Annotated in this window: 91 protein-coding genes and 1 CRISPR repeat array (1 of these 92 running past the window's edge); of the genes, 33 read left to right on the plus strand and 58 right to left on the minus strand. The window is 24.2% G+C overall.

The features are described from left to right. Positions 1-38 precede the first annotated feature (38 nt). The 3 genes from GE118_RS00005 (at position 39) to GE118_RS00015 (ending at position 2987) form a co-directional block, all read left to right on the plus strand. Positions 39-1493, plus strand: a complete 1455-nt coding sequence (locus GE118_RS00005; protein WP_158763420.1) for a DnaA ATPase domain-containing protein — start codon at positions 39-41, stop codon at positions 1491-1493. A 142-nt stretch (positions 1494-1635) separates the two neighbouring features. Beyond that, entirely contained in the window at positions 1636-2751 is a 1116-nt protein-coding gene (gene dnaN / locus GE118_RS00010) for a DNA polymerase III subunit beta (protein ID WP_158763421.1), read from the plus strand. Positions 2752-2759: 8 nt separating this feature from the next. Beyond that, complete coding sequence (locus GE118_RS00015) at positions 2760-2987, plus strand: RNA-binding S4 domain-containing protein (protein ID WP_158763422.1); 228 nt, start codon at positions 2760-2762, stop codon at positions 2985-2987. 16 nt (positions 2988-3003) lie between these two features. Here GE118_RS00015 and GE118_RS00020 read toward each other — a convergent pair whose 3' ends face one another. Both GE118_RS00020 and GE118_RS00025 read right to left on the minus strand, forming a co-directional pair. Next, positions 3004-3705, minus strand: coding sequence for a hypothetical protein (locus GE118_RS00020; RefSeq protein WP_158763423.1), 702 nt, complete (start codon positions 3703-3705; stop codon positions 3004-3006). Then, a complete protein-coding gene (locus GE118_RS00025) occupies positions 3693-4307 on the minus strand; it encodes a ribonuclease HII (protein ID WP_158763424.1) in 615 nt (204 codons plus the stop codon). The genes GE118_RS00020 and GE118_RS00025 overlap by 13 nt, the downstream gene beginning before the upstream one ends. Before the next feature lie 44 nt (positions 4308-4351). Between GE118_RS00025 and GE118_RS00030 the strand changes: the two genes are divergently transcribed. Further along, entirely contained in the window at positions 4352-4870 is a 519-nt protein-coding gene (locus tag GE118_RS00030) for a hypothetical protein (protein ID WP_158763425.1), read from the plus strand. 28 nt (positions 4871-4898) lie between these two features. Here GE118_RS00030 and GE118_RS00035 read toward each other — a convergent pair whose 3' ends face one another. Both GE118_RS00035 and GE118_RS00040 read right to left on the minus strand, forming a co-directional pair. Continuing rightward, positions 4899-5579 (minus strand): ribonuclease HIII, encoded by a 681-nt coding sequence (locus tag GE118_RS00035; RefSeq protein WP_158763426.1) that lies wholly within the window; start codon positions 5577-5579, stop codon positions 4899-4901. A gap of 1 nt (position 5580) precedes the next feature. After that, a complete protein-coding gene (locus GE118_RS00040; protein ID WP_158763427.1) occupies positions 5581-6513 on the minus strand; it encodes a Cof-type HAD-IIB family hydrolase in 933 nt (310 codons plus the stop codon). 188 nt (positions 6514-6701) lie between these two features. Here GE118_RS00040 and pyrH point away from each other — a divergent pair, with 188 nt between their 5' ends. The 7 genes from pyrH to GE118_RS00075 all read left to right on the plus strand — a co-directional run bounded on the left by pyrH (position 6702) and on the right by GE118_RS00075 (position 15041). Then, positions 6702-7418 carry a UMP kinase gene (gene pyrH, locus GE118_RS00045; RefSeq protein WP_370452047.1) on the plus strand — a complete coding sequence of 239 codons (717 nt, stop codon included), beginning with the start codon at positions 6702-6704 and terminating at the stop codon, positions 7416-7418. Beyond that, positions 7418-7969 (plus strand): ribosome recycling factor, encoded by a 552-nt coding sequence (frr, locus tag GE118_RS00050; protein WP_158763428.1) that lies wholly within the window; start codon positions 7418-7420, stop codon positions 7967-7969. The genes pyrH and frr overlap by 1 nt, the downstream gene beginning before the upstream one ends. Before the next feature lie 697 nt (positions 7970-8666). Next, a complete protein-coding gene (locus tag GE118_RS00055) occupies positions 8667-10325 on the plus strand; it encodes an IS1634 family transposase (protein WP_158763429.1) in 1659 nt (552 codons plus the stop codon). Between the two features lie 73 nt (positions 10326-10398). Further along, positions 10399-10692 (plus strand): thioredoxin family protein, encoded by a 294-nt coding sequence (locus tag GE118_RS00060; RefSeq protein ID WP_255473571.1) that lies wholly within the window; start codon positions 10399-10401, stop codon positions 10690-10692. A gap of 211 nt (positions 10693-10903) precedes the next feature. Next, complete coding sequence (locus GE118_RS00065; protein ID WP_158763431.1) at positions 10904-12217, plus strand: hypothetical protein; 1314 nt, start codon at positions 10904-10906, stop codon at positions 12215-12217. Beyond that, positions 12217-12789: a hypothetical protein gene (locus GE118_RS00070; protein WP_158763432.1), complete on the plus strand. Its 573-nt coding sequence runs from the start codon at positions 12217-12219 to the stop codon at positions 12787-12789. The genes GE118_RS00065 and GE118_RS00070 overlap by 1 nt, the downstream gene beginning before the upstream one ends. A 107-nt stretch (positions 12790-12896) precedes the next feature. After that, a complete protein-coding gene (locus GE118_RS00075; protein ID WP_158763433.1) occupies positions 12897-15041 on the plus strand; it encodes an MIP family Ig-specific serine endopeptidase in 2145 nt (714 codons plus the stop codon). Positions 15042-15092: 51 nt separating this feature from the next. On the opposite strand, the gene GE118_RS00080 is transcribed toward GE118_RS00075, so the two are convergent. Together GE118_RS00080 and GE118_RS00085 are read right to left on the minus strand one after the other, a co-directional pair. Continuing rightward, positions 15093-16466, minus strand: a complete 1374-nt coding sequence (locus GE118_RS00080) for a M17 family metallopeptidase (RefSeq protein ID WP_158763434.1) — start codon at positions 16464-16466, stop codon at positions 15093-15095. 106 nt (positions 16467-16572) lie between these two features. Next, the gene (locus GE118_RS00085) at positions 16573-18522 is read right to left on the minus strand and encodes a hypothetical protein (protein ID WP_158763435.1); all 1950 of its coding nucleotides are present in this window, start codon (positions 18520-18522) and stop codon (positions 16573-16575) included. 91 nt (positions 18523-18613) lie between these two features. On the opposite strand from GE118_RS00085, the gene dnaE reads away from it, so the two are divergent. The 10 genes from dnaE to GE118_RS00135 all read left to right on the plus strand — a co-directional run bounded on the left by dnaE (position 18614) and on the right by GE118_RS00135 (position 33081). Continuing rightward, a complete protein-coding gene (gene dnaE / locus GE118_RS00090) occupies positions 18614-21562 on the plus strand; it encodes a DNA polymerase III subunit alpha (protein ID WP_158763436.1) in 2949 nt (982 codons plus the stop codon). After that, a complete protein-coding gene (locus GE118_RS00095; protein WP_158763437.1) occupies positions 21549-22430 on the plus strand; it encodes a 5'-3' exonuclease in 882 nt (293 codons plus the stop codon). Before dnaE ends, GE118_RS00095 begins: the two co-directional genes overlap by 14 nt. Before the next feature lie 216 nt (positions 22431-22646). After that, entirely contained in the window at positions 22647-23621 is a 975-nt protein-coding gene (locus GE118_RS00100) for a hypothetical protein (protein WP_158763438.1), read from the plus strand. 11 nt (positions 23622-23632) lie between these two features. Beyond that, positions 23633-24505 (plus strand): hypothetical protein, encoded by an 873-nt coding sequence (locus tag GE118_RS00105; protein ID WP_158763439.1) that lies wholly within the window; start codon positions 23633-23635, stop codon positions 24503-24505. Then, on the plus strand, positions 24496-25335 hold the full coding sequence (fmt, locus tag GE118_RS00110; RefSeq protein WP_158763440.1) for a methionyl-tRNA formyltransferase: 840 nt from the start codon (positions 24496-24498) through the stop codon (positions 25333-25335). Before GE118_RS00105 ends, fmt begins: the two co-directional genes overlap by 10 nt. Positions 25336-25481: 146 nt before the next feature. After that, complete coding sequence (gene gap / locus GE118_RS00115) at positions 25482-26477, plus strand: type I glyceraldehyde-3-phosphate dehydrogenase (protein WP_158763441.1); 996 nt, start codon at positions 25482-25484, stop codon at positions 26475-26477. Positions 26478-26569: 92 nt separating this feature from the next. Further along, on the plus strand, positions 26570-29650 hold the full coding sequence (locus GE118_RS00120) for an MYPU_1760 family metalloprotease (RefSeq protein WP_158763442.1): 3081 nt from the start codon (positions 26570-26572) through the stop codon (positions 29648-29650). Between the two features lies 1 nt (position 29651). Then, the gene (locus tag GE118_RS00125) at positions 29652-31715 is read left to right on the plus strand and encodes an MYPU_1760 family metalloprotease (protein ID WP_158763443.1); all 2064 of its coding nucleotides are present in this window, start codon (positions 29652-29654) and stop codon (positions 31713-31715) included. A gap of 35 nt (positions 31716-31750) precedes the next feature. Next, on the plus strand, positions 31751-32356 hold the full coding sequence (locus tag GE118_RS00130; RefSeq protein WP_158763444.1) for a chromate transporter: 606 nt from the start codon (positions 31751-31753) through the stop codon (positions 32354-32356). Beyond that, positions 32356-33081, plus strand: a complete 726-nt coding sequence (locus GE118_RS00135; protein ID WP_158763445.1) for a chromate transporter — start codon at positions 32356-32358, stop codon at positions 33079-33081. Before GE118_RS00130 ends, GE118_RS00135 begins: the two co-directional genes overlap by 1 nt. A gap of 28 nt (positions 33082-33109) precedes the next feature. Here GE118_RS00135 and topA read toward each other — a convergent pair whose 3' ends face one another. Then, positions 33110-34966, minus strand: a complete 1857-nt coding sequence (gene topA, locus GE118_RS00140; protein WP_158763446.1) for a type I DNA topoisomerase — start codon at positions 34964-34966, stop codon at positions 33110-33112. Between the two features lie 245 nt (positions 34967-35211). Here topA and rpsF point away from each other — a divergent pair, with 245 nt between their 5' ends. The 5 genes from rpsF to GE118_RS00165 all read left to right on the plus strand — a co-directional run bounded on the left by rpsF (position 35212) and on the right by GE118_RS00165 (position 40149). Further along, a complete protein-coding gene (rpsF, locus tag GE118_RS00145; RefSeq protein ID WP_158763447.1) occupies positions 35212-35613 on the plus strand; it encodes a 30S ribosomal protein S6 in 402 nt (133 codons plus the stop codon). A gap of 20 nt (positions 35614-35633) precedes the next feature. After that, complete coding sequence (locus tag GE118_RS00150) at positions 35634-36242, plus strand: single-stranded DNA-binding protein (protein ID WP_158763448.1); 609 nt, start codon at positions 35634-35636, stop codon at positions 36240-36242. A gap of 36 nt (positions 36243-36278) precedes the next feature. Next, entirely contained in the window at positions 36279-36536 is a 258-nt protein-coding gene (gene rpsR / locus GE118_RS00155) for a 30S ribosomal protein S18 (protein WP_158763449.1), read from the plus strand. A gap of 511 nt (positions 36537-37047) precedes the next feature. Continuing rightward, positions 37048-37815 (plus strand): hypothetical protein, encoded by a 768-nt coding sequence (locus GE118_RS00160; RefSeq protein ID WP_158763450.1) that lies wholly within the window; start codon positions 37048-37050, stop codon positions 37813-37815. A 669-nt stretch (positions 37816-38484) separates the two neighbouring features. Next, positions 38485-40149, plus strand: a complete 1665-nt coding sequence (locus GE118_RS00165; protein ID WP_158763451.1) for an IS1634 family transposase — start codon at positions 38485-38487, stop codon at positions 40147-40149. A gap of 117 nt (positions 40150-40266) precedes the next feature. Here the strand turns inward: GE118_RS00165 and pgmB are convergent, their stop codons facing one another. From pgmB to GE118_RS00250, 17 genes are all read right to left on the minus strand, one after another. Then, positions 40267-40944, minus strand: coding sequence for a beta-phosphoglucomutase (gene pgmB, locus GE118_RS00170; protein ID WP_158763452.1), 678 nt, complete (start codon positions 40942-40944; stop codon positions 40267-40269). Further along, positions 40937-43306 carry a glycosyl hydrolase family 65 protein gene (locus tag GE118_RS00175; RefSeq protein WP_158763453.1) on the minus strand — a complete coding sequence of 790 codons (2370 nt, stop codon included), beginning with the start codon at positions 43304-43306 and terminating at the stop codon, positions 40937-40939. The genes pgmB and GE118_RS00175 overlap by 8 nt, the downstream gene beginning before the upstream one ends. Before the next feature lie 7 nt (positions 43307-43313). After that, positions 43314-44954: an alpha-amylase family glycosyl hydrolase gene (locus GE118_RS00180; RefSeq protein ID WP_158763454.1), complete on the minus strand. Its 1641-nt coding sequence runs from the start codon at positions 44952-44954 to the stop codon at positions 43314-43316. A 7-nt stretch (positions 44955-44961) separates the two neighbouring features. After that, positions 44962-46971, minus strand: a complete 2010-nt coding sequence (locus GE118_RS00185; RefSeq protein WP_158763455.1) for an alpha-amylase family glycosyl hydrolase — start codon at positions 46969-46971, stop codon at positions 44962-44964. Between the two features lie 149 nt (positions 46972-47120). Beyond that, entirely contained in the window at positions 47121-47789 is a 669-nt protein-coding gene (locus GE118_RS00190) for a GntR family transcriptional regulator (protein ID WP_158763456.1), read from the minus strand. Between the two features lie 228 nt (positions 47790-48017). Continuing rightward, positions 48018-49781: an alpha-amylase family glycosyl hydrolase gene (locus GE118_RS00195; protein WP_158763457.1), complete on the minus strand. Its 1764-nt coding sequence runs from the start codon at positions 49779-49781 to the stop codon at positions 48018-48020. Positions 49782-49862: 81 nt separating this feature from the next. Then, entirely contained in the window at positions 49863-50609 is a 747-nt protein-coding gene (locus GE118_RS00200) for a hypothetical protein (RefSeq protein ID WP_158763458.1), read from the minus strand. Between the two features lie 29 nt (positions 50610-50638). Beyond that, positions 50639-51145, minus strand: coding sequence for a hypothetical protein (locus tag GE118_RS00205; protein ID WP_158763459.1), 507 nt, complete (start codon positions 51143-51145; stop codon positions 50639-50641). A 363-nt stretch (positions 51146-51508) separates the two neighbouring features. Continuing rightward, on the minus strand, positions 51509-52243 hold the full coding sequence (locus GE118_RS00210; RefSeq protein ID WP_158763460.1) for a hypothetical protein: 735 nt from the start codon (positions 52241-52243) through the stop codon (positions 51509-51511). Next, positions 52243-53454, minus strand: a complete 1212-nt coding sequence (locus GE118_RS00215) for an ABC transporter ATP-binding protein (RefSeq protein ID WP_158763461.1) — start codon at positions 53452-53454, stop codon at positions 52243-52245. Before GE118_RS00215 ends, GE118_RS00210 begins: the two co-directional genes overlap by 1 nt. A 1-nt stretch (position 53455) precedes the next feature. Then, the gene (locus GE118_RS00220; RefSeq protein WP_158763462.1) at positions 53456-54409 is read right to left on the minus strand and encodes a sugar ABC transporter permease; all 954 of its coding nucleotides are present in this window, start codon (positions 54407-54409) and stop codon (positions 53456-53458) included. Between the two features lie 2 nt (positions 54410-54411). After that, positions 54412-57474 (minus strand): ABC transporter permease subunit, encoded by a 3063-nt coding sequence (locus tag GE118_RS00225; protein WP_158763463.1) that lies wholly within the window; start codon positions 57472-57474, stop codon positions 54412-54414. A gap of 566 nt (positions 57475-58040) precedes the next feature. Beyond that, positions 58041-60026, minus strand: coding sequence for a hypothetical protein (locus tag GE118_RS00230; protein WP_158763464.1), 1986 nt, complete (start codon positions 60024-60026; stop codon positions 58041-58043). A gap of 155 nt (positions 60027-60181) precedes the next feature. Beyond that, positions 60182-60511, minus strand: coding sequence for a hypothetical protein (locus tag GE118_RS00235; protein WP_158763465.1), 330 nt, complete (start codon positions 60509-60511; stop codon positions 60182-60184). Positions 60512-60563: 52 nt separating this feature from the next. Next, positions 60564-61010: a hypothetical protein gene (locus GE118_RS00240; RefSeq protein WP_158763466.1), complete on the minus strand. Its 447-nt coding sequence runs from the start codon at positions 61008-61010 to the stop codon at positions 60564-60566. A 96-nt stretch (positions 61011-61106) separates the two neighbouring features. Continuing rightward, positions 61107-63059 (minus strand): alpha-amylase family glycosyl hydrolase, encoded by a 1953-nt coding sequence (locus tag GE118_RS00245; RefSeq protein WP_158763467.1) that lies wholly within the window; start codon positions 63057-63059, stop codon positions 61107-61109. Then, positions 63059-64987 carry an alpha-amylase family glycosyl hydrolase gene (locus GE118_RS00250; RefSeq protein ID WP_158763468.1) on the minus strand — a complete coding sequence of 643 codons (1929 nt, stop codon included), beginning with the start codon at positions 64985-64987 and terminating at the stop codon, positions 63059-63061. The genes GE118_RS00245 and GE118_RS00250 overlap by 1 nt, the downstream gene beginning before the upstream one ends. 123 nt (positions 64988-65110) lie before the next feature. Between GE118_RS00250 and GE118_RS00255 the strand changes: the two genes are divergently transcribed. Both GE118_RS00255 and GE118_RS00260 read left to right on the plus strand, forming a co-directional pair. Continuing rightward, positions 65111-66769 carry an IS1634 family transposase gene (locus GE118_RS00255; protein ID WP_158763469.1) on the plus strand — a complete coding sequence of 553 codons (1659 nt, stop codon included), beginning with the start codon at positions 65111-65113 and terminating at the stop codon, positions 66767-66769. A 551-nt stretch (positions 66770-67320) separates the two neighbouring features. Further along, positions 67321-68028, plus strand: a complete 708-nt coding sequence (locus GE118_RS00260) for a DUF3800 domain-containing protein (protein ID WP_158763470.1) — start codon at positions 67321-67323, stop codon at positions 68026-68028. A gap of 204 nt (positions 68029-68232) precedes the next feature. Here GE118_RS00260 and GE118_RS00265 read toward each other — a convergent pair whose 3' ends face one another. The 7 genes from GE118_RS00265 to GE118_RS00295 all read right to left on the minus strand — a co-directional run bounded on the left by GE118_RS00265 (position 68233) and on the right by GE118_RS00295 (position 76142). Then, positions 68233-68625 carry a hypothetical protein gene (locus GE118_RS00265; protein ID WP_158763471.1) on the minus strand — a complete coding sequence of 131 codons (393 nt, stop codon included), beginning with the start codon at positions 68623-68625 and terminating at the stop codon, positions 68233-68235. A 647-nt stretch (positions 68626-69272) separates the two neighbouring features. After that, positions 69273-70193, minus strand: coding sequence for an MSC_0882 family membrane protein (locus tag GE118_RS00270; protein WP_158763472.1), 921 nt, complete (start codon positions 70191-70193; stop codon positions 69273-69275). Positions 70194-70197: 4 nt separating this feature from the next. Further along, positions 70198-72903, minus strand: a complete 2706-nt coding sequence (locus tag GE118_RS00275) for a helicase HerA domain-containing protein (protein WP_158763473.1) — start codon at positions 72901-72903, stop codon at positions 70198-70200. 1 nt (position 72904) lies between these two features. After that, positions 72905-73390, minus strand: coding sequence for a hypothetical protein (locus GE118_RS00280; RefSeq protein WP_158763474.1), 486 nt, complete (start codon positions 73388-73390; stop codon positions 72905-72907). After that, on the minus strand, positions 73380-73979 hold the full coding sequence (locus GE118_RS00285) for a hypothetical protein (RefSeq protein ID WP_158763475.1): 600 nt from the start codon (positions 73977-73979) through the stop codon (positions 73380-73382). Before GE118_RS00285 ends, GE118_RS00280 begins: the two co-directional genes overlap by 11 nt. After that, positions 73963-75810: an Mbov_0396 family ICE element transmembrane protein gene (locus tag GE118_RS00290; protein ID WP_158763476.1), complete on the minus strand. Its 1848-nt coding sequence runs from the start codon at positions 75808-75810 to the stop codon at positions 73963-73965. Before GE118_RS00290 ends, GE118_RS00285 begins: the two co-directional genes overlap by 17 nt. A 14-nt stretch (positions 75811-75824) precedes the next feature. After that, complete coding sequence (locus GE118_RS00295; RefSeq protein ID WP_158763477.1) at positions 75825-76142, minus strand: hypothetical protein; 318 nt, start codon at positions 76140-76142, stop codon at positions 75825-75827. Between the two features lie 602 nt (positions 76143-76744). On the opposite strand from GE118_RS00295, the gene GE118_RS00300 reads away from it, so the two are divergent. The 5 genes from GE118_RS00300 (at position 76745) to GE118_RS00320 (ending at position 81543) form a co-directional block, all read left to right on the plus strand. Then, on the plus strand, positions 76745-77968 hold the full coding sequence (locus tag GE118_RS00300) for an Mbov_0401 family ICE element transposase-like protein (protein ID WP_158763478.1): 1224 nt from the start codon (positions 76745-76747) through the stop codon (positions 77966-77968). 246 nt (positions 77969-78214) lie between these two features. Continuing rightward, entirely contained in the window at positions 78215-79468 is a 1254-nt protein-coding gene (locus GE118_RS00305; RefSeq protein WP_158763479.1) for a hypothetical protein, read from the plus strand. 107 nt (positions 79469-79575) lie between these two features. Then, the gene (cas1, locus tag GE118_RS00310; protein ID WP_158763480.1) at positions 79576-80454 is read left to right on the plus strand and encodes a type II CRISPR-associated endonuclease Cas1; all 879 of its coding nucleotides are present in this window, start codon (positions 79576-79578) and stop codon (positions 80452-80454) included. Positions 80455-80464: 10 nt separating this feature from the next. Further along, complete coding sequence (cas2, locus tag GE118_RS00315; RefSeq protein WP_233262752.1) at positions 80465-80770, plus strand: CRISPR-associated endonuclease Cas2; 306 nt, start codon at positions 80465-80467, stop codon at positions 80768-80770. Next, positions 80770-81543: a hypothetical protein gene (locus GE118_RS00320; protein ID WP_158763481.1), complete on the plus strand. Its 774-nt coding sequence runs from the start codon at positions 80770-80772 to the stop codon at positions 81541-81543. Before cas2 ends, GE118_RS00320 begins: the two co-directional genes overlap by 1 nt. A gap of 7 nt (positions 81544-81550) precedes the next feature. Continuing rightward, positions 81551-83037: a CRISPR direct-repeat array (repeat unit 35 nt; unit sequence GTTTTAGGATAGTACAATATTTGAGTAAGCAATAA). Positions 83038-83275: 238 nt separating this feature from the next. Here the strand turns inward: GE118_RS00320 and GE118_RS00325 are convergent. The 27 genes from GE118_RS00325 to GE118_RS00455 form a co-directional block, all read right to left on the minus strand. Further along, complete coding sequence (locus GE118_RS00325) at positions 83276-84934, minus strand: IS1634 family transposase (protein ID WP_158763482.1); 1659 nt, start codon at positions 84932-84934, stop codon at positions 83276-83278. A gap of 340 nt (positions 84935-85274) precedes the next feature. Beyond that, on the minus strand, positions 85275-87314 hold the full coding sequence (locus GE118_RS00330; protein ID WP_158763483.1) for a hypothetical protein: 2040 nt from the start codon (positions 87312-87314) through the stop codon (positions 85275-85277). 213 nt (positions 87315-87527) lie between these two features. Then, positions 87528-90062 (minus strand): hypothetical protein, encoded by a 2535-nt coding sequence (locus tag GE118_RS00335; protein WP_158763484.1) that lies wholly within the window; start codon positions 90060-90062, stop codon positions 87528-87530. Positions 90063-90402: 340 nt separating this feature from the next. Further along, positions 90403-92460 (minus strand): hypothetical protein, encoded by a 2058-nt coding sequence (locus GE118_RS00340; protein WP_158763485.1) that lies wholly within the window; start codon positions 92458-92460, stop codon positions 90403-90405. 162 nt (positions 92461-92622) lie between these two features. Next, positions 92623-94683 carry a hypothetical protein gene (locus GE118_RS00345; RefSeq protein WP_158763486.1) on the minus strand — a complete coding sequence of 687 codons (2061 nt, stop codon included), beginning with the start codon at positions 94681-94683 and terminating at the stop codon, positions 92623-92625. A gap of 286 nt (positions 94684-94969) precedes the next feature. Continuing rightward, entirely contained in the window at positions 94970-98656 is a 3687-nt protein-coding gene (locus GE118_RS00350; RefSeq protein WP_158763487.1) for a transglutaminase domain-containing protein, read from the minus strand. A 99-nt stretch (positions 98657-98755) separates the two neighbouring features. Then, on the minus strand, positions 98756-102508 hold the full coding sequence (locus tag GE118_RS00355; protein ID WP_158763488.1) for a hypothetical protein: 3753 nt from the start codon (positions 102506-102508) through the stop codon (positions 98756-98758). A gap of 159 nt (positions 102509-102667) precedes the next feature. Then, positions 102668-103948, minus strand: a complete 1281-nt coding sequence (locus tag GE118_RS00360) for a hypothetical protein (protein ID WP_158763489.1) — start codon at positions 103946-103948, stop codon at positions 102668-102670. A 168-nt stretch (positions 103949-104116) separates the two neighbouring features. Continuing rightward, positions 104117-104671, minus strand: coding sequence for a hypothetical protein (locus GE118_RS00365; RefSeq protein WP_158763490.1), 555 nt, complete (start codon positions 104669-104671; stop codon positions 104117-104119). Further along, positions 104671-104931, minus strand: a complete 261-nt coding sequence (locus GE118_RS00370; RefSeq protein ID WP_158763491.1) for a hypothetical protein — start codon at positions 104929-104931, stop codon at positions 104671-104673. Before GE118_RS00370 ends, GE118_RS00365 begins: the two co-directional genes overlap by 1 nt. Next, on the minus strand, positions 104931-105566 hold the full coding sequence (locus GE118_RS00375) for a hypothetical protein (RefSeq protein ID WP_158763492.1): 636 nt from the start codon (positions 105564-105566) through the stop codon (positions 104931-104933). The genes GE118_RS00370 and GE118_RS00375 overlap by 1 nt, the downstream gene beginning before the upstream one ends. Beyond that, on the minus strand, positions 105559-106176 hold the full coding sequence (locus GE118_RS00380; RefSeq protein WP_158763493.1) for a hypothetical protein: 618 nt from the start codon (positions 106174-106176) through the stop codon (positions 105559-105561). Before GE118_RS00380 ends, GE118_RS00375 begins: the two co-directional genes overlap by 8 nt. Further along, positions 106142-106762: a hypothetical protein gene (locus GE118_RS00385; protein WP_158763494.1), complete on the minus strand. Its 621-nt coding sequence runs from the start codon at positions 106760-106762 to the stop codon at positions 106142-106144. Before GE118_RS00385 ends, GE118_RS00380 begins: the two co-directional genes overlap by 35 nt. Beyond that, a complete protein-coding gene (locus GE118_RS00390; RefSeq protein WP_158763495.1) occupies positions 106762-107352 on the minus strand; it encodes a hypothetical protein in 591 nt (196 codons plus the stop codon). Before GE118_RS00390 ends, GE118_RS00385 begins: the two co-directional genes overlap by 1 nt. A gap of 50 nt (positions 107353-107402) precedes the next feature. Continuing rightward, positions 107403-108173 (minus strand): hypothetical protein, encoded by a 771-nt coding sequence (locus GE118_RS00395; RefSeq protein ID WP_158763496.1) that lies wholly within the window; start codon positions 108171-108173, stop codon positions 107403-107405. Position 108174: 1 nt separating this feature from the next. Beyond that, positions 108175-109032, minus strand: a complete 858-nt coding sequence (locus GE118_RS00400; protein WP_158763497.1) for a hypothetical protein — start codon at positions 109030-109032, stop codon at positions 108175-108177. 45 nt (positions 109033-109077) lie between these two features. Next, a complete protein-coding gene (locus GE118_RS00405; RefSeq protein WP_158763498.1) occupies positions 109078-109656 on the minus strand; it encodes a hypothetical protein in 579 nt (192 codons plus the stop codon). 55 nt (positions 109657-109711) lie between these two features. Further along, positions 109712-110188, minus strand: coding sequence for a hypothetical protein (locus GE118_RS00410; RefSeq protein ID WP_158763499.1), 477 nt, complete (start codon positions 110186-110188; stop codon positions 109712-109714). Between the two features lie 30 nt (positions 110189-110218). After that, positions 110219-110764: a hypothetical protein gene (locus tag GE118_RS00415; protein WP_158763500.1), complete on the minus strand. Its 546-nt coding sequence runs from the start codon at positions 110762-110764 to the stop codon at positions 110219-110221. Then, positions 110742-110951, minus strand: coding sequence for a hypothetical protein (locus GE118_RS00420; RefSeq protein WP_158763501.1), 210 nt, complete (start codon positions 110949-110951; stop codon positions 110742-110744). Before GE118_RS00420 ends, GE118_RS00415 begins: the two co-directional genes overlap by 23 nt. Beyond that, positions 110938-111525 carry a sugar-phosphate nucleotidyltransferase gene (locus GE118_RS00425; protein ID WP_158763502.1) on the minus strand — a complete coding sequence of 196 codons (588 nt, stop codon included), beginning with the start codon at positions 111523-111525 and terminating at the stop codon, positions 110938-110940. The genes GE118_RS00420 and GE118_RS00425 overlap by 14 nt, the downstream gene beginning before the upstream one ends. Then, positions 111509-112246: a DNA methyltransferase gene (locus tag GE118_RS00430; RefSeq protein WP_233262753.1), complete on the minus strand. Its 738-nt coding sequence runs from the start codon at positions 112244-112246 to the stop codon at positions 111509-111511. Before GE118_RS00430 ends, GE118_RS00425 begins: the two co-directional genes overlap by 17 nt. Then, positions 112246-113085 (minus strand): MAGa7180 family putative nuclease, encoded by an 840-nt coding sequence (locus tag GE118_RS00435; RefSeq protein WP_158763503.1) that lies wholly within the window; start codon positions 113083-113085, stop codon positions 112246-112248. The genes GE118_RS00430 and GE118_RS00435 overlap by 1 nt, the downstream gene beginning before the upstream one ends. After that, positions 113063-113512 (minus strand): Holliday junction branch migration protein RuvA, encoded by a 450-nt coding sequence (gene ruvA / locus GE118_RS00440; RefSeq protein ID WP_158763504.1) that lies wholly within the window; start codon positions 113510-113512, stop codon positions 113063-113065. Before ruvA ends, GE118_RS00435 begins: the two co-directional genes overlap by 23 nt. Position 113513: 1 nt before the next feature. Further along, on the minus strand, positions 113514-113999 hold the full coding sequence (locus GE118_RS00445; protein ID WP_158763505.1) for a hypothetical protein: 486 nt from the start codon (positions 113997-113999) through the stop codon (positions 113514-113516). A 139-nt stretch (positions 114000-114138) separates the two neighbouring features. After that, a complete protein-coding gene (locus tag GE118_RS00450) occupies positions 114139-114909 on the minus strand; it encodes a hypothetical protein (RefSeq protein ID WP_158763506.1) in 771 nt (256 codons plus the stop codon). A 1-nt stretch (position 114910) separates the two neighbouring features. Beyond that, positions 114911-115343, minus strand: partial view of a hypothetical protein gene (locus tag GE118_RS00455; protein WP_158763507.1) — the 3' portion only. 425 nt of this gene lie beyond the right edge of the window; 433 of the gene's 858 nt are visible here — the last part of the coding sequence; the start codon falls outside the window, past its right edge; its stop codon occupies positions 114911-114913.

Here is a 115343-nt window from a genome sequence, read left to right on the forward strand (position 1 = left end):
ATACTTTAATTTATTAAAATATCAAGTAAAATTATAGTATGAATAAAATGGATTCTTATAACTTAATAACAAATAATCAAAATAATTTAAATAGTTTTACAGAAGAGTTAAAAGACTTCTTAAAAAACGAAATTTTAGATAATATGATTTATCAATCATTCATCAAAAAAATGCAAATTTTACAAATTGATGATAAAAATATTTTAATTTATATCCCAACTCAAAATAGTTCTCTTGCATTCTTCAAAAAGAGCTATTCAAGTCAAATTAAATTAGCTATCAAAAGTATTTTTGGAGCAAATAAAAAATATGAAATAGTAAATCAAAATAATCAAAACGATACACCAAAAGATGAAGCACCTAAATCATTTAAAAGTGATGAAAAAATTAATATTTTTCATAACGAAGAGATTAAAGAAAGTAACAAACCTACATTTTCTTTAAGTAATTTAACTTCATTATCTAAATTAAATAGTGATTACACTTTTGACAACTTAATAAAATTAAATTTTAACAGAGAAGCTGTTTCTGTTTGTGAGCAAATTTGTTCTCAAGATTCTGATATTAAACTTATTTTAATTAGTTCTAATTCAGGATTAGGTAAAACACATTTATTATCTTCTTGTATAAATTTCTTTAAAAATAAAGGAAAATCGTATATTTTTATCGATTCTCATAACTTTTCATTAGAAATTGCTCCTTTATTACAAGAAAACAATCAATCAATTTTAACTGAAATAATTAATGCTTTTAGTAGTGTTGATATATTAGGAATTGATGATTTTCAAGTTTTTGGTGAAGGTCAAAAGAAAGCTACTAAAAACTTTATTTCTAAAATTATTGACAATAGATTACAATCTAACAAAACAACCATCTTAACAAGTTCAAAATCGTTTAAAGATTTATTAGAAATGTTTGATAATAGATTATCAACTAGATTAAGTAGTGGTTTTTATTCTTACATTGAACAACCTTCTAAAGATGAAATGGGTGTTATTTTAGAATTTTTATTAAACAAGAGCGATATTGAGCCTCAGCTTTTAGATGTTCAGTCTAGAAACTTCATTATTAAAAATCATTCAGGTTCAATAAATTCACTTTCAGGAGCAATTAACAGAATTAAATTCTATAAAGATCAATTAAACAAAAACAATTCTTATGAAGTTATATTAGAAGCTTTTAAAAACATTGTAAAAGATACTAACAATGTAAGTCCTGAAAGCATTATTAAAGAAGTTGCTAAATACTATAACGTTAATATTAAGGAAGTTGTAGGTAAAACAAGAATCTCAGATGTTGTTCTTGCTAGACATATTTCTATGAACTTAATTCATCAAATGTTAAAACTAACATCTGTTGAAATTGGTAAAATATTTAATAGAGATCATTCTACTGTTTTAAACGCTTTTAAAAAGTACAAGAATGCTGATGATAAAAAATCATGAGATAAAGTAATGGAGATTATAGAAGAACGTGTTTGTGGAATAAGTTAATAGTTATTCATAAGTTATTAACAATTATATATTTGCTAAAAAGTTTATTTTTATTATATAAATATAGTTAAATTAAACTTTTTGATAAATTATCCACATTATTAACACTTATAATATTCATTTAGAAATTTAAGGAGATATTATGAAATTTAGTATATTAAAAAGAAACATCGAAGATACCGTTGATTTTTTATCTAACTATATTGATAACACAGATAGTTTTATTCCTTTTCGTTGTATAAACTTTGAATTAAATACAAGCTATTTAACTCTTACTTCTGCAACATCAACTATGGAGGCAAAAAAAGTAATCCAAGTTGATGAAGATGTTATTCAACTTGAAAGAACAGGTAGAATGATAATTAATGCAAACATTTTAAAAAATATTATTAAAAAGTTTGATAAAAGAATTACATTTGATTTTAATGATGGAGTAGTAGATATTTATGAAGGAACAACAAGATTTGAATTAACTACTATTGAAAATGAAAAGTTTCCTATTATTGATTTTAGTGATAGCGAAAATAAATTTGAAATCAGTTCTAGAAAATTCGAAAAAGTTGTATCAGATGTTTCAGTTTCTACAAGTTCATTAACAGAAAGACTAAATGTTGTTCTTTATAAGTGTATTAATTTAAGATGTAATAACGATTCTAAAATTCGTTTTTCAGCAACTGATTCATATAGATTATCTACTGAAACATTATCAATACCAAAAAATATAAATATTAATGCAACTATTGATGCAAAAAATCTTAAAAAGATTATTACAAAAGATGCTCCAAATAAAGTTTCAATATTCTTTAATAATTCAAAATTTGGTGTTTCTTATGAAAATACAGTGATTCAAACCTCATTATTAAATTTAAATTATTTAGATATTCAACCTATTTTACAAACAGAATATAATAAATGCATTACAATAGAAAAAGATGAATTATCAAAATTAATTAACAAAGCTATTTTTATAAATTCAGACAAAGCAAGAAGATTGCAATTTTCATTTAAAAAAGAAGGTATTAAAGTTGTTTATGAAGTTCCTGAGATTGGTACAGGAGAAGCATTTACAAAGAATTATGAACTTGATGGTAATGAGTTTGACATTGATATAGATTATCAATATATAAAAGATGCAGTAAATGTTTTAGAAAACGGAACCATCAAAATTAAAGTTAGTCCAAGAGAAGATAAATTATTATTTACTTCTAATGCTAACCCAGAAAACATTCAATTAATTACACCACTAAGAAGATATTAAGGAGAGAAATGATAGTAAAGATAAAAGGAGATTCAATTAAAGTTAGTCAATTTCTTAAAAAGATTGATGAAGTTCCTACAGGAGGAGCAGCAAAAAGTTTTCTATTATATAATGATGTAAAAATAAATGGAGAGCAAGCTAAAGGAAGATCAAGCAAAATTAGACCTGGAGACATTGTTTGAGTTAATAACACATTAATTAAAGTGGAATCACTAGATCAACCAGAAGAAAAATAACATAGCACAAGCTATGTTATTTTTTATACATTTCAAGAAACTTATTAATAAATAAATCGTTAGCAAAATTAAATTTAGGTCTTAGATATTTAGAAACAAATAATATTCCGTAAATAACTCTTACTTTTTGATCTAAATTTACAAATTCCCGATTAATATTTTGTAAATCACTTAAAGCAAATTCAATTGTTGCTTTAACTAATTTAGAATAATAAATATTTTTATTTCAAAAGACAAAAACTAATTTTTCACGAATAAAATCTTCCATATTTAATTCTCTAGTATAATTTTTAGAACTTTTTCTTGTAATGAAAGCTTTTCTTAAATCGTAAGATAAATATTCTTCAATTACAAAATCTTCTACTTCTTCTTTTGAAATATAAATAGGATCAACTTTGTCAAGAACGATTTTTGCAAAATAAAAACTAATAATACAAAAAATAATAAATGAGATACCTGAAAATACCACTATAGTTCATCAAAAATACATATCAATATTTAATTTTTTATCATAAGGAACAACAAAAACTAAACCAAATAAAACACCAGCAATAACCAAACAACCTAATGATCATAAAAATCTATATAACGATTCTTTTTTATCATATGGTAACAAAATATCATCATGAAATATTCGAATATATTTCTTATAAAAATATAATAAACTATAAAAAAGTAATATAGTGATTAAAATAACTGGACCTATTAAATATCTCATTTTTTCTCCTTTGACATTTCTTGTATAGGTTTATAAGAAAATCTATACAAATGTTTAATAATTTTATTTTCTTGAAGTGCTAATTTATGTTGTTTAGTTAAATATCCTTTATGTTTTTCAAAATGATATTTAGGGTATATAAGAGCAAGTTCTTCCATAATTCTATCCCTATAAACCTTAGCTACAATACTAGCACAAGCTATATTAAAAGAAACGCTATCACCCTTAACCAAATTAATTTGAGAGATAGGTGTATCAATTTTTTCAAAATCAGTTAGTATTAACTCAGGTTTAATATCTAATAAATTAATAGCTTGTTGCATTCCGTATCTTGAACATTGTTTAGGATTTAATTCATCAACAATTGCAGAACTTAATTCAATTATTGAATAACTAATTGCATTATCTAAAATTCATTGATATAAAAATTCTCTCTTTTTAGGAGATAATTTTTTAGAGTCATTAATTAAATCATTTGTTAAATCTTTAGGCATAATTACAGCACAAACAACCATAGGACCACAAACACAACCTCTACCAACTTCATCAACTCCAGCAATATAAGTTATACCTTTTATGTTATCTTTTTCATAATTTAACATAAAATTATTATATATTAAAATAACTCAATTTTTAAGGAGTGTTTATGGCTCAACAAGTATTTGTAAAATGTGAAAAATGCAATAGAGAAGATGCTTTTTTATTTGGTAAAATAGCTGAAACTAATGTGTATGAACATTTTCTTGATGTATATGAAAAAAAGCAAATAAATTTATTTGATAAAAATAAATTTATAGAAGTTTTTTCTAAAGAATATGCTGATCAAGCACCAAAAGAAGATCTTGAAAAAGCATTAACTAAAATGTATGATGAAATTAATGAATTTTTTAGTGAAGAAGAAAAAAAACTTATTCAAAAAAATATTTTAATAGGTCATGATTTATGGATGCATTCAGTGATCAAAATTGATGAAATTGGTAACCCTGATGCTAAAGTATATAATATACCGGTTTTAAAATTAAAATTTTTAGGTCAAAAAGAAGAATATACAAGACACTATAATAATAACGTTGGATATATTCAATTTGATGATGATCATCAATATTTAACTTGTCCTACTTGCGGTATAAAAAGTTCTAAATATATCAAAGAAGAAACTGTATAAAAAAATCTCTTTTAAAAGAGATTTTTCTTTATCTTTTGAAGTTTAATTTCAAAACTTTTATTAAATTATTTTCACCATATAAATTACTAAATTCAGTAATTTGATCTTTAACTTTAGTACTGGCACCAAATAAAAAATCAAATTTTCATTCTTTATTTTGCTCTTCCATATGTTTTAATAAGAAATATCGAGCAATAATACTAGCACAAGCTACAGATATATCAATATCTTCAGCTTTATTTAATAATAAAGTGTTTATATCAAAATCTTTTAAATTGCTTCAGTTATTTTGAAATAACAATTTATCATAATATTTTAATATTGAATTAGTGGTTGAATATTTATCAATTAATATTAAACTAGGTAAATAATTTATTTTGTTTAATAAATTATTAATTGAATGCTGATGAATGAAAAATTTAATTTCATTAGCGTTATATTTAGAAGTTAATTTGTTATAACCTTCTTGAGTTAGTTTATAAACGCTATAATCAACTTTTTTCATTATAATTGGTGCTATTTTTAGAATTTGTTTATCGCTTAATTTTTTAGAATCCTTAATATCTAAATCATTTAAAAGTTGTTTATCTTTGACAATACAACTACAAGCAATAATAGGTGTAAAATAATCACCAACACCTGTTTCATCAACCCCTAAAATTAATTCATTATTTAAATTAAATTTATTGATATCATCAAAAAAACGCATATTATTCGCTTTCAGCAACTTGAGAAATTTTACTTCTTCTTGCGTTAGATTTTTTGATTTCGTTTTCAGGGTTGTCTAAGAATTTATTAATATAATAACCAACTCCACCATCTTTATTACTTTTATTAATTAAAATAGTTGCATATTTTTTTACATCTTTGGTTGAGTTACCCATAGCTACAGAAATATTAGCTACTTTAAACATAGGAACATCATTAAACCCATCTCCTATAGCAATAGTATTTTCAATAGGGATATCATAATAACGAATAAGCATACTTAAAGCTTTACCTTTGTTTGCTGTGATATTAGTCATATCAAACACAGGAGATAACCCTTCTCCTTTAGATCAATATGAAAATTCAGCTAAATCTCCATATCTTGCTTTTAAATATCTTCTTAATCCTTCTACATTAGTAGTTTTTTTAACATCAAAAATAATACCTGTAGGCATTAAAGGTAATTTATGAAAATCTAAACCAATTCTTAATTTTGAAGTTGTTTTGAATCCGAAAACTTTTTCTAAATCCTCATCACGATGTTGTAATTGAACTCAATCAGGTCCTTCAATAGCGATATTAGTTAATTCGTTTTTAACTTTTTCATCACCTAAAATATATAAAGCTTCATTTAAGTTTAAATATTTAATATAAGGGATAAATTCATCATCATATGGATGATGAATGTGTGCTCCATTGTAATTTCCTACTACGGTTTTTAAACCTAATGTATCATAAATAAATTTAGTACTTCTTCAAGGTCTTCCTGTAAGAATACATACAATATGACCTTCATTAATAGCTCTTTTGATAGCATTTAAGGTTAAATCATGAATTTGTCCTGTAGCACTAGATTGTAATGTAGTTCCATCTAAATCTATAGCAAATAAAAATTTGTCTTTATTATTATCTTGTTTAATTAAAATTTCTTCCATTTTGTCTCCTTTTTAAAATAAAAGTGTTATATAATTATACACTTTTTTATTAATGTGGTTATATTTCCACCTTTGATAAAAGCAAATATTTTTATAGTTTTATGCTAAATATATAAAAAGGGAATAAAAAGATAGGTCAAATTTTATATAATTAAACAAATATTAATTTAATTTTGAGTGGAGAAATAATGAAATATAAAAGAATTTTATTAAAACTTTCGGGAGAAGGTTTTGCTAATAAGGAAAAACATTTAGCTATTGATTATGGTTTAGTTTCAAAAATAGCAAATCAATTAAAAGAAGTGGTTAAAAGAGGAATTCAAGTATCTATTGTTATTGGTGGGGGAAACTTCTGAAGAGGTGCATCAGCAGAAAAAAATGGAATTCCAAGAAATAGAGCTGATTATATAGGAATGTTAGCTACTATTATGAATGGATTAGCTTTAAGAAGTGGATTTGAACACGCAGGATTAACTGCAAGAGTTCAAAGTTCATTAAACATCGATAAAAGAGTAGCGGAATATTACATTAATGAAAAAGCTATTAAATTCCTTGAAGAAGGTGAAGTTGTGATATTTGTTGGTGGAACAGGTAGACCTTATTTTACAACAGATACAGCAGCAACATTATATGCTTCAGAAATAGGAGCAGATGTTATTTTAATGGGAAAAAATAATATTGATGGAATTTATGATTCAGATCCAAAAGTTAACAAAGATGCAAAAAGATTCGACCACATTACTTATGATGATATTTTAGAAAAGAAATTACAAGTTATGGACTTAACTGCCACAAGTATGGCAAGAGACAATAATATAGATTTAATTGTATTTAACTTATTAGAAGAAAATTCTATATTAAGAGCATTAGAAGGAACAATAAAACATACGGAGGTTACTAAATAATGGAATTAGAATTATATTTATTAGATTTTGAAGAAAAATGTGAAAAAGCAATTAGTCATTATCGTTTTGAATTATCAAAAATTTCAACAGGTAGAGCTAACCCGCAAATTGTAAAAGGTGTAAGAGTAATGTATTATGATACACAAACACCATTAGAAGAATTAGCAAACATTAGTGTTCCAGAACCACAACAATTATTAATCAAACCTTATGATATTACTTCTATCAAAGAAATTGTAAAAGCTTTAGATAAAGCTAATTTAGGTGTTTTACCAATTGATGAAGGTAATCAAATTAGAATTACATTTCCACCTTTAACAACAGATAGACGTAGAGAAATGGTTAAAAACTTATCTAAATACACAGAAACAGCTAAAGTTGGAGTTAGAAACGCTCGTCAAGATGCAAATAAAGCAATTAAAAACGATGAAGAATTATCAGAAGATGAACAAAAAAGATATTTAGATGTAGTTCAAAAAAATGTAGATAAACAAATTGATAAAATTAACTCAATCGCTAGTGAAAAAGAAAAAGATTTAATGACTATATAATTATTTAAAAACACGGAAAATTCCGTGTTTTTGTCTTATTTAATTCTGTTTATTATAACATAAATTAATTAGCAAAAATTTACTAAAACGCTTGTGTTACTTATGTTTTGGTAAATTTACTTTTAATTAACTGCAAAAGAAATTTTAAGTAAAATATATGATTTTTTTATTTTAGGTATAAAGTGGGAAACTCTTTAAAAATTAATATAAAAATAAAAAAATAAATTAATTCTATTCGTTAAAAAAGAATTTCTATTATAACATAAATTGCATTGATAAAAATGACTAAAACGCCTGTCTTTCTTATGTTTTAGTAATATAAACAACACCTAACTACAAAAGAAATTTTAAACAAAATATTTGATTTTTTATTTTAGGTATAAAGTGGGAAACAACCCTAAAAAACTTTCCAAGTTTAAGCAAAAACATTAAAAATAATTATTTTTTAAGCATAAAAACGTGTTTTACCTGAAATTACATTGTAATTAATTGAATTAATTTATGAATTTTTAATTGTTGTTAATAATATAAAAAAAAGATAATTAAAAAATACACTTAATTAAGTGTATTTTTGTTATTCCTGTGTTTCCAAGTTTTGACCAATTTTTTAGCACTTTTCCACACTTACTATACTACGTATAGTAAAAAAATTATTTTTTCCACATAATTACATTGTAATTATGGTATAATTAGGAGTATGAAAAAAGAAAAGTGAATTATTGTTAGAAGTAAAAGAAAAGACACATACTACATCACAGCAGCTATCTCAAATGGTCATGCTAGAGGTTATAAGAGAAGTATTGGTTTGGGGAATTTAGAAAAATTAGAAAAATCTACAAAAGACCCAATTAATCTCTTAAAAGAAGCTTGTGTTAGTTGAGATCCTGAATGACCTAAAGACAAAATTTTGCAAGAAGTAAATAAAGTTCTTAAAAATTCAGTTGTTGAATCAAAAGTTGTTAATTATGGTCATCAAGTTTTATTTAACACAATTGATGACTTGGATATTTTTGAGAAGACAAAAGAAACAAGATCAAAAGAATTAATAAAAATATTGAAATTTATAATTTCAACACGTATCCTAAAACAACAAAGTCTTATTAAAACTTTTGAAAGTATTCCTGATTATGAAATTGAATTTGATTCAAAAAAGACTACATTTTACAACTCTTTAGATTATCTTTCAGATAATAAAACAACTATTTTAAAAAACATCAATAATTCATTAATTTCTAAAAACCTAAGATCTGTTGATGTTATGTGATTTGATTCATCAACTGTATATTTTGAAACTTTTACAAGTTTAGGTCTTAAACACCCTGGATATTCAAAAGATGGAAAATTCAAAGAAGATCAAATTGTAGTGGGTTTAATCACTGATGAAAATGGTATTCCAATCCATTACAAATTATTTAAAGGCAATACAGCTGACCCAAATACTTTCATTCCATTTATCAACGAAATCAAGAAAATTTACAACCTTAGAATGGTTACAATAATTGCTGATAGAGGAATGAGTACCAATAAAAACATTAGATTCCTAGAACAAAATAATATTGATTTTATAATCTCTTACAGATTAAAAATCGCTACTAAAAGAACTAAATTATTCGCTCAAGATCCTGAAGGATATGTTGATTTAGATAATTTTAAATTTAAAGAAGAAACTTATGAATCGCTATGACAGAAAAAACGTCCAAACGGAAGAACTAGACGTAGAATAATAACTTATAGTGAAAAACGTGCTAAAAAAGATAAACAAGATAGACAAATTCTTATTGATAATTTCAATAAAAAAGCTAAAAATGGTATTGTTGCTCAAGCTGATTTGCTTGCTGGTAAAAAATACAAATTCTTTAAAGAAATTGAAAATGGTAAAACAACTTCATACAAGTTAGATTATGAAAAAATCGAGAGAGATAAAAAGTTTGATGGTTTATACGCTTACGAAACATCAAGACACGATCTTACAGTTCAAGATGTTGTTGATTTATATGCAAAACAATGACAAGTTGAAGAAAACTTTAGAACATTAAAAAACGCTTTAAGAATCAGACCTGTGTATGTGCGAAGTGACAAACACATTGAAGGATATTTTCTTTTATGCTTTATATCATTGGTTCTTATGAGATATTTACTAACTTTAGTAAATAAAAACTTAGAACCTGTATTAGGTGTTAAAAACGAAAGATTTACTAACACAAGATTAATAAAAGCAATTTTAAGTGCTAATAAATATGTTGAAGTGATAAATTCAAAAATTATCACTGAAAAATTAATAGAAAATAAAGATAATATGCAATATTTAAATGATTTTGCTATTATCAAAAAGATATTAGAAACTCAAAAACCTTAAATTACAATGTAAATTTTTGAAAAAGTTAAAAAAAGAGCAATAAAATGCTCTTTTTATCGTTTTTTGTTAAAACTTGGAAACTCAGGACAAATTAATTTTTCTAACTTTTACCACCAAATGATGTGGTGATTGTAAAATGATGAAACCTGTAATACAAAGATTATCAGAAAAATATCAAAATAAGAAAAATGTTACATTTATTGAAGTAGATGCTGAAGAAGCTAAGTTATTTAGAGAAGTTGATAATAAATGAAACGTTTTAAGAGTTCCAACTTTTATCTTACTTAAAGGCCAAGAGATAGTTGAAAAAGGATATGAATATATTCCTGAAGAAATCTTAAGTAATTGAATTGATAAAAAAATTTAAGATATAAAAGCAGTATAATCTGCTTTTTTATTTACTTATTTATTAACTTTTTTTGTATCGATTATTCATATATATATATATATATTATACGAGTATTATTTGGTATGTTTTGTTGTTTAATGCTTACAAACCTTAAATAAATATATTTATTTTAGGTATATTAAGATTAAGTGATATTTTTATTCCATAACTTAACTTTAGGAGGTATAAAGTGGAAATAGAATTTCTAAAGGATGATTTACCAACTTTAAATGATAAAAAGAACAATACATCCATTGCTAGCTACAATACTGATCAAATATTAGATACAGCTTTTATAACTACTGAATTAACTATTCCTTATAATTTTCTTGATATTATAGAAAAATCAGTATGAAAAAATGTTTATAAAAGAAGCAGAATAGAAAATGATCATATTTATCAATCTCATTATTTAACTTTAAATGATAACTTATGACAAGCTGCGAATTTATGAACTCCTAATGAGCTGGATAGCAATAATAAATTGATGGTAGATTTTTTATTACTATTAGGTAAAAATCACAATAATGTAAAAAACATTTTATTCAAAGACTATCAAACTACTGCAGAAGAATATGGGGGTATTAAAGCAGAAATATCTTACTTATTCGGAGATGATCTTATTAAAGATTTAGATGTTTTACTAACATATGATTGTTTAGTAAAAGGAACTTTAAATGATAATGTTGCAAATATTAAAATATTAAAAGAAAAGATTGCTAATTTATCAGATTATCAAACTTGAAAGAAAGTAAAATTAGTTTATTTTAATTATTTCATGTCTATAGGTGTTTTAAAAATTAAAGATCATAATTCAAGATATAACTTCTTTTCAATGTTGCAAAACATTAATAAATTTGATTTCAATAATGATATTTCACCAATTCAACCATGATCAAAAGTTAAGGCTAAATTAACAGAAATTGTAGAGAATATGAATTCTGATGATTTATATTCTGAGTCTTATAAAAAAATTGTTTCTTCATTTATTAATCATATTGAAGTTCAAGGCGAAGACACCATTGAAAAAAGATATGAAAAATATATTGCATACATTGGTTTAAAAAAATATGTTGATAATTATAATTTAATTAATAAAACAATTAAAGATAATCAAAAATTAGGATTGAAAAATAAAGTTGTTAAATTAACAACAATAAGTTTAATTTTCTTAACTTCTATTTTAGTACTTGTTTTTGGTATTCTTGTTTCTAAAACTGGATTTAAAGCAAATTGAATTTTATTAATTGTTGATTTAGGATTTATAGCAATTACATCATTATCAATATACATCTTGATTAAATTTAATAAAAAACTTGCTGAACTTCCAAGAATTTTAATTTCAAAAAACCATAACGCAATTAATAAATCGCTATGTAATAGCTATATTTGTGAAAATTGTGGTAATTTATTTAATGAATTTACATCAAAAATTCAAAGCATATTAGAAGATGCTAGATTATTTAAGAAAAACAATAAACTAACAACTAAAGGGGATAAATAATGGCTGAACAATCACAAATCATTTATTTTGATCATAATGTATTTGATAAAAAAATTACCCTTTATGCAAAGATTAAAAATAAAGATGTTATTTTAGATTCATTTGAATACAATGATAATGGTATTAATGGAGCAAGGGTGATTAATTTTCCTAATGGTAAACCTAAAATTAAATTAAATTATAGTAATGGTTTATTAAAAGGTGCTCAAGAAATGTATTATGGAGATAACTTTAAAAAAGCTACAATTACATTCAAAAATGGTAAGCTAGATGGTGATTCTACATATATGTATGATTTAACCAGTTATTCTAAAAAAGAGTATACTGCAGAAATTGATTATCATATGGAAGCAAGATTTGATAATGGTGTTTTAATTTGATATTGTGAATATTACTCACCAATTGGTAATGGTGGTCATCTTCATAAAACCAATAGAATTAAAAGACATATTGAGTATTCAAAAGAAAGAACCGAATATAAATATTGTTCATCTCACTATGAATCAAGTAAAAGTGATGTAAATTGTGAATGACAATGAATTGGATTAGATTATAAAAAATATTTAGATTAATAAAATATAAGCTATATTAATTTTTTAATGATTAAACCTAACAATTTCTATTGTTAGGTTTTTATTATTTTTAAACTGCTAATAGGTAATTAAAATATAATTTAATTATGAAAGCTTTGAAAAATATATGACTTAATTCCACTGTTTCAACTCTTGTAACATTACCTTTAATAGCTGTTTCTTGTTCAAATTTGAATAAAAAACCTGTTAAAGGAAAAGAAACTACAAACAATAACAAAAAATCAGATAAAAGTAATAATACTGATAATAAAGCATTTAAACCAAACGACAAAAAAGAAAAACAGCTCAAGGATGATTTAAATAAAAAAGATGTTATTGAACCAAATAATAATAAGCAATCAAATCAAGATAATCATTCTACCAATAATGAAAATAGTGATTTAAAAAATCAAAAACCAATAAATAAAGATAATAAGCAAACAAATAATACGTTAAACAATAAAAATAATCAAGATAATAAAATAGATACATCAATTAATAACGAGAATAACAAAGTAATAGAAGAGCCTAATACCGATCAAAACAATAATAATAAAAATAAAGATACAAAAAATGATACTAACACATCAAATGAAGGTATGGATAAAACTCCTACTAAAAATGTTAATAACAAAAATCAAGAAAGTAATTCAAATTCAAACGATAAAACTAACAACGATTTAACTAATCATCAAAATACAGATAATACAAGTGTTAATAATAGAGATACAAGTAGCTCTAAACCTTTAATAAATCAACCAGATACAATTAATAATGATCAAATACTATCAAATGATCAAGTATTAAATTATTATAATTCACACCCAGAACTAAGAAAATATAACGAAACACCATTTGATACAAAATTGTTTTATGACACAAATCAAGATTATGTGAATCATATATTAAGTCGTTCATTTGCTCTTAGATGAGATTTTAACGATGGTGGGTATTCTGGTGGAACTGCTTGATTATTAGATTATCATAAAGTTGATAATGATGGTAATTATAAGTTGTTTTTAGCAACCAATTATCACGTAGCGGTTGATATTTATGGACCTAATGATTATCAAGAATGAGCTCAGCCTAATAGATCTAATAATCCAATTAAAGATTTTTATATTGGTTTTGATGTTAAAAATAGTGCTTCAGTAGGAGTTAAAAAATGAGCAAAGAATACAAAATTTAATAAAAATTTTGCTTATAGAATTTTAAAACCAAATTCAATTCCAAAAGTAATCTTTTTAGCTCAAAACTTTACTCAAAATACACAAAATATAGCTAATAAAAATTATTATAGTGATTTTGCTGTTTTAGAATGAGACATTAATTTAAATCAAGCTTTAAATCAAAATGATATTTTATATCCAAACGATTATAATCAAGCAGCAATTAAATACTTATTAAAACAACAAAACATTGAATGAAAATTAATGACCGAACACATTAAAGATGCTATTAGTGCTTTAGATAGTAGTTATTCTAAATATACAAATAAATCTAATTTTATAAGAAATACAGATTATTCATTACCTTATGCAACTGTTAATTATGACACAATGGTATATGCTAGAAGACATTTCTTTGATGATTATACACCGTTAGAATTTGATCAAATAGGACCTAATACCATAAATAAAATTAATGATTTAAGTAATTATATAAATACTTATTTAAGTGATAAAACTTATTGATATCCAAGTAATTTATATTATGCGGGTTTTCCATTTTTTGTAGATAAAAGCCAAACATTTACCAATGTAGTTAAAGGTTATGAAAATCAACTAGGGTATAAAGGTTTTGATTTAGATCGACCTTATATTTATTTAGATTATGATTTTAATAATAAACAAGTTGGCGATAAGAATAATACAGTATTTAACAATCTAACCAAATCTTATTTTTATGGAGTATCATATAGAATCTTTTCAGTTAATCAAATTGTAGGTGGTATGAGTGGTTCATTAACTTTAGATCAACAAGGATTACCTATTGGGTTATTATGAGGAAATGAAGGAACAGGTACTGTTTTAATTAATGATAGCTATCAAAATTCATATAATCCAGTTTTTGTTCCATTTGTGCAAAATAGAACTTTTACTACTAATGATCTTACAGTATATCCATATAACTTAATTGATGGCACAGATAAGAATAAATACCCAATGCAAATTAATTCATATAGAGAAATGTTAAGAAAAATTTATGGGCAAAATAGCTTTAGTACTAAGTTATTCCCTAATGGAATTTAATGATAAATAAAAATAGACAGATATAACTTCTGTCTATTTTTTGATATTAAATTATTTATTATTTAAAGCTAATTGAACTAAAGTTTTAACCATAACTCCAGTAGGTCTAGAAGCAATATCTGCAGTTCCTGCAACATCTAAGTGAATGTATTCAACATCTTCAGTAAATTCTTTTAAAAACATAGCTGCAGATGAACTACCTCCACCTACTCCTGAAAGATCAGTGTTTTTTAAATCAGCAACAACAGAATTTCTAATTTCTTTTGCAAATGCTTCATCTAAAGGCATTCTTCATACTAATTCATGTTGATCTTTAGCAGCTTTTTCTAAATCATTTCAAGCTTGTTCACTAGTTGCTCATACACCTGTGTATGTGTGTCCTAAAGCAACTAAAATAGCTCCTGTTAAAGTTGCAACATCAACTAATCTTGTAGCTTTTAAGTTTCTTACAGCATATGTTAATCCATCAGCCATAACTAATCTACCTTCGGCATCTGTGTTGTTAATTTCAACTGTTTTACCATTCATACTTGTTCATACTGAATCAGGTAATGAAGCATCTCCATTAACTCTGTTATCTGTAATACACATAACTGCAGCTACATTAGCTTTAGGTTTTAATTGTGCAATAGCTTTTAAAGCACTAGCTACAAAAGCTGACCCAGACATATCAAATTTCATTCCAAGCATACTTCTACCTGGTTTTAAACTATATCCTCCAGAGTCAAAAGTAATACCTTTTCCAACATAAACGGTTTTATCTTCAGTAGAATCATCACCATTGTATTCAATAACTACAACTCTAGGTTCATACATACTTCCACGGTTAACTGAAAGTAATAATCCCATTTTGTGTTCTTCAATTTCTTTTTTAGTTAAAACAGTAACTTTTAAGTTGTCATATTGTTTTAAATCATTAACAACGTGTTCTGCTAATCATTCTGAGTTACAAATGTTTGGAGGTGTAACTTGAAGGTTTCTAGCAAAGTTAACAGCTTCAGAAATTACTGAAGTTTTTTTAAAAGCTTCTTTATATGAAGATTCATTAGCTGATGTATAGAAGCTAACTTCAAATTTATCTTCGTCTTTTTTAGTTTTAGCACTATAAATATCTGCTTTAACGTAGTTGTATGTATCAACAAAAGCACTAACAACTTCAGCAATAGTTAATTTTTCAGTTACAAATGTATCTAAATCAATTTGTAAATCTCTAACTTGAGATGTGAATAAACTTTTAGCTAAAGATACTAAACCTTTGTGGTTTAATTTATCTTTTTCTCCCATAAATACTAAAGCTTGGTTTTGTTCTAAATATTCTGTAAGAACATTATTTTTTTCAACAACAGTTTTAGGAAATTCTTCACCTTTAAAAACTGCTTTAACAAGCATAAAATTATTTCTTGAATTATCGATTTTTTTAATCATTTATTTGTCCTTTCATATATAAATTATGTAACATATTTTACTACTTTATTAAATAACTTATGTGATTAGTCAAAATATTAGTAGCTATTCTTAAATGGTTATTAATTTAAAAATAATTAGCATTATTGTTTAAGAAATTTTGGGCTTCAGAACGAATATCAAGTAGTTCATTTACGTTGTAAACATCTTCTTTGCTGTTCATTAAACTAGTAAATTTAGCCAATATAGAATTAGCTTTTGCAATTGAAGTTTCTTTATTAATTACATTCGTTTCTAATCTTGCTTTTAAAAGGTTTAGACTCTCAAGAGTTTCTTCTAATAATTGATTTACTAATTGTGGAACTTGATTAATTAAAATTTCTACATTTTTCGCTCATTTAAAAGTAATTTCTGCCTGAACACCAATAGGGGTTTTATCGTCTGGTTGAGGTTGATTTAATTTCTTATAAATTTGTTTAATTTGTTCATCTATAGATAAATCTTTATTTATTTTAAATAAATCAAGTATCGAGTCATATGGGTCTTTAAGTTGTGGTGAAACGGATATAACTCATTTGTAAAGATTTGAATAGATTTGACTATTTCAATGTTGGCCCTCAAGGTACTTAAGAGTAGAATATAATGCTATAAGTTGCGGTTCGACTGTGATTCTATTTTGTGTTCATTTAGTAAAAGTCAAAGCTATTTCGGACAACAAGTCTACACAACTTTTGTATAAATCGTTAAGAATTGTTTGTAATTCATTAGTTGTTGAATCGTTTTCTATCGTGATTGATGAAATTTGTTGAGTATATTTTTCGTAAATGCTTTTTACGTTAATGTATGTATTTCTGTCTATTGGTAGTTGTTCTTTATCAATAAAATTATCAAAATTTTCTTTTAAAAAGTTTAAAAGATATTTAATTTTTTCTATTTTAGAGGTTTCTTTTTCAAGATTTATGTTAATTTCGTTAATCTTATCATTTTTGTAAATGTAATTGTTGCGAACTTTTATTATTTTAAATAATTCATTTTTTACTTGTTGATAAGTTAAGTTTGTATCGTTTAATATTTTTTCGAAATCATGATCATTGTATTTAGTGACCAATTCATCTACATCAGAATTATATGTTTCTATTAATGATTTTTTATGTTCAATTCCATTTCTTTTAATCGCATCTTCCCCCATTTGTAATAAAGACTTTTTTAACAATTCAGCAAAGTTTTTATGTCTAAATTGATACAACCAATCTTGGCTACTTAAATTTCCAGGATTTAATTCGTTATATTTATTTAATATTGATTCTAAGTTTGGAATTATAGAGTCTAATTGAGCAAGATTTGTTGTTAAAGTTTGTTCGTTTAAATTATTAGTATTTAAATTTACATTTTTATCAATAGGTGAAAAAACTTCTCTATTTTTATTAATTAAATCATCTTTTAAAGATGAAAATTTCTTATATTTAACTTGAAATTCTTTAAATAATTGAGCAGTAGAATTAGGTGCTCCATTTTTTGTTTCTTTAACTATATTAATTATTATTTGTTTTCCAATAACAATATTATTAATCACTTCTGGATTTTCCAAAACGTATCCGTTTGGTATTTCTTTTAATAATTGCTCTAAAGTGATTTTTGAATCGTTGCTAGTGGTGATATTTACAGAAATTGGTTTAATGTTGCCATCTGGATTTTTGAAAATAATATTTGTTGTATTTAGAACTGTTGAACTAATCATTTCAACAATATTATTTTCATTTTGTTTAATAGTTAAATTAGGGTTTTTAATCATTATTTTAATTTCTTGACCTTCATCATTTATTATTATTTTCGGTGCTTTTTCTTCAATTTTGGCATAAGTTACATCATTACCAGTTCATGAATTAAGTTTTTTACCATTAAAAACATAAGTAATAGTTGTTTTGTGTTGAACACCAGGTTTTGAATCCACTGGACCTATTGGGTTTGTAGGGGTTTTATCTACTGGTGTATTGTTTGTATTTGTACTACATGCAATTGTTGCAATTGGTGCAACAATTGCTAAAGAACTAAATATTAATAATTTTGCTTTTTTCATAAAAAAATTATATATAAAGTTAAGGATTAAGATTATGAAAATTTAAATTTATTTAGCAAAATAATTAGTGTTTAATTGTTAAAATTAAGACATGCAAAATAAAATTTTTCTACATACTAATACTGAATATTCGTTTTTAAATTCTACTATTAGAGTAAATGAGTTGTTTAAATATGCGAGTGATAATGATATTAAGTATTTACCATTAACAGATATTAATAATTTATATGCTTTACCTTTATATTTAGAATTATCTAAACAATATAATATCAAACCAATTATTGGACTTCAAACTTCAATAGTTAATGATGATTGTAAGTTTGATGTTATTTTAATTGCTAAAAATAATAATGGTTTAAAACTTTTAAACCAAATTATATATCAAGCATCAAAAAATATTTTTGTTAAAGATTTAAATGATTTAGAATCAGATGATTTATATATTATTGATCATTATGAAAACGGAATGGTAGCTAATAATTATGATTTTAAAGTACCAAATAATTTCTTTTATAATTCAAATGAATTAGTATATCCAAATACTGTGTATGCTCCAACTAAAAGAATAATGTATCAAAATCAAAATAATATTTTGAATGTTTTAGACAATATAGCGGGAAAACAACACAAAATTAATTATCAATTTAAAGATTACAATGATGTTAATTTTGAATTATTAGATTCTAATATATATCAAAATATGCAAAATATTATTGATTCTTTAGAACCTATTTCACTTGATAGCAAAATAAAATTAGCAAACTATAAAGAGGATGTTGAAGACACTATTAAACGTCTAATAGTTGGTAAAAAATATTTAAATTTAATTAAATACTATGATAAAGATTTGGTTGATAAAAGAATTAATTATGAATATCAAATAATTAAAAAATTAGGTTTTATTAATTATTTTTTAATTATTTGAGATACTTTAAACTTCGCTAGAAGTCAAGGGATTGAAGTTGGACCAGGTAGAGGTAGTGCTAGTGGTTCATTGATTTCATATTTATTAGATATTACTGATGTTAATCCTTTAGAGTTTAATTTACTATTTGAAAGATTTTTAAATCCTGATAGAGTTAGTTTACCTGATATTGATATTGATATTCAAGATAATCGAAGAGATGAAGTTTTAGAATATATTAGAAATAAATATGGTCATAATAAAGTAGCTTTAATTACTACATTTCAAACTCTTGCAAGTAAAAATTCAATTAGAGATGTTGGTAGATATTTAAATATTCCAACACCTAGCATTGATAAAATTTCAAATTCTTTAACTAAAAATGATTTAAATTTAGAATATGCTTATGCACATAACAAAAAATACAAAATTTTAGTTGATGAATTTGAAAATTTACATCATTTTGCAAGTTTAATTGAAGGATTACCTAGACAAACAGGTCTTCATGCTGCTGGAATAGTAATTTCTAATGTTGATTTAACTAATAGTTTTCCTGTTGAGCAAAACGCAAATGGATTTAATCAAATTCAATTTACTTTAAATAATCTTGAACAATATGGATTAATTAAAATTGATTTTTTAGGATTAAAAAATCTAACGGTAATTAATCAAATTGAATCATTAATACCTGAAAAATATCATTTTAATAACATAATTAATCAAAATTATTCACAATTTAGCGATCAAGAAACATTTAATTTATTAAATAAATTATTAACTGATGGAGTATTCCAATTAGAATCTAATGGAATGCGTGCAGCTATTAAAAGTGTAAAGATTGATTCATTTGATGATTTATATGCAATTATTTCGTTATATCGTCCAGGACCTATGCAATACATTGATACTTATGCTAAAAATAAACAAGATCCATCGCTAGTAGAAAAAATTCATCCATTATATGACAAAATAGTAGAACCTACTTATGGAATTATTGTTTATCAAGAGCAAATTATGCAAATTGCTCAGCAAGTTGCTAATATGAGCTTTGCTCAAAGCGATTTATTAAGAAGAGCAATTTCTAAAAAAGATGATAAAAAGCTTCATAGTTATAAAAAAATCTTTTTTGAAAGTGGTTTTTTAAACAATATTCCAATTGATGTATTAGAAAAAATTTATCAAAAAATTGAATTATTTGCTGCTTATGGATTTAATAAGTCTCATGCAGTAGCATATGCTTTAATTTCTTATAAATTAGCTTTTTATAAAGCCAGATTCCCGAAAATATTTTTCAAAGTGCTTATATCTAACGCAATAGGTGATTTAACTACAGTTAAAAAATATGTTTTAGATGCTAAAGAGCAAGGAGTGAGTATTTTTTCACCAATAATTAACATATCTACTAATACTGTTGAAATTAAAGATAATAATTTATATTTACCTTTAAATATGATTAAAGGAATTGGATTAGTAGCAACTAATAAAATTATTGAAGAAACTAATAAAGGAGAATTTAGTCACTTTATTAGTTGTTATTTAAGGTTAAGAAATGCTGGAATTGGTGAATCAGTAATTAACACTTTAATTAAAGCAAATGTATTTAGAAAATTTGCTAATTGTGCTACTTTAGAAAAAAATACTGTCTTAGCTCAACAATATTTTGATCTTTTTTCTAAAGAAATTAAACAAAAAAAGATCACTGATGAAATTTTAAAAGATCAAGAATTAGCTAACTTTATTCAACGTTATAAAATCAATGAACAAAAATTACAATTTGTTGAAAAAAATGTTAGTGAAGAAATGAAAAATGAAAGTGAATTATTAGGTGATATTTATAACGCTATGGCTATATCAACTGATAATAAAGTAGTTAGACCAAGCTTATCAACATTACCAATTAATGAAAATCGCTGAATTGATGCTTATTTAATTAGTGTCAAAAAACATCCTACCAAAAAACAAGTTAATATAGCAATTATGGATGTTGATAATAAATCAATTAATGCTTATGGTTTTAATGAAAAAACACTTTTATTATTAGAAAATAAAGAACCTAGACAAATAATGGTTTATATTAAAAATAATGGTAGATATTTTACTATTAATGACTGAAAGGATAACAATGAAACAAACTAGTTTAGTGGTTGATGGTAATTATTTACTATTTCAAAGCTTTTATGCAACTTTTAGAGGTGATTTAGATGCTATAATGCGTAATTCCAAAGGAGTTGCTACTAATGCTTTAAGCATTTTCTTATCACAATTAAATAAGTTAATTATTGAAATTCAACCTGATTATTTATTTATTGCATTTGATGCAAGAGGTAAAACAAAAAGACATTTAATTTATGAAGAATATAAATCAGGAAGAACTAAAGCTCCTCAAGAATTGTTTGATCAATTTGAATTAATCAAACAATTATTAACTGATTTAGCGATTAATTGACAAGAACAAGAAGGATATGAAGCAGATGATTTAATAGCTTCTTATTGCTCAAATATTCCAGGAGAAAAAGTTATTTTTTCTCGTGATAAGGATTTATTACAATTGATTAATGATGAAATAGTTATTATTGATAAATTAAATCCTGCTACTAACTACATTAAAAGTGATAACTTTTTTGATTTATTTAATTTTTATCCTAATCAAGTGATTGACTATAAAGCTTTAAAAGGAGATCCTTCGGATAATCTACCAGGAATTAAAGGGATTGGTGAAAAAACAGCGATTAAATTACTTGAACAATTTGGTACTTTTGATAATATTTATCAAAATATTAATTCACCTTTAATTACAAAATCAATAAAAAATAAACTACTAACTGGACAAGCTCAAGGTCAATTATGTTATGAGCTTGCAACTTTAAATCCTAATGTTCCAGATTTTGATACTAATATCGAGCATTATGCTTTTAAAATTAATTATCAAAACGCTTTAGCTTTATTAAATGAATTAGAACTAAATCGAGCTAAAAAACAAATTGCTAATTGAACAAAATTATAATTTCCACATTCATTAAATGTGCATAACATTTAATGAATATTTTTTTGCACTTAAAACCTTAGTTAAATAGATAAATTTAATCTAATTTAACTGTGGATATCTTAAATAAATGGTAAAAGCAATTAAAAAAATAAAAAATATTCTTTTTGTTATTGTTATAAGCGTTTAAAATATATGTAAAACATTATTTTTATTAATTAATCAACTGGAGAATTTATGCAACAATCAGAACTTAGTTTTCGTTATTACAGCGTCCAAAAAGATACTCATATTTCAAGTGAAGATTTATCAAACTTAAGAGAGCTTTATGGTTCAATTTTAGGACCTTGTCCTATTTTCTTATATGAATCTTTATTGGATTTTGTAAAAGGTGCTAATATGCGTCAATCTACTTGTGAGTTTAGAGTGTTGTCTGTTTATTTAAATATGACAGTTGAGCAATTAGAGGATGCTAGAATTAAGCTTGAAGCTATTGGATTGTTAAATACTTATTTTGATAATAAAAAATTAATTACAGTATTTAGCTTACAAAAACCACTAGATGCAATGAAGTTAAAAAAGAATGATTATATTTCAAAATTAATTATTAGTAAAATTGGTAAACCAAACTTTAAAGATTTAATCAAACATAAATCTAATAACATTCATATTTTAAATTCATCTCAATATGAAGATGTTAGTGCTAATTTCTTTGAAGTGTTTAATGATGATAGCAATAAAGAAACTTTAACTGATTTATTTATTAAAGCAGGAAAAGCTAAACGTAATGAACAACAATCTAGCACATTAAATCGTACAATGTCTATTCCATTAAAATTAAACATTGGTCATGTTCAATACAACAATGAATATGAAGCAATTTTAAAATTATCAGCTAAAGATTTCTTATTACAAATTTTAGAACGTGAATTAAACGATGATGAGATTAATTATTTAAATAAATGATCTAATGTTTTTGAAGATGCTAAAGCAATCAATTTAATTTCTTATTTAGCTTTTATTAATAATAATAAAAAATGATTAAATCAAGCACAATCATGAATGAATGAAGTGTATGAAAGATCATTAGTAGAATTTAATGATTTAGAAAATTACTTAGATCAAAAATTTAGCTTTTTTAGTCAATATAAAACAATTTATGAAACTAAACAAGCAATTAAACAATCATATCTTTCATCAATTGATAAATAAAAGTAGGAAATATGAATCAATGAAATAATTGAAAAGAGCAATATAATCCAATTAAACTAGTACAAGGATTAAAAAATAATGTTTACCTTCAACCTATTATTCAAAAATTAGAAATTACTGATCAAGAATTATTGACTCATTACACTATGTTTTCTAAATATTGTGAAGATCAAAAAGTTAATTCTCAAGACCGGATTTTTGATAAAAGTTTTAAACGTAATGACAACAATCAACTTGTTGAAATTTTAACTATTGCCAAAACCACTGCAGGTAAAGAGTTTATGTATCAAAACTACATTAAAAATACTCAAATTTCTAAGCCTATCATTGAACAATCATTAGATAAATTAGAAATTGATTCATATTATGATTTAAGTGAACTAAAAAAACAAATTATTCGTAATATTAATAACATTTCTAAACTTGAAGGTTATGCAATTGAAGGTCAAGCAACTAGTATTAGACGTGAATTTTTAAGTTCTATAGTCAATTATTTTGCTTTAAATCAAATTTCAGCTTCATATATTGATTTAAATTATTTAGATGATAAAGTTAAAAATTTATTAAATTCACCTACTGATGATTTAAGTGCTTTAATTGATTCTTTAATTGATGTTGATGTTTTAGTTATTGATGAATTAGGTTTTAAAAAATACTCAAAATGATTTTTAGAAACTATTTTTATTAAAGTGTTAGATCAAAGAATTCAAAATAATAAATTAACTTATATTGGTAGCTATTATTCATTTTTTGAAATTAAAAATAATATTTTAATTAAAAATGAAGCTGAAGATAGTAAATTTTGACTTGATCGTTTATTTATGCTAATTAGACAAAATTGTCATAATCAAATACATGTAAGTAAGGAGAAATCATGAAAATAATACTTGCTGGTACTCCTGAATTTTCAGTTCCGATTTTTGAAACTATTATTAACAATTTTGAAGTTGTAGCTATAGTTTCTCAACCAGATAAACAAGCTAATAGAGGTTATAAAGTTATTCCAACTCCTGTTAAATTATTAGCTAAAAAATACAACATTCCTTTATATCAACCTAACAAAATTGGTGAAATTTATCAAGAATTATCTCAAATTGATTTTGATGTACTACTAACTTGTGCTTTTGGTCAATATATTCCATCAAAAGTTTTAAAGTTAGCTAAAAAATGTGCAATAAACATTCATGGTTCATTGTTACCTAAATACCGTGGAGCTGCACCAATTCAATATTCGTTGTTAAATAATGATCCAATTACTGGTATTTCATTGATTTATATGACTGATGAAATGGATGCAGGAGATATTTTAGAAACTGCAACATTAGATATTGATGCTAGAGACACTAGTGATAGTTTATTTGTTAAAATGTCTAATCTAGCTCAAAAAAATATTGTTAATTGATTAAATAATATTCAAAACAATCAAATTAATCCAATTAAACAAGATGCATCTAAAGTAGCTTTAAGTCCCAAATTAAAAAAAGAAGATGCTTTATTAACTAATGATTTAACTTGTGATTTAGCTTATAACAAAATTAGAGCTTTTAGCTCTAATCCTGGAGCTTATATTATCCAAAATAATAAAAGAATTAAAATCTATTATGCAGCTAAAGAAAAATTACATCCAAACGCTTTAAAATTAGACTTTTGTGATGGATGTTTATATGCAATAGATTATCAATTTGAATCTAAAAAAAGAGTAGTTTTAGAATAATGGTACTATTACCATATTAAATAAAATGTATTACAAGGTACATTTTTTATTTTGCAAAACTTTAATATAATAAACAATGTAAGATAATTATCTATAACATTAAATTCTTACTTATATAAATAAAATATTGAAAGGATTATACATTTATGAAAAAAGTTGCTATAAATGGTTTTGGAAGAATCGGTAGATTATTCTTCCGTAGAGCATTAGAAACAAATGCTAAATTAGATGTTGTAGCTATTAACGATTTAACAGATCCAGCTACATTAGCACATTTATTAAAATTCGATACAGCTTTCCGTGAATTACCTTATGAAGTTGAAGTTAAAGGTGATGCTATTGTTGTTAATGGAAAAGAAATTAAAGTTTTCGCTGAAAGAGATCCAGAAAACCTTCCATGAGGAGAATTAGACATTGATTTAGTTGTTGAATCAACAGGATTCTTCACAAAACGTGAAGGAGCAGAAAAACACTTAAAAGCAGGAGCTAAAAAAGTTGTTATTTCAGCACCATCAGATAAAGATGTTAAAACAATCGTTTACAACGTAAACCACGATATTTTAAACTCAGAAGACAAATTAATTTCAGCTGCTTCATGTACAACAAACTGTTTAGCACCAGTTGTTAAAGTTTTAGTTGACAAATTCGGAATTAAAAACGGATACATGACAACAGTTCACGCTTACACAGGAGACCAAAAATTACAAGATGCTCCTCACCGTGACTTACGTAGAGCTAGAGCAGCTGCTCAAAACATGGTTCCTACATCAACAGGTGCTGCTAAAGCTATTGGTTTAGTAGTTCCAGAAGCTGCAGGAAAATTAGATGGATCAGCAGTTCGTGTTCCTACAATTACAGGATCATTAGTTGATTTAACAGTTATGTTAGAAAAACAACCTACAGTTGAAGAATTAAATGCAGCTATTAAAGAAGCTGCAAGTGAAACAATGAAATATGAAACAGCTCCAATTGTTTCTTCAGACATCATTAACTCACACTATGGTTCAATTTTTGACTCATTATTAACATCAGTTAAAGAATCAGAATCAGGAAACTTATACAAATTATTCTCATGATATGACAATGAAATGTCATACGTTTCTCAATTAGTTAGAACTGTAGAACACTTTGCATACTTATAATTTATAAAAAAATAGCAACCACGGTTGCTATTTTTCTTTGTAAAGTTATAAAATTATAAATATATAAATATATTTATAATTTAGGTGATATTATGAAAACAAAAAGTATATTCGCAATCTTATGCATCCTTGGTACATCAAGTTTAATAGCCTGTCATGCTTCTAATAATCAAGCTATAACAAAACCAATTAAAAAAGTTGATGATCCTTTAAAAAATCAACAAGATCCAAGTAAAAACAAGAAAAACGAAAACAATATAGATCCAAACAAAGATAAAAAAGATAAAAATTCTAATGACCCAAACAAAAAAGATGAAAATAATGTAGATCCAAATAAAGATAAAAATGCAAATGACCCAAGTAAAAATAAAAAAGATGAAAACAATGAAGGTTCAAACAAAAAACAAGATCCGCTAAATAACAATGAAAATAAAAACAATGAAGATGAAAACAGCCAAAAACCAAACACTAATAATCCAACTGATAAAAAACCAGGTGACGAACCAAATAATGACAATAAATCAGATTTAAACAATGGCGAAAATAATAATCCTTTGAATAAAAAAGATGATAATAAAAAAGAAACAGATAATTTAAATAATAATGAAGGAAATAATAACCCTTCAAACGACAACAAACAAAATGAAAACAAAACAGACACTAATATAAATAAAGATAAAAATAATAATAATAAAACAAATATCGAATCACCAAATACTGATTTAAATAGTGATAAAAAAGATGAAACGGATAAAACATCTTCTGGTTTAGAAAAAAACTCAGATAATAATTTAAATAATCATAATACTGACAATACACATTCAAACAACAACACAAATGAGACCAATAAAAAACAAGATGAAACAAATAAAACAGATACAAATACTGAAGGTAAAGGTGATGAAAAAAATAATAATGTAGGAAATAACGAATCATCAAATACTGATTTAAATGATAAAAAAGATGAACCTGAGAAAGTAGATAAAACAGATACTGGGACAAATGATAATACTGATTCTTTATCAGCAGATAAAGATAACCATCCAATTGAACCAGAAAACAAACCTTTAGAACCTTCTGGTTCAAATGAACCAAATCATCCTAATGAATCAATTGATCACAAAGATGAAAATAATGAAATTGATAATAAAAATGATGATTCAACTAACATTAATAACAATGCGTTAGAAGTGGTTATAAACAATCCTGATCATTTACAACCTAAGATTACTTATGATAATGCTAGAAATACTGAAGGTTTATTAGTTCCAGATATTATTGATCGTGATCAACCTGAAAATTATAGATTACAAAGATATCCAATAAGCAAAGAGGAAATGTCATTAGTATCATTAGATCATAATGATGAATTAAATTTCTTAAATAAATTTAATAATGATAATAATGATGTAGTGCATAAAACTAATAGTTATGGACAAAGTTATTATGAATATCAAGATCCTTTTACTAAAATTATTTTTAGAGATTATGCATATGGAAATGGTAAGTATATTTTAGGACCAGATAATATAAAATTATTAGCTCAAGAATTTAAACGTAAAATACCATTTGGGCCTGAAGTTTATGATCTTGAAGCGGTTAATATTAATGATTTTAAAGTTATTGATTCTAAAGCATCAGGTTTATATTTCCCTACATCAAAAAATATTTTTATCAACACTCAATCAGTTATAGGAACAGATTTTAAAAATTATGACGTTATAGCTACTATAATGCCTACTTTATTCCATGAGTATATCCATCATTGAGCATTTAGTTATGCACAAATTGCTTTACCATTTGTAGCTATTACCAAAAATGATTTACCAGCATATTTTAAGGATGATATTTTAGGTTCTAGTGAAATTATTTATAAACCAAATGTAGTATCAGGTTATGATAGACAATATTGAAATAAATATTTCACAGATAATTTAGTGCATTTATTAAACTTTGATTTTGATAAAAAAGCTGCTTTAAGTTCTGCTATTTTTGGAATATGACCAAGATTAAATAATCAAGAAATTTGAAATAGATTCTTGCACAACAATTTAACTCCAAAACAAATATGAGATTTAGCTAACCATAATAAAAGTATTGACACTGATTACAATACATTCTTCTATGAAGCGGGATTAACTTTTAATCTTCCTAAAAAGAATATCCCTTATTACTATTCATTAACTGAGTTAATGCCTAGAGAATACACTAAATTTGCTTATGAGTCATATTACAACATTAATGAAAAAAGAACTAATAAATTTATAGCAAGTAATGGTTTTGGATATTCTACTATTAGTTGATTTGGGATTAATAAATATAATTCTAATAACATAAGACAATCAATCATACCTTCATCTAACTCTGATGATTGATCTAGAACATATTTAAACACTGAAAGCTCACCTTATCGTCAAGGAAATTACATTCAAAATGCTTTAACTTTCCCAAATACTGTATTTAAAATTGATGATTATAAGTTCTTTGATGAAAATGGAGCAGAACAGACATTAGATGAATCAAGAAGTAAAAATCGTTCAATTGAGTTTTATAAACTATTTCTTGAAACTATGGGATATGGTAAAACTATTTCACAAGTCTTTTATCAAAATAAATGATCATTCCTTTATGCAAGAAACAAAGAGAAAAAAGGTGCTCCAGTAGCTGATGGAGAAACAGCAAATAATGTAAAACTTGCAGGTTATTTACCTAATACCAAATACACTGGATTTGCTTTTGTCAAAGATGGTAAAATTTACAATCAAACAAAATTTGATTATTCTCCAGCATTTAACTTCTTTGGTCATTATCAATTTGATCAAGGGGCTAGATTATTAGAAAATAATCAGCTTTCAAATGATAGATTAAATCAAATTGGAAATAGATTGTATCCAAAAAATAAATATTACACTTATATAACTGATACATATATTAAGATCCATGATTTAACTCAAGTAAAAATGTGAATTGATAAAAATCATGATGGTATTGCTCAAGAAGATGAATTGGATAATAATTATAAATTTAAATTACCAGAACATCGTTATGTAACTACTGCACGTAGTGGTAATCCAATGGATTCAAAATTTAGACCAATAGTAGCTTTAAAAGATAAAAATAATGAAAATGGAGTAGTGTTTGAAACAATTGTAGGACCTTCAAACAATAATTAGTGTGAAAAAATATTGATTTAAGAAAATTATTATCGGTTTAAGTGTTTGCAGTACGATATTAGCTACTTCATGTGCTCAAACAATTAAAGAAATTAACATAGCTAATGATAATAATCAAACTTATACTCCTTTAAATAATTATTTAAGCCCTGAAGTTGCTAAATTATCCAATGATAGCTTAAAAAATAGTGAGTTATATTTACAACAACCTGAATATAAAACTATTAAAAAAGATAATGGTGTTGTACAAATACCAGATTTAAAAGATTTTGATATTAATATTCCTTATAACTCTAATAAAATAAGAAAAATTTATAACAATGAGTATTTATCAGTTTATCAACCTGATAGTTTAAAAGATAAAGAATTAAATCATCGAATTAATAAATTTGATAATAATTTTATTCATACAGCTAATACCATTACTTATATCGATCCATATCTTAAATTAAAGTTTGTTGAATTTAAACTTAAAAATCAACCATATATTTTAGGAGAACAAGGTCTTAGATTATTAGCTCAAGAATTTAAGCGTAAGGTTCCTTTTGGTCCAGAAGTATTTGATCTAGATTCAATTTCAATTAATGATAATAGTTTATTAAAAACCACTTCTGAAGGTATTTATTATCCAGATTCTAAAAAAATCTCTATTAGTATGCAGGGTCAAAGCTATGAAACAGTAGATGGATTAAATTTATTTAATAAAGTGATTTCAATTTTACCTGTAGTATTTCATGAATATATCCATCATTGAGCTAATTCATACACTTTTTATGAACAAACAAATTTACTTTTTAAACCTAATCAATTAAACAATCAATTAAGTTTAAAAGCATTAGATAAATACGATGTTTATAATGCAAAAGACTATTATAAACAAGATTATTATTATGAAGCTTGAAATTATAATTTTGCAACTAATTTCAAACAATTATTAAATTATGATGTTGATCAATATAGTTATATTAATCAATTCTTAGCTAAAAGAATTTTATTTTTAAATCCTAAAACTAAATATTTATATCGTAATTTTACTTTAGCTACTTTGTATAAATTAGCTAATGAAAAATATAATTTAGGCTATATAGATCCAAGTAATAAATATGCTTATACACCTTTAGAAGCGTTTAATTTAGATTTAAAAAACATTTTATATTACTATTCATTAAGTGAATTAGTTGCTAGAGAATACACTAAATTCGCTTTTGAACCTTATTATAATATTAATAGTCCTAAAATTATTTTTCCAGAAAGTGAATTTGCATCATTAGGAGCAAGTTATTTTGGAAATGGTATTTTTAGTGATTATGGTGATAGATTAACCAATGATAAATATGCTATTTTTAAACCTTCATCTTATTCAGATGATTGATCTAGAGTTTATTTAAATAATGAAAATGGTTTTTATCGTCAAGGTAATTATATCCCTCAATCAATTCAGTTTCCTAATAGTGTCTTTGATATATCTAGCTATAAATATATTAATAAAGCTACTAACAAGATTTTATCTCTTGATCCTAATAAAACCAAAAATCGTAGCATTGAGTTTTATCAATTATTTTTAGCAACTATGGGTTATGGCAAAAGTATTAGTAACATTTATACTAAAAACAATAAGCTTAAAATTAGTGGTTATTTAAAAACTAATAAGTATAAAGGTATAGTCTATATGCAAAATAATAAAATTTATGAAACTGTAAAGTTAGATTATTTACCTAGTTTTCATTTCTTTGGTCATCATCAATTTGATCAAGGAGCAAATTTATATAACAATCAAAACGATCAAAGTCTTATGCGATTGTATCAATTGGGTAATAGATTATATCCAAAAGAAAAATATTATAGTTATATCACTGATAAATTTATTAAAGTCAAAGATAATACTAATGTCTATTTTTGAGAAGATAAAAATAATGATAATATAGTTCAAAATGATGAAATAGATTATCAATTTAATAATACTATTCCTTCATATAGAATCATTGCACGAAAAATGAACAATCAAACTGCAGTTGCTACATTAAATACTGGTGATTCTAACACTTTAAAAATATATATAAAATAACCACTAAAAAAGTGGTTATTTTATATAATAGGACTATGTTACAACCTATAGAAAAACAAAAAAAGAAAAATATTTGAGAAGTTATATTGTTTGTAATTAAAGTGACTTTTATAGGATTTGGTGGTGGAAATGCTTTAATGCCAGTTATTAAAAAAGAAGTTGTTGATAACAAAAAATGAATGAGCATTGAAGAATTTGACAATGTAGTAATTGTTACTAACATGCTTCCAGGACCTAGTGTTATTCAAACCATTTCTTATGTTTGTATTTATTTATTTGGTAAATTAAAAGGTGCATTAATCACCTTATTTGCTATTTTGCCTCATGTTTTAGTAGCTTTTGGATTACTTTTATTATTTGATAAAGTACCTAAGCAATATATTAGTATATTATCAGTAGGAGTTTTAGTTTCTATTATTGCTTTTTTAATTCAATTTGGTTTAAGATATTTAAAACAAGCTAAACAAAGTTTAGCTTGACCAATTTGATTAACTATTTTTTTATTTGCAAGTTGTTATAGTTTATTTATTCCGGCTCCTTATAATTTACCTGTAGTAGCAATTGTTAGTGTAATAGCAATTTATTCAATTATTTATTTAATTAAAAAATACAAACTTAAACATAACAAAGGAGATAAATAATGCCAATAGTAGGTTTAATTGTAGCTATTCCATTAATCATCATTATCTCTTTATCAGTCTTTGGTGGTGGTCAAGTATTTATGCCAATCTTTAGTTGATTATGAAACTTATTTGCTAATAATTTTGGTGTTTCAATGATCAATGAAGATACTATTAATAAAATATTTACTATTTCAAATACAACTCCAGGAGTTGTATCAACTAAGTTTGCTTTTTTTACAGGTTATATAGTAGCTAATGGTGCTTGATGAGGTTATTTAGCAATGTTTTTAACTTATTTATTATTTTGCTTACCCGCAATTATAGTAATGGTCATTGCAATGAAGTACATTAATAAATTCAAGCACAATACTTATGTAGCAAATATGTTAATTATAATGAAACCTATAGTAGCTGGAATTATGGCTTCTTTAGCTTTACAATTATTAATTTCAGTTTTATTTCCTGAAATTTATTTTAATAAAAGTGTTGAGCAGTATTTTGGCAAAACTGTTATTAATCAACACTCATCAGCTACAGCATTATTTTTTGCTTCAAATACCCCTTATAGTAAATTATGTAATATTTTACTAAAAATTTATGTACCTTTAGGAATTATAGGGTCATATATAGTTGCTAAAAAAGGTTATTCATTATTTGTTATCATAATCATTAATATAATTATTTCATTTATTTTATTTTTATTAATACCATATCTTGCAGGTTATCCAATACCTACAGCATAAAAAATATCCAATTGAATTGGATATTTTTTTATTGATCTTCATCTTGATCATCAGTGTTTTGCTCTAAATTATCACTAGCTTCAATGCTTCGAGTGAATTTACATTTAGGGAAGTTTTTGCAAGCGACAAATTGTTGACCTTTTTTGTTAGTTCTAATTACTAAAATACCTTGGTCTTCAGGACAAGGAGTTGGTAATTGAGTTAATGCAAAAGTAAATGGTTCAATTTTTTCACTTGCATGTTCAAACTCTTCGGTGAATTTAGTTCAAAAACTAGACATAACATCATTTTTATTAATTTGACTCTCAGAAATATCATCTAATTGTTTTTCAACTTCAGCGGTATAAACTTCATTAATAATATCCGGAAAAGCTCTAATAAGGTTTTGGATCACTATTTCACCAAATTCTGTAGGTACTAATTTACCTGCTTGTCTTTGAACATAATTACGCTCTTTAATGATTTTAACTGTAGTAGCAAAGGTACTTGGTCTACCAACTTTAATATTATCTAATGCTTCAATTAATGCACCATCACTATATCTAGCTGGTGGTTTAGTTTCATGTTGTTCAAAGTTAAAACTTTCAACATCTACTATTTGGTTTAATTGGTAATTTGGATCAGGAACTTCTTCTTCTTTACCTGTAATTACATAATAACCATCAAAAATAATTTTTGAATAATTATTTTTGAATTTATATTGATCAGATAAATAAGTATAAGTTGTATTTTGTCTAATTGGTTGTTTAATTAAAGCTTGCAGTGTGTTTTCGTAAATTAATTTATAAACTTTAAATTCATTATTGGTCATATCTGGATATTGTGCTTTAGCTAATTCAGGTGTTAAAGCAACATCTGTAGGTCTAATAGCTTCATGGGCATCTTGATCTCCACTAAATCCTTTAATATCATCAGCAATATACTCTTGTCCTCATTTATTTAAAATGTATTGATGAGCAGAATCAATAAAGGTTTGACTTAAACGAGTAGAATCGGTTCTTGGATAACTAATTAACCCACCATCTCCATAACCTTCATATAACTTTTGAGCAGCAAATTGAGTTGCTTGAGAGTTTAATGAGCTTCTACGGTATAAAACAGCTTGTTTAAAAGGACTAACTGCTGAAACTTTACGACTTTTAACTTCAACATCAACTACTTTAAGTTCTTTTTTAGTCGTTTGGAAATGAGATTTTAATACTTCAATTTGGTTTTCAAGAATTCAGTTTCTACGATCTGCAGAATTGTTTTCATCAAAATAATAAGCTAGAACTTCATTATTAACTAATTTAGCATTTAATTTGAAATATTTTTCAGGAATAAACTTACGAATTTCATTTTCTTTATCTACTACTAATTTTAAAGCTATTGATTGAACTCTACCAGCACTTGGAGTACCTGGTGTATTTTTTAATTTACCTCTCATTAAGTAGCTTAATCTAAATCCAATGATACGATCAAGCATTCTACGTGCTTTTTGAGCATCAATTAATGCTTCATCTAAAGTTGTAGCTTTTTCAATCGATTTTAAAATTGCATCTTTGGTAATTTCGTTATATTTAATTCTTGCATAATTATCTTTAATTTTAAAGTAATTAACAATGTGGCTACCAATTGCTTCACCTTCACGATCCGGGTCAGTTGCAATATATACAAAATCAGATTTTTTAAGTGCTTTTTTAATTTCTGAAGCAATATTACGCTTTGATGAATCTAATTGATATTCAGGTTCTCATTTTTCCATATCGATACCTAAACCAAAGGTTCCAGAAGTTTTTAATTTTAAAATATGTCCAACACTAGCTATGACTTGATAATCATTACCTAAATACTTTTGTATTGTAGACACCTTATTAGGTGACTCGACTATTACTAAGTTTTTCATATGATAAATATACCTTTATTTTTTAAAAAAAGAATTAAAAAAGTTTTTTATTAATAAAAAGAATATTGATATTTAGATTAATTTCATATCAATTATTATTGTTTTATATATCACAATTTTTTATTCAAAAAAGAATTTTTTTAAAATAATTTATCGTTTATTTATATATAATAACAATTGAGTATATTAGTGCTATACTCCTTGGTTATGTTTATAACCCAGATATTAGACCATAAGGAGAAAAAATGTTTAAATACGAAATTATGACAATCGTAGATCCTAAAGCAGATGTTAAAGTAGTTGAAAACTTACTTAGCGAAGTATTTGCTGAAGGTGTTAAAAAAGTTGAAAAACTTGAAAGAAATGAATTAGCATACGAAATCAATAAATCAAAACACGCTCAATATGTTTTAGCATTAGTTGAAACTGAAGGTGAAAATATTGCTGAATTTACACGTAAAGCTAATATTATTAAAGAAATTTGAAGAAACTTAGTTATTAATTTAGATACAGAAAAAGGTTTAGGAGCAGAACCTAAAAAAGCAAGAAGACACAAAAAAGCTTCTAGAGATTTCTCACAAAACAATGATAGACCTAGAAAACGTGTAGTTAAAAGTAGAAAACCAGAAACTTCTACAAAAGAATAATATTTAGAAAGAAGGAATATATGTTAAATAATGTTACTTTAATTGGTAGAACAACCTCAAACATTAGACTAAATCATACTTCAAGCGGAATCGCATATACAAGATTTTCTTTAGCGATTAATCGAAATTCAAATAACGGAAATGAAATTACTGATTTTATTGAAGTTGTTTGTTGAAGTTCAACTGCTGAATTTATAGCAAGAAGTGTTCCTAAAGGAACTTTATTATTAGTTCAAGGTTCACTACGTTCAAATAGTTATACTTCTAAAAATAATACTCCAGTTAATACAATTAATGTAAACGCTGATACAATTAGAATTTTAGAATCTAAACAAATTGTTGCAAGTAGAATGGAAAATAATCCAATAAATGATGCTAATTTTACTAATGTAAATAGCTTCAAAAAAATAGATAATTATCCATACAACAATACCGCTAGTCAGCCAGTTAATGATTTTAGTTCATCAACATTTGTTGAAACTCAAACAGTTAATATTCCTGAACATTCTAATAATCAAACAAATGTTTCAACTCAAGAATTTACTAACCCAGCACCCGAAAATAAAATAGAGCAAGATTTTGCAGATATTTTTGGTGATGGAGAAGATATTTTCAAAACTGAAGCATAATCAATGAGATTACTCATTATAATAAAGGAGATTTAAATGGCTAACTTAAAACGTAAAAAACCTTTTCAAGGTAGAAGAAAATCATGTGAATTTTGTGATGAAAGAATGACATATGTAGATTACAAAAATGTAGATTTACTTAAAAAATATGTTACTCCAACAGGACAAATTAAAGCTAAAGCTTCAACAGGTACATGTGCAAAACACCAAAGAAAAGTTTCTAATGCAATCAAAAGAGCAAGATTTGTTGCTTTTATGCCTTACTCAATCGTTCGTGCACGTATCAATAAATAATTTATAATATACTTTTTAATTTCATAATAGATGTCTAAGACATCTATTTTTTTATACTTTTAATTAAATTAAATGTACTAATGGAGATATTTGACAAATATAATATGGAAGTATTTTCATTAATATAATTAACACCTATTTAAAATAATATAATTAATATAGGTAGATAAATAATCCAAATAACTTAAAAAGGTGAAGTGATGTTTTTTAAAATTAAAGAGAAATTAATAATTAAGGATAAGATTGATATTTTACTATCGATTATTTTGTTTATTCTAACCTTATTACTTCTATATGTTTAATGATTTTTATACCATCAAATGAGTCTTTTTGATGAACTATAATTATTTATATATTTTTATTAATTTTAACTAGCTGATCAAATGTTTTAATATTACTAAAATTAAATAATAAACTTAACCAAAAAATAAACCAATTAATACTTAAATATAGAAAAATTCAATATTTTGTTTTTAGATTAATAACTTTAGTGTGTTTATTTGTTTATGGAATGTTATTTATCGCATATTTATATCATAAAAATAAATTTATAATTGATGCTTGATATACAAAACCCATAATACCATTGATGTTTTATGTTGTCTTTGTAACTTATACTTTGTATTGCGTTTTATCAGTAAATAACTATAAAAAATATATTTTTAATTTATTTCTTGATAAAGATAGTAAAACAACCATTTCAAAAAAATATTTATATTTAATGATGGACCCTTTAAGAAAAATGGTTTCAACTAATTCTTTTATATTAGGATTTAATATTGCTATGCTACTATGCATAATGATGATTTTAATTGTTATTAACCCAACATATTTAACTCATAATCTAGTTATATTATCTTTATTTCTTATATTATGCATACTTATAATAATCATTTATAGTTATCTAACTTTTATTTCTTATAAAAAATATCAATATTTTAATGCTCTACTTACCAAAGAAACAAATGAATTTATCTTAGAAAATAAGAATTTTGAGTTCGTTGATGTGATAAATAATTATTCAAGAAAATGATGAACTTTTAAATATTCATTTAGTCTTATTTTTATATGATTATCATTTTGTTTAGGAGTAATATATGTTAATCTCTTACCAAAGGCACTAGAAACAACGCATATTACAACAATTTTATATTTAGTATTTGTTTTGATACCTTTTATATCATTTATGTCTGGTTGATTATCTTTATCATCAAAAATATCAAGAGATAAAAGTATAAGGGTCTCAATAGAAGTGGCTAACTCATACAATAAAAAATAATATTAATATAGTCTTTATAAAAGATATTTGTATCATAAAAACTATATTAAACGAATTTAATTAAAACGATATTGTTTTCATAGAGTGGAATTTAATGGGTAAAAATAATATAATTTAAGTAGATATGAAAGTAAATGTTGCTATTGACCTTTTAACATCAAAATAAATGTATAAAAATATATTGTTCAGGTTGTTTGTATGAAGAAGGTTTTATCCAATTATCACCTAATGATATTGATATTTTCATAGGTTATATTTTTTATTTCTTTTTATGAGATAACAAAACAAAAAATATAAATAGACACGTTTAGCAATAAAAAACTAGAAAAATGAAAGATGTTTTATAGATAGTACTTAAGTTATAGTGATAAATTCATAAAAAGATATGGTGGATATTAATAATGTGGAATAAATTTGGTAAAAAATATAATTTGAAATATTTATATTCTATCTCAGTAATTATAGTGTTCTTTGCTTCTATATTTATTTCAATATGGATAATGAAAGAAACATATTTGGATCTTAAACTTTTAACAAATTATAACTAAAGTTGTTAAACTGATTTAATTCACGAAAAATTGTCAAAAAAAGTTAATTTTTCGTGAATTTTTTCTTTACTTTTATGATATAATAGTTATATAATATAACTACTATATCGAAGGAGAAAAAATGGCTAAATATACATCAGTTGACTTACCACCAAGAACAAGAATTTTAACAAATAAAAACAATCAAAAATATGTTTATTTTTCAATATCTTCAGAGTATCAAAAAGGTAAAAAGTATAGTCTTGATAAAAGGGTTTTAATTGGAAAACTTGACCCAAAAGATCCAAAGAAATTAATCCCAAATGATAGATACTTTGAGATCTTTCCAAACAAAGAAAAAATTGATGAATGTGAAAATCAACAATTTAATTTTTCACAAAATTTTGGACACTATGCTTTATTTGAAAAGATTATTGAAGATCTAGGACTTGATAAGATTTTTGAAGAAGTTTTTGGAGATAGAGCGGAGATTATAAAAGCACTTGCATACTACTTTTTAGAAAACAAAAATTCAAAAATTCAACATTTTGAAAAATGAGCATTTAACAATTATTGTGGATTAAATAAAGTTCCCTCACAAGGTACAATTTCTAACATTTTAAACAAAGAAATTGACGATAAAACCATTGCTGAATTTAATACAAAATGAGCTAAACACGCTCAGTCTTTACTACACAACATTAAGAAAGTATTTGTAAATTTAGATGGTACAAACTTCAATTTCAGTTCTCCAAATATCGATATTGCAGAATATGGTTATGCAAAAGATCAAGAAAATAATCCAATCATTAATGTAGTTTATTTAAATGATCAACATTACGGATTACCACTTTTTCACGATGTTTATCCGGGTTCAATAACTGATCAAACACAATGTTCGATGGTGGTTGAAAAAGCTAATAATTTAGGTTTTAAAGACCTATGTTTTGTTGCGGACAGAGGTTACTATAGTGCTGAAAACCTAAGTTTTATAGATAAAAAAGGTTATAAATTCGTATGTATGGCTAAAACTTACATCAAAACTATCAAAGAACTTATTAACAAATTTAAGAAAGATGTTTATTTAAACACAGCTAACTATATTGAAGATTTTGATGTTTATGGAATTAAATCTAAGGAATTTGTTTACAAAGCAATTAATAAAAAATACAATACTTTTATTTTTTATAGTGCTGCAAAATCAGAAAGAGAAATTAATTATTTTAAAAACGTTGCAAAGGTGTTAAAGAAACAGTTTTCAAACGTTAAAAAAGTTAATGAACAAATGCTTTTAGAAACTAAAAATTATTTAACTATTGAATTTGATGAAACAACAAAACGTATTACAAATATCGGAATAAATAAAGAAAAATTACAAGAAGTGATTGATCAATCTGGTTATTTTGTAATTGTTTCTAATGAAAATTTAACACCTGAAGAAGTGTTAAAAATTTATAAAAGAAGAGACAATATCGAAAAAACATTTAAGGTTTTAAAGTCACAATGTGACCTTTACAAAACCTATTCAACTAACTCAAGTATCTTTAGCTCAAAGATGTTAATTGGATTTATTTCGACAATAATTTCATCTTCAATTTATCACAAAACCGAAGAATTAAGAAGTATGGATTCCAACGTAACTTTACCAACAATTTTAGGTGAACTAATTAAATATATTGTGGTAAACGAAGACGGAAAAATTAAAAGAAAATACAGATTAACAAGCAAACAAAAACGAATTTATGAATGCTTTGATATTGATGAAAATTACGTACTAAAATTAATAAAAAAACTAAACGATCAATAGCCTTTAAATGGTGTTTCAAAGGTCTAAAAAATCGTTTAGTCGTTATAAATTGTTAAAAGTTTAAGTTATTACTTAAGCAATAAAAAATACCTAATTTACAAATTAGGTATTTTAATATTATTTATCTTTATTATTAAAAAATGTAAGAATTTTAGCACAATCTAATTCATTAGTACTATTTAAAATTAAATCAGCTTTAGAATAATCTTCATTATTTCCATTAGTAATAGCTACTGAATGCATATTAGCATCAACAATTCCATCAATTCCTGCAGTTGCATCCTCAAAACCAACACATTCATTAGTTGATAATCCTAATCCTTGAGCTGCAAGGATAAAAATATCAGGTGCAGGTTTTCCGTTTTTAACATCTCCAGGATAAACAATATAATCAAAAGCGTCTTTTAATCCTAATTTTTCTAAGATTAAAGGAGCATTATAACTACTTGAAGCAATTGCTAATTTAATTCCTTTAGCTTTAGCATCTTCTAAAAATTTAGCTATATTAGGTAAAATTGAGTCTTTATTAATTTTTTGTTCTAATAATTGTTTATATAAAACATTTTTAGCATCACATAGTTCAATTAATTTTTCTTCTTGAACTTTTAATGATGGATTTTTTAAGTTAATGATTGCTTTTAAAGTGTCTAATCTAGGTAAACCTCTAAGTTTTTCATTTTCCTCAAATGAATAATCAATCCCTAGCTCTTTAACTTTAGCTTGTCATGCTTCAAAGTGTAAAATAGCAGTATCAGTAATTACACCATCTAAATCAAATACAAATCCTTTAATCATTTTTTACTCCAAATTTCTTAGGAAACTCACCTACAGTTTCTTTTTTATCTAAAATGTAGATTTCTTTTTCAGTTCCTTTGATTAATTTAATACTAAATGTTTCAGGTTCTACCACAACTTCAAATTTTGAACCTTGATATAAGAAATGATAAGTTAATTTAGTTCAATTTTCTGGAAGTTTTGGATTTAAATATAACTTATCATCATGTCAATCTAATCCACCAAATCCAAATACAATCATTTGATAAATAGCAGCTAAACTTCCTGCATGAATTCCAGCATCAGAAGTATGCATTGCTGGTCCTAAATCAATATTAATTCCATATTTAAATAACTCATAAGCTTTAGCGATTTTTTTCAATCTTGCAGCTTCAATACAGTAAGTTGCAGGAGATAATGATGAATCATGAGTAGTAATTGGTTCATAGTAATCAAAGTTAGCTTCACGAATTTCTCTATCATATAAATGTGGAAGAATGTTTAATAATAAAACAACATCAGCTTGTTTAACTAATTGACCACATAATCTTTTATGACCTTCTTTGGTTGAGAATAATTTTTTACCAGCATCACCTAACATTTGGAAAGGTTTAACATCATTTAATGGTAATTTTAAGAATTGATCGTTTTCGGCAATGATTAAATTACCATTTGGTTTTTGTTGTTTTAATCTTGCTGAAACTCTTTGAAGTTCATCAACTCTAATTTGATAAGGAATTTTAGTTAAAATTGATTTTAATAATCTTGGATTATCTTCTTCTAATTCTTCCATATATTTTAATGCTAAATCAATATTAAATTTAGCAAATCTATTGATATAAGCATTATTGTCAATGTTACCTTTATATTCGTTAGGTCCCATAACATCTAAAATAGAATAGCTTCCATTAGCTTGTTTTTCAGCTCTACATGCATAAAATCACGCTGTATCAAAAATCATTTCATAACCCATTGAGTCCATAAATTCTTGATCATTAGTAATTTTATAGTACTGATTAATTGCATAAGCAATATCGGCAGACACGTGAATTTCTTGTCTTCTTGAAGCAATAGGTACTTGAACTCCAGTAACCACATCAGCTTGTCCTCAATAAGGACATACTTCACCTTCAGTAGGTCAAGCCATTTCTCAAGGGAATTGAGCTCCTTCTAAATGACTTTCAGCTTTTCTTTCTTTAACTTCTTGAGCTTTAGCTCTAGCACCTTCTAAACCTTTGTATCTATAGGTTAATAAATTTCTTACTACTTTTGGGTCATTAAATAAATAGTTTGGATTAATAAAGAATTCTGTATCTCAGTATGTATGACCTTGATATCCTTCTCCTGAAAGCCCCTTAGCTCCTACGTTCATATTAGTAGAATGAGTTGGAACGAAGTTATTTAAATGGAAAATACCAAAATCTAAAGCCAATGAATCATATTCCGCTTGTTCATCACCTTGAATTTTTACAAAAAAGCGTTTTCAAACTTTTCTTTGCATTGCATCAATAGATCTATTTTTCAATTGATCATAAGTACTATCAATTAATTGATAATGTTTTTTATTAGCTAAATTTAATACTACATTATCACTTAAAATAATGTCTTTATCATCAACACTTGTATGCACAGACATTAATTTTTCAAGCTCTAAAACATCTCCAGGTTTAAGAGTTTGTTTCATTTTAAAGTAGATTTTTCTACGTTTAATATCAATGATGTAATCATCATTTCCGCCATTGATTAAATGACCATTTTTATAAAGTTTAGTGATCATATTATGCACAACAAATTTTTCTGAAAAAGTTGTTTTTTGTTGCATTTGTAATGATTCAGTTGTTGGTCTAGATTTTAATCCTTCAGCAAAGTGTTGAGTTCCATTATTAGTTACTTGAGCATTAATTCCTGCTCTAATTACCACTTCTGATTGATTATTTTGACTTTCTAGAAGTTTAATTCTAATTTTTTGAGCATAAACATTTACATCTTCTTGTGAAGCAAAACGCTCAAAGTATAATTCATATTTATTACTATTACGCTCAACTACTAATTTTCTTGATAATAATCCTTGTTTAATATCTAAAGTTTTTGTATATTGGTCTTTTGGATCTACTTCAAATTCTTGATTGTCAAAAGTAATAATAGTTGATAAACAATCAGCTAAGTTAGCTAATTCTGAAACTTCATTTTTGTTATCTTTGTTAAAAATACCATTAACAAAAAAATCAGGTTTATTGTAACTTGTAATTTCTTCATCAGCACTTCTTAGACCTAAGTATCCATTTCCTAATGAAAAAATACTTTCGGTTTTAGCTACTACATTACGATCAAATTTAACTTGAGTAACTAATTTATTCTTTGTATCATATTTTAAAAAATTCATTTTTCTCCTAGTTAGCTAGTACAAGAATTGATTCATAAGGACGTAATTTCGCTTTAACTTCCTTATTATCCTTGTAACTTGATAATAGTTGTTGTCCTGCAATTGGATTAATTGCTAATTCTTTATTAGTCATATTAATATATGCTACTAATTTTTGATCTTGGTTAGTTCTTGTAATTGTGATTAAGTTTTGATCATCAACATCAATGGTTGATTCACCATAAACTAATAAATCATGGAATTGCTCTTTACGCATTTGAATTAGTTCTTTATAGAAATAGAAAATACTATCTTTATCTTCTAAAGCAGCTTTAGCATTAATTGTATTGCTATTTCTTCCAAGGTTAATTCAAGGAGTAGCTCCTGAGTTAAATCCTGCATTAACTTCATTGTTTCATTGCATTAATGATCTTCCTGCATCTCTAGAGTTAATGTTGCAGTATAATAACATTTCACTTTCAGAATATACTTTATTTTGATCAACTAACGCACTAAATCCATTAGCTATATCACAATCTCTAAATTCACTTCGATTAGCAAAATGAGTGTTTAATAACCCAATTTCTTCTCCATAGTAAATACATGGAATTCCTTTTAAAGTCATTAACATTAAAGCATGAGTTTTAGCAGACATTTCTCTAAATAATCCTTCATCACCTCAACGTGATACACTTCTTGAAGTATCATGATTTGATAAGAAGTTGGTAAACATACTTGGTAAGATCGCTTTATTTTCTTGGAAAGGTTTTTGTTGATAAGCAAATTGTTTAACATCTCAATTAGCATCATATCCATTTCTTCCAGTTTCTTTCCCTCAACCAATTCATCATCAACTAAAGTTAAAGTAGTTGTCTGAAACTTTATTTTCCCCAGTTCCATATTTAATTAATTCATCAGCAGTAATACCACTAGCTTCACCTAAAGTATAAGCATCAGGTTTATTACTAAAAGCTAATTGATTAAATTCTTTTAGAAACTCTACAGCTCCATTACATCAAGCAAACATTGGATTATTTTCCACTTCATCAAAAGTTTTAGCTACGTGTTTAATCGCATCTAATCTAAACCCTTTAACTCCTAAGTCATATCAAAAATCAATAACTTCAACCATAGCTTTAATGGTATCTGGATGTTTTCAATTTAAATCAACTTGCTCTTTAGCAAATAAATGGAAATAGTATTTATTAACGCTTGGAACATATTCTCAAGCACTTCCACCAAAAATACTTTGAGCTTTAGCTTCTTGTTCTGATAGTTGATCTTTTCAAATAAAGTAATTATGTTCAACATTATCAACACTAGCACAAGCTTTAACAAATCAGTCATGCTCATTTGAAACGTGATTAAGCACAATGTCCATAATAATGTCAATTCCTAAAGTGCTTGCTTTTGCTGTCATTTCTTTAAAATCTTCTAAACTACCAAATTGTTGTCATACACTTTTGTAATCTAAAACATCATATCCTGCATCCACAAAATTTGTTTTATAAGTAGGACATAGTCAAATTCCATTGATACCTAAATCTTTTAGATATGGTAATTTTTCAATAATCCCTCTAAGATCTCCATCTCCATCATTGTTAGCATCATAAAAAGAACGTGGGAAAATTTGATATAAAATTTTATCCTCTAATTTTACTGTTTTCATATTTCTCCTATTTTTTTAGTTCCATTAAAATAGAACTATGTGCTTCTAGTTTATTGTTATAGTTTATTTTGCTATGCAAAATAATTGTTTTATTATTAAAATCATATTCATAATCTTTATTACTAAAGTTATGAGCAATTTCAATAGTTTTATCTTTATTTTTTAATCTAAAGACAATAATTCCTTGTTTAGAATCTACAGTTATAAATTCAAGACATTGTTTAATTTCATCATTAGAATTTAATCTTAATAAACTATTAGATTGTCTATAATGATTTAATTGTTTAGTAAATTGATAAATGTATTTATGAACATCATCATTGTTTAAATGATCTCATTTTAAACCATTGACATAGTCTGTGGTTTTATATGAGTTAGATTGATAACTATTATCATCAGCATTTTCGTTAAACACATCAGTATAATTTGATTTAATTGCTCTGTGAGCATCCATTCCTGAAACATCATTTGGTTTAGATTGCAATAATTCAGTTCCTGCAAGCATTAATTGACGACCTTGAGTTAAAACTGACATCATCATTGCTTGTCTATAACGTTCTAAACGTTGAATAAAGCTTAAATTTTTACTTGAAGTATTTAATTTATCTCATAAAGTCATTCCATCATGACAATGACTATAAGCTAAATTAATTTTGACATCATTAGCAAATAAATCATATTTAGCTTTTGAGTGAGCAAAATCACCAAAATCATAATCTCTAATATTTCCAACTATAGAACTTACATAAGTTTTAAAATATTTGCTACTATATTTCACCATTAAACCAGCATCACTACTGTGATCGCTTCCTTTAATAGCATTTCGAATTGAATCATTAAAATATCCAAAACTTATATCATTACCTTTATAACCTTTAATATAAGCATCTTTAGGTTTTAAGTCACTAAAGTTTCAAGTTTCACCATGAAGAGTAATATTTGGTTTGATTTTTCTTAATTTTTTAGCTATTTGATTGATGGTTTTTTTAGTTAAAAAACCAGATAAATCAAATCTAAACCCATCAACATTAAATTCTTTAACGAAATAAGTTAAAGAATCAATGATTAACTTTTGCACCATTTTTCTATTATCTGCTAATGGAGCTTCTGCTACAGGTTTAACTTTAGCATTATCACGATAATAATAACCACGTAGAATATTATTAAAAATAGTATTAGTCATCATGTGGTTATATACAACATCTAAAATAACTGCAATATTATTTTTATGTGCTTTATCTACAAATTCTTTAAATTCTTTAATTCTAGCATAAGGATCTTGTGGATTTGAACTATAAATACCATTAATAGTAAAGTAATTATGCGGATCATATCCTCAGTTGTAATTAGTAGTTCATTTTGAACCTTGTCCTTTATTGTATATATTTGTATCAAATTCATTCACTGTGTAAGTTGAATGAATTGGTAATAATTGTAAGTGTGATACACCTAAATCATTTAAATAACCAAATATATCGCTTTCAATAGCAGCATTAAAAGTACCTTTTTTACTTTCTAGTTGCTTATTGCTTAATGAAGTAAAATCTCTGATATGAAGCTCATAAATCAATGGATCTACTCCAGTATTTAAATTTGATACTAAGTCCATTGGTTTTTTACCAGCTTTAACACTTTTTATATTAACTATTGCACCTTTAGCCACTTTAGTTTCTTTACCTTCTCAATTAAACATCGCCATACTTTTAGCATATGGATCTAATGCTATAGTTTTTTTGTGATTTGGATGAGTAATTTGATATTGATAGTAATAAGATTCATAATCACTATCAATTAAACAAGTTCAAACATTATTATCTTTTTCCATTAGAAATGTTTTCACTAATTTACTTTGATCTACTTTATCAAAAATTAACAACTCAACTTTTAAAGCTAATGGTTGTCATAATTTGAATTGAATTTTTTGATCTTTAAAAATTACACCTAAATCGTTTTTAGAATATGAGTATTTCTTATCAAAATCCTTAAAAAATTCATTACTTTCTTTATATAAATTCATAGTACAAAAATTATAAATTAGTATTATATATATTATTTTTTATACTTTATTATCTTGCTCCATCAAAACTTGCAAGCATACTTGACTAGTCATAATAAAAAGAAATAAAAAAATGTGCAAATTTGCACATTAGAACTAAATAGATTATTTTAATAATTTAAAGCGAATTCTTGATGGAAGAATTTGAAATATTTTGGATTAACATAATATTTAGCAGCAATAGAAATACTATCTAAATCATAACCAAATAAAATAACTGTTAATGCAGGATTAAGTCCAAATTTTTCAGTTCCTTCTTCAAACGAAACTTCATACACAACGTTTGTTAAAGCGTTACGGTTAATTAATAAATCAGTAATTGACTTTCTTAAATTAATTGGTTCAAACTCATCAATGTTTTTTAAAGAAATAAAAATGTCGCTTTCTGCTATTAAAACATTGTCTTTATAATATTGTTTAACAAATTTTCTAAACCCTTGAACAAAAATAATATGTTTTTCAGTAGCTCAATCTGGTAATTTATCAACTCCAAAAATTTCATCACCATAACATTCATCAGCATTAATTAATAATTGCATTGGTTTAATTAAATTATGAAAATTCTCAGCTACAAAATGACCACGTTTTGGAATAGAATATACTGCTCCTAGTGTTTCTAGTTTTTTATAAGCTGAAACAACAATATTTCTTGAACATTCAAATTTATACATTAATTGGTGTTCGCTAGGCATGATTTTATTAATTGGTACTTTACCTGATTGAATTAATTCGATTAAATATTCAACAATTTGTGTACTCTTATTCTTTTTATTATCCATATTTAAATTATACTTAAAGATTTGATTATATAAACAATATTTTATGGGAATAATTGCATAAGATATAGTTAATAAATTGGTGCTTTCTTAAATAGTTTTTAAAACTTAGTATTTAAATGGTATAAGTTTGGTTTTTGATATAAAAATAAATATATTTTGAAACTATTTTATTTGGTTTTTATTGAGTAAAATTAACTTCTTGAAATCAAATATGACTATACAAATCTATTATTCAATAACTTTATCCTTAGGTTCAATTAAGTATAAAGCATAACCACCTTGATTAACTTCGATATTTCAAGAATTATTTTTTGCGTTATTTAATAATAGTGGTTTAAAATAATAATCTCTTGAAATCTTAGTAAAAGTGGTTTGATTATTTCTATAATCACAAAAGACAAATAATAAAATTTCATTTTTATTATTTGGATTAATTCTTGCTATGCAATTATCCATAAATTCAGTATCAATAAATAATTCATAATCAGCAATAGTATTAATATTAGTTAATGCTAAAAATGGATATTTAGTTCTTAACTTAGACATAAATTCGATTAAATTTACTGCATTACTTTGGTTATAACAATCTTCAAAATCACCATTGGTATATGAATGAGTTTGCATCACTATTTGTTTATCATTACAATTATCCTTGATTAAAAGATAATTTTGATCCTTTCATTTTAAAGGTTCTCTTAAAGATAAATCTCCATATTTTCAAGTTCCTTGAAAATATAACTCATTAGCATAATAAATAATTGGAACTCCTGGAAGAGCAAATAACACAAATAATGCTTGATCTTGGTATTGTTTAATTTGATTATTAATTGGTTTTAGCATTTTACTTTTATTAAATTTCAATGCTTTTTGTTTAAAATTATCTATTCATCTAGCACTATCGTGATTATCTAAAAACGGCATTAAACTAGCATTATATTTTTGATATTTGGTTACTAGATCATTTAATTTTAAATGATCTATAGCTAAATTATGATTATGTCTAAAAAGTTTATACCCTTCATAAATAGTATCTAAACCTTTAGTATCTTTATAAGATAAATATTTTAATCCTTTAGTTGAATTAGAATTTAATCACTCACCAAACATAAATACTTCTTCTCTATTTTGCTCATTTGTGATTTTATTACTTGCTTGTCTTAATAAATTAAAAATTTTAGCTTCATTGAAGTTATTTTTGGTTTCTAATTCACTAGAATAAAATTCTTGAATAGCATCATATCTAAATCCATCAACCCCTATTGCAGTTCAATATTGTTGAATTGCTATTAATTGCTCTATTACTGCTGGATTATCTAAATTTAAATCAGGCATCCCTTCTCAAAATCGACCAAGATAACTGGTTTGATTAATTGTTTTTGCTTGATCAACATTAAGATATTTGCTACGATGTTTAGCTGAATCAACTTTAGTATCACTATCAATAAATTCAACATTTAAACGATAAAAATCTTTAAATTGCTCATTATTGTTATATAAAACTTCTTGAAATCATGGATGTTCATAAGAAGTGTGATTAAATACTAAATCCAAGTAAACCTTAATTCCTCTAGCATGACAAGCATTAACAAAATCTAAAAAAGCATCCATTCCACCTAATTGACTAGCTACATCACAATAATTCACTACTGAATATCCATGATAATTAGAACTAGGATGAATAGGACTTAATCAAATTTGATCAACACCTAAATTATCAATATAATCTAATTTATTGGTTAAACCTATAAAATCACCAATGCCATCATTGTTACCGTCAGCATAGTTATAAACTAATACTTGATATACGATATTTGTATTTTTATAATTTTGTAATTTATTAGCTTTTAAAGCAAATTTATATAAATTTCTATAATCTATTGGTAAGTTGGTTATTTTATATTTTGGATCATTTCAAATTGCAATTGATCCATTTTTTAATTGCTGTTTTAATCTCTTTTTAAAATAATATTTATCGTTTAATCAAAATTTCATAATTCTATTTTATAAAGTTAAATATTAAATAATAGTAATTTCTTGATGCATCAAAAAACAAAGACCTTTGGTCTTTGTTATCTAAAAGTTATAAGCACTTAGTAATTTATTTTTAGTTTCTTCATCAATTTGCGTTAAATCATCATTTAAAATGGTTGATGTAATTAAATAAAATAATAATTGTTTGTCTTTGATATCGCTAATTGATTTTTCAAATTCTTTTAAGGATAAAATGTTTTTAGGTATTAGTATATCTTTAGTTTTTATTTTAACTTTAGAAAGTTTTAATGTTAAAAACTGATTATAATTTGCTTCAAGTTTTTGATCAAAAACATAAATTTGATTAAATTCTAATTCTTTAGTTTCGTTATATGTTGCTTGAATTTTTTTATAATCAGATTTTAAGCTTCATACTATTCCTCCAATAGGGATAATTTCACCAAAAGCAACCATTAATACTAAAAAAGTTGTTTGTTTATCAATTGTAGAGGATTCTATTGGAGTTATTAATAAGTTATTTAAATCAATTTTGGGATTAAAGTCATTTGTTGCAAAAGCTAAAATCGCTATTATTATCCCTATTAAAAAAACAGATATTAAAAATAAGATTCCTGCTAAAGCATATTTTTTAATTAATGTTTGATAGTAATAATTCTTAAATACTAATAAACCATCTTTATAATGCTTATCAATTTTTGAAACATCTTTATTTCTTCCTATAAAACCAGAAAATGCTTTTATTAGTGTTTTTGCATTTCTATATTTACTAAATATAAAGAAGTTTATAACTGAACTTAACCCAATTAATGCTATATAAAAAAAATACAACTGGATATGTGACCATATTCTTCTCCTTGTTAAAAAGTGTAAGCACTTTCTAATTGTTCTTTTATTTTGTTAGTTAATTCGATATTTTTATCAAATAATATAGTTGAGATTATTAAATAAAATAATAATTGTTTATCTTTTTCATCTTTAATTGATTTATTAAATAGTTTCATTGACCAAATATTTTCAAAAATAGTAAATGAACCAACACTAAGGTTTGCTTTAGGTCAATTTAGATTAAGAAACTTTTTATAATTTACTTTTAAATTATTATCAAAATTATCTAATTCAATAAATTCTATTTCGTTAATTTTTTGAATATTTTTGTTCATTGATTTGCATGTTCTAAATTCTAAAAAACCCAAAAATAAAATGTTAAAAATCATAAACAATCCAAAAAATAATACAAAAAATGATTCTTTTCAACCTGCTACATTAGGTATTATTAACATTAATTCTTTACTAGTATTAAGACCAATAGCACCAATTGTTATTCCTATAGAACCAAGTATCAAAGTAACAATAAATAAATACATATAGTGTTTTTTTAACATAATTTTTTAAATAGAAATTTTTAAGAATTTGATAACCATCTTTAAAACTTTTATCTATGTTGTTAAATTTTTGATCGCTATTAATAAAGTTGTTTAATACTTTAAGTAAATGATCAAATCTATTAAAACTTCATACATATAAAGCAAAAATTAATGTTCAAATAAGAAATATACCAAAATACACATATACCATTCAAGTCTTAATCATATTTATCCTTTTTAGTTTAATTAAATATCTTTATTTAAATTTTAATTTAATTTATTATTAAATGAAAAAAATAATTATAAGTGCTTAATTGCAACAATTATATACTTTTTGATTTAATAAATATAAAAAATCAAGGGTTAAACCCTTGATTTTGTTTGTACTTTTTGGTATTTTTTAGTTATATTATTTAAAATATGATCAATTTGATTTTTATCTGATTCAGTAGAAACATAACTTGTATTTAGATAGATATCTTTGGTTAAATATCCAAGTTTTCTTTTAGCAATAATTGCTAAAATCAATGAACTAAATGCACCAAACATAGATATTCATGCTATTGCATATGACATTTTGTCCATTAGTATTGTTTTATCAATAAATACATCAGCATTAGATGCTTTAATTGTAATAATGATTTTTGGTTCAGTTGGTTGAACTGAAATTAAAATAAATGTAAAAGCAAATGCTAAAGTTGATAATAAATACATTGTTTTAAAGAATTTATCACCATTATATTTGTTTTTTCATAATAAAACTTGTGCAACAGTGATTAATATTAATAATAATGCTTGAGTAGCAATGATTAATGAACTAAACACTGTAAAAACATCTTTTAATTGAAAACTTGGAGAATTTTTATAGATAAAATACTCAATTTGTTTTGGTGTTAATTGATTTTTTATATCTTTAGAAATTTTGTTCTCTTTTAATCAATCAAGCTCTTGAGTAATTCTTTGGTAAAACTCAACAATTAAAATTGATATTAAAATTATTGAAAGAATTGATAAAAGAGTAATAGCTAATAATATTAATTTTCTTTGTTTATAATTTTGTGAAAATTTAAATTTGGTGGTTTGATTTTCTTTTGTCATTAGTTAACTCTATTTGTAGTTTCTTTATCAAAAATGTGAATTCTATCTTGTTCAAATGAAATAAAGACATTTGTGTATAACTCATATTCAACATTATTTGAAGCATTAATTATAAACTCAATATCTTCAGCTATTTTAACTGCTATTAATTGATCTTTACCAATTAACTCAATGTTTGTAATTTTTCCACTAATAGATCCTTGAACTTCTTTATTGTGAATTTTAATATCTTCACTTCTAAATCCAACTACTAATTCTTGATTACTTGATAATTTAGATTTAACATCAGCATCTACAGGTAATTGAATTACTTTTCCTTCAGTTTGGATTAATCCATCAATGTATTTTGCATCAAAGGTATTCATTGTTGGTGAACCAATGAATTTAGCAACAAAGATGTTTGCGGGTTTGAAATAAAGTTCTCTACCTGTACCACTTTGTTGAATGCTTCCGTCGTTAAATACAACAATTTGATTACCCATTGTCATAGCTTCTAATTGGTCGTGAGTAACATAAATACTTGTAGTATTAAGCATACGGTGAATATTAACAATTTCTCTACGCATGCTTTCTCTAAGTTTAGCATCTAAGTTTGATAAAGGTTCATCCATTAAGAAAACAAGAGGTTTTCTAGCAATAGCTCTACCAATAGCAACCCTTTGACGTTGTCCTCCTGAAAGGTCTCTTGGTTTTCTATATAGATACTCATCGATTCTTAAGATTTTAGCAACATCTTTAACTCTACGGTCAATAATATCTTTACGCTCTTTAGCAATTCTTAGACCAAATGAAATATTATTATAAACGTTCATATGTGGGTATAAAGCATATGATTGGAAAACCATAGCGATATCACGTTCATTAGGTAAAAGGTTGTTATATCTTTTATCATTAAATAATAAATCACCTTTAGTAATAGAGTTTAAACCAGCAATCATTCTTAATAAGGTGGTTTTTCCACAACCTGAAGGTCCAAGGAAAATACAGAATGTTCCAGGTTTAATTTCTAAATTAATATCTTTAAGAGTATATTTTTCATTTCCTTCATATTTTTTAGAAATATTAACTAATTTAATGTGAGCACCTTGATTATTTTTATAATTTTCTCCAACCTCTTGAATCATTTTATCAATGTCAATTAATTCAAAACCATTGTCTAATTCAACTGGTTCAAAAACTATATCTTCTTTTTTATTCTTTTTAAAAAACATATTATCCTTTCACCGCTCCATCACTCAATCCACCAACAATGTATCTTTGAAGGTACATAAATAGACCAAAAGCTGGTAATGAAGCTAATAATGAACCAGCTGTATAAGCTCCTGCTTGAACGTGTTTTGGTTCAGTATCAATAAATTTATTTAAACCAACTGCTAAGGTTCTTTGTTCATCACTAATAAGAACGAATTTAGGTAAAATAACATCAGTAAATGGAATTAAGAAACTTCATAAAGCAACCATAATTAACGCAGGACGAATAACTGGAATTAAAATTTTAAAGAATAATCCTCAGTTAGTACATCCATCAATTTTTGCTGAATCATCCAATTCAGTTGAAATAGTATCTAAATAACTTTTAATCATAAAGGTATTTCCTGCAATTGCTCCACCTGAATAAATAATAACAAGCATAGAAACTGGTGTAATACCAACAGATCCACCCATTTGTACTAAGATATATAGCACAATTAATGATGATGTTGCAGGTATCATTTGTAACATCATAATAATGGTTAGCGAGTGTTTTGATCCTGCGAATTTAAATCTTGAATAAGCATAAGCGTTTAACGCAACAACTACAGTTGAAACAATCGCTGTAATTCCTGCAATATATAAAGTATTACCATATCAAGTTAAATAGTAACTTGTAGGATTGGTAAATAAATAAGTAAAGTTGCTAAAACCAAATTCAAAAGGTAATAAGGTAACAACCCTTGGGTTATTAACGTTAAATGAAGCAACAATTAATGAAGCAATTGGGAAAATAATTACTATAGCTCAAACAATTAAAATAATGTAATTGAAAAACAATCAAATAATTTCTAATAATGAAGGTGGTTTAGTATCAGATTCGTTGAATTTTATTCTTTTAGGCTCGAGTTTATGTGGTTTTATTGCTTTTTTGTCAAATGCAAACTTATAAAAACTTTTTCTACTTGAAAACATTCTTAATCCTTTCTAGACATAGATTTAATAAATCCACGTGCTGCTAATCCAATACTGAATAATGATGCAATAGTTGTTAATGCAGCTGAGAACGCTAAGTTACCAACGATTTGTACACCACCAGTTGTTAGTTTATAAACTCAAGAAATAATAATATCTGTAGCACCTTCGTTAAATGGTGTTGTGTAAGGGAAAGCAGGTCCTCCACCTGTAAAGATAGAAATTGTAGTAAAGTTGTTAAATGCTCCTACAAATTGTCCAATAAGCATAGGTGCTATCCCTAATAATAATGATGGTAAGGTTAAATAAGCAAATAAGTGTTTTCCTTTAGCACCATCAACAGATCCAGCTTCATAAATATCTTTAGGTATAGATTGTAAATTACCAGTAACTAACATAAAGATTCAAGCATAAGCAATTCATGTTTGAACAATAATTACTAAGATTCTAGCTGTAGTAATTTCATTTAATCAAGCTCTTCCTGGTATTCCTAAAATATTTTTAAGCAAGAAGTTAACAATCCCAACATCTCCTGCTACAAACATGTTTTTAATAAAACTTAATGTAACAAAGGCAGGAATTGCTCAAGGTAAAATAAAGATTAATCTAAAGATTTTCTTCCCTTTAAGTCTATTGTTGTTAGTTAAAACAGCAATAATAATACCTAAACAAATTGGAAGAATGGTTGAAGCAATAGTTCAAATAATTGTTCAGCTAAAAACATTAGCAATTGATCCAATTAAATTAAGATCTCTAAATTGTCATCATTTACCTCATTGTTCTAATCCAACTCAGTCAACAGTTTGAGTAGAACCATTGTGTAAGTATCCTAAGTTAGTAAATGAAATTAAGATAGAAGTAACTACAGGTGCAGCTACAATGAATATCATTAAGAATCATCCTACTAAGGAAATCATTCAAGGGAATCCTGAAGTATTTAGTCATCTTTTAGTATGACTTCATCTACTTGGTCTAGTTCCCTGTTGAAGGAATTTAGCTACCCTATAACTACCAATAGCTGAGACTAAGAAATAAATTAATAAAAGGGTCATGAAGATAATTGATACCACACCACCAAATAAGTAGTATCTAGCATCAATAAATACCCCATTAACTGCATCAAACTTATCATGTCCTAAAGTAAATAAACCTTGAATACCATCAATTTTATTTCAGTAAGCTCCAAAAGAAAACGGAACTACTAAACTTCAGCATAAAAGTGATACAAATAACATGATTGAACCTTTAAGGTATTGTTTAAATCAAATAACCTCAGGTAATCCAGGAAGTATTAAGCTTAATAATGGAGCATATCATTTTAGATGTTTAACACATTCTACAGGAATGGTTTTTTGTGCTTCATTAATTTTACTTTCATAGATTTTTTTGTTAATTTTGTTTTCAGCTCTTTTTCTTAAAAAGTGAGATCTTAAAATATCTTTATTTTTTAAGAAACTTGATTGTAGTTTAATTTCATATTTAGATTCTTTCAATTTAATTTTTAATTCAATTTTTTTGTTTTTAAATGCTTGTTTTGAAATTTCTTTATTTTTAATTCTGTTTTTTGCTTCTTTTAAATCTTCTTTATATTGCTTATCAATAAGAGCAAATTGTTCTTTATTTTCTTGTTTTTCTTTAATTAAAACATTATCTAATTTTAAGGTTTCTAACTCATATAAAGCAATTACTTTTTCTTTTAGAAATTTGATTCTAGTTTTGTAATCATCTACAAAACGATCTTTTAAAGCTTTTGAATATTCTTCTTTAAATAAATATTCATAGCTATATCCTTTATAAGTATTTGCTAATAATTCTTGATATTGTGATTTTAATAAGGTTAATCCACCTTTTTTAGAACTTTTAATATTTGAACTACTTAAATAGTTTTTAACTGCGATTTTTAATAAAAGATTCTTTCTTTGATCATCAACAGTTAAATTTGCAAAATATTGTTTTTGAGCTTGAATTTCTTTTATTAGTTGTTCTTCATTTAATTTTTTATAATCAAACACAACTTTTTGGTGTGGTATATTATGATTTTCTAAAAATCTTGATAAATCCTTAAACACTCTTAAAGTGAATATTAAATTTTGTTTTTTAATATTTTGTTTGTAAACTAATTTTAATTTAGTTTGTTGAGCTTTAGCATGGTTTTTAATTGCTTGAATTTTGTCTTTATTTGCTTGATCTGCTGCAATAATTTCTTGCTTATGAGCATTAATTTTTGTTAAAGCTTCTTGCTTGTATTCATAAGATTTAATTCTAGCTGCTTCAATTTTTTGATTAAACTCAAACTCAAGTTCATTAATTCTTTTATTTGCGTTTAAAATGATGTTTTTACGTTCTTTTTCATAAAGTTCATATTGAAGTTGTTCAGTTTTTTGATATTTTTCAAGCAATTCATTTCTTTTATTTAATAAATGAATTCTTTGTTTTTCTAATTTATCAAAAAAGTCTTTTAAATATTGACTAGGATTATCTAATTGACTTAAAATTTCTTTTTCAATTGGTAATAAATCTTTATTTATTTTGTTAAGATCAAAATCTCTATCATTAAATTTATTAATATAAATTAAAATAGTGCTTAAAATACAATATTTATGAAATGTAATATTTTCTGATAAAGATGTACTTTTATAAATCTTTTGAAGATTATTGACTTTGTCTTGATAATCATCAGCTGATTTTTCTAATGAATAAATATAATCTTTTATGTATTGTTTAGTGTTTTGCTTATCTTTTTTAAGTTTTGATAATTCATATTTAATAATTTTTTTATCACTATCAACAAAATCAAGTTTTTTAATCGAATCTTTAAAAACTTTGATTTTATTTTTATAAGCAACTAAATGGCTAGCAAGTTCTCTTTTTAAGTTATCCTGGATTTTAGTTCTAGCACGTAGGTATAAGTCTTTTTCAATTGATATATTAATTTTTAAATTGTCTTTTAAACGTGTAAAAACATTATCAACTTGATGTTTATAACTTTTTAAATTACTGCTAGATTCTGGTAAAACAGGATCAAAGGATTCACCATATCAGTTATACAGTTTTAATTTATCCATATACTACCTCCTTCTTTTTGCTACATGTATTTTATACCATTCATAATGGTGCATTTTACGTTGATTTATAAATTTAATAAACATATAAATCAAGAATAACACAATTAAAATGCTATTTATCGTTATACCAATACCAATCTTGTATTGGATAGGTTGTAATTCATAACTTGTTATAGAAACATAAGGTATTGCTGCAATAGCTATAAATATACTAATTCAGAATATGAAAAATAGATATCCTGCTTTTAATTTGTTTCTTAATAAAGATATATAAAGTAAGAAAAAAAAGATAGTTAAGCTGTTTCCTATATAAGAAAGTATAGTACCCATATAAACGAACTTTACAAAACTATCTTTATTTTTTTCATTAATTATTTGATTTGTGCTTTTTAAATGATTTTCAAGACCAGTATTTGTAATACCGATCAAGAATAGCGAAAGCATTCAAATTAATAAGAGCAAAGTAATGCAAGATATCAAAGAAAGTAAAACATAAAATTCATTTTTCTGAATATTTGTTTTAAATTTTTGATAATACATTGTTAGTTTGTTTTTATTATTTACCTTTACTTTGATTGTATTTTTCCTCAGTCAAGTGTTACACCAACATCACTTTTATTAACTTTTTCTACTAATGTTTTAAATTGTGTATTCAATTTTTCTTCAATAGCTTTTTTAAATTCTTGTTCGTTATTTGCTTGGATGTCTTTTAAGAACTCAAGGTTACCCATTGTTTGTTCGTTTCAAGCACCTCACACATCACCATATTGTGGGTTGTAGTTATTGATGATTCCTTCTTGGGTTTTGAATACACCTAATCCATTATCTTCAAGAGATTTTTCGCTAGTTAAAACATCGAATAATTTGTTAATTGCGAAAGTTCTGTCATATTCATTATATCTATCAATTACCTGAACTTTAGTATATTTAGTTGCTTCACCTTTTGCATTTAACATTGGAGAACCATCTAAAAGTTCTTGTCCTTTAGCTCTAATTTTAGCATCGTTTAAGTAATCGTTAAGGTATAAAGTAATAGCTTTTTTAAGATTTTCTTGATATGTTGTGTATTCTGGAGTGTTTTCTTTAGGGAATGATTTTAATACACCTTGTGCAAATTCTTTAGCATCTTTAACAGATTTTTCGATTAAAGCACTAATTTGTTGATTAGCATCGTCTGATCTTACGATATTTGTTAATCTATTTAAGAAAGCTTCTTTGGTGTTATCACCATCAACTCCAAATATTAGTTTTTCAACCAATCTCATGTGGAAACCTTCTTTTTTATCGCCAGAATTAATAATTGATCTATATTTAAGTAGACCTGGATTTTCAGGGTCTTTCATTAGATAAACTGGTTCATTAGTTTTAGCATCTACTCTAAGAAGGTTGTTGTTGATTAATCAATGTCTTTCAGGACTAAGTTCAATGTTAGACATTGTTGTATTAAAGATTGTTGCAAGAGCATTTTTCAATGGTAATCCATCACCAAATGATTCGTTTAATTTAGTTGTATCTTCTTGAGAAAGAATACCTTCTATAGGTTGTTGGTTTCATTTATCATGAGAAATAATATATGATGGATCTAATGGGTTTTGTGGGTCAGTTGCTTTATAACCATCTTTACCTCAAGTAGATTGTTGGTTTACATATTTGGTTAAAACATCATAAGGTTGAATTGATTTTTTGTATTCTGTTAAGAATGAATTAACATCAGCAACTTCTTTATCAGAACCCTCATCTTTTTTCACTCAACCTAATTCTTTAATAAAATTTCTAAATTCTTCACGAATAGCTTGTGCTGCCACATTTTGTTTTGCTTCAACAGCTTCTTGAGCAGCTTTAACAAATGGAACTTTAGCATCTGATTTGAAGTATTCAAAGTATGCATCGTTACTAAATACACATTTTAAAAATTCTTTAAAAGCTTGTTTTCTGTCAGGAACAGCTTGAATATTTCTAACGTTAATTAAATAACTTCAGAATCCTGGAGCTTGTAAGTAAGGATCATTTGCTCTTAATTCAGGAACAATAAAGAATGATTTAGCATTAGCTGTTTTTTGAACGTTTAAAATATCTCATGATCCAACAAGTGAATAATTGATTTTTCCATCTTTCATTAAAGATCATACAGAGTTATTAACAGCATTACCATCACTACTTAATGAAGATTTTAGGTCAGATTTAGTAATTCCTTTTTGTCCTCAAACACTTCCTGCAAATTCAGCGTCACTCATTTTATAAACAGCGTTTCAAATTGGGTACATTAACTTAAGTAATGGTGTAAGTGAATTCATAAATTCTGAGTGATTTGAATCACCTTTTAATCATCCACTTGAGATTCCGTTTTCAGATTTATATAAAACTTTTTTAATTAATTCTGGTTTGATTCCAGCAAATGAACCATTTCCAAATCATCAGTTTTGAACGTTGATTAATGCTTTTCCTTCTTCTACTAATTTTTCTAATGTAGCATTTTTTAAGTCATTTCTTGTTTCTGTTGTATCTAAATTACTTGCTAATACAATACCTTCAGTGTTATGTCTAATTGACATGAATTTTTTAACAATTGCATCATTTTGTTGACCAGGTACTTCACCAAATCTGTTTAATTCTGCTTTTTCAGCATCAGTAGCACCTGTTTCTTTCTCAATTTCAGGTAAAAGTGTTGGGTCCCATTTTGATATATCTAAAACCGCATTACCAGCAACTAAATCAGTAACTCTATCATGTGGTGCGTAAAAATATCAGGAACTTGGTTAGGATCAGTAACCCCAACAGTGCTAGCACCAAAGTTTAATGCATCAAATACACCTTTGTTAACTCTTTTAATTCTGTAACCTTTTTTATAAGATTCTGTTTGTTTAAAAAGTTCTTCAGCTTTGTCATACATTTTTTGTTGAGCACCATCAACAGCAATTAAAATTTCCTTGCTAGTAGAAAATGGATTTGCTTTTGCACATGATACTGATAATCCTGCTACAGCTAAGGTTGTACCAACAGTTAATAAACTAGTTAAAATTTTTTTATTTTTCTTCATAATGTTTTTTCCTTAATTTGAATGAAAATTATTTATATAAAGGAGGATTAAATTATTCAAAAGCGATTTCATTTTTAACATAAGCTACTATTGCAAATAAAATAGTTAGCGGTGATAAAAAAAGTACAAAACTTAAAACACTAGCAACAATGCCAATTCATTTATTAAATTCCGTTTTACTCAAAATGTAATAAATATGCATATTAAACAAAATATTTACTATATATAAAATAAATATTGATGTTGCTAAAAACTTAAATCATCAATCTTGCTTGAGTAATTTTAAAAAATTAAACCCAAAACTAAATTCACTATTCCAATTTTGATTTAGCATGTATATCATTGTAATAGTAGCTATTAGTACCAATACATTATTAAACATTAAGTATAAGTACTCCATAATTTTAGGCATATACTTTCTTTCTAGGGGCCTTTTTCCTAAAAAGAGTCATCTAAGTTTTGTTCTAAAAGGAACTTTTTTTAATTTAATCTTTCTCATCTCCTATTTATAATTATAAAATTAATTCCATTTATTTGTTTTTTATATTTCTTAAACTTATATTATTAAATTGCTAATCTACTTGTATAGACAAGATTAAGATTTCACAATTTTGTATGCCCCAATTCTACAATTACGATTTTTAGGATCACTAGTTCCTAAAATTATTGTTCCTTGAGCATTTGTTTCTGAAGTTTTTAAATTAATTGCTAAAAATTCTTTTTCAATTTTATATCCTGGTTTAATATGTAAATTAGCTTTTTCTCTATTACCTCATGAATATACAATTAATATAAAACTTCCATCTTCATTTCTACGTAAAGTAGTTTCATCATATCTAATATCATCTTTAGCATTTTTACCAAAATCAACCACTTCATTTGGGTTAGCTATATACTTGGTTTCTTGCGATCTAACTGAAGGGAATTCTTGTCTTAAAGCAATAATTTTTCTTGTCATATTATATGCTGAATCAGGATCTTTAATCATATCTTCAACATATCCCATACCCTTAGAAGTATAAGTGTCAATTAGATCATTGGAATTTCTTCTATCGTGGAATTTAACTTTCTTATTGTTGTCTTTTCAATAAAAAGCTTCTCTAACATACTTATCACCTTTATCTTTATCTCCACCTTGCATCAATAATTCATTACCTTGATATAAAGTAGGATATCCACCTCTAGATAATAATGAAGCAATAGCGTATTCATAAGCACCAACTTGATCTGCATTAAGTTTAAATGGTTTTTCAGTGATAATTTCTTTTGAGAAATATTGTTTAAAGTTGCTAATTCATCTAGGTACATCGTGGTTATCTAAAAATGGCATTCATTTTGATTCATTATTATTTAAAATATTTTTTAAATAAGTTTCTTCACCATCATTAATACTTACATTTCAATTTAATTTTCAATGTTGACCATCAATTAATGAACCTAAAGCTTTTTCTGGTTTTTCCAAAAAGTCATCAAAGTAAAACGATTTAGATCGATCATCAATAGGACTACTTCATCATTCACCGAACATTATAGTATCATTTGAAGCATTAGTTATACCTGATTCTTGACGTTTTTTAAGTGCTAAGTTAGCTACTTTTCTTCATCTTTTGAACAATTTTACTGTTCTTCAACCAAATTCATCAATGCTATGATATGGTGAAGTATCACTGTAGCTTGATGGGAAAAAGTGTTCAAAAGCATCATATCTAAAACCATCAACACCTTTAGTTACTCAAAACTTATGAACTGCATCAATTTGTTTAAGTAAAGATTCATTTTCAAGATTTAAATCTGGCATACCTGATCAAAATCAAGCAGCATAAGTTTGATTAGTATCAGGTACATATTTTCTATTATCAATATTATAATAACCTGATCTGATTCCTTTATCTACTCCTGTACGTATAGGTGTTGAAACTGGAGCACCAAAATTTGAAGTAACTTTACTTGGTAAAGGACCAAAGAAATAATAATCACGATATCCTTCACTCTTTAGTGCTTTTTGGAATCATGGATGTTCATAAGAAGTGTGGTTAAATGGTACATCTAAAACTACTCTAATTCCTGCTTTATGAGCAGCAATTAAAAAATCATCAAACGCTTGCATTCCTCCAAGTTCTGGAGCTACATCTAAATAATCAATAACATCATATCCATGATAAGAACTTGCGGGAAATATTGGTGATAAATATAAAATATCAATACCTAAATTAGTAAAATAATCTAAATTATTTTTCAATCCAATAAAATCACCAATACCATCATTATTCCCATCAGCAAAGGTATATACCAATAATTGATACATTACATTAGATTTTTTAGCCTTTAAATTAAATGGAGCAATTGCTTTAACATGTTCTGCATCAGGAATATAGTCTAAATGATTTATATTTCTTTGTCTAACACTTGCAACAAAAGATTGATCTCCAAATACACCTTCATAATTTAATGGTTTTTTGTTAACACAAGCTACAATTGGTAAAACTGCAACTGAAGTTGATATGGTTAAAATTGTTGATATTAATTTTTTAAATTTATTTTTTATCATTATGCTCCTTTATTATCTACTTTAAAAACAGCTAAATAATGATTTAAAGAGTTTGAAATAGTATTGTTTTTAATATTCAAGTTTTTATTAATAAAAACTTGAGCAATATTTAAGTTATCTTTTAAAACTAAGTTCTTAGTTTCTTTAAATAAATTAGCATCTTCATAACCATAAACAAAAACTATAAAACTACCATCATCATTTTTTCTAACAGTAATATTTTGATACGCTAAAGAAGGTGCATCCTTAAATACTTCATCCACTTGAGCAATATTTTTAATTGCTTGATCTTTAATTGAAGGATAAGTAGCTCTTAATTTATTTATTTTAGCTACTAAGTTATAACTAGAATTAGGATCTTGCATCATTTGTTCAATAGTAGGTTCAGCTACTGAAGCACGCTTAGATATTAAATCTTGACTTTTACGTTCTTTAAAATAAACTATTTTATTTTCATCACCTCAGTTAAATGATTCTCTAATGTTATAATCACCATTTCCTTCGCCAGATCTTGGTCCTCCTTGCATTAAGATTTCATTACCATCATATAAAGTAGGTAATCCTCCTCTAGATAATAATGAAGTCATTGCATATTCATAAGCACCAATTTCTGAAGGTTTTAAAGTAGTTGGTTTATTAGTTACAGCATCTTTTTGACCTTTACGACTAAAGTTTCATTTAACTTCATTGATAAAGCGTTCAATATCATGATTGTCTAAAAATGGCATTCATTTTGCTGAACCAATTGAATTTAGAAGGTTCATTTCATCATTAGGAGAAATATAAACTGAATTATATTTACCTTTAAAATACTGGCCATCAATAACTGTATCTAATGCATTATGTAAGAAATTACCAAAAAATGGTTTAGCTTGTACAACACTAGATCATCACTCACCAAACATAAAGAAATTGCTAGAAGATCTTTGATCTGGATGATTGTTTTCTATTGCTTTATTAGCAACTTTTTTTCAATCACTAATAATGTCTACTGTTTTATCTTCTTTGTCTTGTTCATCAAAAACTATAATATTAGATTTTCTTCGATCAAAAAAGTGCTCAAAAGCATCATATCTAAAACCATCTACCCCTTTAGTAGCTCAATATTTATGAACATATTCAATTTCTTTTTTAACATCTTTATTAGTTAAATTCAATTCAGGCATTCCTTCTCAGAAAAATGAATCTCAATATAAATTTGAAATTGGAATATTTTCCTTAAAGTTAAAAAATAGTTTTCTTACTTCCAAACTATCTTTTCTTTCTAAATTTTTATGACTTGGTTTTTTATGAATGGTGTAATATTTTTGATATTTTTCATCTCCTGCTAGAGCTTTTTGGAATCATGGATGCTCATAGGAAGTGTGGTTAAATGGTACGTCTAAAATTACTCTAATACCATTTTGATGAGCAGCAATTAAAAATTCATCAAATGCTTGCATTCCTCCAAGTTCAGGAGCTACATCAACATAATCCACAACATCATATCCATGATAAGAACTTGCAGGAAATATTGGTGAAAGATATAACGTATCAATACCAAGTTTGACAAAATAATCTAAATTATTTTTTAAACCAATAAAATCACCAATACCATCATTATTTCCATCAGCAAATGAATAAACAGTTAATTGATACATTACATGAGATTGAGCTTTTTCTTTATTAAATGGAGCAATAAATTGAACTTGATCTGCTTGTTTTTGATATGAAAGATCGTTTAAATTAACTTTTTGTAAAAAACTATCATCTCCTCATTCTTTAAATTGCTTATTTTTTGGTTCCACTACTGATAAAGCTTTATTTAAATTAGGATTTGTTTGATCAATACAACTAGCAACTAATGCTACAGATGTCATTGAACCTAAAACTAAGGATGATAATAATATTTTTTTAAGTTTATAAAAATTACTGAAAAGTTTTTTCATATTTTCCTGTGTTTCCAAGTTTTGACCAATTTTTTAGCACTTTTCCACACTTACTATACTACGTATAGTAAAAAAATTATTTTTTCCACATAATTACATTGTAATTATGGTATAATTAGGAGTATGAAAAAAGAAAAGTGAATTATTGTTAGAAGTAAAAGAAAAGACACATACTACATCACAGCAGCTATCTCAAATGGTCATGCTAGAGGTTATAAGAGAAGTATTGGTTTGGGGAATTTAGAAAAATTAGAAAAATCTACAAAAGACCCAATTAATCTCTTAAAAGAAGCTTGTGTTAGTTGAGATCCTGAATGACCTAAAGACAAAATTTTGCAAGAAGTAAATAAAGTTCTTAAAAATTCAGTTGTTGAATCAAAAGTTGTTAATTATGGTCATCAAGTTTTATTTAACACAATTGATGACTTGGATATTTTTGAGAAAACTAAAGAAACAAGATCAAAAGAATTAATAAAAATATTGAAATTTATAATTTCAACACGTATCTTAAAACAACAAAGTCTTATTAAAACTTTTGAAAGTATCCCAGATTATGAAATAGAATTTGATTCAAAAAAGACAACATTCTACAACTCTTTAGATTATCTTTCAGACAATAAAACAACTATTTTAAAAAACATCAATAATTCGTTAATTTCTAAAAACCTAAGATCTGTTGATGTAATGTGATTTGATTCATCAACTGTATATTTTGAGACTTTTACAAGTTTAGGATTTAAACATCCAGGATATTCAAAAGATGGAAAATTCAAAGAAGATCAAATTGTAGTAGGTTTAATCACTGATGAAAATGGTATTCCAATCCATTACAAATTATTTAAAGGTAATACAGCTGATCCAAATACTTTCATTCCATTTATCAATGAAATCAAGAAAATTTACAATGTTAGAATGGTTACAATAATTGCTGATAGAGGAATGAGTACTAATAAAAACATTAGATTTCTAGAACAAAATAATATAGATTTTATAATCTCTTACAGATTAAAAATCGCTACTAAAAGAACTAAATTATTCGCTCAAGATCCTGAAGGATATGTTGATTTAGATAATTTTAAATTCAAAGAAGAAACTTATGAATCACTATGACAGAAAAAACGTCCAAATGGAAGAACTAGACGTAGAATAATAACTTATAGTGAAAAACGTGCTAAAAAAGATAAACAAGATAGACAAATTCTTATTGATAATTTCAATAAAAAAGCTAAAAATGGTATTGTTGCTCAAGCTGATTTGCTTGCTGGTAAAAAATACAAATTCTTTAAAGAAATTGAAAATGGTAAAACAACTTCATATAAGTTAGATTATGAAAAAATCGAAAGAGATAAAAAGTTTGATGGTTTATATGCTTATGAAACATCGAGACACGATCTCACGGTTCAAGATGTTGTTGATTTATATGCAAAACAATGACAAGTTGAAGAAAACTTCAGAACATTAAAAAACGCTTTAAGAATCAGACCTGTGTATGTGCGAAGTGACAAACACATTGAAGGATATTTTCTTTTATGCTTTATATCATTGGTTCTTATGAGATATTTACTAACTTTAGTAAATAAAAACTTAGAACCTGTATTAGGTGTTAAAAACGAAAGATTTACTAACACAAGATTAATAAAAGCAATTTTAAGTGCTAATAAATATGTTGAAGTGATAAATTCAAAAATTATCACTGAAAAATTAATAGAAAATAAAGATAATATGCAATATTTAAATGATTTTGCTATTATCAAAAAGATATTAGAAACTCAAAAACCTTAAATTACAATGTAAATTTTTGAAAAAGTTAAAAAAAGAGCAATAAAATGCTCTTTTTATCGTTTTTTGTTAAAACTTGGAAACTCAGGATGTTTCTTTAAACAACTTTATTTTATATAACTTCCATCAAATAATTCAAATGTTAAAAATTAATTCTATTAATAAACTAGTTGATAAAATTAATACAAATGTAAATATAAGTTGAAATGGTATTATTTAGTTTAAAGCTTACTGTCTTGTTTTAAGTTCTAACAAGCGTTTGAATGCGTTTTAAAGCAATGAAAAGGTATTAATGGTAATTAACTCCAACTCTTTATTTAATATTGCTAATTTAGTTGTTTTTCTACATAGGGACAAATTGTCCCCGGGAAGAATTAGTACATTTCTACAATGGTGTTGAAAAACTTAAAATTAACTCGATTAACAAATTAGTTAATGGAATTAATACAAATATTGTAGAAACTTGAAGTGGGATTATATAAAACCATTTTATTAAATAAGATGGTTTTATATTTTTGTCAAAAAGTTTTTTAGTTTATAGCTATAATTGAAATATGGATAAAAATGATAATAATATAAAAGAATATTTTATTTATTCTGATGAGTCTGGTGTTTTATCAAAAACAAAGGATATTTTTATTACATCATTTGTGATTTTTAAAAACAGAGAATATAAATCAAAAGCTAAAGCTCTTTTTGAGAAGAAAGAGAAAAAGATTAAAAAAATAAAGAAAATGTCAAATGAAGAAGAGTTAAAGGGTTTCAAATTACCTATAAGTCTTAAAAAAGACCTTTTTAGAACATTTAAAGATGCTGATATGTTTTGTGCTGAAATTGATATAAAAAGGGTTAATGATGATGTTATGTCTTCAAAAGCTAATAGAAGACGTTATATAAATTGAACAATATGTATAGCGTTAAAAAGATATTTTGCATTAGAAATTAAAGAAGGTAATTTAACTAAAAATGACAAAATTAAAATATATCTAAATTTAGATAATGTAAGTACTAAAACTAGTGGCCATTATACTTTATATGAAAGCATTATAAGAGAATTATTTTTACCTGTTTGACCAAATAATTATAAAAAACCTATTCCAGCTTTATTTAACAATATAGGAGAAATACAACTTAAATATTTAAATTCGTGTCATTCTACCTTTATAAGAATGGCAGATATTTTAGCAAATATTGTATTTGTTCATAAAAAGAATGAAATTGAAAATAAATTAGAAATGAAAAAATTTTTATTTCCTTTTTAAAAAACTCTTGACTCTTTAAAATTTCGATATATAATATATATGTAATTAAGTTTACGTGAACAAAGGGAGAAGTCAGTCGATCTTAAGCGTATAGTAAGTACGTGGCTCTCATGAATGGGTACCATTGCATATGCAATGGTATTTTTATTTCCTTTTAAAAAAAATAACACACCCAAATATATATACTTTAGGGTGCGTTATTTATTATTTATCATTAACATTAATAAAATATAACCTGAACTTAGCTTGCTCATCATTAATTAATTCACTAGTTTTCTCTAAAATTCCTAATTCAACTATAGGATCTAATACATAATTTGTTTTTTGAGTAATAGCAGCAAAATTCTCTTGCTTAATTCTAAAGAAGTTATCAAAATCTATATAATATGTTTCATTTTCATTTAAATTTAAAGTAAATTGATTAATTAAGTTTTTATTACTTTTAATTACATTAACAAAAATAAAATCATCTTCTATTTGAACGATAGGTAAAACTAATTCATATTGTTTTTCATAAGGTGTTTTTAATCTTTTATTTACCTTTTGATCAAACTGATATAAATATAATGATAAATCTGTTGAAGTGTTTGGGTTCATATTTACTCCTAAATATTTTTTTTAAATAATTATGAAAACATTTCCATAATTTGTTATAATAATATTGTACCTTAAATGGTATATAATTAAAGAAACTTTTAAAATAATAATTTTCCCTAGTGGGTTTATCAACAAAAGGTTGTGTTGAATTCTTGTAGGTTTAAATCAACCCTTATTTTTTCATTAGTAAAACTAATGAAGCATAATCTTCTATTAAGGCCATTACTATCAGTAGTTTTTAATATGTTGTTTGAAGCTATTAGCATTTTAGTAATTGGTCTAATAACTTTAACTCTTTTGTACTTAATCTTTACATTTTTCCTATTTCTGTAATTCTTTTAACTAAAGTTTTTATACTCCTTTCCTGTAGTACATTAATTTCTTTGATTGTCATAAATAAATTTTTTTATTATAGTATTTTATTAAGTTTTGTTCATAAAACTTTCTTCTTGCGTTTCTTTAATTATTTAACCACCATTATGGTGGTTTTTTGATACTCTTTTTTTGTTTATTACTGATTAATGTCAAACTAAGAATGATATATCTTTTTAAATATCTTGCTTTAATTTTTATATTTTAAAGCAAGATATTTAAAAAAACATAATAATAAAAGTTGAATAAAAAAGTCCAAAACTTAATTTGGACTTTTATTTCTTTCTTCATAAGAACTTTCTTAATACAAAATACAAAATCATAATAATAGGTAAAAACACAATAAATACTAAGCTTAATATGTATGCTATAAAATAATAGCGATTAATAGTTTTCTTGCTTTCTAATCATATTGATTGAATATTAATTGCATCATTTTTAAATACTACAAAGATATTATTTAAACGATAATTAGCAAAGATAATATAAATAATAGTAAAGACTAATAAAACAGATAAGCTAGTTAAATTAATAATGCTAAAGGTATTTACATCACCAAAAGCATTAGCTAATTTACTTGCTCAATCAATTTTTCAGTAAAAATCTCTATCTAAAGAACCTAAAACTCATACTTGATTTCTTAAACCAAAGACAATTAAGCTAAATAGACCATAAAAAGTAATAATAAAGACATTAATTCAAATTAAATGTAAAATAGTTTTATTTAATTTTAAATAGTCTCTAAAGAAATAGCTTGTTTTAGATTCTAATATTGAATTATCTTCTTTATATTTAGATAATATCTTATATAGCTTTTTAAATCTTATATAAGTTAATAAAGACTTTAAAAAGGTAGCTAATAAGACAATATTTAAAATTGATAAAAAGATAGCAATTGAACTAGAAAAGTCATAATTTAAGACCTTAGAGAAAAATAATCCAATAAATATAGAATTAGTTATAAAGCAAATTAAGTTTAAAATTCAAATTAATAAGTTATATTTAAGTTCAAATTTAACTGTAGAAAATAACCATTCTTTATCAGAAGCATCATAAATAATTTTTAAGTTTGATAAATTAGTATTTACTTGTTCAGTATTTTGATTAATTATAGGACTAATGGTATTAGTATTTGAAGTAGTATTAATTATAGGTGGAGAGTTTTTAGCTTTAAATATTTTGTTAATTAATTGCATAATATTATAATTCATCCTTTTTAAGTTTTGTTTTGAAGAATAGTTTTTGTTCAATAGGGTTGTAATACATTCTTATTAAATGTTTATTACCTTGATAAGGAATAAACATACATTCTCCTGCTTGAGCTTGAAGAATATACCTTTTTTCGTGATCTAAGAGTTTTAAACCACTACCCATTAAGTTTTGGAAAATTTCAACATCTTCAGATTCAATTTTGTAAATAAAGAAGTACTGAGATTGTTCTAGTAATTGCTTAGTCATATTCTTTAAACTCTCATTAAGTTCAAAGTCTTTGAAACTTTGAGTACCAAAGATTAATAATCCCCAGAACTTTCTTAAAGTTTTAATTAAGTCAAAGAAGAATTGAACTAAGAAAATACCACTTGCTCCACCTAAGAATTTATGAATCTCATCAACTACAATAACAATATGTCTTCAATCTTGTTGATTTTCCATTCCATAAGTATGTTTGTTGTATTCAAAGTTCATTGAAACTTGTTTTTTAATTTCATTTGAAAGAATAAACATAATAATTTTTGTTTGCTCAGGAGATTTATTTTGGATTTCTTTTAAGTTATATGAAATTAAATTACCATTGAAGTTAAAGTTTTGTTCTGTATTGAAGCTACGATATTTACCTGTAATTTTATTAAAGTTTTCATCTAAGAATTTTAATGCTTTAACTAATTGTTCTTCTGTATATAAGTCTTTGTTATATTCTAAAGATAAGTCATTAGCATTTAATTCATCTAAGAAATTTATAACATCTTGAAGAGTAATTTGTTTTAAGTTTTCTAACTTAGCATCAGGTTCAAAAAAGCCGTGTTTTTTGAAAGTTTCTTTAATAACTTTTTCTAAAACTAAAATCTCATCATCCTTAATATTAGGATACATTACTTTAAATAACGATGATAAGAATTCAATTTTAAATTGAACTAAAGAAGTTATAGGGGTATTAACCACATTTTCAACTTTGATTCTTTGTCCATTTTCAACTTTGAAACTTTCTTGGACATAAAGCTCATTTTTAATTTCTAAAATGTTTAAATTAAAATTACTTAAATCAGCATAATCAATTACTTCTCCACCATAACGTTTAACGATTGAAGAATAGTCATCATTAGGGTCAATGATATAAATTAAATCATTTTTAACAATGTGATGATTTAAAAACTTAGAAATAGAAGTAGTTTTACCACTACCTGTTTTTCCAATAAAAAACATACTACTTGAAGGACGTTTAAAAGTCTTTTTAGTATTATCAAAGAATAAAACATCATTACTATATGCATTTTCAGCTAATATAAATGAGTTTTTATCATTGAAGTAGCTAATTATCATAGGTCAAGTTTTTGCAAGGTTCATACTTGAAAAAGTATGATTGTATTTTGATAAAGCTTGGTCAAATAATAATATTTTTAAAGCTTGAAGTTGTTGATATTCTAAAAAGTGAGTTGTAATACGATGATTTTTATTACGCTTATTAATTTCTTGTTTGATTTTGTTTAACTCTTTAGGTTCATCAAAATATCTTATTTCTAAGAAATTAACTTGAAAGAATGCTGTTTTTTCATAAGCATATTCATCAGCGATTAAGTCAATAGCACTATCTTCTAAAGATTCTTGCTTGTTTTTAACTCAAGATTTAACATCAATTCTATTAAATTGTTGTAATTCTCTAGCACGATCAAGCATTCTTACAATTTTATCTTCAGGAAGTTTATTTAATGTTCAAATACTATTTGAATTAGTAGTGTTAAAGATATTTAAAGCAAAATCATCATTTAACTCAATAGGAAACTCTTTGAGAATGTTAAAAGTCATTAATTTATCATTGATTTTGACATATTCATTATAAATTTGAATATCTGTAGGTTTAGAAGCAACTTTATTATTTTCAATACTATAAATATCATTATTTAATAATGAATTAAAGATTGAAATAATATATTCTTTATCATTTACAATAGTAGCATTAAATGGTAAAGAAGTATTAAAACTCATTTTAATATGATTAATGTCTGTGTCTATATCATTTGATTGTCCAGATACTACTAAAAAATATCTAATATTTTTAAAAACAGTAGAAGTTTCTATGTTTTGTAAATCTTGATACACTTGATTAATATAATCATATTTAATGTTATAAATACTTTCATCATTTGCTTGAAGATTTTGATTAATCTTAGTTGCATCAGCTTTATTTTGTTCAAGTTTATTAGCTAAATTAACTTTAACAAATTTATAAGTGTATTTTCTTGGTAATTCAGCTAAAGTTTGATGAAAAGCATTAATATATAAGCTTTTTTCATCTTCTTTTAATCTTCATACATCAAAAGGATTTAATGATAAAATGTACATTTTTTGATCTTTGATCTCAATTTGACCTTTATCATTAATATTTTTTAATTTTAAAAAATCATTGTCTTTATATTTTTTAGTAGTGAATAAGAATTGAATTTTTTTATAAATTAAAACATACATTCTTTCGCTACTATTACTTGGTTTAAACAATAATGATAATAAGAATAAGAAGATGCTTCCACCAATAATTGCCTGAATATAACCTGAAAGAATATCATAAACACTAAAGCTAATAGCAAATGAAAAAAGAGCAATAACTAAAACATATACCTTATCTTTTGCAGGGAGAATTTTGTCATTAAATAAGCTTATTTTCTTATTTCATAATGAGCTAGGTTGTATCATTTTATTCCTTTGGATATGATGCTTTTAAGCATTTTAAATGATTTTCAAATAATGCTTTAGTTTTTGGTAAGTCTTTAATACATTGATGAGTTAATGCATCTTTTAATTCGTTTTGTAATAACTCAAAACTAGATTGAATTTTAATTAAGTTATCTTGATATTCTTTAGAGCTATTAGCATAACATTCTAAATCTTCTATATTGCATTCTAAGTCAGCATTAATATAATTAAAAAACTCTAAATTAGCTTCCATAAGACATTTATCTTGAGCTTCATTTGAAAAATATTTATAGTTTAAAACTTCAATATCACAAATAAAAGCAGAAGTATAATGTCAAGCTTCAATTAATTCATTAGTTGATCATTCTCTAAGGTATCGAAAGTGATTATGATCTCAAAACTCATACCAAGTTAAATGTTCTCGTTCAATAAAATAAGGTTCAACACTTCTTTTATTTTTAAATAATTCTAAACAATTACAGTTCATTAGTATCGTCCTTTGCTAGTTTTTGATATAAATTGTTTCAAACTTCAATGTGTTGTTCTACTCTTTTAGAATAAGTTTTAAAAAACTTATTACTTTTACTATAAGTAGTAGTATCAAATTGAGATTCAATATTTTTTAATTTGTTCAAGAATGTTAAAACTTCTTTTATTTCATCCAAATCATAGTCATCAAGTTTTTTATATGTATTTGAATAATTTTCATACAAATAATCTAAATGGTTTTCTAAAACTTCAATTAAGATGAAGTTTATATTTACTTGAATTTCATCTTTATATTTGGAATCAAAATTATCAAAATTAGGTATTTTGAATTCATTTTTGATTTTTCCTGATTCTTTGAAGTCTATTATTGCTTGGTAAATATCATTGTATTTCTGATTTCTTGATTTTATTAAATTGTTTCAATCAAACATAAATTCATTATATAAATCTTTAAGATAAATATTGTGGTTATATCTTTTTTCTTTTATAGTTAAAGAGTCAATATAATTAATATATTCTCCAGGTATTTCAACTTCAAAAGTAGTTTTTAAATACTCATTCTTTAATTTTTTAATTATTTTGCTCATTTTTCTCCTTAGGTTGTTTAACATTTAATTCATTTTCCATTTTTGGAGTTGTTTTATTTAAATTGTTTTTATTAGTTTTCTTATAAGGTTTAGAAGTTTGTTTTATTTCTAAATTTGATTGATTTAATTTAGTTTCATTTAATTTAATTGATGCTGATTTTGTAGCATTATCTTTTGATTTCTTAGAATCATTAGAAATAATGCTTTTAATACTTTTTAGTTCATTAATTAATTCATCATTTTGTTTAGCTATTTTGTTTTGAGCTTTAGCTAAAGGTGATTTATTAAAGTTCTTTTTGGTTTGAAGTTTCTTATCTACAAAACTAATTGAGTTATATAAAGCTTTTTGGAATTTATTATTAAATTCTAAAGCTGCTTCATTTGTAGTATTAGTTTTAGTATTAGATTTATTTTCTTTAGTTGATGAAGCTTCTGGTTTTAATGGAATTTCAGTAGCTGTAAGTCCATATTTTGCAATTTTATCTTTAATTTCTGTCATTCTTTTTTGACCTATTCCATTAATTGAACCTAAAGCTTTATCATCTAATTTAGCTACTTCATTTAAGTTTTTAAAGCCAGCATTTTTTAAAGCATTAGTTGTTGCTGTAGATAATTTAGCACCTTTAAATGTTTTGGTTTTTGGTAATTTTGGTGGTTCATTAGTTTGATTATTATTTAAATTCTCTAAATTAGAAATAGATTGTTTTTCTTGCATTCTAGGAGCTGAAGTAGAACTTTCTGCTATTTTGTTTTGAGCTTTTCCTAGAACTTTTGAAGTTATACCTGTTGCAGGTTTTGCTATAAATTTACCTACAGCTTTAGTTTTTGCTAATATTTTATTTCCATAATTTTGTGGAGTATGTGCTATTTCGCCACCAAAAGCCATAATAATCATCCCAGGTAGTTTATAAGCTAAACCAACTAAAAGATTAATAGTAATAATTCTTCATACAATAGAAACTAAATTCTTTGAAAGTCCAATGATCTTTGCTAATTCATCAATATTTAATCAATGAATTGATAAATAGCTCATAATGATAAATAATTGTAATGCTAAGGTATTAATCAGCAATGATAACACAGCATTTTTAATGCTGTTTAACCATTTTTTATGATTTTCATTAAACTCTAATAACATACTTGTATTTAACATTGGAGATAAAACTATGTTATAAACTAAGCTTAATATTGTTTTACCTACTGAAGCTGTTAATGAAATAATTAAAAACACAATAGGGAAAGTAGTTAATAATGAAAGAATCATAGTTTCAATTCCCCAACCATTATGGGTATTTCATCAATGATTGTAATCAGGTCAAAATTCACCACTTCTTGCTAATGCTTCTCATTCGTGAGGTTTTCAAGCACCACTTGTATGTAATAAATTTCAAGAATCTATTACTAGATCACCATTTGAACCTGTAGTGAATTGGTTTTGAATAAATAAAAGTAAAATTCTTAGTCCTAATTGAGAAAAATAAACTAAAAATGGCATTATGATTGTAAATAAAATGTATTTAGGTAAGTTATTTACAAAATTCTTTAAAGCTTTAGATGTTGGATCTTTTAAGTTCTTTCTATAAGCTTGAATTCCAATGAAAATAATGATAAATACACTAGGTATTAATAATGCTAAGAAAATTGGATTAACTGAAAAATTACTAAAACTTGGATTAATTGTTCCAAAAAAGAAAAAGTTAAATAAGTTATAAACAATAAAATTAAAGAATGCAAATACTATACTTAGTATTAAAAAAGGTAATTTTAAAAATAAGAAAAAACCTATTGAATTAACACCATAAATTAAACCATTTACAAGACTTTGTACCATATTTTATATTGTTGCTAGAACTTCAATACTGTAGAAACTATTAATGCAAAAGTGGTAATTAGAACAATACATACTAAAATACCTACTAAATTTCACTTTAATGATTTTTTAATTTCTTCTGCATTACCATCTTTTCTCTTAGTTCATAAAACAACAATTTTTCCTATTAAAAAAACTAATGCTAATGAAAGAAGAATTAAACCAATTGTTGAAATTGGAGACACTATTGAACTAACTATTGACTTAGCAGCATTAGTTAAAGTATCACCTAGTTGTCCTGAGATATTACCAGCATTACCATCAGCAAATTGATTAGTTAGTGATGTAATCATTTTTTTATTCCTTTCTAAATATTTTTTTTAGCAATATTATTGTTCTAAAAAAGTTATTTGTTTTATTGTTTTTAAAGTTATGAAAACAATGATTTACTCCTTTGTTATATGTGGAATTGTTTTCATACATTAATATTATATGCATAATTTTAAAAAATGGAAATGGTTTCACAAAAAATAGCGTTATAATATTGATGTTAAAAAATACTTTTAATAAAAAAGGAAAAGAGCTTGTTCTTTGAAAATGCTACTATTTTTAATTGTTTTTCAGGTCATAAAGCACGATACAAAGTAAATGCAGGTAAAAACATTTAAAAATGGTTAAAATATTTGATTTTTATTAAGTTTTGTAGGATAACTTTGCAAATATTTTAAATAGTCCCAAATTTTAGCCCTTAATAAAGTAATACAAAGTATTACTTTGAATGGGAATAAAATGAGCTATGTAGTAGCATTTTATGATAACGTGTTTTAGGAAATGTTCTAAGTTTTATATAGCTTAGTTTTCTTTTGTTATATAGAGAATTAACATTCTTTTCTAATTGTTAATGGAATAAAAAAAAGTGTCTTAATAAGACACCATATATGAGATAGGGAAGATTATGCTATATCAAGCTGATATTATTGTTTATTATTTTGATGAGTTAGAAGAAAGGTTTAGAACTATAACCAGGTTAATAGAACATCCTGAATGAAAGGTCTTTAGAAGAGTAAAAAGAAAGTTCATAACTGAAAAAGGAGTGAAATATTTTAATCTTACTAGATATAAAGTTTATGATAAAGAGTTAGGTAAATATAGAACTTTTACTTATTATCATCACGAATATTTAAAAGAACTAAAAACTTCTAAATTCTCTTTAGAATTAAAAGATATAGCTATTAAGAACTATCTTTCAGGGAATAAGATTACTAATTTAACTTCTAAAAATTACCCTTCTAAGCAATTGATATATGCTTGAGTTAATAATGAAACTAAGTCAAATCCTGAAATTCAATTTAATAATGATAAACAATGAAACTTTATTAACAATCTTTGTGATTATTCTAATAATGTTTTATCTAAGCATAAGTATCTTTATGTTGAAATTGATGATGCTTTCTTTGAAACACAATTAAATCGTGCTAGTGTTTCTAAACGTAATAGGATGCTTAGATTTTACTTAGAAAAAGATCCAAGTACTAAGCGAGTAAAATATAAAAATGAGTTATTTTTCTTAGAAGATTCTAATACACCTAGCAAAGTTTCAATTAATTTTTTAGTTAATAAAATCAACCATATAAAAGATACACTTTATAACAAAGGTTTAAAAGTTGTAGTAAAAGGTGATGGAGCTAAATGGATTCAAAAATTAGCTAATTCAAAAGGTTATATTCCTGTTTTAGACAAGTTTCATTTTATGAAGCTTGCTTTTGAAACTTTTGGAGCAACAAAGAAAAAGAATAAAGAAAATAGCATTTTCTATGAAAAAGAGTATTTTTATAATCAAACTAATCTTTATCAAAATATTAAACAATCTATCAATAATAACAATATTAATGGCTTCAAACAAGTTTTAGATTTTATTAAAAATGATGTGATTAAGAAACTTGAAACTAAATTAACAAATAAAGTTAAGAAGTTTTTAAATTATGTTAAGAACAACTGAAATGGTATTTTTAATCTTGTTGTAGCTGAAGTAGATGTTAAATCTTCATCTGAAAGTTTTGTTAATAATTCGCTGAAAAGTTTAATTCATAAACGAAGTTCTAGATATAACATAGTCTCTATTGTTAAAAAGATTATGTTGTTAGGACCTAAAGATGTAGGTAAATATATATGTTGATAAGTTATATTACTATAAAGTAATTTAGCGTTAATCAACATTTATTTAAATAATGATTATCATTATAAGGTTTTACGCACTTTTTGATATAGTGTGTTATTTTTCTTTATCAATTATGAATTTTTGCTTTAAAATTACTTATTTTTAAGTATAATTTATGTATATGTTTCCATATTTATATGATAAAAACAAAATATAAAAATCGCTTCATTTTAAGCGATGATTAATTATAATAAAAATAGGAAGTAATTGCTATTTAAAGCAATCTCAAGTGACTCCAATTTTACTCACTCGAAAAAAGATAGAGATCAATATGATCATCATGCAAGAGATGCCGCTACAATTTCATTAATATCAAACAACACTAAATCATTATATAACACATTAAACATTGATAATGATGTAAATTACTTTATAACACCATCAAATGAAGTGGTTTGAGAAAGAACTTTAACAGGAGAAATTGTTACACAACCTTCTTTAAAAGAATTGCAACAATTTATTAAAGTTAATGAAATTGCAGATGTTATTAGTCAAAAAATTGGTAATAAATGATATGAATTAAAAAACGAAGTTAAATTTTCAAGAAAACCAAAACTCAAAAACAACACTGCATTATTTAATGACACATTATACTCTTATAAATTTGATGATAACAACAAAGATCAAATTGTTAAAATAGAAAAATTATCATTATATGATGAACAAAAAATAGCTAAATACTTTAAAAATGATATTGATGATAATGATTGTGAAAATTTACTTTTATATAATTCACATAGATTTAATTACAATAAGTTAAAAAGTATTTATAATGATGAACAATTTAAAGGTAAGAATCCATTTGTGATTTATATGAATCATTTAAAAACACTTACTAATTTACCAAAAGAAGTAAATTCTGAATTTATCGATAAAATGATTAATAATAAAAAATTTATCCTTTTTAATGATACATTTGATAAATATGAAATTATAAAGTACCTAAAATATAAATCTGATTCTAAAGATATAAATAATGTTAAGTTTAGAACCGTAAATAATAGCAATATAGGATTTTATGAATCATTTAATTCTCTAGGAGCCATAGTGTTAAGTAATGGCATCAACTTTAAGAAAATACCTATTAACTTTGAAATTATTAAATTCGGTTCAATAGATACAAATAAATTAACATTACAAGACATTGATCATAAATTGTTAGAAAAGTATATGAGCAAAAACAATATAGACAAAACTTATAAAACAGTTTGTATAGCTAAATCAGGTGATTTACTTGTATCTATCAATAAACTAAATGAAGTTGAATTTTTATACATTAGTTCATTCACAAGTTCAAATCAAAACATAGAATTAAAATTAATAAATCAAAAAACAGAAAAAAGAATAAGAAAATCTGTTGATCAGCTATTTAAAGGTACCAATTATATCCCTGTAGAAAAAACTATCTTAGGAAATTCGCTAAATGAAGTAAAAAATATTTGAGGAATAAAAAATAAATAGTATAATATATAAGTACAAAACTTATTGCTTACTCAAGTATTGTACGTCCTAAAATAAGACGCCATCATTATGGCTGTCGTATATGCCTGCATTTTGCAGGTTTTTTTATGCCTAAAAAAATAGTCGAAATATCAGATAGTACTTATGTCTCATTATTTTTGAATTCCTTAGTAGTTATTAAAGAAGGAAATAAAATCACAATTCCAATTAATGATATTGAGTGTCTTTTATTTACTAATTATCAAACAACATTATCAATTCCTTTGATCAATAAACTAGCTAATAATAATACAAATATTATTATTTGTAACTCTAAATATGAACCAAATGCCATTATTAGTAAAATAAATGGATATTATGATAATAAAGTTTTTATTAATCAAATTAATTGAGGCAATGAATTTAAAGGGACAATGTGAAAAGAAATCATTAAGTTAAAAATCATTAACTCAACTAAATTATTACATCATTTAAAACTTATTAATGATAAAGATATCGATAAACTAACTTCTTATTGATCAAGCGTGAAAGATTATGACATCACTAATAGAGAAGGTCATGCAGCAAAATTATATTTTAAAAATTTGTTTGGTGATAAGTTTAAAAGAGATGATGAAAAAGAGTTGAAAAACAAATTTCTAAATTATGGTTATATAGTGCTTATGAGTTTTGTAGCTAGAAGCATTATCAAAAAGGGTTTAGATAATAGAATTGGATTATTTCATAAAAGTTATAGCAATAATTTTGCTTTAGCGTGTGACTTAATGGAACCATTTAGATGTATTGTTGATCAACTTGTTTATCAACAATTTTATTTAAATGAATTTTGTGATTTTGCAGAATATAAGCAAGAAGTTTATTTAATGTTTTTGAAAAATATCATCGTCAATCAGAAACAAATTAAATTAGTTGATTATATTGAAACTATAATTCAAAAATTAATCAATAATGAATCTATAAAAGATTTATACATTGAGTTTAACTAAAACTAGATATATGAGAATTATAGTAATGTATGATATATCTACTGATGATGACAATGTCAAAAACTACACTAAATTCAGAAACAATTTATTATCTTTAGGATATTGTATGATGCAATATTCCATATATGTTAAATGCATTGGTAGTTCAAGTATGTTTGTAAACGAAAAGAATAAGTTAAAACGAATTATTCCAAATATATCCAATATTAGAGTTTTATTAATAACAGAAAAACAATATCAAGAAATAGAATTTTTAAGTGGTGAAAAATCAATGAATGAATATTATAATGGAGAGGAGAAATACATTAAACTATAATGATTAACATCAAAACTAATTCAATAAATTTTAATAATCAATTTCAAGATATTATATGTATTGATACAAGTGATTGTAATTTATTTTTAAAACAAATTTATAACTATGAATTTTATACTCAAGAACCAAGCATTGAGATCAATAACCAAAATTATTCAATCAATGAATTATTTATAATAAATGATTTAACTATGGTGAACACTTTATATTCGTTTAATTCTAAAAATATATTAATGAGCTTAATTAATTCAAACAATAGCTGAGAACAAAGTAAAATATTAAATTTAAATACTTTAGAGCAAATTAAAAATGATATTAATCAAACTATTGGTAAAGAATTACTATCAATTAATTCTAATCTTTCAAAAATGATGAAAGTTATATTCGAGCTTGAAGAACACCAATTTATCAATAAAGATATTTTAATCAAATGGTTAACTTTAAACAAAAATAAAAATAAACAAACCATTATATTTAACAACTATTCCAATATCAAAATTAGTGATTTAGTCCCTTTTATTCATAGCTATAACTTTATTATTTTAACTAATGATTTTAGAATGCATTGTAGCAATTTTGATGAACTAGAACTTGTATCATTTGTAAATAAAAACAATATAGTAACAATTCAATCTAAAGATTCTATTATTAATTGGATGGAAAACTATTTTAAAGAGAAAATAAACGATTCAGATTTTGAAAAATATTTCAAAATTGATGATGTAGATTCAAAAATAATGACTTTTTTACTTAAAAAAGAAATTTTTTCTTAAAAATGACGTTTTAGGATAGTACAATATTTGAGTAAGCAATAACTTTTAAAGAAGTTAATAAAACATTTAGGTTGTTTTAGGATAGTACAATATTTGAGTAAGCAATAACAAAAATCTTTTAAGGTTCCCCACGAATTGTGTTTTAGGATAGTACAATATTTGAGTAAGCAATAACACATTGCAGTACTTTCGTCAAAAGTACGGTGTTTTAGGATAGTACAATATTTGAGTAAGCAATAACCACTATCAAGTGAAAACATACCGTTTAAGAGTTTTAGGATAGTACAATATTTGAGTAAGCAATAACAAACAAATAAAAGGTATAAAAGTGATTTGGGTTTTAGGATAGTACAATATTTGAGTAAGCAATAACATGGTTCATTACCTAATAATGCGGACATATGTTTTAGGATAGTACAATATTTGAGTAAGCAATAACAGAATTTTGCAGATGTTGAGAAGTGGTACCGTTTTAGGATAGTACAATATTTGAGTAAGCAATAACATAAAAAAGTATTATGAGACTTATTTGGTGGTTTTAGGATAGTACAATATTTGAGTAAGCAATAACAACGTTAATAATTAAATCGGGTGTATATTCGTTTTAGGATAGTACAATATTTGAGTAAGCAATAACAGCGAAAAGGAAGCGGACGAACTTAATAAAGTTTTAGGATAGTACAATATTTGAGTAAGCAATAACGTAAATTTTTCAATAAGCAAGGTTATAAATGTTTTAGGATAGTACAATATTTGAGTAAGCAATAACCTTTTAATCATTCTTCAAATTTGGGTTTAGGTTTTAGGATAGTACAATATTTGAGTAAGCAATAACATTGCATCGGATAATAACAGCTGAAGTGTGATTTTAGGATAGTACAATATTTGAGTAAGCAATAACAGAAACTTTTAAAATAATAATTTTCCCTAGGTTTTAGGATAGTACAATATTTGAGTAAGCAATAATCTGATCGTAATGGTAATATTAACAGCAATTGTTTTAGGATAGTACAATATTTGAGTAAGCAATAATATTATTAATTAACTCAATAGGTTTTGAATTGTTTTAGGATAGTGCAATATTTGAGTAAGCAATAATCAGGACTTAAAAAGACTGTTTTACCACCAAGTTTTAGGATAGTACAATATTTGAGTAAGCAATAATATTTTAGTGTAGTTGAAAATGGTTCCGAGAGTTTTAGGATAGTACAATATTTGAGTAAGCAATAATATTATTAATTAACTCAATAGGTTTTGAATTGTTTTAGGATAGTGCAATATTTGAGTAAGCAATAATCAGGACTTAAAAAGACTGTTTTACCACCAAGTTTTAGGATAGTACAATATTTGAGTAAGCAATAATATTTTAGTGTAGTTGAAAATGGTTCCGAGAGTTTTAGGATAGTACAATATTTGAGTAAGCAATAATATATTCTTTCAGGTTATATTCAAGCAATTAGTTTTAGGATAGTACAATATTTGAGTAAGCAATATACTATAAGAATAAATTTGTTTCTATTTATTTTAGATAATTAAAAACTCAAAAACTAATTTATTTTAGTTTTTGAGTTTTTAATTTAGCGTTTTTCTAATATAATCGAACTTAAAATTTTAAGACTACCATATTTTGGCAATGATCTAATATCCCTGAGTTTCCAAGTTTTAACAAAAAACGATAAAAAGAGCATTTTATTGCTCTTTTTTTAACTTTTTCAAAAATTTACATTGTAATTTAAGGTTTTTGAGTTTCTAATATCTTTTTGATAATAGCAAAATCATTTAAATATTGCATATTATCTTTATTTTCTATTAATTTTTCAGTGATAATTTTTGAATTTATCACTTCAACATATTTATTAGCACTTAAAATTGCTTTTATTAATCTTGTGTTAGTAAATCTTTCGTTTTTAACACCTAATACAGGTTCTAAGTTTTTATTTACTAAAGTTAGTAAATATCTCATAAGAACCAATGATATAAAGCATAAAAGAAAATATCCTTCAATGTGTTTGTCACTTCGCACATACACAGGTCTGATTCTTAAAGCGTTTTTTAATGTTCTAAAGTTTTCTTCAACTTGTCATTGTTTTGCATATAAATCAACAACATCTTGAACTGTAAGATCGTGTCTTGATGTTTCGTAAGCGTATAAACCATCAAACTTTTTATCTCTCTCGATTTTTTCATAATCTAACTTGTATGAAGTTGTTTTACCATTTTCAATTTCTTTAAAGAATTTGTATTTTTTACCAGCAAGCAAATCAGCTTGAGCAACAATACCATTTTTAGCTTTTTTATTGAAATTATCAATAAGAATTTGTCTATCTTGTTTATCTTTTTTAGCACGTTTTTCACTATAAGTTATTATTCTACGTCTAGTTCTTCCGTTTGGACGTTTTTTCTGTCATAGCGATTCATAAGTTTCTTCTTTAAATTTAAAATTATCTAAATCAACATATCCTTCAGGATCTTGAGCGAATAATTTAGTTCTTTTAGTAGCGATTTTTAATCTGTAAGAGATTATAAAATCTATATTATTTTGTTCTAGAAATCTAATGTTTTTATTAGTACTCATTCCTCTATCAGCAATTATTGTAACCATTCTAACATTGTAAATTTTCTTGATTTCATTGATAAATGGAATGAAAGTATTTGGATCAGCTGTATTACCTTTAAATAATTTGTAATGGATTGGAATACCATTTTCATCAGTGATTAAACCTACTACAATTTGATCTTCTTTGAATTTTCCATCTTTTGAATATCCTGGATGTTTAAGTCCTAAACTTGTAAAAGTCTCAAAATATACAGTTGATGAATCAAATCACATTACATCAACAGATCTTAGGTTTTTAGAAATTAACGAATTATTGATGTTTTTTAAAATAGTTGTTTTATTATCTGAAAGATAATCTAAAGAGTTGTAAAATGTAGTCTTTTTTGAATCAAATTCAATTTCATAATCAGGAATACTTTCAAAAGTTTTAATAAGACTTTGTTGTTTTAGGATACGTGTTGAAATTATAAATTTCAATATTTTTATTAATTCTTTTGATCTTGTTTCTTTTGTCTTCTCAAAAATATCCAAGTCATCAATTGTGTTAAATAAAACTTGATGACCATAATTAACAACTTTTGATTCAACAACTGAATTTTTAAGAACTTTATTTACTTCTTGCAAAATTTTGTCTTTAGGTCATTCAGGATCTCAACTAACACAAGCTTCTTTTAAGAGATTAATTGGGTCTTTTGTAGATTTTTCTAATTTTTCTAAATTCCCCAAACCAATACTTCTCTTATAACCTCTAGCATGACCATTTGAGATAGCTGCTGTGATGTAGTATGTGTCTTTTCTTTTACTTCTAACAATAATTCACTTTTCTTTTTTCATACTCCTAATTATACCATAATTACAATGTAATTATGTGGAAAAAATAATTTTTTTACTATACGTAGTATAGTAAGTGTGGAAAAGTGCTAAAAAATTGGTCAAAACTTGGAAACACAGGATAATACCATTTCAACTTATATTTACATTTGTATTAATTTTATCAACTAGTTTATTAATAGAATTAATTTTTAACATTTGAATTATTTGATGGAAGTTATATAAAATAAAGTTGTTTAAAGAAACATTTTTTAAATATCATTCAAATCATATTAAGATATTTTGAATTTTACTTTATTTTAATATCAAGATTATATTTAAATAAAAAAGTATTAATTAAGGTTTATTTTTTAAACTTAGGGAAATTTAGTTTTCAATTTGTATTAAATACTCTTGTAGAAACTTGAATAAAGTTATTTGAATCAAGATTTTGTAATATTTCTACTATAAATTTATATGACTCAATATTATATGCAAGAAAATCAGGTAGATTATCATATTTTTGTTGTTTATTTAATATAAAAGCACAATGAACTCATTTATTAAATACTGTTTGAGTATGTTTAATTAAACCATTTAAAGTTTTATCAAAATCTATTTTGAACTTATGTAATACATACTTATTTATATGATCATTATCTAGAACAACATTTTTATAAAAACTTTTTCCTGGTACTTTTTGTGTGATAATACTAAAAATAGAATATTCACCTATAAAACCTTTAATTATATTTTTAACTAATTCCATATTTAAAACTTCGTTCATATTAAACTCATCTAAATAAATGATTCCTAAACTTCTAAATCAATTAAGTAATTTAACTATTGAATTTAATTGTTTAGAACTACTATCTAATGCGTTATTATCAGCTACATAAGTTATATTATCATTTGAATAAGAAAATGTAATATTGTTTTTGCAACTTTCTATTAAAAATGTTAAGTAATCGATAAATATAATGTTAATGATATATTGACTTAGGTTTCTTAAATTAGAATAAATTACATTAAATTGAAAGTTATTGTTAATGATTAACTCTTCATTTTGTTTTAAAATTTCATTAATAAATGTTTCACCTTTAAATTTAACAGAATACTCACACATATTATTTATCTCATCATTCATCAATCTTTTATCTCTTATTAAGTCATTAGTTTCAATATTAGTTTTTTTGATTAATTTAGATAATTTATATAAGTTTTTGTTATTAAATTTAAAGATATCTTGAATAACATCCACTAATGCAAAATCCTTTCTTTTAAATTGAATAGTTGCAAAGAAAATATCACCAACAAGCTCAAAATTAATGTTTTTAGTTGTTTTTAATAAATCTTTTTCATCTAATTTAATTAAGAATTCAAAGATTGAATTAGTTTTAACATCATCATCTGCTTTGTGTTTATTAACTCACATTCTTTGCTCACTATCAAACTCTAAATCAATGATTTCTTTTAAGTTATATGCATTTTTAACTTTTAAATTAGAATAACCAATATTTAAAAAAGTGTTTAAGTTGCTTTTTGAATATTTAGAAACCTTGTTCTCATAACAAAACTCGTGAAAGTATGTTTTATAAACATTAGAGTAATCTTTATATAAATCATTTTTTCTCTGAAAAGATAATCTTGTTTCTAATGTACTATAATCCTTTTCATAACTTCATTCACTTTGACTAAAAGCTTGATACAAAAAGCAAGATTCCTTATAATCCTTATAGAACTCTTTTATAGTTTTACCAAATTTATTAAAGATATAATCTTTGTATTTAGCCAACTCATCAAGAGTTTTAATATTGTTTTCAACCATTGAAGTAAAAACGTTAGATAAATAAATTCCTTTATTATAAGTGGTTTTTAAATTAATTTCAGGAGTGAAAATATTATTAGAGACAATATTGTTAATTAATGTTTTATCAATATATTTAATATTAACTTCGTTAATGATATTGTTTTCTACATTTTTAAGATATTCATTAATTTCATCTAATTTATCAATATCTTCTTCGATTGTAGTAAAACCAAAATCAAATATATCTTGGTATTTTTCTTTTTGGTAAAGGAATTTTAAAATTAACACTCTTCTGTTTCCATCAACTACAATATCATTACCATTTTCATCTTGATAAACATAAATGTTTTCATTTGGATATCATTTATCTTTTAAAGATAAAAATAACTTATAAAACGCATTAACATCATAGTTGATAAGTTCTCAAATGATATCATCATCTATTTTATCTTTTAAAATGGTATTTTTAAACTTGTCATACTTTTGATTTTTATCTAAAAATTCTTTTAAAAAGTCTTTAGTAAAGTAGTTTTGCTCTGCTGTTCTAAAGTCAATTAATGATAATTTAAGATTTTTTAATTGTTCCAATGTCATAATTACTCCCCTAATTATTAAAATAAATGTATAAGGTTATTTAATATAATTTAATTTATTAAATTATATTAAATTTTAGAACAATATAAATAAATATACAAAAAATCACCTTAAGGTTAAAAGGTGATTTTTTAATATTTTAAAAGAAATAGATGTTATCGATTTTAATATTAAAAACTTATATATGAGTTTTAAAAATATTTTTTATTTCTATTATTCTGTTCCTTCATCGCTAATCCCAATATAATCTTTTAAAAAGATATCTCAAAGAATTTTAGGTACTGAATAAGTGTTATAGTCGTTTTCATATTGTTTTATGGTTGTTATAAAAGCACATAATCAGTCAAATTTTTCTTTGTACTTTTTAACGTTATTAAAACTCCCTTTTTGAAATTCTTTAATTAAGATTTCTTCATTAAAATCTTTATATTTTTCTTTGAATAGAATTTCAATCATTTTATCTAACTTATCACGTGTAATATCTACTTTTTCAATACTATCATCATTATAAATTTCAAATTCCTTAATTAATTCTTGTCTTTCTACATTAGTTGTTTTATCACTTCATCATCTAAAATCAAAATCACTATAATGATCTGGTATTTCATTATAATCATATGAAGAAAGTTTTTCAAATTTTGATATATAGTATTTTCTATCTTCATCATCACTTACTTTTAATAATAAGTTTTTTAAGATATATAAATAATCATTAAGCACATCGTCTAATTTTTCAAAGTTTTTAATAAAATTTCTCATAAAAGAATTTGTGATTTGTTTGGGATTTGGATTTTGTTTGTAATATCCATTTTTTATTCAATAATTTTTAATATTTATTAAACTTTTTGCTACAGCTCATTCTTCTCATTGTAATCCAAAATTAAAAAGTAAATTTTCCTTAAAAATTACATCCTTTTTATCTTTGTTATTAAGGTATTTTTTAGCTGCATATAAAAATATATGTTTATATTCTTCATTATTATGTTCAATGATTTTTGTATCGTAATTGCTGTCATTATACTTAGGTCAATCAAATGGTCCAATTTTATCTAAATTCATTAATACACCATTATTAAACAATTCATTAATAATGTTTCTTAACTCATCATCTACTAATTTTAAATAATCTTCTGCTTTTATTTCTAAATCAACATTTAGACTAACATTTAAATCATTAAATTCTTTTTCTTTTTCTAGTAATCAGGCTATGTTTTTATTAATTTCATTTAACCTTTTTACATAATCATTACTATGAGTTTTTTCAATATGATTGTTTTCATCAGGATGATTGTCAAATCCAAACTCTGTATCAACAAATAAACGATTATCTAGAACTAATCATCATCAATTACTATGATCACCTTTTTCATAATAATCTTTAATATCACTAAAATTGAAATTTCTTGCATTGCCGTCTAATTTCTTTGTCATCTTAATAAATTGTAATTTTGGATTAAGACCATTTAATTCTTTAGAATTATCATTATTGATAACATATCAAGCTTTTTGCATTATTTTTTTAATAGCCTCATCCTTAATTTTAGAAACCAATGAAAAGTTTATATTATTGAATCAACGATTTGATAATGCAAAATACATAACATCATTACTTTGTCAATCTAAAACCTTAGGAATTGAATTTGAAAATTCAGCAAATTCTTCAAATAATTCTTTACCATTAAATTTACTATAAAAGTTTAAGAAGTATCAAACTTTATAAACGCTTAACATTTTTTCATATTTTTCTTCTTGAGAAAAAGCGTTTCAAAGATCATTAAATCTTCAAGCTGACATATTTCCATCATAACTAAACTCTAAATATTTATCAAAAGCTTCTAAGGTATTTATTAATTCTTGTAATGTGGTTTCTGCTGTTGGTACTTTATATTCATTAATCTTTATTCGCACAGGGTTTAAAAGTGTGTTTTCATCAATAGTTTTAATTTTATTAGGTTCTTTTAAAGAAATTTTTTCTTCTTTATTTCTTACATCAAAAATAAATTGTCCATAATATTCTAAATAACCTTTTAAATTTATTAAAAAATCTGGAATTCTATAATTGGCTCTATTTTTTAAGTCTTTATAATTTGAAAAACGATTTACATATGCTGTTATTGGATTATTACCCATATGTAAAGGTTTTGTCTCATATGTATTTAAATAATCACAACTTCTATCGTATCAAATGTTATTTATTTCACCTGATTTTGCAGCTTGAATAAAATCTATTTTTTGAATATTTTCTGCTTCTAAAGGTAAAGGGATTTTGACTTTAATATCATCTTTTTCAACTTCTAAAGTAATATTTTTGTTTCTTAAACCATTAGGAGTATATAAATCACTTACTATTCTAACTTTTAATTTATTATTTAAATCATCAACATTTGATAAATCTAATTTTTTATCTGTTGGGAAAGAAAAATCAATCATCTCATTAGGAATAATTAATAAATCTTCTAAAGGGTTAAAAGTATTATTTCCTTTTCTAACTTCTTCAGCTAATTTGTTTGATAATCTAATTGAATTATCTTTTAATACTTCATTAATAAAATAATTTTTTAATTCTTCTTGTTTATCTAAAACAATTGACAAACTAGTATTAGATGTATTATTATTTAAATTTTCAATAGGTTTAGTTTTAAGCTCATTATCTTTCTTATTACTACATCCAATAGCAACCCCAGTTGTTGTAATAACAATTGGAGCTACTATTGCTATTGGAAAGATTATTTTTCATTTCTTTTTCATTATATTTATCTCCTTAATAAAAAAATGTTAGTTCATTAATCTAAAAACATATTTTTAGGTTAATGAACTAATTGTTTAAATTGTTTGTTTTTTAAATAAAAAACCATAAAGTAGTTATGGTTAATCAATATTAGTTATTGCATACATCTATTTTACCACAATATGAAAACGTTTCCATATTATTATTAATTGATTTTTGGTAAAGGAAAGAAATAAATTAGTATTTAAAATAACGCACCCAAAGTGATATATTTTTGGATACATTATTTAATTAATAAAAAGTAATTAAACAGCTTTAAAAGTTGGTTTAAACTCAAAACAAAACAAAAAAAATCACTCTTTAATTTAAGAGTGATTTTACTTTAGTTTTATTAATTAGATTAAATGAATTAACAACTTTAAATAGTTCTTTTGAACTATTTATAAAGTTAGTTATGTTTAATTTTGATAACATATATAAAATTCATTTATAAACTTTGATATTTTCTTCCATAAACTCAATTAAGTCATTATATTTATCTTGATTAGCTATTAAAAAAGCACAATGAACTCATTTGTTTAAAACATTAGTTGTAGCAAAAATTAATTTAGGTAATAATAACATTAAATCTAAATTGAATTTTTCCTTAACATAGTTATTAAAATCTGGATTATCAACAACAACCATATCAAAGAAATTTTGAGTAATAGTGAATTGAGTCAATATGGTATATTCTTTATTATATTTTCCTAAGAAGCTTTGAGTAATAGCAGAAACAAGGTTCTTATTAAAAACATCATCTAACATATTGTTTTGTATAACTTTTTTATTTAATTTATAAATATAATTTAAGATTTTTATTCTAGATTCTAAATGTTCTTCATTAATCTGGTTTTTTACTAAAATTATTTTCTTATTCATAACTTTAATAGGTTTATCATTTCTTAAAGTGATTAAGAATTTTAAATAATCTAAGTAAATAACATTGATAATATATTGAATAATAGATCTTAAGTTAGAATATAAAACATTAAACAAGAAATTATTATTTATTAATAAATCATCATTTTGTTCAAGAAGAAAATGTAAAAACTTTTCTTCTTGAAATTTATTTTGAAATTTATTAATATCTTCTATTTCATCATTGATTCTTATTTTAGTTCAAATAAGATCTTCAATTTCAACTTGTTGTTCATCAACCATATTATGTAATTTCTTTAAGTTATCAGAGTTAAATTTAAAAATATCTTGAATGACATCAGCTAATTTAAATTCTTTTTTAGGTAAGTGAACATATCTAAAAAATAAATTAGATAATTCATCAGGATTTATCTTTTTACTAGTAGTTAATAAATTTTCTTTATCTAATTCTAAAATAAATTTAAATAAAGAATACATAGTCTTTTGTTTGTCATCTTCTAATATGTTAAGTCATTGTCTTAAGTCATCATTAAATTGGAATTTGATTAAATCATCGAATTTATAATCGTTTTTTGTTAAACTTAATCCTGCATAACCATATTTAAAATATCAATTAACGTTATTTAGTGTGAATTTAGACACTTTATTTGAAAAGCAAAAGCTATAAAAACGGTTCTTGTATGAGTTGTATTCTTGGTATGGGTCTTTAGAAAGAACAAAAAGCATATTTTCGTCATCATATCAACCATAACCATTATCTTCATCTTCGATTCAATCAGTTTTTAAGAAAGTTTGATATAAAAAACAAGCATCTTGATAGTCTTTGAAGAATTCTTTTGCATCTTTTTTAAATGGGTTAAAGATTTTTGCTTCATATTCTTTGTATTGTTCAAGTGTTTTAATACCTTTTTCAATAAAAGTTGAAAAAATATTAAATAAATAAATTCCTTTGTTGTAAGAAAGTTTAAGTTTTTCACGGTCTGGGAACATATTTTCTAGAAGAATACTTTGGATATCTTGTTCATTTACATATTCAAACTTTACTTGTTCTATTAATTTTGAGTCATTAGAAAATTTTTTAAGTTTTTCAATGATTTCAAACCATAAGTTATTATTTTTTCAATCATAAACTCAATCATAGTCATTCATAAATTTTAACTTTTTGAGTTTATATAACAACATTAAAATCAATGCTCTTTTATTACCATCAACAATGATTTCATTACCTTGTTTATCTTTATAAACTTTAATGGTTTCTCTAGGGTCTCACTTTGATGAAATAGAATCAAAAAGTTTGTTAAATAAAACAGTATCTGTATATGCAATTACTCCAATAATATTGTTAATTCTATTGCTATTTTCTTCGTTATTTGGATCTAAATAACGCTCATTTACCTTTAAAAACTCTTTAGTATAGTCTAAATCGATAATGTTTCTTGCTGCTACTCTAAAATCTGTTAAAGAGAATTTAAGGTTGTTTAATTGTTCTAAGGTCATCATCACTCCTAATTATTAATATGAATATATTATTAATATGAATATATAAGGTTATTTAATATAATTTAATATATTAAATTATATTAAATTCTTTAATAATGTCAATCATTAAAGTGAAATCTATTTATTTTATTAAGATAATAAAACCACTTAGTAGTTAATCTAAGTGGTTGATGATTTAATTAAATAGATTTTTCCAGCAGATTTAAACAATTCTTTAGATGTGTTAGAAAAGTTTTTAACATTAATTGTTTTTAACATATTAAGTATATTTTTATAGGTGAATATATTAAGTTTTAAAAAAGCTACTAGATCTGCATAACTATCATAATTAGTGATTAAGAACGAACAATGAACCCACTTATTTAGTACTTGTTTAGTATCATTGATTAAAGATGGTATTAAGGTATTAAAATCTAAATTAAACTTGTCTTTAACATATTGAACAAAATCATTATTATTTTCCACTACTTCTTCATAGAATTTAGTAGTTATAGTCATTTGTGTTGCGGGTGTGAAGTTTTTATCATAGCTTCCAAAGAAACTTCTAGTAATATTAGAAATAATTTTATCATTGTAAAAACCACTTAAATTATAAGGCTCATCTAATTTCAAACCTGTTAATTGTAAGTTAAAATTACAAATTCTTAATTTAGAAGCTAAATGGGTATATTCAAAAAGAAGAGTTGGGTCAGCTATCTCAAATTTTTTATTTCCTTTTATATTAACTAAATTAATATCATTTTCAATTTCCTTAGTAAGAAATGTTAAATAATCAAGGTAAATAATATTAATAATATATTGGATAATAGCTCTTAAATTAGAATAAAAGACATTAAATTGAAAGTTATTATTAGATAATAACTCTTCATTTTGTTTTAACAAGTAATTAATAAACGAATCACTTTTTAAATGACTAGAGAATTTATTAATGCGAGAAACACCATCATTAATTCTTTGTTTAAGATAGATTAGATCGTGAATTTTGGTTTGATTTAAATCAACTAAATCTTCTAATTTACTTAAATTTTTTGCATCCAATTTAAATATTTCTTGGATAATGTCTTTAATTTCGAACTGTTTTCTTTTTAAATTAACGTGTCTATAAAAATATTCTGTTAATGTTGTAGGTTCAATGGTTCTGGTTGTTTTTAATAACTCGTCTCTATCTAATTCGTGAATGAAATTAAAAATAGATTCTGTTTTTTTGTAGTCATCTTTTTGACAAATGTTAATTCATTTTCTTGACTCAGTATCAAATTCAAACTTAATTACTTGATCAAATTTATAAGTGTTAGGAAAAAAGTTCTCTCTATAACCATATTTTAAATATCACATTATATTATTCATTGCATATTTAGAAACCTTATTTTCATAACAAAAATTGTAAAATAACTTTTTAAATACTTCATAATCATTATAAAAATCTTTAAAAAAGACTCAATCAAATGATAAAGGTTCAATATAGCAAAATTTATCATCTGGACAAGTAAGAGTAGATTGAAATACTTGATATAAGAAGCAAGCTTCTTTATAATCTTTGAAAAAGTCCTTTGCATCTTTATTAAATGGGTTAAAAATAAATGCTTGGTTTGCTTTGTATTGTTCAAGGGTTTTAATATCATTTTCAATAAAGGTTGAAAAGATATTAAATAAGTAAATACCTTTATTGTAGTTAGTTTTTAATTGTTCTTTTAAAGGGAATAGGTTATTTAAAATAGTTGAATGAATTTCATCTTTTTTAAGATATTCAATTTCAACTTGATTAAGCAAATCATTAGTAAGATTAAACTTATTAATCTTATCTTTAATATCAAATAAAACACCAAGATCTTTATCTTCTACCCTAAAATTGTAATTATAGTAAGAATAATCAGCTCAATCAACTAGATCTTTGGTTTTATATAAAAGCATTAAGATTAATGCTCTAACATTACCATCAACAATTAAATCATTACCATTATCATCTTGATAAACTTTAATGGTTTCTTTAACGTCTCATTTAGTCAAAATAGAATTTAAAAGTTTATCAAAAAGATAAAAATCTTTATAGATCATTTGACCTATATTAAAGTTTAATTTTCTAGTGTATTCATTTGCTGATTTATATAATTCATTTTCTTGTAAAAACTCATTTGTTAAATTGAAGTTAAACAAGTTTTTGTTTGCGATTTTAAAGTTAATAAGTGAAAGTTTAAGGTTATTTAATTGTTCTAAGGTCATTGTATTTACTCCTTAATTATGATGTGAATTTGTTAATGTTTTGTTGTTTAATTTAGTTAATTAAATTATATAAAAATCTAAGTTTTAGATCATTAGAAACATCAAAATCTTGATCTATTAGATAAAAGGTTTTTAGGTCATTTAAAGAGCTTTTAAAAAGCTTGTAAAGCGTTTTTAAACTCTAAAAGTAATTTATTACCATTAATATGTTTTAAGTGCTTTAAAACGCATTTAAACCCTTATTAAGTATTAAAAAACCACCTAGTAGGTGGTTTTTGTATCTAAATTAACCTAAATAGTTTTTAGGTCTTTTTCAGTTTAAAGCAGAATCAAAATCACTATCAATTGGGTCATTTTTGTGTAATTTACGATATTCTTTAGCTTCTTCTCTTGTTATAATTTTAGGTAAAAAAGGTTTTTCTTTAGTAAAATCAACTCCTACTCAAGAAGGACCATTAGCATAGATGCTTCTAGGTAAATATGGATATTCATATTCATCAGGGTTAGGATAGTTAATAATAGTTAAAATATATGAATCAGGAGTTAATTTATAATTAGCAATAATGTAATCATCATTTCTTTCAAAGATTAATCTATTAGGGTTCATTTCAAAAGTTTCAAAACCATTAGTTGTTTGTAATTTGTTTAATTTGATAATAACGTCATATGCTTTTCTAGTGTTATCACGAAAATCTGTATTAGTTAAATCAACAACTTTTCATCTTCCATCTAAAAATACTTCATTTCAAGCGTGAGCTGCATCTTGACCATTTTTATTAGTAATTCCACCTACTATTCTTACAGGTATATTTAATAAAGTTAAAGCAATAGATAAATTTCTACTATAACCAACACATTCAATGCTTCTTGTATCTTGATCAAATATTGTTGTTGGATTAGATACTCCTTTACCATTAGAATAAAAATCTCCATAACCAAAACTTAAACCACTATCACCTGGGTAATAATAAGTATTAGTACAAATATAAAACATTACAGCTTTTACTTTTTGTTCATCAGTTCAATTTTTATCAATGATTTTAGGTAATATTTCTTTTCATTTTTTAAATCACTCTTTGTATTCATTTAATGGATTGATCAACATATGTTTATTATTTTTAAATCACTCTTTGTATTCATCATTGTTTTTGAGCTTATTTAATTTTGTTGGATTTAAATGTTCTTTATGAAATTCCATAAAACTAGAATTAAAGAAATTGGGTTGAGAAAATAATAAATTAGCTAATATATTCTCTGAAGGAGATATCAAAGTACCTTTGTTTTCGTTTAACCTAAACTTAGAATCTATATTAACATAATTTACATATTTTTTATAATCACTTTCATTTCAATAAACTAATTGAGAAAATGGTAAATAATAACCATACTTAAATGATATGTCACTAATATTATTTACAAATAAGTCCCCATATGAAAATTTTATATTTTTATTTAAAGTATTAAAATAATTTTGATTTTTTATCATAAAATCTTTATAAAAACTTTCGATATATTTAGATCTAATTTCGAAACCAAAAGTTCAATTTGAATATTCACTTGGTTCATTATTTAAATCCCCAGTTTCTTCAAAAATAAAATTAGTTCTATTTTGTAAATACCTAGCTATTGAAGGATTAGAAGCTTCATATTTTTTATAATCATTTAAAGCAATAACTTCATTATCATTTATTTCTCCAATACTATTATTCATATTTATAACCATTGATTGAATTTCGGGTGAGTTATAATATTTAATTCAACTAGTAAAGTATTTGTAATTTAAAAAAAGGTCTTTAGTTTCATTATCTTTACCATATTCTTGAATTTCGGGTGAGATTTTGGGGGAGATTAATGTTTGATTTTTTTCATAATCAAAATAAAATAATTCACCTTTTTCTCTTAGGCCAGTAATAGGAACTTCAGTACTAGAGTATCGAGCAAATACTCCATTATCGATAAAAGAATCTTGAATTTTGGGGGAGATTTTGGGGGAGATTAATTCTGTTTCTTCTAATGAAAAAACATAATCACTTGGTTTTTGTTGAAAATAAGAACTTGAATCATCAAAATCATATGCCAATCCACCACTTGAAGGACTTTGAAAATAACTTCTTCAACCTGTAAAAATTATTTTTATCATCTCAATAAAAAAGTCAATTCTTTTATTGATTTGCCAAAATAATTCACCATTTTTGTTGTAATATTCTTTAATTTTATTTAGTTCATAAATATAATATTGTCATTTTATTTGTTGTTCTAAAGGTATTTCTATATTAATAATTTTATTTTGTTTTTTATTAAAAAATAAATCATAAGGAGTAAGGTCCATTCCAAAATTATCATCTGGGTTATTGTTTTTAAATTGTACAAATTCTTGTCAATGTTGTTCGTTTAAATATCCATTTTCTTGTTGAATAAAATCTTTAATTTTATTTAGTTTATCTAAATAAGTCTCTTGGTTTATTTGATTTAATTGATTAATATAATTATCAACACTAATATTAGAAGTAATTTCTTGTTTTAATTGATAAATTTTAGCATTTAATGCTTTTTCATTAAATCTAGTTGGTTGTAAATTAGAAACAAAATCATTAAATTCATTTTGTTTTGTAATTAAATTATTGTATTTAGAAATTCAATTGTTAATGTCATTTGTTTTTTGCAATATTTGAGATTTGGTATCGTTATGATTAAGATATCAATTTTGTTGTTCAAAAGTATTTTTTTCATTTTGGTTAATAATCTTTTCAAGATTTAAACTTCTATATTCTTTTATTTTTGAGTCTAAATTTTTATATAAAGTATCAAATTCTTGTTTTTCTAATTCTTTATTAAATTCCTGTTTTAACTCTTCTAATTGAGTTTTAACAACATCAATCTTATTTAAATTTAAATTACTATTAATTGCATTTTTTAAATAAATAATAGTGAAATTATCTTTTGAAGGTTTATCTTTAATTGCATCAAATTCTTGTTTCAATTCTTCTTTAGTTTGGTTATATGTTAAACATAATTGTTTTAATTTTTGAATTTGTGTATCTATGTCGTTTAAATCATTGTTTTGTAATTTATTAATAATAATAGAGTATAATGTCGAAACATTTTGTTGATTTAATCAAGTAGTTATGTTTGGGTTTTTAATTTGATTTAAATAATTTTGTTTGGTTTGAATTTTAGTATTCAAAATTTGATTTAAATGATTAATTTTGTTAGTTAGGTTATTAATATTATTTGTCTGTAAATCGTTGGAAATCTCTTGTTGAAGGGTTTTGACTTCTTCATCATTTAATCAGTCATTATGAGTGGTGATTAGGTTTTGAAAGTTATTTGTTAAATCTTGTTTATATTGTAAAAAAGATTGTTTTTCCTGGTATTTAGTTAAACATAATTGTTGTAATTTTTGAATTAAGTTTGTTATTTGGTTTAAATCATTATTTTGAAGTTGATTAACAATTTGATGATATAAAGATTTAACTTCCATATCATCTAATCAAGTAGTTATGTTGGGGTTTTCAATTTGATTTAAATAATTTTGTTTGGTTTGAATTTTAGTATTCAAAATTTGATTTAAATGATTAATTTTGTTCTTTAGGTTATTGATATCATTTGTTTGTAAATCGTTGAAAATCTCTTGTTGAAGGGTTTTGACTTCTTCATCATTTAATCAGTCATTATGAGTGGTGATTAGGTTTTGAAAGTTATTTGTTAAATCTTGTTTATATTGTAAAAAAGATTGTTTTTTCTTATTTTTTATACCTACAATAGTTGAAGGAACAATGATTGTAGTAATTCCTAATGTAGTAATTAAAGGGATTCAAAGTTTTTTAGATTTAATAAATGGTGTTTGTGTTTGAAGATGAATTTTATCAATATTTTTTGCATTATTTTTATATAAATTATCAATTTTATTTGTTATATCTTTGGTATATTTTTCTTTCGAAATATCTTTGTTGATTTTATTATTTTTAGACATTTTGCTCCTATATATAAATATATATAATTATTATATTTTAATCTTTTGCATTCATTTTATATTTATTGAAAAAATCTCCTAATGGAGATTTTAATATATTTAAATATCCTCATGAAATTTTAAGTCTTCAATTTGAACAGGTATATTATCCTTATCTAAAAACGAAAAACCATATATTTTAAATAAAGGCCCAGGGAAATACCAACGAACCAAACCAAACGTATTAGGTCAATAGAAATATTCTTTATTTTTAATATTTATTTCTTCTTTTAAAAAAGATAGTCCATTACTAATTTTATAATACTCAGGATTAGTTGGTTCAAAATTATTATCAGGTACTATTTTTAATTCTGTTAATCCACCTTCTACTCAAATATCAATATTTCCTTCATGAAAATTTGTTGAAAACTTAAGCTCATACTCACCCTCCATTCATTGTTCTTTATATAAAAAAGGTATATTGATTTTAGCTTTATCATATTCATCATTTATATCAATTTTAACTTTAAAAGGCTCTCATTTATCCGAAGCATAGGTATCTCTAATACCATAAAGTTCGATATATTTTATATTATTTTTATTAAGTTTATCAAGTAGATTTTTTTCTGACGACATTAAATATTTCACTTTTGTTGGAAACTCACCAATGTTATATGTTAAATCAGTTAATAAAAGATAACCATCATTAGTTCTTTTTTTGTAATATTGTGTGTTAGGGTTATATCTAAAAAATTCACTTTCTTTATTGTTAGTAAAAATATCTATTAGAAAATTCATTGGTTTAATTGAAGATAAATTCTTTTGCAATTTAGATATTTTTTGGTTTAAAACATCAATTTCTTTTAGTTTTTCATCTAATTTTTCACTCATACCATTTGCTAATTCAATTCAAGCGGCTTTAGTTTTTTTAAATAATGATATAAGATCCTTTGGTGATGTTGAAGTAATAAATGTTTTTAAAAACTCTTTTAAATCTTCATACTTAATAATAGGTTCTTTTGATTCACCCATTTTTTTGCAATATGCTTCAAAATCGTTTTCGAGACTTTCAAGTTCTAAGTTTTTGTTTTCTATTGCTGATTCATAATCTAATAATTCTCTTAAATATTCATCATTTGAGTATATTACGTCCGTGTTTTTCAACATACTTTTTTGCATTTCTAGCGAATTTAGTTGAAATTCTAATAGACCCTTCTTTTTTAAATATGTTTCAACATAGTAAGTGATTGCATATTTGTCTTTTAATTCTTTGATTCGTTTTACAAAAGGAATGTTTTCTACTGATGAAGTACCATCTGCAGGGTTTAATATTCATAAAGATAATTTATTAATGAAATCTATAATTTCATCATAATCTCTTCCTTTGTTGTGTCAAAGTAATAACTCTTTGAGCAATCTATCTTGTTCAATCTTTTTAGATGCTAATTTTGCTTTTCAAGATTCGATTTTTGTTTTGTAATCTTCTATTGTTTTATTTAATTCTTCTATTTTTGCTTTTTTGATTTTATTATCTTTTAAAGCTTCATCTCTCTCTGCTCTAGCTTCATCTCTCTCTGCTCTAGCTTCATCTCTCTCTGCTCTAGCTTTATCTCTCTCAGTTTCAGTTGTCGCTAACAATTTTCTTAGATTATCATTTTCTTCATGTAAAGCATTATTTTCAGCGTTTTTTATTCCAAGTTCATTATTTAATTCTAAAATTCGTTTATTTAATTCATTTATATTTCTATTAAGTTTCTCCTTAGTAGCTTCTAAGTCTTGAATTTGACCATTTAATGCTTCTTCTTTTAATCTAAAATACTCATTTTGGAATTCAATCATTTTGTTATTTAAATCATATAATTTATTGTTATACTCTGTAATTTTAGATTGAATAGTATTTAAGTTTTGGTTTTGAACATCATCTAATACAGTAATAGCATTAAACAAAGGTTCTAAGTTAGTCATTAAAGGTTTTAATGGAGACATATATGTCTCTAAGCTAGTTTCTTCAGCTTGTTTAACACTAGAAATATAAGTAGAGTATTTACTAATTAATTCTACTTCTTTAGCTTTTAAGTTCTCTAAGATTTCAATTGCTTTAGCTTTATTATTAGCCAATAATCTATTAGATGTTTCTAATTGCTCTTTAGTAGTATTTAGTTCTCTAGTTGTTGCTAGTAATTGAGTTTGGGTTTGAGCTAATTCAGCTTTTTTAGATTCTAATTCAAGTTTAATATTGTTTAATTCTAAAACTTTAGCATCATAGTTTTGTTGTAAAGTTTTTAAATCTTCTTGTAATTGATTAAATTGTGCTAAAAGCTCATTGTATTTAGCTTCTAAAGGTTCTAATCTAGTAGTTTTATATTCAGCAATAATATCATTGATTTTACTAATAGATTTTTCTACATCTGAACTAAAGTTATCTAAGTTATCTTCATTATTATCATTATTTAAAGCTGCTTCTAAAGCTGCTTTTTCATTTTGAATTAATTTTGATACTTGGTCTTTATTAGCATAGTTAGAATCACTATCAATAGTGTTTTTAATACCATCTAAAGCACTAATAATAGAACCTAAACTCTTATTTAAGTTAGTTTTAACATTAGCTTTTAAGTTAGTTAATGTAGTTTGAAGATCTACGTTTTTTGCTTCTAGTGTGGTATTTTGGTTTTCTAATTGAGTTTTTAATTCTTCAAGGTTAGCAATTTTTGATTCATTAGATGATTTAACTTCACTTAATTCATTAACTTGAGCTTTAGCAGCTTCAAGTTCTAATAAAGTAGCACTTAAAGTACTAGAAGTTTCATCAAATAATTGGTCATCTAAACTTGAAATCTCTTTGAAGAAGTTTTTAACATTAGCTGCTATTAAAGCTGTATCAATTCCATTAACCATAGTAAAATCTTTAGTTTCTTTAGCTTTAGCTAATTGGTCTTTAGTTTCAGCTAACATCGCTTGAAGTCTTTGAGCATAGATATTAACTTTAGATAATTTATCTTCTACAATTTGTTTAAAGCTATTAACAAATTGTACGTTAGTTAATAATGATAAGTCTCTAGTAGATAAGTTATTTAGTTTTTTACTATATTCATCTAAATGAATTAATTGTTGTTCTACAGTAGCAATTTGGTTAGCTATTACAGATTCTAAGTTAGTTGAAACTTGGTTAATTTCATTTAATTTGCTTGCTAAAATCTCTTTAGTTTTTTGAATTTCAGCATATAAAATAAGTTGTAATTGATTATTAGCATTATCTAAGTTATCTTTAATGCTATTTAGTTTTTGAATTGCTTTAATTACATCTTTACGATTATTAATTTCAATACTATCTACTTCTTCAAAAGACCTATTAATAATATCAATAATGACTGAGATATTATTTGAGATAGCTTCTGTTAAAGAAGAAGTATTAGCTTGAGCTTTAACAAAAGAATCTTTAACTAATTGTAGCTTAATCTTATAATCTTGAATTTGACGTTGAATTTCATTATTAATTTCACTAAATCCTAATGAATTAATATCAATTTCATTATTATCATTAGTATTAGAATTTTTAGATTTATCTAAAAATTCTTGTAATAACTTAATGATTTCATTTTGGTCAATGTTTTTAAAGTTATCACTTAAATTATTAATTGCTACTAATCTAGTATATTGGTCATTTAAGATATTCTTTTGAGTAGTTAGTTGTTTATGCTTGATTTTTCATTGTTCTAATTCAGATTGTAATCGAGTAATTTCGCTATCTCTAATAGCGATTTTTTTATTTAAAGGAATTAAAATTGAAGGAGCTGTAATACAACTACCAATTACTAAACCAGCTGTAGTAGCTCCTAAAATTATAAGTTTATTTTTTTTATTAGTGTTTGTCATATTTACTCCTATGAATTTTATAAATATTTAATACCTTATAAATATGAAAACGTTTTCACATTCATATATAGATATTATAAATCGATTTTTAAAATATGAAAACGTTTTCATAAAAAAATAATATAAAAAATGTATCACCATTGGTGATACATAAAATCATTAACTTATCTTTTGTTTAAAGTACTCAATAGGTTCATTATAAGTAGTTGAATCTACTAAGTTAAATAAACTACTATCATATATTACAGCTACTTGTTCAATTTGAGCTTTACCAAATTGATTAGTAGCTAATAAATCATTTGGAATATTTGTATCTACTTGTTTTTGAATTGCTACTTTTCATTTATTACTATTAGTTAATTGATTTAAATAATTAACAATAAGATTTAAGTTTTGTAAATTAGTACTATCATCATTATCATTAATTTCTGTTAATCCTATTAAATCCATACCACTTTTTGCAATGATGTTAGCTATAGCATATGCTTTAGCTTCATTACCACCATAATTTAAGATATTTCAATGACCTAATCTTAAGGTATTAATATCTTTAGTTAAGTTTAATTTAACTTGTTTATTAACTAAATTAGAACTTAACATATGATTAATAAGTTTAATATCTGTATAAACAGGAGCGTGATCTGATACTAAAGCTCTAATAACTTTATTATCAGGCATTTGGTTATATTTACTATCTCATCCAGGTTTAGTTTTTAAATCATTTTTAGCTACAAAATCTCTAAAAGTTTTATAAATATCAATTTTAAACTCTTTAGTTGAATTAGTTTGATTAATAACTATTGGATTAAAGAATGTTTTGTCATTATTAATAAAAAACATCTTATCATATTGATTTGCATAATTACCTTTAGTACCTAAAGATGTTAAAAATCTCTCTCCATAAAGTTTTTTATTTGTTGGGTTAAAGTTAGTGCTTAAGGTGCTTTCTAAGTTATTTTCTACAAACTTTCTAGCTAAAAAGTAGTTTTCATTTTTGATATTAGTATCTCCACCATAGATTACTAAATCACTATTATCACTTTGACTTAATAAAACATCTTTTAAAGCTAAAAATTCACTAACTTCTTGAGCTCCTTGATTATCTAAATTAGATAATTTGTTATCACTATCAGCTAAATTTCCTGCAGGTTTAGGTTCTATAAAGTCTTTTCTAGTAGTTTGTCCTGGAGAATCTAAGTGATTAAAGATAGTAGTAATAGTTTTATTAGTATTAGCTAAATTAAACTTAGTAATAAATGGTTTTCTAACAAAAATGGTTTGGTCTTCAAATAGTGAAACATCTTTATTTTTACCTGGATTATCGTTATTTTTAGCATTATACTTAGTATATCCATAATAAGCTCCTGCAATTGCTGAAGTTGCTAAAGTTATTAATGAAATGAAAGTAATAATAGTCTTTTTATATTTTATTTTGCTCATTTTTACTCCTATAATGTTAAAGTTATGAAATAAGAAAATTAAATTCTTGCTCTTATTTCAATAAAATACATTTTTTTGAAATTACAATTTATTATATTTAAGGTTATAAGAGACAAAAACCACCTTCTAAATAAGGTAGTTTTATGTTTAATCACTAATAAAGCACTCTTATTTATTAAATTTGTTCTCTAAATATTTTGAAAGCATTTTACAATTTTTTCTTAATAATTTTATTTCCATTTGTGCTCAAGTATAGCACTTAATCTTGTTATTTTCAAGAACTATAAAATGATTTAAATAAGATAATAATTGTTCTTTTGAACATTTTTTTAATACTGAAGTAAGTTTTAGATAATGTCTTAGAAATCATATTTTATCTACTATGTCAATATCATCATACCAAATACCATTTAATGACTTAACATAATTATGAAGTTGCTCTTCAAAAGATTCGTTTTCACAATCTAAATGTTGGATGATTCAATCAATTTCACTAAGAGTTAAATAAGGAATGTTTTTGATAAATAAAATCATAAATTGATGAACATTTTTATCTTTATTTTCTACAAGAATTGAATTTAATGTATATATTAAATCTTCATATTCTAAATCTTTAGCTAATAAACCACACTTAATTTTGTTATTATTAAGTTCTTTATGCTTTTCAAGGAAATTATTGAATGTTGCTATAGGAACTTTGATATAAGTTAAGTTATTTTTCATTATTTAGTTAATTGTTCTAATTCCTTAATTTGATTTTCTAAAAAATAAATAAAGTTTTCTAAAGCAATAATAATATCTCCAGCATACATATCATAATCATCACTAGATACTAATAATTTATTAACTTCTAAATCATTATTATGTTTTAAAAAATCAAGATTATTTTGGTCAAAGTTATCTAATAATTGTTGAGCTTGGTATTTTAAGATTTCTCTTGCTGTTTTGGTTTTTAAGAGTTTAATTTGTAATTCTTGGTTCATTATTTAGTTCCTTTTTGATTTTGTTTTATATATTTATCAATTTGTTTATTAATGTCTTTAGATTGAAAATTAGTTAAATACTGAGTATAGCATTTTTGTTTTCAATCATTAGTTAATATCACTTTTTCTGTTTGTTTATCATATCTAGCATAACTATCATTAGATAATTTTATTAATCTTGTTAATTCTTGTGGTTTTAATTTTGTTAAACAAGAATTAATTGTATTTATCACTTGTACATTATTAATATCACAATATTTACTTGAACAATCTAAACAAACAACACTAGAACGTGTTTCATCGTAAAAAATATCATTATGAACTACATATCATTGTTCTTGAGCTAAAAATTCTTGTTTTAATGTTTTGTGCATCAATAAAATTTGTTCTATTTGAGCATTAGTTAATTGATTAATCTTTGGTAAAACTAATTCTACTAATTTATTAGCTTGCTTTAAGACTTTAGGATCATCATATTGATAAACAAAGTTATGCATTCATAAAAAGATTGCTAAGGTATATCCTTTTTGTGTGGTTTCTAATTCTTTTAAAATCTCTTGATTTGATACTTTATTTTGATTTAGAAACTTAATTAAGTACTGATCTCGACGTTCAACATTTGGAATTCTAATCATTTTTTACTCCTTTGTTGGTTTTAACATAATCTTGAATTTGTTTTTCTACAAGTTTTAAATCTAAGTTAGCAAAATAGTCATTTTGACATTCTTTTTCTCAATTTTTAGTAAAATCAACTTTTTCAGGGTTAGGATTATATCTAGCATATAAAGGTGATTTTGATTCAAATTCCTTAGGAACTGAATTAACTTTTAAATATTCATTAATTTGCTTAAAGGCTTCATAATCTATGTAATCAAGATATTCAATAGTTAATTCAAATCAAATTGAAGCTTTTTTAAAGTTATAATATGATGTTAAACGATATCATTGATTTTTGTTTAAATAATCTTCTTCAATATATTTATGTCTTCTTAAAAGTTGTTTAATTTGAAAAGGTGTAAGTTCTTGAATATTAGCAAAAATCAATTTTAATAACTTATCAATATTATTTAAAGCTTTAGTGTCTTTATTATTTTTAATATTTGTACTTACAAAAAAATGAATTATTTGTCTTTTATTTTGATTTTCAAGCTCTTTTATGATTTTAGGATCTGTGATTTTTTGTTTGATTAAAAAATCATTTCATTCTTGTTTATATCTTTGTCTTGCTTGTTCTATTTTTGTCATTAGTTAGTTCCTTTAGTTCTTGATTATATTTAAGTATATGATTGATTTTTCTTTGGGTTATACTTGGTTTTCACATAAAGAAATAATTAGCAAAGAAAATTTTTGTTGAATCATCATATACTACTAAACCATCACGATAATTATTGAGTTGAACGTGTTTATAGTAATAATATTCTTCTTCATCTATAGGTAATTTATTAATGATTGTTTGTATTTTTCTTGCTGTATTTAAATCTTGATTTTGGACTAATTTAACTACTTTTAAATCTCCATCAACATAATATCAACCTTCTTGATATTGAAATCTTTGAATATCTTCTGTAAAATCTAATAAGTAATGAACTTGTGAAAGAGTTAGTTCTTTAATATAACCAAGTACTAATTTAAGAAATTGATCAACATTTTTATAAAGTTCTATATTAGGTATTCTTTTTCAACCATATCAAGTACTAATAAACTCAGCAAAAAGTTTTGCTTTAGCATAATCATTAGCTTTTAATTCATTTAATATCTTGGTATCATTGATATTCTTTTCTAAAAAAAGATGTAATAAACCAAATGGTTTAAAATCATTAATACTAGTCATTATTTATTCCCTTTATTATTTTGTTTAATATAGTCTTTAATTTGTTGTTTGACTTTAGCTAAATCTAGATTTAAAAAGAAGTTGTTAAAAAATGTTTTTCTTGAATCTTTGTCAATTAAAAGTTGATTATTAACTTCATCATATTTAACATCTCGACAAATATATTTAGTTCGCTTAACAAAAGGTACTTGATCAATCATTGCTTTGATTTTTAAAGCAATTTGTTTATCTTGTCCTTCAACATTAGCAAAAACATTAAATCTCTCATCTGTTCAATATCAATTTTCTTTTAATTGATATTGATTAATAGCATTAGAAAAATCTAATAATGAATGAACTTGCATAGGTGTTAAATCTACTAAGTTATTAATAATTAGAGTTAAATACTCATTCATATTTTTTAAAACTTCAGGATCATTAATTTTTCGTTTCTCTTTTCAATGAAATAAAAAGAATTGAAACTCATTTCCTAAAGAAACATTCTTTAAACAATTTAAAGCTGCTTTATTAGTAATATTGTTTTCTTTTAAAAAATCATATAAATATGATGTTTTTTTAAAATATTCAAGATTAATATTATTATCTATCATTGCTCTCCTTATCTTTTGATTAATAAAATATGTAATTTATTTGTAGGGAGTTATTTTTGTTTTTTCTTACGTTTTTTGTAGTTTTTATATTCTTCTAAATCTTCTAATTTTGTTTTATTTTCTATATGAGCATAATTATCATTAAGACAATAAACTTCATCTTCATTAAATCCATATGTTGCTTTTAATATTGCATATACATTGTCTGCATCATAAAAAAGTTGGTTATTTAAATCGTCAATCATAGGTTTAAATATTTTGTTTTTAACTTCATAGATGTCTTTATCTTCTGTGATGTTGTTTTCTTTTATAAGATCATCAGCAATATTATTTAAGTCATCAAAATAGAATTCTTGTAATCTGTCTATATCAGGTTGGATTAAAAATCTAACTTCTGAGTTGTAATCACTTTGTAAGTTATCTCATTCTTTATGTTCAACTTTTTGATCAAATAACTCTTCTAAACTTGATACTTTATCTTCATATTCTCTGTATTCATTTAAAACTTTGATTAAATTCTTTTTGGTTTTTGCAAGTTTTAAAAGTTCTTTTTCAGTCTTTTTAATACTTTCTTTTGAAGCTAGATATTCTTTAGTAGCAATAATTTCATTTAGATCTATTTCACTATTTAATAAATCAAAAACATCACTAGCTACTTCGTTTTCACTATAATCATAAGTATCATTTTCTTCGTCATAAGGTCAATAATTTCAACAATCAAAAATTACGTTTTTTAATCCTGCTTTGTAGTGGTAATTATTTTTATCACCTTTTGGTGTTTTAATATGTATGTCATATACTGAAAAGCTGCTTGCTCCCATTTTATTTCTCCTTTAAAATATTAAATTGGTTTGAAAAATCTTTGATTTTACTTAATTCTTTGTGTATATCAAAGTTTTCATCATAAACATTATTTGGATTAGTACTATTAACCATCTTATATACTTCAATATTTGGATATTTTTCTAGTATCTTTTGAATGATTAATAGACTAAATTTTTCAATAATTGAACTAAAATCTTTAGCAAACTCTAAAACATCATTTAAATTTAAATCATAATAAGGATATTTATTTAAATATCCAAAGAAATTAATAGCTTGTTTGACATCATTTATCTCTTCTAAAGCTTTATTAAAATAATCTAATGAGTATAAAGCACTAGAATAATTAAAAACTAGTTGCATATAAGCATTTTTGGTATAGGTATCAAAGTTAAATAAATCTACTTTGTCAAATGATGCTTCTGTTTCAATATGATGCAAATCATAACTATAGTAATTATCTTGTTTTGAGTTTAAAAGGTTTTGAGTTTGTTGTTTTAGCCCTTTTAAGTAAGTTTGAATTTCTTTTTTTGAATCTAGATTATTAGTTTTATCCAATAACTCTTCATAGTATAAATAATCAACATAATTTTCAATTAAATCGTCTTTTGAATGACTATTTCAAAAGTCTAAGCATTTAATAGTTCCATTAAGTAATTGTTGTTGGTTTTGAAGTTTTCTTAAGATTGAATAAAAATCAAAATAATCAGCAAATTCTTTTTCTAATTTTGCTACATCAAGAATAAGATTTTTCTGTTCTTGATGTGATAATTTTTCAAAATCTAAAATATATTGTGGAAAGTCAATTTGGACCTTATTTTGGTTAAAATTTAAGTCATTTAACTTATAAAAATACATATAATTTCTATTTTTCCTTTCAAAAGAAGTTTTATTTAACTTAATCTAGTTATTTTTAAACTTCTTTTTATTGTTTTTAATATATTGTTTTAATTCTTCTTTTTTAGATTTGGTATAAAAAGAAGAATAATATTTGTTTTTTAATTGTGTATTAGTTAAAACATAAATCTTATTAGTGTCTTTATGGTATTTAATAAACTTATAGCGATAGTCTTTATAATTATGTTTGTCGATGCTTTTTAATCAATTAGTGATTTTTGCATAAGTTTCAAAATCATAATGTTTGATACTTGTTAAAGTAGATATCATTAAATCTTTATCAATTTGATATCATTGTTCATAAATAAGGAATTTTTGATATAAGATCCTATCAGAAGTTAAACAATAAATTTGATAATCATCTAAATGATTAATGTTTAATAAGATTAACTTAAAGAAACTATTCATATTATTAATTGCTTTTTGAGTTAATAAACTATGTTTAAATGAGCTTAAAGCAATATCTAATTCTAAAGCTAAAGAATTAGTCAATAACCTATTTAAAATGCTAGTATCATTGATATTTTGTTGTTTTAATAGCTGATATAAATGTTTAAATTCTTTAAAATCATTAATTGTAGTCATTTAATAATTGTGTTTGATTTAAAAATAAATCATTAATTAATGATTTATTTTTCTTTTAAGCTTTTTTATTTTTAAAAGGTTTATTAACAAAGAATTTTTCAATTTGTTCAGCTATTTCTTGTCTTAATAGTCATTGATTTTTATAACAAAGTTGATCTATATTTTGAAAAAGTAATTGATATAACCTTGGTGAAGGTCAATAAAATTCTTTAGTTTTAGCATTTTTAGGTGTTATTTCTTCTAATAAGTTATTAGGTAGTTTATCAACTACAGCTATTAAATCTTCATAAGTAGAATTTTGATTAGAAAATGATTTAACTAATCAAGGGTAAAATGGAGCTTTTTCTTTTAAAGATTTTAAAAATTCATTTTTTGCATCTTTAAGTTCTTCTTCTGTAATAGAACCAAAGTTATTTTTAGGATCTTGATTTAAGCTTAATATCGTTGTAGGTAATAAAAAGCTATTAAAATGATTTGGACCATCAAAGTATTCATCAACAGCAGCTTTTAAATAGTATTTATTCTTAGACATAATATCTCCTTAGTATTATCTTTTTTAGAATTATGTTTCTAAAAAAGATTCATTATTAAGTTGTTTAATGGTTGATAAAAGATATTTCTTATATAACTTTAAATTTTCATCTATTATCACAAATGAACTTAATTGGTTAATTTGTTTAATAAAAAATAAATTAATATGTTCTATCAACAATTGCTTAAGTAATTGTTGATTATTAATTGTTAAATTATCTAATTTATTAAATAAGTATTTAATTGCTTTTAAGTTAATACAAACCTTAACTTCTTTTTGATTAGCAACAATACTTTTAACTTTAAAATTAATAATTTTTAAGTTTTTCAATTTAGGGAACAAATTAATAAATTCAGTATTTTGTTTTTTAGATTTATTAAATAATTTAATTAATTCTTTTTGTTGAAATAAGTAAATTAATAATAATTTTGAATAATTAATTGACCTTAAATTTAATTTCTTGTACATTTTATAATCTAAAACAAGTGAAATGAAATAAGTTTGAATGTTGTGTTTTTGGTTTTGATAACTATTTAACTTATATTTAAGTTGTTTAATAATTGTTTTTATTATCATAATTAATATTTATGTCTTTTTGAAACTTGTTTTTGATTAGATATATCTTACTTTTGATTCATTGAATGTTTCTATCCATTACTAGCATTAATATAATAGCTAAAACAAGTGAAATTGCAGATAGAATAGGTAAAGACAATAACATAGCAATAATTGGAATAAAAATCATTGATTTAATCAAGTTCAATTCCTTTAGTATTTACTCCTTTATAAAAGCAAACATCTTTATTAAAGAAGTTATTTGCTAATCCTAAAGTAGCAAATGCTGGATATTTATTTTCTTTTTCAAAAAATAAATCTTTATCAAATGCTTTGACAAATCTCATTCTTTGTTTAAAGTGAAGAATTTGTGGTTTAGCAAAACTACAAAATAGTTCATTAAAGCTACCTGTATTAGCATAATGATTACCCATTAATAAAAATCACTTTGTTTGATCACCATTTCTTAATTCTTTAATTCGTTTTAATAAATTAGCTTTATTATAAAATGGTGGATTAGAGATAATAACATCATATTCTTCAGGTTCATATTCATAAAAATCTCTACCATCATTAATATGAGAATAAACTACTTTATAACCATTTTCTAATAATACTTGAACAAAGAAACTTTCTTTGACATCAAAAGGACATCAGATAGTCATTGATTTATTAATTAAATTATCTTGTTCAAACTTTCTAATTAAATATTTAACTCATTGATAAGGTGTATAGCACTCATCATTTTTCTTTAAATTAGTTCATTTATTTACTAGACTCATAATTCTCCAATTTGTTTTGACATTGTTTAATAATGTCAATAATTAAATCTTTAGGGATTTTGCTTCGTGATTCATAATTCCCACTATTGTAAAAGTTTTTATTACCTTTGATTGAAAAGTCATATTTAAGATTTAATTCAATATTTGAATAAAAAATAGTTGGTTTTTGGCTAAAATTTAAATCATAATTTGAATAATAAGTTTTATTTTTAATTCCATTGAATCCTAAGAAACTTTCAATATAGTTTCACATTAAGCTGTTTCTTGGGTTTTCTATTATTCAAATCTTAGGTTTAAAGTGTTGAATAATATTAATTGTTTGAGTAATAGTGCTTTCTCCTAAAATTCTTTTAGTTTGCTTTTGAATAAAACTACGTTGTCGTTTAGGTTTCATAATTTTGTTATACATTTGATAAAAACTATAATTATTTAACTTAAATTCATTATCTACTAAATTAATTTGTCTAGAATGACCATCTGCAACACTTCAAGATTCACAAGGTGGAGAAGCTAAAATAATATCAGGAGCAGGTAATTGTTCTAATTTCTCTAATAAATTAGGGTTATTTAAACTTAAATCAATCTTGATATATGAAGCATTAGGACTTTTGATTACTTTATTTTGTAATCCTAAATGTAAAGAATATACACCTTTTTTATATTGTTTAATTGCTTGATAATAACTCATTGCTCCATCATCATATAAACATCAAATAATCATTATGGTTGAATTGATTTTGAAGCCTTATTAGTGCTTTTTCATTTGTCTAATAAAGCAATTCATTCTTGTTCGTTATTGCATAATAAATACTCAATTTGGTCTTTATCTTTAGTTAAATCAAACTTAGGAGAAATGTTAGTATTAGTGTATTTAGAGTATCATTTTTCAATAGTTTGAATTTGCTGCTCTACTAAAGATTTATCGACTTTAAAATCAAATATTTTAAGCATATGAGTATCAATTGAAACTAGATTTGGAGCATTGTAATCACCAGGTTCAAGGTATAAAACAATTAATTTATAGTTATCATTATTATTTAAATAAGCATATAAAGATGCTTGAGTTAAATAGCTTCTATCTAAAGGTTGATTAAGTTTTGAACTATTAGCTGTTTTAATTTCTAAAATACAATCTTGTTCTAAGATTAAACCATCAGGTACTCCTACTAAAAAAGAGTAATTAGAATCAGCAAAATAGTTATAGTTATAATCTTTAGCATCAAAACTTAAAATACTTAAGTTTTGATTAGGCAATAAATTAGCTAAAGTCTTTTGTTTAAAATAATCAAAGATTTTAGGTTCTAAAATCTTTCCTGCATCAATGTATTTAGTATTTAAAACAGGTAATTTTAATCTTGCTATATGACAAAAGGCTGCAAATTGTGATTTATATGGATCATTGGGAAATAATATATTTCCAATAGTACTACCACCAATTTTTTTATATTTTAAAAATAAATTATCACTTTGAAGGTCTTTTAATAAAGGTTCTAGAAGAATAATTACATTGTTGTTTAAATCAACAATGTAATCTCTATTATTGAAATATTTTCGCTTCATTAAAAACTTCTCCATTAGTTGCTGAATTTTTTAAAATATTTGATCATTTTGAAGATAGTTCAAGACAAATTAATGAAGCTGTTTTTTCATCAATGTATTGAATTGAACTTAATGTTTTAATGTCTTTTTTAGCAATATAATTTGCTATTTTTTCTCATCCTTGCTCTAAAATCACCATAGCAGTTTTAACACCAATATTTTTAATTGAAATTAAATCAATAAATAATAAACGTTCTTTATAATCTTTAAATCCACAAACTCTTTGGTCATCTTCATATCAATATAAAGTGATATTTTTATCTTCAGGAGCTGAAACATTAAATCTATTAGCATCTGCTACATAAACTGAATAACCTGTAGCATAAGTATCAAATGTAATAAAGTTTTTATTAATGTAGGTAATTTTACCTTTGCGATATAAAATCATTTTATTTTCCTTTTAATTGTTGTTGTTTTTGTTTAAGTTCTTTATAAAGATCTTTTGAATAATCGTTAATAAAAGCTAATGCTAAATATTTACAACAAAGCATCTCTACGACTTTGGGATCATAATAAAATTGATTTTTAATATTTCCACTAGGAGAAGATGTTTTTTCATAGTATGTAATTGTCTTTTGTGGAACTTTAAAACCATAAGTGTCATAATATTTGGTAATTAAATCAACTTGTGATTGCTTTTCTAGTTTAATTAAATTGTTTTGAGCATCGTATTTAAATAGCTCATCATTAGCATTATGATGTCCGTGGAAAATATCAGGAGTAATGTAATGAGTTAAAAAGAACTTGTTAAATTGTTCTTGGTTTTTAGCAATCTCTAATGTCTCATTGATTGCATCGATATCATCTGTGTTTTCTCAAAAATCATTAATTAAAATTTCTAATCTTTGTTTCATTGAATAATTTTGTTTAGACATTAATATCTCCTTTTTTAGTTTTAAATAAGGAATTGTTTTCATATAAAAATAAAATAAAAACAAATCTTAATTTGTTATGTTTATTATAACTTATTTTCAAATAATATGAAAACGTTTTCATATTATTTGAACTAGTAAATTAATCATTTTGAATGTTATTAAAGTACTTAGGATATCCAATCTTAAATACTTGTTCAATGTTTAAAATAGTATTCTTTGTGTTGTTTTCTAATGTTTTTGTTATTTTAGTATCAAAAATAGTGAAGTTATCTAATGTTGAAAATTCTAAAGAAGGCTTAAAGAAAATTCTAGCATAAGGTTTTAGTCCAAATAAATTCTCTTGATCATTATTTGTTTTTAATTGTTCAATTAAACTCATTAATTTTTGAGATTCTTGAATAATATTTAAGTACTTATTTAATAAAACTCTATTTCTGTTTGATAAAATATTTTCTCCAAAGAAATAAGTAATATTCTTTTTAGTTTTAAAAATATAAATACTATTGCTTTTAGGTAAATTAGTATTAAATGAAGGGGTATTTGAATGATTTGAAGTTTTAATTTCTAATGGAAAAATAATGTCATCTATAAATAAGATAAAATCAGGAAATTCTTGTATCCCAAAAGGAATATAAATAAAATTTAGTTTTAATTCTTTAAAGAAAATATTTTTAATAGGAAAAATATTATTCTTATTAGTTGTTAATTGTTTAATTCGCTTGATTTTTTTAGCAATATTATTTTGAGATTGTGATTTTAATATATCAAATGAAGTTTCAACAAATCCATTTTTAGTTAATAATTCTTTAATTTTTAATTCAACTTCTTTTCAATCATCACAATTGATAATTAACTCATTATCTTTTAGTGATTCAAGAAAAACTATAAGCTTTTTAATGTTTTTAGTCATATTAAATGGTTATGTTAGGTTGAATTTTGTTTAATAAAACAATAAATTTCTCTTTTAAAAATTTATTGTTAGTTTTTAAACACAGCTCTAATAAATTATTAGAATTATTAACTCCAATAATAATTGGTTTTTTGTTAATCAATCTTTTATCAATAATTTTGACTAAAATTTGAATAAATCACTCATTTAGATTCTTAGTACCTAAATTATCAAGTATTAAATATTTCACATTCACTAAATTCTTAACTCATTGCTCATTTTTTAAAAAGTTTTCTTTTGAAAAAGTAGTTGTTTTTAATTGATTTTCTAAATAAACTAAATCAATATAAGCTACATTTTGCATTCTGTAAGCTAATTCTTTAGTTAAATACAATAAAAAACTATTTCTAATATCATTGTCATTAATATTTAAAGTGAATTTTTTAATTGTTTTA

Source organism: Mycoplasma sp. NEAQ87857, assembly GCF_009792315.1.
GTDB lineage: Bacteria > Bacillota_I > Bacilli_A > Mycoplasmatales > Metamycoplasmataceae > Mycoplasmopsis.